106 protein-coding genes, 1 tRNA gene and 2 pseudogenes (1 of these 109 running past the window's edge) are annotated in these 112,475 nt (G+C 61.7%); 42 read left to right on the forward strand and 67 right to left on the reverse strand.

Going from position 1 to position 112,475, the window contains the following annotated elements; all coding sequences use genetic code 11:
• A pseudogene (locus ATY76_RS34075) lies at nucleotides 1–135 on the forward strand (IS30 family transposase); the annotation flags it as partial.
• A 277-nt stretch (nucleotides 136–412) separates the two neighbouring features.
• Here ATY76_RS34075 and ATY76_RS06685 read toward each other — a convergent pair.
• A complete protein-coding gene (locus ATY76_RS06685) occupies nucleotides 413–631 on the reverse strand; it encodes a hypothetical protein (protein ID WP_088674003.1) in 219 nt (72 codons plus the stop codon).
• Nucleotides 632–931: 300 nt separating this feature from the next.
• Between ATY76_RS06685 and ATY76_RS06690 the strand changes: the two genes are divergently transcribed.
• Both ATY76_RS06690 and ATY76_RS06695 read left to right on the forward strand, forming a co-directional pair.
• Nucleotides 932–4,177, forward strand: coding sequence for an adenylate/guanylate cyclase domain-containing protein (locus ATY76_RS06690; protein ID WP_088674004.1), 3,246 nt, complete (start codon nucleotides 932–934; stop codon nucleotides 4,175–4,177).
• Nucleotides 4,178–4,250: 73 nt separating this feature from the next.
• Complete coding sequence (locus tag ATY76_RS06695) at nucleotides 4,251–4,937, forward strand: peroxiredoxin-like family protein (protein ID WP_088674005.1); 687 nt, start codon at nucleotides 4,251–4,253, stop codon at nucleotides 4,935–4,937.
• A gap of 29 nt (nucleotides 4,938–4,966) precedes the next feature.
• Here the strand turns inward: ATY76_RS06695 and ATY76_RS06700 are convergent, their stop codons facing one another.
• Nucleotides 4,967–6,475: a winged helix-turn-helix domain-containing tetratricopeptide repeat protein gene (locus ATY76_RS06700; protein ID WP_088674006.1), complete on the reverse strand. Its 1,509-nt coding sequence runs from the start codon at nucleotides 6,473–6,475 to the stop codon at nucleotides 4,967–4,969.
• Between the two features lie 137 nt (nucleotides 6,476–6,612).
• Between ATY76_RS06700 and ATY76_RS06705 the strand changes: the two are divergent.
• From ATY76_RS06705 to ATY76_RS06720, 4 genes and pseudogenes are all read left to right on the forward strand, one after another.
• Nucleotides 6,613–7,779, forward strand: a pseudogene (locus ATY76_RS06705) (MFS transporter).
• Between the two features lie 106 nt (nucleotides 7,780–7,885).
• Complete coding sequence (locus tag ATY76_RS06710; RefSeq protein ID WP_088674007.1) at nucleotides 7,886–8,374, forward strand: MarR family transcriptional regulator; 489 nt, start codon at nucleotides 7,886–7,888, stop codon at nucleotides 8,372–8,374.
• A complete protein-coding gene (locus ATY76_RS06715) occupies nucleotides 8,374–9,054 on the forward strand; it encodes a GNAT family N-acetyltransferase (RefSeq protein ID WP_088674008.1) in 681 nt (226 codons plus the stop codon). The genes ATY76_RS06710 and ATY76_RS06715 overlap by 1 nt, the downstream gene beginning before the upstream one ends.
• Before the next feature lie 84 nt (nucleotides 9,055–9,138).
• A complete protein-coding gene (locus ATY76_RS06720) occupies nucleotides 9,139–10,107 on the forward strand; it encodes a substrate-binding domain-containing protein (RefSeq protein ID WP_088674187.1) in 969 nt (322 codons plus the stop codon).
• A gap of 69 nt (nucleotides 10,108–10,176) precedes the next feature.
• Here ATY76_RS06720 and ATY76_RS06725 read toward each other — a convergent pair whose 3' ends face one another.
• From ATY76_RS06725 to ATY76_RS06750, 6 genes are all read right to left on the reverse strand, one after another.
• A complete protein-coding gene (locus tag ATY76_RS06725; RefSeq protein WP_088674009.1) occupies nucleotides 10,177–11,442 on the reverse strand; it encodes an ABC transporter substrate-binding protein in 1,266 nt (421 codons plus the stop codon).
• A 25-nt stretch (nucleotides 11,443–11,467) separates the two neighbouring features.
• Entirely contained in the window at nucleotides 11,468–12,301 is an 834-nt protein-coding gene (locus ATY76_RS06730; protein ID WP_088674010.1) for a carbohydrate ABC transporter permease, read from the reverse strand.
• The gene (locus ATY76_RS06735) at nucleotides 12,298–13,221 is read right to left on the reverse strand and encodes a sugar ABC transporter permease (RefSeq protein WP_088674011.1); all 924 of its coding nucleotides are present in this window, start codon (nucleotides 13,219–13,221) and stop codon (nucleotides 12,298–12,300) included. Before ATY76_RS06735 ends, ATY76_RS06730 begins: the two co-directional genes overlap by 4 nt.
• A complete protein-coding gene (locus ATY76_RS06740) occupies nucleotides 13,214–14,395 on the reverse strand; it encodes an ABC transporter ATP-binding protein (protein WP_088674012.1) in 1,182 nt (393 codons plus the stop codon). Before ATY76_RS06740 ends, ATY76_RS06735 begins: the two co-directional genes overlap by 8 nt.
• On the reverse strand, nucleotides 14,392–15,222 hold the full coding sequence (locus tag ATY76_RS06745) for a metallophosphoesterase (protein ID WP_088674013.1): 831 nt from the start codon (nucleotides 15,220–15,222) through the stop codon (nucleotides 14,392–14,394). Before ATY76_RS06745 ends, ATY76_RS06740 begins: the two co-directional genes overlap by 4 nt.
• A 154-nt stretch (nucleotides 15,223–15,376) precedes the next feature.
• A complete protein-coding gene (locus tag ATY76_RS06750; RefSeq protein WP_088674014.1) occupies nucleotides 15,377–15,772 on the reverse strand; it encodes a hypothetical protein in 396 nt (131 codons plus the stop codon).
• Between the two features lie 196 nt (nucleotides 15,773–15,968).
• On the opposite strand from ATY76_RS06750, the gene ATY76_RS06755 reads away from it, so the two are divergent.
• The 6 genes from ATY76_RS06755 (at nucleotide 15,969) to ATY76_RS06780 (ending at nucleotide 20,109) form a co-directional block, all read left to right on the forward strand.
• Nucleotides 15,969–16,157 carry a hypothetical protein gene (locus ATY76_RS06755; RefSeq protein ID WP_088674015.1) on the forward strand — a complete coding sequence of 63 codons (189 nt, stop codon included), beginning with the start codon at nucleotides 15,969–15,971 and terminating at the stop codon, nucleotides 16,155–16,157.
• Nucleotides 16,158–16,279: 122 nt separating this feature from the next.
• Entirely contained in the window at nucleotides 16,280–16,582 is a 303-nt protein-coding gene (locus tag ATY76_RS06760) for a hypothetical protein (RefSeq protein WP_088674016.1), read from the forward strand.
• Nucleotides 16,583–16,623: 41 nt separating this feature from the next.
• A complete protein-coding gene (locus ATY76_RS06765; RefSeq protein WP_088674017.1) occupies nucleotides 16,624–17,130 on the forward strand; it encodes a helix-turn-helix domain-containing protein in 507 nt (168 codons plus the stop codon).
• 11 nt (nucleotides 17,131–17,141) lie between these two features.
• A complete protein-coding gene (fabF, locus tag ATY76_RS06770; protein WP_088674018.1) occupies nucleotides 17,142–18,407 on the forward strand; it encodes a beta-ketoacyl-ACP synthase II in 1,266 nt (421 codons plus the stop codon).
• An 81-nt stretch (nucleotides 18,408–18,488) separates the two neighbouring features.
• Nucleotides 18,489–18,917 carry a DUF4864 domain-containing protein gene (locus ATY76_RS06775; protein ID WP_088674019.1) on the forward strand — a complete coding sequence of 143 codons (429 nt, stop codon included), beginning with the start codon at nucleotides 18,489–18,491 and terminating at the stop codon, nucleotides 18,915–18,917.
• A gap of 106 nt (nucleotides 18,918–19,023) precedes the next feature.
• On the forward strand, nucleotides 19,024–20,109 hold the full coding sequence (locus ATY76_RS06780) for an acyltransferase (protein ID WP_088674188.1): 1,086 nt from the start codon (nucleotides 19,024–19,026) through the stop codon (nucleotides 20,107–20,109).
• Here ATY76_RS06780 and tgt read toward each other — a convergent pair.
• From tgt to coaD, 5 genes are all read right to left on the reverse strand, one after another.
• Nucleotides 20,106–21,239 (reverse strand): tRNA guanosine(34) transglycosylase Tgt, encoded by a 1,134-nt coding sequence (tgt, locus tag ATY76_RS06785; RefSeq protein ID WP_088674020.1) that lies wholly within the window; start codon nucleotides 21,237–21,239, stop codon nucleotides 20,106–20,108. The two genes, ATY76_RS06780 and tgt, sit on opposite strands and share 4 nt — an antisense overlap.
• Nucleotides 21,236–22,339 (reverse strand): tRNA preQ1(34) S-adenosylmethionine ribosyltransferase-isomerase QueA, encoded by a 1,104-nt coding sequence (gene queA / locus ATY76_RS06790; protein ID WP_088674021.1) that lies wholly within the window; start codon nucleotides 22,337–22,339, stop codon nucleotides 21,236–21,238. Before queA ends, tgt begins: the two co-directional genes overlap by 4 nt.
• A gap of 72 nt (nucleotides 22,340–22,411) precedes the next feature.
• Nucleotides 22,412–22,921 carry a peptidylprolyl isomerase gene (locus ATY76_RS06795; RefSeq protein WP_010029525.1) on the reverse strand — a complete coding sequence of 170 codons (510 nt, stop codon included), beginning with the start codon at nucleotides 22,919–22,921 and terminating at the stop codon, nucleotides 22,412–22,414.
• Nucleotides 22,922–22,949: 28 nt separating this feature from the next.
• The gene (locus ATY76_RS06800) at nucleotides 22,950–23,522 is read right to left on the reverse strand and encodes a peptidylprolyl isomerase (protein WP_088674022.1); all 573 of its coding nucleotides are present in this window, start codon (nucleotides 23,520–23,522) and stop codon (nucleotides 22,950–22,952) included.
• Nucleotides 23,523–23,564: 42 nt separating this feature from the next.
• Nucleotides 23,565–24,059: a pantetheine-phosphate adenylyltransferase gene (gene coaD, locus ATY76_RS06805; RefSeq protein WP_088674023.1), complete on the reverse strand. Its 495-nt coding sequence runs from the start codon at nucleotides 24,057–24,059 to the stop codon at nucleotides 23,565–23,567.
• Between the two features lie 92 nt (nucleotides 24,060–24,151).
• Here coaD and ATY76_RS06810 point away from each other — a divergent pair, with 92 nt between their 5' ends.
• Nucleotides 24,152–24,442 (forward strand): hypothetical protein, encoded by a 291-nt coding sequence (locus tag ATY76_RS06810; RefSeq protein WP_088674189.1) that lies wholly within the window; start codon nucleotides 24,152–24,154, stop codon nucleotides 24,440–24,442.
• A gap of 131 nt (nucleotides 24,443–24,573) precedes the next feature.
• Nucleotides 24,574–24,729 (forward strand): hypothetical protein, encoded by a 156-nt coding sequence (locus ATY76_RS33630; RefSeq protein WP_164736368.1) that lies wholly within the window; start codon nucleotides 24,574–24,576, stop codon nucleotides 24,727–24,729.
• A gap of 307 nt (nucleotides 24,730–25,036) precedes the next feature.
• On the opposite strand, the gene ATY76_RS06815 is transcribed toward ATY76_RS33630, so the two are convergent.
• On the reverse strand, nucleotides 25,037–27,046 hold the full coding sequence (locus ATY76_RS06815) for an ABC transporter ATP-binding protein/permease (RefSeq protein ID WP_088674024.1): 2,010 nt from the start codon (nucleotides 27,044–27,046) through the stop codon (nucleotides 25,037–25,039).
• A 147-nt stretch (nucleotides 27,047–27,193) separates the two neighbouring features.
• On the reverse strand, nucleotides 27,194–29,998 hold the full coding sequence (gene gyrA, locus ATY76_RS06820; protein WP_088674025.1) for a DNA gyrase subunit A: 2,805 nt from the start codon (nucleotides 29,996–29,998) through the stop codon (nucleotides 27,194–27,196).
• 237 nt (nucleotides 29,999–30,235) lie between these two features.
• On the opposite strand from gyrA, the gene ATY76_RS06825 reads away from it, so the two are divergent.
• A complete protein-coding gene (locus ATY76_RS06825) occupies nucleotides 30,236–30,883 on the forward strand; it encodes a MarC family protein (RefSeq protein WP_088674026.1) in 648 nt (215 codons plus the stop codon).
• A 119-nt stretch (nucleotides 30,884–31,002) separates the two neighbouring features.
• On the opposite strand, the gene ATY76_RS06830 is transcribed toward ATY76_RS06825, so the two are convergent.
• Nucleotides 31,003–31,521, reverse strand: a complete 519-nt coding sequence (locus tag ATY76_RS06830) for a single-stranded DNA-binding protein (RefSeq protein WP_088674027.1) — start codon at nucleotides 31,519–31,521, stop codon at nucleotides 31,003–31,005.
• A 284-nt stretch (nucleotides 31,522–31,805) separates the two neighbouring features.
• Here ATY76_RS06830 and uvrA point away from each other — a divergent pair, with 284 nt between their 5' ends.
• The 3 genes from uvrA to ATY76_RS06845 are packed head-to-tail and all read left to right on the forward strand — an operon-like array spanning nucleotide 31,806 to nucleotide 36,016.
• Nucleotides 31,806–34,727, forward strand: a complete 2,922-nt coding sequence (uvrA, locus tag ATY76_RS06835; RefSeq protein ID WP_088674028.1) for an excinuclease ABC subunit UvrA — start codon at nucleotides 31,806–31,808, stop codon at nucleotides 34,725–34,727.
• On the forward strand, nucleotides 34,724–35,185 hold the full coding sequence (locus tag ATY76_RS06840) for a GNAT family N-acetyltransferase (protein WP_088674029.1): 462 nt from the start codon (nucleotides 34,724–34,726) through the stop codon (nucleotides 35,183–35,185). The genes uvrA and ATY76_RS06840 overlap by 4 nt, the downstream gene beginning before the upstream one ends.
• 24 nt (nucleotides 35,186–35,209) lie before the next feature.
• The gene (locus ATY76_RS06845) at nucleotides 35,210–36,016 is read left to right on the forward strand and encodes a DUF72 domain-containing protein (protein ID WP_088674030.1); all 807 of its coding nucleotides are present in this window, start codon (nucleotides 35,210–35,212) and stop codon (nucleotides 36,014–36,016) included.
• A 139-nt stretch (nucleotides 36,017–36,155) separates the two neighbouring features.
• Here ATY76_RS06845 and ATY76_RS06850 read toward each other — a convergent pair whose 3' ends face one another.
• Nucleotides 36,156–37,178, reverse strand: a complete 1,023-nt coding sequence (locus ATY76_RS06850; protein WP_088674031.1) for a DUF808 domain-containing protein — start codon at nucleotides 37,176–37,178, stop codon at nucleotides 36,156–36,158.
• 155 nt (nucleotides 37,179–37,333) lie between these two features.
• Nucleotides 37,334–38,803 carry an NAD(P)H-hydrate dehydratase gene (locus ATY76_RS06855; protein WP_088674032.1) on the reverse strand — a complete coding sequence of 490 codons (1,470 nt, stop codon included), beginning with the start codon at nucleotides 38,801–38,803 and terminating at the stop codon, nucleotides 37,334–37,336.
• A gap of 345 nt (nucleotides 38,804–39,148) precedes the next feature.
• On the opposite strand from ATY76_RS06855, the gene ATY76_RS06860 reads away from it, so the two are divergent.
• From ATY76_RS06860 to hspQ, 3 genes are all read left to right on the forward strand, one after another.
• The gene (locus tag ATY76_RS06860; RefSeq protein WP_003539626.1) at nucleotides 39,149–39,487 is read left to right on the forward strand and encodes a P-II family nitrogen regulator; all 339 of its coding nucleotides are present in this window, start codon (nucleotides 39,149–39,151) and stop codon (nucleotides 39,485–39,487) included.
• A gap of 81 nt (nucleotides 39,488–39,568) precedes the next feature.
• Nucleotides 39,569–40,978 (forward strand): type I glutamate--ammonia ligase, encoded by a 1,410-nt coding sequence (gene glnA / locus ATY76_RS06865; protein ID WP_088674033.1) that lies wholly within the window; start codon nucleotides 39,569–39,571, stop codon nucleotides 40,976–40,978.
• 160 nt (nucleotides 40,979–41,138) lie between these two features.
• Entirely contained in the window at nucleotides 41,139–41,468 is a 330-nt protein-coding gene (hspQ, locus tag ATY76_RS06870) for a heat shock protein HspQ (protein ID WP_088674034.1), read from the forward strand.
• 296 nt (nucleotides 41,469–41,764) lie between these two features.
• Here the strand turns inward: hspQ and ATY76_RS06875 are convergent, their stop codons facing one another.
• Nucleotides 41,765–42,430: an invasion associated locus B family protein gene (locus ATY76_RS06875; RefSeq protein ID WP_088674190.1), complete on the reverse strand. Its 666-nt coding sequence runs from the start codon at nucleotides 42,428–42,430 to the stop codon at nucleotides 41,765–41,767.
• Nucleotides 42,431–42,713: 283 nt separating this feature from the next.
• Between ATY76_RS06875 and ATY76_RS06880 the strand changes: the two genes are divergently transcribed.
• Both ATY76_RS06880 and ATY76_RS06885 read left to right on the forward strand, forming a co-directional pair.
• Nucleotides 42,714–44,516, forward strand: a complete 1,803-nt coding sequence (locus tag ATY76_RS06880; protein WP_088674035.1) for an extracellular solute-binding protein — start codon at nucleotides 42,714–42,716, stop codon at nucleotides 44,514–44,516.
• A 63-nt stretch (nucleotides 44,517–44,579) separates the two neighbouring features.
• On the forward strand, nucleotides 44,580–45,251 hold the full coding sequence (locus ATY76_RS06885; RefSeq protein WP_088674036.1) for a DsbA family oxidoreductase: 672 nt from the start codon (nucleotides 44,580–44,582) through the stop codon (nucleotides 45,249–45,251).
• 42 nt (nucleotides 45,252–45,293) lie between these two features.
• Here the strand turns inward: ATY76_RS06885 and ATY76_RS06890 are convergent, their stop codons facing one another.
• From ATY76_RS06890 to ATY76_RS06900, 3 genes are all read right to left on the reverse strand, one after another.
• Nucleotides 45,294–45,761 (reverse strand): OsmC family protein, encoded by a 468-nt coding sequence (locus ATY76_RS06890; protein ID WP_088674037.1) that lies wholly within the window; start codon nucleotides 45,759–45,761, stop codon nucleotides 45,294–45,296.
• A 99-nt stretch (nucleotides 45,762–45,860) separates the two neighbouring features.
• Nucleotides 45,861–49,367, reverse strand: coding sequence for a transcription-repair coupling factor (mfd, locus tag ATY76_RS06895; protein ID WP_088674038.1), 3,507 nt, complete (start codon nucleotides 49,365–49,367; stop codon nucleotides 45,861–45,863).
• Nucleotides 49,364–49,669, reverse strand: coding sequence for a succinate dehydrogenase assembly factor 2 (locus ATY76_RS06900; protein ID WP_088674039.1), 306 nt, complete (start codon nucleotides 49,667–49,669; stop codon nucleotides 49,364–49,366). The genes mfd and ATY76_RS06900 overlap by 4 nt, the downstream gene beginning before the upstream one ends.
• 92 nt (nucleotides 49,670–49,761) lie before the next feature.
• Here ATY76_RS06900 and recG point away from each other — a divergent pair, with 92 nt between their 5' ends.
• The gene (gene recG, locus ATY76_RS06905) at nucleotides 49,762–51,867 is read left to right on the forward strand and encodes an ATP-dependent DNA helicase RecG (RefSeq protein ID WP_088674040.1); all 2,106 of its coding nucleotides are present in this window, start codon (nucleotides 49,762–49,764) and stop codon (nucleotides 51,865–51,867) included.
• On the opposite strand, the gene ATY76_RS06910 is transcribed toward recG, so the two are convergent.
• From ATY76_RS06910 to pcsA, 14 genes are all read right to left on the reverse strand, one after another.
• Nucleotides 51,864–52,571, reverse strand: coding sequence for a DUF502 domain-containing protein (locus ATY76_RS06910; protein ID WP_088674041.1), 708 nt, complete (start codon nucleotides 52,569–52,571; stop codon nucleotides 51,864–51,866). The genes recG and ATY76_RS06910 overlap by 4 nt on opposite strands.
• A 134-nt stretch (nucleotides 52,572–52,705) precedes the next feature.
• Nucleotides 52,706–54,532, reverse strand: coding sequence for a glutamine--fructose-6-phosphate transaminase (isomerizing) (gene glmS / locus ATY76_RS06915; protein ID WP_088674042.1), 1,827 nt, complete (start codon nucleotides 54,530–54,532; stop codon nucleotides 52,706–52,708).
• A gap of 110 nt (nucleotides 54,533–54,642) precedes the next feature.
• Nucleotides 54,643–56,004 carry a bifunctional UDP-N-acetylglucosamine diphosphorylase/glucosamine-1-phosphate N-acetyltransferase GlmU gene (gene glmU, locus ATY76_RS06920; RefSeq protein ID WP_088674043.1) on the reverse strand — a complete coding sequence of 454 codons (1,362 nt, stop codon included), beginning with the start codon at nucleotides 56,002–56,004 and terminating at the stop codon, nucleotides 54,643–54,645.
• A gap of 153 nt (nucleotides 56,005–56,157) precedes the next feature.
• Complete coding sequence (locus ATY76_RS06925) at nucleotides 56,158–56,943, reverse strand: FadR/GntR family transcriptional regulator (RefSeq protein WP_088674044.1); 786 nt, start codon at nucleotides 56,941–56,943, stop codon at nucleotides 56,158–56,160.
• 14 nt (nucleotides 56,944–56,957) lie between these two features.
• Entirely contained in the window at nucleotides 56,958–57,926 is a 969-nt protein-coding gene (gene yjfF, locus ATY76_RS06930; RefSeq protein WP_088674045.1) for a galactofuranose ABC transporter, permease protein YjfF, read from the reverse strand.
• A complete protein-coding gene (locus ATY76_RS06935; RefSeq protein ID WP_088674046.1) occupies nucleotides 57,923–58,936 on the reverse strand; it encodes an ABC transporter permease in 1,014 nt (337 codons plus the stop codon). Before ATY76_RS06935 ends, yjfF begins: the two co-directional genes overlap by 4 nt.
• Nucleotides 58,933–60,456, reverse strand: a complete 1,524-nt coding sequence (ytfR, locus tag ATY76_RS06940) for a galactofuranose ABC transporter, ATP-binding protein YtfR (RefSeq protein WP_088674047.1) — start codon at nucleotides 60,454–60,456, stop codon at nucleotides 58,933–58,935. Before ytfR ends, ATY76_RS06935 begins: the two co-directional genes overlap by 4 nt.
• Nucleotides 60,457–60,576: 120 nt before the next feature.
• A complete protein-coding gene (ytfQ, locus tag ATY76_RS06945) occupies nucleotides 60,577–61,539 on the reverse strand; it encodes a galactofuranose ABC transporter, galactofuranose-binding protein YtfQ (RefSeq protein WP_088674048.1) in 963 nt (320 codons plus the stop codon).
• A gap of 143 nt (nucleotides 61,540–61,682) precedes the next feature.
• On the reverse strand, nucleotides 61,683–62,759 hold the full coding sequence (locus ATY76_RS06950) for a BMP family ABC transporter substrate-binding protein (RefSeq protein ID WP_088674049.1): 1,077 nt from the start codon (nucleotides 62,757–62,759) through the stop codon (nucleotides 61,683–61,685).
• Between the two features lie 53 nt (nucleotides 62,760–62,812).
• On the reverse strand, nucleotides 62,813–63,733 hold the full coding sequence (locus ATY76_RS06955; RefSeq protein ID WP_088674050.1) for an ABC transporter permease: 921 nt from the start codon (nucleotides 63,731–63,733) through the stop codon (nucleotides 62,813–62,815).
• Nucleotides 63,730–64,815, reverse strand: a complete 1,086-nt coding sequence (locus ATY76_RS06960; RefSeq protein WP_088674051.1) for an ABC transporter permease — start codon at nucleotides 64,813–64,815, stop codon at nucleotides 63,730–63,732. The genes ATY76_RS06955 and ATY76_RS06960 overlap by 4 nt, the downstream gene beginning before the upstream one ends.
• The gene (locus ATY76_RS06965; RefSeq protein ID WP_088674052.1) at nucleotides 64,805–66,373 is read right to left on the reverse strand and encodes an ABC transporter ATP-binding protein; all 1,569 of its coding nucleotides are present in this window, start codon (nucleotides 66,371–66,373) and stop codon (nucleotides 64,805–64,807) included. The genes ATY76_RS06960 and ATY76_RS06965 overlap by 11 nt, the downstream gene beginning before the upstream one ends.
• A 40-nt stretch (nucleotides 66,374–66,413) precedes the next feature.
• A complete protein-coding gene (locus ATY76_RS06970) occupies nucleotides 66,414–67,394 on the reverse strand; it encodes a quinone oxidoreductase (RefSeq protein WP_088674053.1) in 981 nt (326 codons plus the stop codon).
• Nucleotides 67,395–67,406: 12 nt separating this feature from the next.
• Nucleotides 67,407–68,135 carry a phosphatidylcholine synthase gene (pcsA, locus tag ATY76_RS06975; protein WP_088674054.1) on the reverse strand — a complete coding sequence of 243 codons (729 nt, stop codon included), beginning with the start codon at nucleotides 68,133–68,135 and terminating at the stop codon, nucleotides 67,407–67,409.
• A 343-nt stretch (nucleotides 68,136–68,478) separates the two neighbouring features.
• On the opposite strand from pcsA, the gene ATY76_RS06980 reads away from it, so the two are divergent.
• Nucleotides 68,479–69,291 carry a ferredoxin--NADP reductase gene (locus tag ATY76_RS06980; RefSeq protein WP_010060954.1) on the forward strand — a complete coding sequence of 271 codons (813 nt, stop codon included), beginning with the start codon at nucleotides 68,479–68,481 and terminating at the stop codon, nucleotides 69,289–69,291.
• Between the two features lie 50 nt (nucleotides 69,292–69,341).
• On the opposite strand, the gene ATY76_RS06985 is transcribed toward ATY76_RS06980, so the two are convergent.
• From ATY76_RS06985 to ATY76_RS07015, 7 genes are all read right to left on the reverse strand, one after another.
• The gene (locus tag ATY76_RS06985; RefSeq protein ID WP_088674055.1) at nucleotides 69,342–69,956 is read right to left on the reverse strand and encodes a GntR family transcriptional regulator; all 615 of its coding nucleotides are present in this window, start codon (nucleotides 69,954–69,956) and stop codon (nucleotides 69,342–69,344) included.
• Between the two features lie 105 nt (nucleotides 69,957–70,061).
• Nucleotides 70,062–70,427, reverse strand: coding sequence for a VOC family protein (locus ATY76_RS06990; RefSeq protein ID WP_088674056.1), 366 nt, complete (start codon nucleotides 70,425–70,427; stop codon nucleotides 70,062–70,064).
• Between the two features lie 69 nt (nucleotides 70,428–70,496).
• Nucleotides 70,497–71,699, reverse strand: coding sequence for an ABC transporter permease (locus ATY76_RS06995; RefSeq protein ID WP_088674057.1), 1,203 nt, complete (start codon nucleotides 71,697–71,699; stop codon nucleotides 70,497–70,499).
• Entirely contained in the window at nucleotides 71,689–72,405 is a 717-nt protein-coding gene (locus ATY76_RS07000; protein WP_088674058.1) for an ABC transporter ATP-binding protein, read from the reverse strand. Before ATY76_RS07000 ends, ATY76_RS06995 begins: the two co-directional genes overlap by 11 nt.
• 12 nt (nucleotides 72,406–72,417) lie before the next feature.
• Complete coding sequence (locus ATY76_RS07005; RefSeq protein WP_088674059.1) at nucleotides 72,418–73,707, reverse strand: efflux RND transporter periplasmic adaptor subunit; 1,290 nt, start codon at nucleotides 73,705–73,707, stop codon at nucleotides 72,418–72,420.
• Between the two features lie 184 nt (nucleotides 73,708–73,891).
• The gene (locus ATY76_RS07010) at nucleotides 73,892–74,266 is read right to left on the reverse strand and encodes a GFA family protein (RefSeq protein WP_088674060.1); all 375 of its coding nucleotides are present in this window, start codon (nucleotides 74,264–74,266) and stop codon (nucleotides 73,892–73,894) included.
• An 8-nt stretch (nucleotides 74,267–74,274) separates the two neighbouring features.
• Nucleotides 74,275–74,484 carry a hypothetical protein gene (locus ATY76_RS07015; protein ID WP_088674061.1) on the reverse strand — a complete coding sequence of 70 codons (210 nt, stop codon included), beginning with the start codon at nucleotides 74,482–74,484 and terminating at the stop codon, nucleotides 74,275–74,277.
• 381 nt (nucleotides 74,485–74,865) lie between these two features.
• Between ATY76_RS07015 and ATY76_RS07020 the strand changes: the two genes are divergently transcribed.
• Entirely contained in the window at nucleotides 74,866–75,048 is a 183-nt protein-coding gene (locus tag ATY76_RS07020; RefSeq protein ID WP_004673791.1) for a hypothetical protein, read from the forward strand.
• Between the two features lie 53 nt (nucleotides 75,049–75,101).
• On the opposite strand, the gene ugpC (ATY76_RS07025) is transcribed toward ATY76_RS07020, so the two are convergent.
• From ugpC (ATY76_RS07025) to ATY76_RS07045, 5 genes are all read right to left on the reverse strand, one after another.
• Nucleotides 75,102–76,181, reverse strand: a complete 1,080-nt coding sequence (ugpC, locus tag ATY76_RS07025; protein WP_088674062.1) for a sn-glycerol-3-phosphate ABC transporter ATP-binding protein UgpC — start codon at nucleotides 76,179–76,181, stop codon at nucleotides 75,102–75,104.
• 18 nt (nucleotides 76,182–76,199) lie between these two features.
• Complete coding sequence (locus ATY76_RS07030) at nucleotides 76,200–77,249, reverse strand: carbohydrate ABC transporter permease (protein WP_088674063.1); 1,050 nt, start codon at nucleotides 77,247–77,249, stop codon at nucleotides 76,200–76,202.
• The gene (locus ATY76_RS07035; protein ID WP_088674064.1) at nucleotides 77,246–78,283 is read right to left on the reverse strand and encodes a sugar ABC transporter permease; all 1,038 of its coding nucleotides are present in this window, start codon (nucleotides 78,281–78,283) and stop codon (nucleotides 77,246–77,248) included. Before ATY76_RS07035 ends, ATY76_RS07030 begins: the two co-directional genes overlap by 4 nt.
• A gap of 11 nt (nucleotides 78,284–78,294) precedes the next feature.
• Nucleotides 78,295–79,554, reverse strand: coding sequence for an ABC transporter substrate-binding protein (locus tag ATY76_RS07040; protein WP_088674065.1), 1,260 nt, complete (start codon nucleotides 79,552–79,554; stop codon nucleotides 78,295–78,297).
• A 65-nt stretch (nucleotides 79,555–79,619) separates the two neighbouring features.
• A complete protein-coding gene (locus ATY76_RS07045) occupies nucleotides 79,620–82,142 on the reverse strand; it encodes a hypothetical protein (RefSeq protein ID WP_088674066.1) in 2,523 nt (840 codons plus the stop codon).
• Nucleotides 82,143–82,319: 177 nt separating this feature from the next.
• Between ATY76_RS07045 and ATY76_RS07050 the strand changes: the two genes are divergently transcribed.
• Nucleotides 82,320–83,375 (forward strand): LacI family DNA-binding transcriptional regulator, encoded by a 1,056-nt coding sequence (locus ATY76_RS07050; RefSeq protein ID WP_088674067.1) that lies wholly within the window; start codon nucleotides 82,320–82,322, stop codon nucleotides 83,373–83,375.
• On the forward strand, nucleotides 83,372–83,899 hold the full coding sequence (locus ATY76_RS07055; RefSeq protein ID WP_088674068.1) for an NADPH-dependent FMN reductase: 528 nt from the start codon (nucleotides 83,372–83,374) through the stop codon (nucleotides 83,897–83,899). Before ATY76_RS07050 ends, ATY76_RS07055 begins: the two co-directional genes overlap by 4 nt.
• A 27-nt stretch (nucleotides 83,900–83,926) precedes the next feature.
• On the opposite strand, the gene ATY76_RS07060 is transcribed toward ATY76_RS07055, so the two are convergent.
• The 5 genes from ATY76_RS07060 to ATY76_RS07080 are packed head-to-tail and all read right to left on the reverse strand — an operon-like array spanning nucleotide 83,927 to nucleotide 89,057.
• Nucleotides 83,927–84,670, reverse strand: coding sequence for an ABC transporter ATP-binding protein (locus ATY76_RS07060; RefSeq protein ID WP_088674069.1), 744 nt, complete (start codon nucleotides 84,668–84,670; stop codon nucleotides 83,927–83,929).
• Nucleotides 84,667–85,512, reverse strand: a complete 846-nt coding sequence (locus ATY76_RS07065) for an ABC transporter ATP-binding protein (RefSeq protein ID WP_088674070.1) — start codon at nucleotides 85,510–85,512, stop codon at nucleotides 84,667–84,669. Before ATY76_RS07065 ends, ATY76_RS07060 begins: the two co-directional genes overlap by 4 nt.
• Before the next feature lies 1 nt (nucleotide 85,513).
• Nucleotides 85,514–86,416 (reverse strand): ABC transporter permease, encoded by a 903-nt coding sequence (locus ATY76_RS07070; protein ID WP_088674071.1) that lies wholly within the window; start codon nucleotides 86,414–86,416, stop codon nucleotides 85,514–85,516.
• On the reverse strand, nucleotides 86,413–87,441 hold the full coding sequence (locus ATY76_RS07075; RefSeq protein ID WP_064825239.1) for an ABC transporter permease: 1,029 nt from the start codon (nucleotides 87,439–87,441) through the stop codon (nucleotides 86,413–86,415). Before ATY76_RS07075 ends, ATY76_RS07070 begins: the two co-directional genes overlap by 4 nt.
• Nucleotides 87,442–87,461: 20 nt before the next feature.
• Entirely contained in the window at nucleotides 87,462–89,057 is a 1,596-nt protein-coding gene (locus ATY76_RS07080) for an ABC transporter substrate-binding protein (protein ID WP_088674072.1), read from the reverse strand.
• A 132-nt stretch (nucleotides 89,058–89,189) separates the two neighbouring features.
• Here ATY76_RS07080 and ATY76_RS07085 point away from each other — a divergent pair, with 132 nt between their 5' ends.
• From ATY76_RS07085 to kdgD, 3 genes are all read left to right on the forward strand, one after another.
• Nucleotides 89,190–89,900, forward strand: a complete 711-nt coding sequence (locus ATY76_RS07085; protein WP_088674073.1) for a FadR/GntR family transcriptional regulator — start codon at nucleotides 89,190–89,192, stop codon at nucleotides 89,898–89,900.
• 64 nt (nucleotides 89,901–89,964) lie between these two features.
• Nucleotides 89,965–90,939: a mannonate dehydratase gene (locus ATY76_RS07090; protein ID WP_088674074.1), complete on the forward strand. Its 975-nt coding sequence runs from the start codon at nucleotides 89,965–89,967 to the stop codon at nucleotides 90,937–90,939.
• A 36-nt stretch (nucleotides 90,940–90,975) separates the two neighbouring features.
• Nucleotides 90,976–91,902, forward strand: coding sequence for a 5-dehydro-4-deoxyglucarate dehydratase (gene kdgD / locus ATY76_RS07095; RefSeq protein ID WP_088674075.1), 927 nt, complete (start codon nucleotides 90,976–90,978; stop codon nucleotides 91,900–91,902).
• A 79-nt stretch (nucleotides 91,903–91,981) separates the two neighbouring features.
• Here the strand turns inward: kdgD and ugpC (ATY76_RS07100) are convergent, their stop codons facing one another.
• The 4 genes from ugpC (ATY76_RS07100) to ATY76_RS07115 form a co-directional block, all read right to left on the reverse strand.
• On the reverse strand, nucleotides 91,982–93,055 hold the full coding sequence (gene ugpC, locus ATY76_RS07100) for a sn-glycerol-3-phosphate ABC transporter ATP-binding protein UgpC (protein ID WP_088674076.1): 1,074 nt from the start codon (nucleotides 93,053–93,055) through the stop codon (nucleotides 91,982–91,984).
• A gap of 23 nt (nucleotides 93,056–93,078) precedes the next feature.
• Nucleotides 93,079–93,927 carry a carbohydrate ABC transporter permease gene (locus ATY76_RS07105; protein WP_088674077.1) on the reverse strand — a complete coding sequence of 283 codons (849 nt, stop codon included), beginning with the start codon at nucleotides 93,925–93,927 and terminating at the stop codon, nucleotides 93,079–93,081.
• Nucleotides 93,920–94,858, reverse strand: coding sequence for a sugar ABC transporter permease (locus ATY76_RS07110; RefSeq protein WP_088674078.1), 939 nt, complete (start codon nucleotides 94,856–94,858; stop codon nucleotides 93,920–93,922). The genes ATY76_RS07105 and ATY76_RS07110 overlap by 8 nt, the downstream gene beginning before the upstream one ends.
• A gap of 79 nt (nucleotides 94,859–94,937) precedes the next feature.
• Nucleotides 94,938–96,242 (reverse strand): extracellular solute-binding protein, encoded by a 1,305-nt coding sequence (locus ATY76_RS07115; RefSeq protein ID WP_088674079.1) that lies wholly within the window; start codon nucleotides 96,240–96,242, stop codon nucleotides 94,938–94,940.
• A gap of 198 nt (nucleotides 96,243–96,440) precedes the next feature.
• On the opposite strand from ATY76_RS07115, the gene ATY76_RS07120 reads away from it, so the two are divergent.
• The 3 genes from ATY76_RS07120 to ATY76_RS07130 are packed head-to-tail and all read left to right on the forward strand — an operon-like array spanning nucleotide 96,441 to nucleotide 99,433.
• Nucleotides 96,441–97,640 (forward strand): ROK family transcriptional regulator, encoded by a 1,200-nt coding sequence (locus tag ATY76_RS07120; RefSeq protein WP_088674080.1) that lies wholly within the window; start codon nucleotides 96,441–96,443, stop codon nucleotides 97,638–97,640.
• A 33-nt stretch (nucleotides 97,641–97,673) separates the two neighbouring features.
• Nucleotides 97,674–98,774 (forward strand): Gfo/Idh/MocA family oxidoreductase, encoded by a 1,101-nt coding sequence (locus ATY76_RS07125; RefSeq protein ID WP_088674081.1) that lies wholly within the window; start codon nucleotides 97,674–97,676, stop codon nucleotides 98,772–98,774.
• A gap of 17 nt (nucleotides 98,775–98,791) precedes the next feature.
• Nucleotides 98,792–99,433, forward strand: a complete 642-nt coding sequence (locus ATY76_RS07130) for a ThuA domain-containing protein (RefSeq protein WP_088674082.1) — start codon at nucleotides 98,792–98,794, stop codon at nucleotides 99,431–99,433.
• Between the two features lie 203 nt (nucleotides 99,434–99,636).
• Here the strand turns inward: ATY76_RS07130 and ATY76_RS07135 are convergent, their stop codons facing one another.
• Both ATY76_RS07135 and ATY76_RS07140 read right to left on the reverse strand, forming a co-directional pair.
• A complete protein-coding gene (locus ATY76_RS07135; RefSeq protein WP_088674083.1) occupies nucleotides 99,637–100,116 on the reverse strand; it encodes a DUF2938 domain-containing protein in 480 nt (159 codons plus the stop codon).
• A gap of 97 nt (nucleotides 100,117–100,213) precedes the next feature.
• Nucleotides 100,214–100,735 carry a MarR family winged helix-turn-helix transcriptional regulator gene (locus tag ATY76_RS07140; RefSeq protein WP_088674084.1) on the reverse strand — a complete coding sequence of 174 codons (522 nt, stop codon included), beginning with the start codon at nucleotides 100,733–100,735 and terminating at the stop codon, nucleotides 100,214–100,216.
• Nucleotides 100,736–100,779: 44 nt separating this feature from the next.
• Here ATY76_RS07140 and ATY76_RS07145 point away from each other — a divergent pair, with 44 nt between their 5' ends.
• Together ATY76_RS07145 and ATY76_RS07150 are read left to right on the forward strand one after the other, a co-directional pair.
• A complete protein-coding gene (locus ATY76_RS07145; protein ID WP_088674085.1) occupies nucleotides 100,780–102,291 on the forward strand; it encodes an FAD-dependent oxidoreductase in 1,512 nt (503 codons plus the stop codon).
• Nucleotides 102,288–103,496, forward strand: coding sequence for an MFS transporter (locus ATY76_RS07150; protein WP_245309748.1), 1,209 nt, complete (start codon nucleotides 102,288–102,290; stop codon nucleotides 103,494–103,496). Before ATY76_RS07145 ends, ATY76_RS07150 begins: the two co-directional genes overlap by 4 nt.
• A gap of 284 nt (nucleotides 103,497–103,780) precedes the next feature.
• On the opposite strand, the gene ATY76_RS07155 is transcribed toward ATY76_RS07150, so the two are convergent.
• Nucleotides 103,781–103,951 carry a hypothetical protein gene (locus tag ATY76_RS07155; protein WP_190233618.1) on the reverse strand — a complete coding sequence of 57 codons (171 nt, stop codon included), beginning with the start codon at nucleotides 103,949–103,951 and terminating at the stop codon, nucleotides 103,781–103,783.
• A 127-nt stretch (nucleotides 103,952–104,078) separates the two neighbouring features.
• A complete protein-coding gene (locus ATY76_RS07160; protein WP_088674087.1) occupies nucleotides 104,079–104,336 on the reverse strand; it encodes a DUF982 domain-containing protein in 258 nt (85 codons plus the stop codon).
• 493 nt (nucleotides 104,337–104,829) lie between these two features.
• Between ATY76_RS07160 and ATY76_RS07165 the strand changes: the two genes are divergently transcribed.
• Nucleotides 104,830–105,681: a nickel-binding protein gene (locus tag ATY76_RS07165; RefSeq protein ID WP_088674088.1), complete on the forward strand. Its 852-nt coding sequence runs from the start codon at nucleotides 104,830–104,832 to the stop codon at nucleotides 105,679–105,681.
• A gap of 116 nt (nucleotides 105,682–105,797) precedes the next feature.
• Here ATY76_RS07165 and ATY76_RS07170 read toward each other — a convergent pair whose 3' ends face one another.
• Nucleotides 105,798–106,082 carry a DUF982 domain-containing protein gene (locus ATY76_RS07170; RefSeq protein WP_088674089.1) on the reverse strand — a complete coding sequence of 95 codons (285 nt, stop codon included), beginning with the start codon at nucleotides 106,080–106,082 and terminating at the stop codon, nucleotides 105,798–105,800.
• A gap of 296 nt (nucleotides 106,083–106,378) precedes the next feature.
• Between ATY76_RS07170 and ATY76_RS34080 the strand changes: the two genes are divergently transcribed.
• Nucleotides 106,379–106,561, forward strand: a complete 183-nt coding sequence (locus ATY76_RS34080) for a hypothetical protein (protein WP_088674090.1) — start codon at nucleotides 106,379–106,381, stop codon at nucleotides 106,559–106,561.
• 29 nt (nucleotides 106,562–106,590) lie between these two features.
• Here the strand turns inward: ATY76_RS34080 and ATY76_RS07180 are convergent, their stop codons facing one another.
• Nucleotides 106,591–107,997, reverse strand: a complete 1,407-nt coding sequence (locus ATY76_RS07180) for an adenylate/guanylate cyclase domain-containing protein (protein WP_088674091.1) — start codon at nucleotides 107,995–107,997, stop codon at nucleotides 106,591–106,593.
• 151 nt (nucleotides 107,998–108,148) lie between these two features.
• Nucleotides 108,149–108,319, reverse strand: a complete 171-nt coding sequence (locus tag ATY76_RS33640) for a hypothetical protein (protein ID WP_176538866.1) — start codon at nucleotides 108,317–108,319, stop codon at nucleotides 108,149–108,151.
• A gap of 158 nt (nucleotides 108,320–108,477) precedes the next feature.
• Here ATY76_RS33640 and ATY76_RS07185 point away from each other — a divergent pair, with 158 nt between their 5' ends.
• Nucleotides 108,478–108,705, forward strand: coding sequence for a hypothetical protein (locus ATY76_RS07185; RefSeq protein WP_088674092.1), 228 nt, complete (start codon nucleotides 108,478–108,480; stop codon nucleotides 108,703–108,705).
• Between the two features lie 134 nt (nucleotides 108,706–108,839).
• On the opposite strand, the gene ATY76_RS07190 is transcribed toward ATY76_RS07185, so the two are convergent.
• Nucleotides 108,840–108,915 (reverse strand) — tRNA-Lys (locus ATY76_RS07190).
• A gap of 254 nt (nucleotides 108,916–109,169) precedes the next feature.
• Here ATY76_RS07190 and ATY76_RS07195 point away from each other — a divergent pair.
• Both ATY76_RS07195 and ATY76_RS07200 read left to right on the forward strand, forming a co-directional pair.
• The gene (locus ATY76_RS07195) at nucleotides 109,170–109,919 is read left to right on the forward strand and encodes a cytochrome c biogenesis CcdA family protein (RefSeq protein WP_088674093.1); all 750 of its coding nucleotides are present in this window, start codon (nucleotides 109,170–109,172) and stop codon (nucleotides 109,917–109,919) included.
• 45 nt (nucleotides 109,920–109,964) lie between these two features.
• Nucleotides 109,965–110,927, forward strand: a complete 963-nt coding sequence (locus tag ATY76_RS07200) for an AEC family transporter (RefSeq protein ID WP_088674094.1) — start codon at nucleotides 109,965–109,967, stop codon at nucleotides 110,925–110,927.
• Here ATY76_RS07200 and ATY76_RS07205 read toward each other — a convergent pair.
• Together ATY76_RS07205 and ATY76_RS07210 are read right to left on the reverse strand one after the other, a co-directional pair.
• Entirely contained in the window at nucleotides 110,895–112,106 is a 1,212-nt protein-coding gene (locus tag ATY76_RS07205) for a UbiH/UbiF family hydroxylase (protein ID WP_088674095.1), read from the reverse strand. The two genes, ATY76_RS07200 and ATY76_RS07205, sit on opposite strands and share 33 nt — an antisense overlap.
• A gap of 38 nt (nucleotides 112,107–112,144) precedes the next feature.
• On the reverse strand, nucleotides 112,145–112,475 hold the 3' portion of the coding sequence (locus tag ATY76_RS07210) for a DUF934 domain-containing protein (RefSeq protein WP_088674096.1). 182 nt of this gene lie beyond the right edge of the window; 331 of the gene's 513 nt are visible here — the last part of the coding sequence; its start codon lies off the right edge, out of view; it ends in the stop codon at nucleotides 112,145–112,147.

The following is a 112,475-nucleotide window of genomic DNA, read 5'->3' on the forward strand; positions in this document are numbered from 1 at the left end:
GAGACGGACCTGACGGCCGTCTCGCAGCAGGACCTGATCCAGCTCGCTCGTCAGCTCAACGATCAGCCTCGCAAGTGCCTCGGCTATCGAACGCCGGCCGAAGTCTTCCTCACACATTTGCAAGACGAGGCCTGATCCCTTACCCTTAAAAACGGCATGATGCGCTTGGGTTGGAGCATGCAAGGATACTGAAAGATCTTGGCTGCCATCTGCTGCAAGGTTACGCCCTGGCGCGGCCAATGACCTCGGAACAATTGATCGAATTTTGCGGGATGAAGGAAAGAGACTTCCAGAGGCAGGCCGATCGCTGAACCACCCTGCTCCGATACACCCTCACTTGCTGATTTTCGATAGCGGAGGCGAAGGGCAGCGCCCTCACCTCACCGCCTCGTCTCCCCAACCCATGGCGCGGTCAGCCTGTTCGCCCGAGTGTCGACAGCGCATCGTGTAGCCTGAGGGTCGCCAAGGCTTTCGTCGCCTCTTCGGGAGGCCACCCAGCCTCCACGGCAGCGGCAAGAAGCGCCGACTCCGTCTGCATTTCCAGCTTTTCGTACAGCGGCTCGAGAGCCTCGCGGGCTGTAACGACGTGTTCATCAGGTGGCGTCACCTGCGTCGCTGCGAACGTAGGCATGAAATCCTCCTCTTCTTAACACCGAAGAGCGACAACGCGGAAAGCATGGACTTGTTCCGCATGCGATTGCTTTTTCTCACAATTGCAGCTGCAGGTAGTTTCCTCGCGCGCGAAGCGGCCGTAACAAGCAAGAGAAGTTGCCTGGATGGAGTGGTAAAGGAGGTATCCAAGCCCCGGCTTCGATCCGCCGCTCGTTTAATGCTTGCGGGCGCGAAGCAGCAGGTTCATGCTGGTCGCCGTTGAGGCCCATTGGTTGCGGCTGAAATAGAGCAACGCATCGGGTTTCGTGAGACGCGTCCGATGGAATGCGCCGGCTGCGGTTTCGATATTCAGAGCGATTTTGCCTTCTGTCCGCGGTGCGGCGCAAGGCAACCGCTCTCCTGTGCCGCCTGCAGCTACCCCTGCCAGCCCGATTTCGCTTTCTGCCCAAGATGCGGCGCTTCGATATCAGGCAAAGTTCAACCTGTATCGAAGCCGAACATTGTCACGATACAGTCCAGTTCGGACGGCGATGCCGACCGGCGGCCGGTGACCGTTCTTTTTGCCGATCTCTGCGGCTTCACGACGCTGAGCGAGCAGATCGATCCCGAGGTCATGCGGGTGCTGCAGAACGAATTGTTCGAAGAGATGACGCAGGCGGTCGAGGCTTATGGCGGCTTCGTCGACAAGTTCGTCGGCGATGCGCTGCTGGCGCTGTTCGGTGCGCCGGTTGCCCATGAGGACGATCCAGTCCGGGCGCTGAGTGCCGCCCTCGATATGATCCGTCGGGCGACCGAAGTCGGCGATCGCTGGCATACGCGTGCCGGCGTGCCGCTGCGTCTGCATATCGGCGTCAACAGCGGCCCTGTCGTGACCGGCGGCTTCGGTGCGGTCAGCACAAAATCCTACTCGGTGACCGGCGACACGGTGAATACCGCACAGCGGCTGCAATCCATGGCCGGCGAAAACGATATCCTCGTCGGGCCGCTGACCTATCGCCTCACCCGCCATGCCTTTGCCTTCGACAGTCTCGGCGCGCAGACGCTGCGCGGCAAAAGCGGAAACGTTCTCGTCCATCGGCTGACAGGGTTGCTGGAAGCGCCGCATAGAGCCCGCGGGCTCGAAAGTTTCGGCCTTCAAGCGCCGATGATCGGACGGGACGCGGAGCTCACGCGGCTGCTCGCGTGCCTCGATCTCGCCTGCGGCGGCGCGGCGCAGCTTGTCCGCCTGATCGGCGAAGCGGGCATCGGTAAATCGCGGCTGGCGAACGAATTCGTGACGATCGCCGGCGATACCGGCCGCTTTGCGGGCCTCGCCATCCGCAAAGCCACCTGCTCCCCCCTCGGCGAACAATCCTATGGTACGCTCGCGGCCGTCGTGCGCAGCGCCTACGGCATCGGCGAGCGGGACGATCCCGACAGGACGCGGCAATTGCTGGCGACCGGCTTTCGTGCGCTCGATCTCACCCAGGAGGACGTCGAGGGACTTTTGCCCCTCTTCCTGCACGTCCTCGGCCTCGGCGATCCCGATGGCACGCTGCGGTACATCGAGCCGGAGCAGTTGCGGCGGCAGATCTTCTATGCTGTTCGCACCGTCTTCGAGCGGCGGCTAGCGCAAGGCCCTTTGCTGCTCGTCATCGAGGATCTGCATTGGGCAGACGCCGCCTCGCTGGAAGTGCTTCGCTTCATGATGGACCGGCTGGAACGCAGCCGGCTGATGCTGCTGGCGATCTACCGGCCGACATCGCAAACCGACCCGCTGAATTCCGATCGCGTCAGCGTCACCGTACAACGTCTCGGCCCGCTCGCAGCGGCCGACGGGCAGAAGCTGCTTACCGCATTTTTCGGCGAAAGCCATAGCAAGCTGCCCGTGGCCATGCGCAGGCGCATCCTTGAGCGCGCCGGCGGCAATCCGCTTTTCATCGAAGAATTCCTTCGAGGACTGATCGACATGGGCACGCTGCGCAATGACGGCCAGCGCTGGCATGTTGCCGCCGAGGACACGGATGTCGATATTCCGGTCAATCTGCACGCCCTGCTGCTGGCCCGCGTCGATCGTCTGCCGCAGGAGATAAGACGGTTGGCTCAGGAGGCGGCGGTCGTCGGCCCCAAGTTCGATACCGCCCTGCTCCGCACCGTCGCAACCGATCCGGCCGCCATCGACGCCGCACTGGATTATCTCTGCGATGCCAACATCGTCGAGGAACTCCGCGGTCCCAGTGCCGGTCAGTCACGGGGCTATCGCTTCAGCCAGACGCTGATGCACGACGTCATCTACCACAATCTCCTGCAGCAGCGGCGCATGGAGCTTCATCGGCGGGTCGGCCAGGTTCTGGAGCGTCAATATGGTGAGGCGCCCGACCGGCCCGAGCATCTGGCGCAGCTCGGCCACCACTTCAGCCTGACCACCGAAAAGGCCAAGGGGGCGGCCTATCTGATGGCGGCCGGCGATCTGGCGCGCAAGGCCTACGCCAATGACGATGCAATGCGCCTCTACCGTCAGGCGCTTGCAGCCTTCGCGGACGAGGCGAAGACGCCCCCGGAGCAATTGGCGCTGCTCGAGCGTCTTGCCGATCTCTGCGGCCCCGCCGGCCTGCGCGAGGCCGCGCTGAACCACTATCAGCGCGCGCTGACGATCCACCGCAGCAAGGACGATCCGATCGCCGCGGCAAGGATATTGCGCAAGATCGGCCGCTTGCACCTCGATGCAGGCCGCCGCGATCAGGCGGAGACGCATTGCGCCGAGGCCGAAGCGATGATCGCAACGATCGATGCGCCGGTCGAGCGTGCACATGTCCTGCAGGAGCGCGGCCATCTGGCCTTCCGCATGGGGGATCAGGCCGCAGCCGCCGAATGGGCGACGCAGGCGCTGCAATGCTTACAAACGTTGCCGATCGACGCAACGACCGAGGCCGGGCGGGAGACCGCGCGGGCAATGGCGGAGGCGCTGAACACCAAGGGCGCTGCCTTTGCGCGGCTTGGACGCCGCCGGGAGGCGGTGCAGGAGGTGGAGCGCAGCCTTTCCGTCGCCGAAAAGGCCGATTTGCAAAGTGCTGCCTGCCGCGCCTACTCCAATCTCGGCGTGCTCTACACGATCGTCGACCCGGCCACCGCCATCAGGATCTGCCGGCGCGGACTGGAGGTTGCCACCCGTATTGGCGATCTCGGCTTCCAGGCGCGCCTTCTCGCCAATCTGGCGGTTTCCTGCTGCACCTTCACCGACCGCTGCGCCGCCGAGGGCGTGCCGGCAGCGGAGAAGGCCGCCGAGATCGACCGGGCGCTCGATCAGCGCGACCATCTCTCCGTACCGCTGATCGTCCTCGGGCAGATTCATCAATGCCACGGGCAGCCGAAGCTAGCTCGTAAGTATTACGAGGAAGCCCTTGAGGTTGCGAAGGAAATTGACGAGCCGCAACTGCTCTTTCCGTGTTATGATGGCTTGGCGACGCTGAGCCTCGAACATGACGATATGGACGAGGCGGAACGGTATTTCACGCTGGCACAGGATGTGTGCATGCGCCACAACCTCGATCCCGGCACACTCGTCGTCTTGCCGTTTCTCGATTGAGCACCCGCGCCGCGAGGTTCGCTCGACATCGATTAGATCAAGCGATTCAGACAGATAAAGGGAGGAACGAACAATGCAGGAGAACCACGCCGATAGACCACTACAGCCTGGAGATCGCGCGCCGAACGTGGTGCTGGATGCGATCACCCGCCAGGGCAAGATCGCCATCGACGATTTCCGCGGCCAGAAGCCGGTCTTCGTCGGCCTGTTCCGCGGATTGCATTGCCCCTTCTGCCGCCGGCAGATCGCCGCCATGGCCGAACTTACCGATGCGTTGCAGGAGAAAGGCATCGACAGCCTGACCGTCGTCAATACGCCTATCGAACGCGCCCGCCTCTATTTCCGCTACCACCCACTTCCCAATCTGCTGGCGGCCTCAGACCCGGAACGGGTATCGCACAGGGCCTTCGGCCTGCCGATGCTTCAGATGACCGAGACCGAGAATGACTGGCCGCGTAAAGTCAGCAGGAGCACGATGATGTCGACGCGCATCGACATGCCCGGCGAGCTTCCAGCACCCATGGACCTGATGGCGGCGGTGGAATACCTCGATAGGGCGGACGGCTATGAATTCACCGAGGATGACAAGCAGATGATCGCCACCGGCGAAGGACAGCTCGTTGGTGAATTCCTGCTTGACCGCGATGGAGTCGTGCGGTGGTCCTTCACCGAAGTCGACGACGGAGGCCGCCACATGTTCGGCGCCCCCGCCCCTCGGGAGGTGATGTCGGCAGCGTCGAACATGGCGGTCTGGCACTGACGACCGTTTGCTGGGCCGCTCTCGGAATTCTATTCCGGAAGACCGGCTTTGCGATAGCCATCGACAAAATGGTCGAGCGTGCGGGCGTCGCGGAATGGCTCCGTCTCAGCCCAATGACGCGTCGAAAATTGCGGATTGGCGACAAGGAACAACTCGGCCTCGGCGCGCGCTTCATCGAGCCGGCCGAGTTGGGCGAGGCTTGCCGCCAGGAAGCGGCGTGAGCTCGTGTGATAGGTCTCTTCGCTGCGAAGCGTTTCGACCGCGGCTTCGTATTGCCCGGCGGCATATTGCGCCTGGCCGAGGGTCAGATAGTACCAGCGTGCCGGAAACGGGTTCAGCCGGAAAGCCTTGCGAATATGCTCAAGCGCCTCCTCGACCCGTCCGGCCAAGACCGTGATGTCGGATAGTGCCGCGAAGGTATCGGCCTCGTTCGGATCAAGGTCGAGCGCCCGGGCGAATTCCGCATCCGCCTCGGCGAAGCTGCGCTCATAGGCAAGCAAGTAGGCCAGAACCCAGCGGCAGCCGGCGTCGTTGGGGTCCATCGCCACCGCCTTGCGTGCCAATTCCAGCGCAAGGCGTCGGATTGCATCCGTCGGTCCGCCGCTATGGACCCATCCCAGCCAGTGGTTCATGGCAAGCCAGCGATAGGCCTCGGCATAATCGGGGTCCAGGGAAATCGCCCGCGTCAGCATCAGATGCGCTTCCTGCGCGGCCTGCGGGGCATCATCCATCAGCTTGCGCGCCCGAACGCAGAGATCGTAGGCTTCGAGGCTTTTCGGCCGTTTGCGCGGCGGCGGTGCGCGCAGCCGGCCGAGCAAGGCCTCGACGATCTTGGCCGTCACCTCGTCTTGAACGGCGAAGATATCGTCCAGGCTGCGATCGAAGCGTTCGGCCCACAGATGATCGCCGCTCACCGCGTCGACCAGCTGGGCGTTGATGCGGACGCGCCCTGCGGCGCGTCTTGCACTGCCTTCCAGCAGGTAGCGCACGCCAAGCTCCCCGGCGATCCCGCGCACATCCATCGCCTTTCCCTTGTAGGCAAAGGCCGAATTGCGGGCGATGACGAAAAGACCCGGCACTCTGGAGAGATCGGTGATCAGGTCCTCCGTCAGCCCGTCCGCGAAAGATCCCTGCTCCGGATCATTGCTGATATTCAGGAAGGGCAGCACGGCGATCGACGGCTTGTCCGGCAGCGGCAGAGTTTTTCGCTTTGCGCCGGCGTGTTGATGTGTGGCGCCCGTAAAGCGGTAGCCGATGCGCGGAACCGTGGTGATCCAGTCGCCGCCGCCGACGGCAGGACCAAGCAGTTTGCGCAGCTGCGCAATCTGGACGGTGAGATTGCCTTCCTCGACCGCCATGCCCGGCCAAGCCGCATCCATCAGCTCCGCTTTGCCGAGAATTTCACCAGGCCGTTCGACAAGCGCCGCGAGCAACTTTATGCCGCGATGGCCGACGGCAACGGGCTCATCGTGCCGAAGAAGCGTCCCCGCATCCGGATCAAGCACGAACGGACCAAAGGCAAAATGCGATCCCTGCATAAAGGGGATCTATAGTCCGTTTGGAAGTTTTTGAGAACTTTTTGGGAGCGCTTAATTACGCCAGCCCCTGTCTCCGGCAAAATCCATACTCCTGCAGGTCGAAGGCTCTGCCCTCCTAGCATCCCGAGGATATCAGCATGACTGCCGCAAGCATGACATCACCGAGAGAGGAACGGATCGCATGGGCTGCCATGGCCGGGATCATCGCCACCGTGACGGTGTTCGCCGTTGCCCAGGGGCTGACCTATCCGTTGCTCAGTTTCATCCTGGAGCGGCAGGGAACGGCATCAAGCCTGATCGGCGTATCGGCAGCGATGACGCCGCTGGGTTTCATCCTGTCCGCACCGTTCATTCCGATGCTTTCGCGGCGCCTGGGCGGCGCGCGGCTGGCGATCGCCTGTTCAATGCTCGCCGCCCTCGCCCTGGTCGCGATTGCCTGCACAAGGGACGCCCTGATCTGGATACCGCTGCGCCTCCTGCTCGGTTTCTTTGCCAATCCACTTTATGTGGTCAGCGAAACCTGGCTGATCTCCATCACACCGGCGCCACGTCGGGGCCGCATCATGGGCCTCTATTCATCGATCGTTTCCGCGGGCTTCGCGCTCGGTCCGCTGTCGCTCCGCCTTGTCGGCACCGAGGGTTGGCCGCCCTTTCTGATCGGCATTGCCGCATTCCTTCTCTGCGGCCTGGTCGTGCTCGCGGTCTCCCGGCGCCTGCCGGATATGCCTTGGGAAGGCGAAGCAGCATCCGTCGGCGGCTTCTTCAGGCAGGCGCCGCTCCTGCTGTTTGCGGTCTTCACTGCCGCCGCCTTCGAGCAGATCCTGCTTTCGCTGTTTGCGGTCTATGGTGCGGCTCTCGGCAGCGCCGAGGGACGCATTGCTTCGCTCATCACCTGTTTCATCGCCGGCAATGCCATGCTGCAGATCCTCCTCGGGCGCATTGCCGAACAATAGGGCTCGACGCGGACCATGCTGGTCTGCGTCCTGGTTTGCCTGAACTGCTGCCTTCTACTGCCGCTCACTTTCGACACATGGCTCGTCTGGCCGCTGATTTTTATTTGGGGCGGCGTTTCTTTCGGGATCTACACACTGTCGTTGATCCAGCTCGGCGAACGCTTCACCGGTCAGATGCTCATCGCCGGCAACGCGGCTTTCGCTTTTGCATGGGGCATCGGCGGCATCGTCGGCTCACCCGCGGCGGGACTGGCGATGCAGGCAATCGGGCATCAAGGCCTGCCCTCCTTCCTCGGCCTGCTCAGCTTTGTGTTGGCGGTTTTGCTGGTGCTTCGGAGACGGCGGCCCTGATCAGGGCATTTGCCGCACCCCACCCTGCTCCTGGCTCCGGCCCTGCAAAGAATTGCCCCTCCATATATAAGCTGTTATATAACAAGCAATCGAATGGAGGATCTGCATGGTCGAGGATGTAGTCCGGGCGCTCGGATTTCTGTGCATGGGCAGCCGGCTGCGGCGGATCGGCGAAAAGCTGCAGGCCGATACGCAGCAGATCATCGACGCAGCCGGTCTCGGCATCCAGGCGGGCCAGTTTCCGTTTCTCGCCGCGATCGACCGCGCCGGGCCGCTGACGATCGGCGAACTTGCGCAGGCGGTGGGCATCACCCAGCCCGGCGCAACCCGTACCACAGGCCAGCTTCTCGAACTCGGCTTCATCGATATGCAACCGGCACCGGATGATCAGCGCCGCAGGCTGGTCTCGCTGACCGAGAAGGGACAGGAACTGGTCGATTATGCCAAGAGATCGGTCTGGCCGCGTGTCACGGCCGCCGTTGCGGATCTCTGCAACAATCTCGATGGCCCGATCCTTGAACAGCTCGCAGCCATCGAGGACCGGCTTGTAGAGGCGCCGCTCAAGCTTCGCGGCGCGGCCAAGGAGGAAGTATGATGGGGCATATTCTCGACCGGCCAATCTGGAGTGCACTGGAAACCGGACATGCCGATCTTGCCGAAGGCAACGGTCACGCGCGGCGGTATCCACCTTCAATCGTCCCCTTCGCCGCCTCCGCCGACGACGCGCCGGAGAGCCTCGAAGCCTTGGAGAACCTACCCTCTCCTGATGAAAGCATGTTTCTCGTCGAGGCCGGGCCGATCGCAATACCGCCGGGCCTTGTGGTCACCACGGAGGCATCGGTCGTCCAGATGGTTGCTGCGCGGCTCCATGAGCGGATTTCGGATTCCCGCATTCAGCCGCTGACGGAGGCCGATGCCGCCGACATGCTGGCCTTGGCGACATTGACCAAACCCGGTCCGTTCACCTTAAGAGCCCAGAGCCTTGGCAGCTTCTGGGGGATCAGAAGCGAAGGCCGTCTCGTGGCGATGGCGGGGCAGCGGATGCGACAGACAGGTTTCATCGAGCTCAGCGGGCTCTGCACCCATCCCGATTTCCAGGGACGCGGCCTCGGCACCTTGCTCTTCCGCTTCGTCGCCGGCGAGATCGCATCAAGCGGCGATACTGCCTACCTGCACGCCTACGCGGCAAACAGATCGGCGATTTCGCTTTACGAAACCCACGACTTCACCGTCCGCTCGCTGATGAATATGCGCGTGGTCAAGCGCCGCCCTTAACCGCGTATCATACGAGCTGTCAGATCACTGTCATCGAAAACACCTAAGGGATTGCGCCTTGCTGCTATCAAGGAGACGTTTTCGATGGCGACATTGGAGCAGGTCGCTTTCAGAGCAGGCTGTTCGCTGGCGACCGCAAGCCGCGTTCTCAACCGCAACGGACCCGCCAGCGATCTGATGGTGCGCAAGGTGCGCCGAGCCGCCGCCGAACTCGGCTATCACGCCGCCGGCCGGCTCGGACGGCGGCCAGTGGTCGGCGTGCTGATCCCGAGCATCACCAACCCGGTCTTTGCCTCGTCGCTGTCAAGCATCCAGAACCGCATGCTGGTGGCCGGCCACGGCGTGCTGATCGCCCAGTCGAACTACGATCCGGCGCGCGAAGCCGATGCCGTTGCGGCACTCCTCAACGACCGGCCAACCGGACTGATCCTCACGGTCTGCGATCCATCGACCAGCAAGGCACTGCTGGCCCGGCTGCCGCCGACCGTGCTCCTCCACAACCTGCCGACAGCGCAGTTTCCGGCGGCCGTCACCGCCGACAATCGCGGCGCAGGGCGTGAGATCACAACTTTCCTGATCGGCATGGGCCATCGCCGTATCCTCTTTCTTTCCGGCAATTTCGCCGCTTCCGACCGTGCGTGCCTTCGCTACAAGGGTTATCTCGAGGCCATGGCGGAAAGCGGGCTGCAACCGCTCGATGCCGTGCAGATCCCGTTCGTCGGCGGTTATGACCAACTCGATCTCAGTGCTGTGATGACCTCGCTTTCGCCGACGGCGATTATCGCCTCCAACGATTTGCTGGCGCTCGGCGTCATCGGCGCATTGAAACGCGAGGGGCTTTCAGTGCCCGGGGATGTTTCGGTCGCCGGCTTCGACGGCATCGCCATCGGCCGGCTGATCGATCCGCCGCTGACGACGATCGAAATGCCGGATGCCAGCATGGGTGCGACGGCCGCTTCGCTGCTCCTCGACATGGCGGAGAATGCCGCCCCTGCCCGCCATCTCGATGTCGCCTATACGCTGCGCCGCGGCGGCACGGTGCGCGCCATCTGAAAAGCCTTGAAAAGAAAAGACCGCCACGCGCTCGGCATGGCGGTCATGCCCTCGTCCGGACGAGGATTATCAGCTGCGCGGCAGCATGCCTTCGACATCGGCGGCCGCGTCGTCGAGCGCCTCCTTCGGTTCCGCCGACTGATCGACGATACGCGAGAGATTGTCGACGATGGTCTGGGTAACCTTGACGCCGTTGGAGCCGGGGAAGGCATACCAGGGGATCATGACCGGCATCTGGCTGAGGCCAGCCTGGAACAGCGGGTTCTGCTTGTAGAAATCGCCGAGATATTCGGGCGACTTGGAGGCAAGCTCGTTGTTCGGCACATAGCCGGTGCCGGGCACGACGACGGAAGCGCCGTAAGGGCCGGCCGCGAACTTGGCGAACTTCCAGGCGGCGTCCTGCTTGGCGGCATCATGCGTCAGGATGACGACGGCGTTGCCGCCGGTGGGAAGACGGCCGTTCACCGGATCGATCAGCGGGATCTTGGCGGTGCGCAGATCGAACTTGTTGCCGACATTCTTGATCGTGTTGCGCAGCGCACCCGTCGTCTGGAAGTCGAAACCGACCTTGCCGGCTGCGAAGGCCTGTTCGCCGGCGGGCTTGGTGAAGACCGGCATGCCGCCTTCGGTGACGAGGCGATGCAGGACCTCGACGGCCTTCTGACCTTCCGGACCGTTGAAGGCAACCTTGCTTTCGTCGTCGCTCAGCATTTTGCCGCCGGCGCCGAAGAGCAACGCGGAAAACATCCAGTCGTCGCCCTGCCAGCGGAAATCGATGCCGTCGACGCCATTGCCGAGTGCCTGGATCTTGCCGCCGAGCGCGATGACCTCATCCCAGGTCTTCGGCGGATTGTCGGGATCGCCGCCGGCCGCCTTCACGAGATCGGCGTTGTAATACATGATCGGATTGGACGTCGCGAAAGCGAGGCCGACCTGCTTGCCCTTGACCTGGGCGAGCTTGAGGATCGTGTCGGAGAAGCCCTGCTCGGCCATGTTGCCGTCTTTCTTGACGAGCGGGCCGAGGTCGACGGCGACATCGCGTTCGTCGAGCATGCGCAGGCGGTTCAGGCCGATGAAGGTGATGTCGGGCGTTTCGCTGGTGCCGGCCTGGCGAAGGATCGTCTGGATGCCTTCCTCATAGGTCGCCGAGGGGCTGGCGAACTGGATCTTGATGTCGGGATTTTCCGCCATGAACTTCTTCGAGATCGTGTCCATCACGTCTTTGAAGAAACCCGGCATCGGGTAATGAACCGTCAGCGTCGTCTCGGCATGCGCGGGAAGCGCGATTGCCATCGAGACGGCCGCTGCGGCGAGAAGCTGGGTGATATGTTTCATCGCTCGTTCTCCTGGTTGAAGCCGGTCAGCCTTTGAGACCGGTCATGGTGATGCCCTCGACGAAACGCTTCTGCGCAAGCAGGAAGGCGGCAACGAGGGGAAGGGTAATGATGAGGGTCGCGGCCATCAGCGCGCCGTAATCATCGCCGGCCTCGGCGGCGCGGAAATACATCAGCCCGAGCGGCGGCGTGGCATAGTCCTGCTTGCTGATGACGATCAGCGGCCAGTAGAGATCGTTCCAATGGGCGACGACCGAGAAGATGGCGAAGGCGGTGACGGCAGGCCAGGCATTCGGCACGATGACCCGGGCGACGATGCTGAGCTCCGACATGCCGTCGAGACGGGCGGCATGGATGAGATCGTCCGGCATGGCGCGGAAGAACTGCAGGAACATGAAGATCGCGAAGACCGAAATGGTAAAGGGCGCCACGAGGGCGACGTAGCCGTTGAGCAGCGAGGCGCGGTCGAAAGCGACGTAGAGCGGCAGCGCGGTCGCATGGATCGGCACGAGAAGGCCGAGCATGACAAGCACCATCATGGCGCGGGCGGCGGCGAAGCGCAGTTTCGCCATGGCATAGGCGCAAGGGATCGCCACCAGAACCTGAAAGAAGAAGATCAGCCCGCAAACGACGACGCCGTTCCACAGAAGCCGCGCCATCGGCACCCGGCTCAGGGCCTTGGCGACATTTTCCGCATAGGTGAAATGGGCGGGGATCAGCGACAGCGAGGAGGTGAAGATATCGCTCTGTGCCTTGCCCGCCGCCGAAATCATGAAGACGTAGGGCGAAAGGAAGATGATTGCGCCCAGCGAAAGCAGCGTCACGCGGATGATCCTGCCAAGGGAAAAAGCGCTCGTCATGTGTAATGCACTCGGCGATCGAGAATGCGGTATTGCAGGGACATCAGCACCACGAGGATCAACAGGAAGACCACGGTCATCGCCGAGGCGTAGCCGACGCGCAGGTAGACGAAGCCCTCCTGGTAGATCGTGAACAGCAGCACTTCCGACGCCTTGTTCGGGCCGCCCTCCGTCAGCGTCTTGACCGTCTCGAAGACCTTCACCGCATTGGTGATGCTGATGGTGATGACGAAGAGCGTCGTCGGTCCGAGCATTGGCCAGGTCACCAGCAGGAAGCGGTCGAGAGAGGATCTGGCGCCGTCGACTTCGGCTGCGGCGTAAAGCTCGCGCGGGATCGCCGTCAGCCCGGCCAGGAACAGCACCATGTTGAATCCGGCCGATTGCCAGATGCCGATGATCGACAGGCTGTAGAGCACCGTGCCGGAGCTGCCCAGCCAGTTCGGCCCAGGCAGGCCCGCCAATGCCAGAAGCGCATTGATCGGCCCGATAGTGGGGTGGAACATATATTGCCAGACGGTCGCCATGGCGACGATCAGCGAGGCGACCGGCAGGAAGTAGGCGGTGCGGAAGAAGCTGCGCGCCGCCGTCTCGCTCTCGATCAGCATGGCGACGCCGAGGCCCAGAAGGATCGAGACCGGTGCAACGATCGCGGTATACATCGTCGTATTCCACAGCGACTTGCGGAACGTGCGGTCGGTGATCAGATGGGCATAATTCTCGAAACCGACGAAGCGGAACTTGCCGTAGCCGAGTTCGAAATCGGTAAAACCGAGGAAGATGACAGCCGCGACCGGCAAAAGCACGAAGAGGAAGAGCAGGACGAGTGCCGGCAGCACCAGCATCCAGGCGATGCGGGCTTCGCTGCGCCGATGCGCGATGGCGGGATTGGCCGACAGGCCGACGGAAACGACACTAGCCATGCGCCCTCTCCCGCCTGATATCGCCTGCGGCGAGACCGCTGCCGCCTTCCGCGCGAGCGGCAAGCCGATTGCCATCCTCGGCGAAAGCCATTGTCCGGCCTGCCGAAAGCCGCAGCCCAATGGGATCGCCGGCTGCGAGGCCGGCGGCTTCGGGCGGCTGAACCTTGGCGACCACGGTCTCGCCGATCGCGTCGAGGCGGCAATAGAGGATGACCTCCGAGCCCAGGAACTCGACACGCTCGATCCGGGCTGCAAGGCCGCCTTGGCCGGTTCTCTCGATGGATACGAACTCCGGGCGAATGGCGAGCATGACCGGCATCTTGGCTGTGGTCGGATTTTCAAGGGTCAGGCGCAGGTCGCCAAAGGCAACCATCCCGCCCTGCGCTTCGACGGGCAGCAGGTTGATGCGCGGTTGACCGATGAAGCGGGCGACCTCGATATGGGCGGGATCGTCGTAGATGACTTCAGGGCTGGCGATCTGCAGCAGCCGCCCGCCCATCATCACGGCGACGCGATCGGCCATCGACAGCGCTTCGGCCTGGTCATGGGTGACATAGAGCGTCGGCACGCCGGCGCGGCGATGCAATTCGACGATTTCTCCGCGGGCATGGACACGCAGATTCGCGTCGAGGTTGGACAGCGGTTCGTCCATCAGGAAGATGCTCGGCCGGCGGACCATGGCGCGGGCGAGCGCCACGCGCTGACGCTGGCCGCCCGACATCTGGCCGGGCTTGCGGTCGAGAAGGTGATCGATTTTCAGCGATTTCGCCATTTCCTTGACGTCGCGAGTGATCGCCGCACGAATGGCCCGCTGGCCTGGCAGCAGCGATCCGATGAAAGGCAGCCGCTGCATGGTCGACAGCCGGCGCATCGCCAGCGGCACGGCGATATTCTGCGAAGCCGTCAGATGCGGATAGAGCGCGTAGGATTGAAAAACCATGGCGATGTTGCGGTCGGAGGCCGCCACGCCGGACATGTCTTTCCCGCCGATCAGGATCTCGCCGCTATCGGCATGGTCGAGGCCGGCAAGGACGCGCAGCAGCGTGCTCTTGCCGCAGCCGGAAGGCCCGACCAGAGCGATGAACTCGCCCGCCCCGACATCGAGACTGACGCCATTGAGGATCTGGTTGCCGCCGAATGCCTTGGTGATGCCGCGAAGCGAGAGCGCGCTCATTCGACCGGCTCCCGCTGCTTGACCGCCTGGGGATAGACCTCATGCACGACATCGTCGAGCACATGCGCGGTCATGCCGGGAACAGCGACGATCGTGCTTTCGACCGACGTACCGAACTCATGGACGACAGCACCGATCAGCCGGTCGCCCGGCATTTCCCTCTCCATCTTGTCGATGACGAAGGCAGCGGACGGACCCCATGTCAGCTCCGTATTGCCGAAGCGCCCCTGCCAGGCCCAGTGAAGGTGGCCGCTGCCGAAAAGCGCGACGTCATGGGCCGCGATCAGATCATAGAGCCGCCGGCGCTGGGCGGGACGAACGCTCCAATATCCGGTATCGCCTTCATCCGGAGCGTCGACGAACAGGGGTTTGTGCGCAAAAAGCGCCACGCGCCGCCCTGCTCTTTGTGAGAGCGCCTTGTCCAGCCACGCGAACTGGGCCGCTTCTTCGTCATCCTCGTGGCCCATGAGCAGCGAGTTCAACCCGATGAAGCGCCAGCCGGCCGCATCCTCCAGCCAGCGGTCGTCTCCGGCAAGGCTGCGCCAGCGCGCGAGCCGCTCGGCATTGACAGGTTGACCGGAGTCTTGGAAGTGGCCGACATCGTGATTGCCGGGGACGATCAGCATCGGGATCGACACCTGACGCATCAGGTCCATCGAGAAAGTAATATCTTCGTCCTTGTTGGCGCCGTCGACGGTGAGATCACCGGTATGAACGATCAGGTCCGCGCCGGTCGTCTCGATCCAGGTCAGGAGCGGCGCCCAGTTGCCGTTGAAATGCGGCTTGTTCGGGCTGAAATGGGTGTCGGTGATCTGGATGATTTTCATGGGGCACGCCTCCGAGACCTTGGAAGCGCTGCATGCACGCCTCCTTCTCGGGCCCTCTCTAGAAGGCTCCCATGTCAATCAGGTACTGACAGTTTTCAGCTGTTTTTCAGTTTCGACATCAAACTGTCATACGGGTTAACCTGCCATCCGTTCGTCAGCGCCGTGGGGCATTGGCGGGGATGGATGAAACCGTTGCCGAAACAGGGTCGCTCGCTGGAAATGTATCCTCCAGCCCCTCCTCGAGTTCGTCTTCCAGCGTTTCCTTATCTCCGCTCGAACGTGCGCTGGGCTGGCCGATCAGACCCTGGCTGCCCTCGTCGAAGTTGCCGTTGCTCAAGGCATCATAGCGGTTGACGCTGCCGTCGGCGCCTGGACCCGTAAAGGCCGTCAGCTGAACCATCATGACCTTGGCGTGATCCACCGCTGTTTTCTCATCGAGTTCGCCATTGGAGTTGTCGATCCTGACGGAAATCGATTCTCCTCCCTCGCCCAGAAATTCGACGGCAAAGAAGGCGCCGGCCTGTGTTACTCGGGTGTCGATCAATTGCATGGAAACCTCCTGTGCTCACCGACATCAACGGTGAGGACGGTTCGGAGTTCCACCGGAGCCTCTTGCCGCCGTGGCGGCGATCGCGCCGAAATGCCTCTTCGATGGCGCTTATGGTTAATTTATTAATAATTCAGGATTTATAAATGGAACCCAGCAGCCTGTCCGACTGTTGATGATGCGCCGCGGAGGAAGTCCGATGTTCCTGAAAATCCTTGCCTCGAAGATCGACGCCGATAGCCATGACACCGGCACCTATGCCGATGGAATTTTTGCCGAAAACCGGATCGATCTTTCCATCCGCCGCGAGGGCCGTCGCCGGTCGCCGCATGAACGCGACTACGGCGCCGACAGGAAACTGGAAAACCTGCCGCTCGGCTTCGCGTGAGGCAGATGACAAGCCGATCGCGGGCTGCCTGACCAAGCCCGTCTTGCGCGCTCTCTTGCCGGCATGAAGTTCCAGGCCACATTCTCCCGTCGACACTGCCTCGTGCCGCTTAGGAGAAACCCTTGCCCTGGATCGCCTATATCGCCCATTTCATTGCCGCCGCGTTTTTGACCAACGGCGTTCCGCATTTCGTCAACGGCGTCTGCGGCCGGTCTTTCCGGTTTCCCTTCGCGCCGCCGGCAAAGACCGCGTCGCCAACGGCAAATGTCATCTGGGGTTGGGCGAACTTCTTCATCGCCTTCCTGCTCTTTGCCAATATCGGACCACTTTATATCGGAACGCCAGGCGACACCGTCTTCGTTGCGGCCGGCATGCTCGTCACCGGAATCCTGCTCGCCCGGATCTTTGAGGCCGGTGCGCGATAGTTACTTGCATGATGATAGTCACTGCTATAGTGACTATCATCATGCAACGGACGAGCTTCAGTCACTTCAAATGCCCGGCGGCGCGTGCGCTCGAGAGCGTCGGCGACTGGTGGAGCATTCTGATTCTGCGTGACGCTTTCCAGGGCCTGTCGCGCTTCGACGAATTTCAGAAGAGCCTCGGCGTGGCGCCGAATATCCTGACGCGCCGGTTGAAACATTTGACCGATGAAGGGCTGTTCGAACGGCGCCTCTACCATCAGCGCCCTGCCCGCTATGAATATGTGCTGACTGCAAAGGGCCGCGATTTCTTCCCCGTGCTCATGGCGCTGTTTTCCTGGGGAAGCCGGCACATTCCGGAGGAGGATCTCGCCTTTCTGCTTGGCGACGCCGCTTCCGGGAAGACACGCGAAACCGTGCTGATCGATGCCAGAACCGGCGAAGAAGTGACACCCGAAAATACCAGCCTGCTGGTTGGTCCCGCCGCCGACGACGAAGTGCGTGAGCGGATCGCCCGCATGCGCGCCTGGTATCTCGGCATCGACGCATAGAGGAGAATCAAATGGATCGCATTGTTGTCACCGGCATGGGACTTGTCTCGCCACTCGGCACCGGCGTCGGGCCCGCCTGGAAGCGCCTTATTGAAGGCGCCTCGGGTCTGAGGCTGCTGGCGGAGGATGTCGTCGGCGAGCTTTCGGCCAAGGTCGGCGGTGTCGTTCCCGGTATTGCCGAAGATGCGCAGGCCGGTTTCGATCCGGACCGATACATCACGCCCAAGGACCAGAAAAAGATGGACCGCTTCATCCAGTTCGCCATGGCGGCAACGGAGGAAGCGGTAAAGCAGGCCGGCTGGATGCCCACCGACCAAAGCGCGCGCGAGCGCACGGCGACGATCATCGCCTCCGGCGTCGGCGGCTTTCCCGCCATTGCCGAGGCGGTGCGCATCGGCGAGACGCGCGGCGTGCGGCGGCTGTCGCCCTTCACCGTACCCTCCTTCCTCGTCAACCTTGCCGCCGGCCAGGTCAGCATCCGCTACGGCTTCAAGGGGCCGCTCGGCGCACCGGTGACGGCTTGCGCGGCAAGCGTCCAGGCGATCGGCGATGCGGCGCGGCTGATCCGCTCCGGTGAAGCCGACGTGGCGATCTGCGGCGGGGCCGAGGCCTGCATCGACAAGGTGAGCCTCGGCGGCTTTGCCGCTGCACGCGCCCTTTCCACCGGCTTCAACGAGACCCCGGAGCTTGCGTCGCGGCCCTTCGACACGGCGCGCGACGGTTTCGTGATGGGCGAAGGCGCCGGCATCCTGGTCATCGAAACGCTGGAGCATGCGCTTGCCCGCGGCGCGACACCGATCGCCGAACTCGTCGGCTACGGCACGGCGGCGGATGCCTATCACATGACATCAGGCCCCGAAGACGGCGACGGCGCCCGACGCGCCATGGAGGCAGCACTCAGGCAGGCAAAGGTCGCCGCTTCCGAGGTCAAGCACCTGAACGCGCATGCGACCTCGACACCGGTCGGTGACAGGGGTGAGATCGCGGCAATCGGCACGGTTTTCGGCCGCAACGGCGGCATTGCCGTCAGCGCGACGAAGTCGGCGACCGGCCATCTGCTCGGGGCTGCCGGCGGGCTGGAGGCGATCTTCACCATTCTGGCGCTGCGCGATCAGATCGCGCCGCCGACCCGCAATCTGGAAGAGGCCGATCCCGACGCCGACGGCATCGATATCGTCGGCAAGACAGCGCGGCCACTCACCATGGACTATGCCATCACCAACGGTTTCGGCTTCGGCGGAGTAAACGCCAGCGCCCTCTTCCGGCGCTGGTCGTAAAGTCCGCTTTTCTTGCGCGGAAATTGGCCTACACTTCTGCTCCATCAGGGATCATTCCCCGATGGAGCCGGAGATCAATCCATGCGCGCCTTTTTCGCAGTTTTCATTCTGTGTGCCGCGTCCATCCTCTCCTCTGTATCGGCCCACGCCGAAGATCCGATCGATACGACGCGGACGATGATCGAGGAGCAGATCAAGGCCTTCCTCAAGGACGATGCCGAAACCGCCTATTCCTTCGCCGCCCCAGGCATCAAGGCGATGTATCCGGACAAGAACCTGTTCTTCGCCATGGTGAAGAAGAGCTACGAGCCGGTCTATCATCCCGGCAACTACGCCTTCGGCCGTAGCCGCTCCATCGACAACGGCGCACTGATCTATCACGAAGTGCTGATTTCAGGCCGCGACGGAAAAGACTGGACCGCGATCTACCAGATCACCCGCCAGCCGGACGGCAGCTATCGGATCAACGGCGTGCAGATCATACCGGATGCGGACAGTAAGGGTATTTGATCCCCGCTTCCCCCTTTGAGGAAAGCCGGACAACCACACAGATTCCTTGCACTAACAATTTTGAAATCCTCCCAGAGTAGAAAAGCGCTAGCGGAGGACTATTGTGGTGAACACCGGCAAGCAATTTTTCACAGCTCTTGAGGCGTTGCGCGGAGTTGCGGCCATTATGATCATCTTCCGGCATACGGAGGGCGCACTTGGCCCGATACAGCCGAATATCAGTTACCTTGCCGTCGACCTTTTCTTTCTTTTAAGCGGTGTCGTTCTTGCAAATTCGTATGAGAAGCGACTGACAATGGGGAATATCTCGCCTGCAGGATTTCTGTTGCAACGTATCATACGACTTTATCCTCTTTATCTTCTTTCGCTTCCGATTGGCCTTGTGAGCTATGCAGTTCAGATCGGGTTGGACTATCCCACCTTGGCGGGACTTCTCCTGAAGGGGATCCTATTCATTCCAAGCTCGAGTTTCGGGAGTCTTTTTCCTTTCAATGGACCTAGCTGGTCGCTCTTCTTCGAGCTCTGGGTCGGCGTACTGTTCTCCGTTCTTCTGATACGACTGTCACTGAGAAGTTTGCTCACCATCTCGCTGGCGGCGGCTGGCGCGGCCATGTATGGAACATTGTCGGCAGGAAATCTCGACATCGGTTTCCAGCCAGCCTACTTCATCTTTGGCTTTTCAAGAGTTCTGTTCTCATTCTCGCTCGGGATCTGCCTTTACAGGCTATATGAGCTGCGGAAACCGAATACTGCTGATAACGGCAACATCATCGGCCTTCTTCTCTGTGGTTGCCTGATCCTCATCACAAACATACCAGCCACCACGTTCTTTGGTTTCCCGTATTTTGATTTTTTAATATGCCTCGTAGTCTTCCCGGCAATCGTCTGGATCGCGATGCGCACGACACAGACCGGCCTCGTCGAACTAATGTTTCGGTGGCTGGGGAGGCTTTCCTATCCGATTTATATCCTGCACGGGCCGATCTTCAGCCTGCTTCAGACCCTGCGACAAAAGGGCTACGATCTTCCTGCTTCTCCGGCAGCCGGCATGGTTGTCGTTATCGCGATTTTCGTTGTGGCCGCCATCGCCGCCGTTCGCTTCGATGAGCCGATACGCAAAAAGATCAAAATGATTCTTTCACAGAATCCGGCGTCTACGGCGCCCACGACCGGCAACGCAGGCGGCGCTTAGACCGGCTCGAGATCGCCCCTCGCCCATTCCTCCATCGTCTCCACCATGAAATCGGCGAAGCGGCCCTCGTCGATCGCCTTGCGGATGCCCTGCATCAGTTCCTGGTAATAGGCGAGATTGTGCCAGGAGAGCAGCATGCCGCCGAGCGCTTCGTTGGAGCGGACGAGATGGTGCAGATAGGCGCGTGAATAATCGCGCGAGGCCGGGCAGTTCGACTGCTCGTCGAGCGGGCGCATATCCTCCGCGTGGCGCGCATTGCGGATATTGACCTTGCCGCGGCGGGTAAAGGCCAGGCCATGGCGGCCGGAACGGGTCGGCATGACGCAATCGAACATGTCGATGCCGCGGGCGACCGATTTCAGGATATCGTCGGGCGTGCCGACGCCCATGAGGTAACGCGGCTTTTCCAGAGGCAGGACGGGAAGCGTTTCCTTGAGCATGCTCAGCATCACCTCCTGCGGTTCGCCGACCGCAAGACCGCCGACGGCGTAGCCCTTGAGATCGAGCTTGGTGAGCTCCTCGGCGGAGCGGACGCGCAGTGCCGGGATATCGCCGCCCTGGACGATGCCGAACATCGCCTTCCCAGGCTGCTCGCCGAAGGCGACCCGGCAGCGTTCGGCCCAGCGCAGCGACATTTCCATGGCGCGCTCGATCTCCTTCGGCTCGGCCGGCAGCGCCACGCATTCGTCGAGCTGCATCTGGATATCGGAGCCGAGCAGCCCCTGGATTTCGATGGAACGCTCCGGCGACATATGATGCAGGCTGCCGTCGACATGCGATTTGAAGGTGACGCCCTGCTCGTCGAGCTTGCGCAGGCCGGAGAGCGACATGACCTGGAAGCCGCCGGAATCCGTCAGGATCGGATGCTCCCAGCGGATGAGCTTGTGCAGACCGCCGAGGCGGGCGACGCGTTCGGCGGTCGGGCGCAGCATCAAGTGATAGGTATTGCCGAGGATGATGTCCGCGCCGGTCTGGCGCACCTGGTCGAGATACATGGCCTTGACCGTGCCGACGGTGCCGACCGGCATGAATGCCGGCGTGCGGATTACGCCGCGCGGCATGGAAACCTCGCCGAGACGCGCACCGCCATCGGTCTTTTTCAGGGTGAACTGGAAGTTCTCAGTCGTCATCGGTCTTTCCGGAAAAGAAGGCTCGCATCGCCGTAGGAATAGAAGCGGTAGCCTGTCGAAATGGCGTGTTCATAGGCCGCGTGCATGGTCTCGAAACCGGCGAAGGCCGAAACCAACATGAAGAGCGTCGAGCGAGGCAGGTGAAAATTGGTCATTAGGATATCGACCGCCTTGAAGCGGTAGCCGGGCGTAATGAAGATGCCGGTGGCGCCGGCCCAGGCTTTGATTTCGCCGCTCTCTCCCGCGGCACTCTCGATTAACCGCAGCGAAGTCGTACCAACGCAGATGATACGCCCGCCCCTCGCCTTTACGGCGTTCAGCCGTGCGGCGGCCTCGGCGCTGACATAGCCGCTTTCGAGATGCATCTTGTGATCGTCGGTATCGTCGGCCTTCACGGGCAGGAAGGTGCCGGCACCGACATGCAGCGTGACGAAATGGCGTTCGATGCCGGCCTTATCCAGCGCTGCAAATAGATCGGGCGTGAAATGCAGGCCGGCGGTGGGGGCGGCGACGGCGCCCTCCTCGCGGGCATAGATCGTCTGGTAGTCGGCGCGGTCGCGCTCGTCCTCGGGGCGCTTGGCGGCGATATAGGGCGGCAGCGGGATATGGCCGACGGCGGCGATCGCCTCGTCGAGCGCCGGACCTGTGAGATCGAAGGCGAGCGTCACTTCGCCCGCCTCGCCCTTTTCCTCGACGGTGGCATCGAGCGAACCGAGGAAGCAGCTTTCACCGGAATGGCCGAAGGCGATGCGGTCGCCCTCCTTGATGCGTTTGCCTGGCTTGGCAAAGGCCTTCCAGCGACTGGGGCCGATGCGCATGTGCAGCGTCGCCGACACCTGCTGGCCGCCGGCGCTGTCGCGATGGCGGATTCCTTCGAGCTGGGCGGGAATGACCTTGGTATCGTTGAACACGAGCGCGTCACCGGCGCGCAGAAACGACGGCAGATCGTAAACATGATGATCCGAGAGCGTGCTTTCCGCATCGGGCACGCTTTCAGCATGGGGATTGACGACGAGCAGGCGCGCGCTATCGCGCGGCTCGGCGGGCCGTAGCGCGATGCGTTCATCCGGCAGGTCGAAATCGAAAAGGTCTACGCGCATAAGGGCACTTCCGGGCAAAGCGAAACCCGCCCCGCGCTCTCGCGCAAGGGCGGGTTTCAGCAGAAATCACAATCAGACGTCGGCGGCAACCCGCATCGAGACGATCGAATCCGGATCGGAAACCGGCTCGCCGCGCTTGATCTTGTCGACGTTGTCCATGCCTTCGATGACCTGGCCCCAGACGGAATATTGCTTGTTCAGCCACGGGGCGTCGGTGAAGCAGATGAAGAACTGCGAGTTGGCCGAATTCGGGTTCTGCGAACGCGCCATCGAGCAGGTGCCGCGAACATGCGAGGTCGCGGAAAATTCAGCCTTCAAGTCCGGCTTGGAGGAGCCGCCCATGCCGGCCCGGCCGGGATTGAAGGTTTCCGAACCCTTCTTGCCATATTCGACATCGCCCGTCTGGGCCATGAAATCCTGGATGACGCGGTGGAAGACGACGCCATCATAGGCCTTCTCGCGGGCGAGTTCCTTGATGCGGGCGACATGCTCCGGGGCGACCTGCGGCAGAAGCTGAATGACAACCTTGCCCTTGGTGGTTTCCAGAATGATGGTGTTTTCGGGATCCTTGATCTCGGCCATTGTCTTCTCCTCTTGTTTCTCTCGTAACTTACTTCTTGCCCAGGGTGACCTTGACCATCCTGTCGGGATTCTTGACTTCGCCGTTCTGGCCTTCGCCGCGCTTGATCTTGTCGACGTTCTCCATGCCGGAGACGACCTTGCCGACGACGGTATACTGACCGTTGAGGAAGGAACCGTCGGCGAACATGATGAAGAACTGCGAATTGGCGGAATTCGGATCCTGCGAGCGGGCCATCCCGACCGTGCCGCGCACGAAGGGCGTCTTCGAAAATTCGGCGGGAATGTCGGGCAGGTCGGACGAGCCGGTGCCAGCGAGGCTCGCGTCGAAGCCCTTTTCCATGTTGCCGTATTTGACGTCGCCGGTCTGGGCCATGAAGCCGTCGATGACGCGGTGGAAGGCGACGTTGTCATATTCGCCCTTCTTAGCCAGCGCCTCGATCTGCGCGACATGCTTCGGCGCCACATCGGGCATCAACTGGATGACGACGGGGCCGTTCTTCAGCTGGATGGTCAGATAATGATCGGCCGACTGGGCCAGCGCATCCCCCGCGAAGGAGGCGAGATAGAGCACGCCGGCAAATGCGAGATAAAAGAGTTTCATGTGAGCTCCGTTGCGGCGTTATCCGCCTGGTCTTAACGCTTGCTAGTTTGGGCGCTTGGATGTGAGGGCTTGGAGGACGGCGGCCGGCACGAAGGCGCTGACATCGCCGCCCATGGCGGCGATCTGGCGGACCAATGTGGCGGTAATGGGCCGCGACGCCGTGCCGGCAGGCAAAAAGATGGTCTGGATATCGGGCGCCATCGTCCTGTTCATGCCAGCCATCTGCATTTCGTAATCGAGGTCGGTTCCATCGCGAAGACCGCGGATCAGAAGCGTTGCCCCATGGGCGCGGGCGGCATCGACGACCAGATTGTCGAAGGCGACGACTTCGATGTCACCGGCCTTGCCGGGCAGCGCCTGCGCCAGCGAAAGGCGGATCAGCTCGGCTCTCTCCTCGAAGGAGAAGAGCGGCGCCTTGCCGGGATGGATGCCGATCGCGACGATGACCTTCTCGGCGACATTAAGCGCCTGGACCAGCACATCCACATGTCCGTTGGTGATCGGGTCGAAGGACCCCGGATAAAAAGCTGTCGTCATCTGACCTAGCCGTTGGTTTGACGCCTTTTGTCATGGATGCCGCCTTGCCGCAAGTCATTTGGCCGCAAGTGATTTCGCCGGCTGAACGATGGATGAATGTGCCGTTCAAGCCCGTTTCAGACGCAACCTGCTTAACTCCAACAATCAAGTCGGCCGATGCCATTCCGGCATCAGGCGCTCCCGGAAAGACCAGGTTCATGCTGATCGTGCTCATTGCACTTGCCGTTGTTTTCTCTCTCGCCGCCGAGATGGCCTACAGCTATTTCGCCGAGCGCTACGAGATGAACTGGGTGCGGCCTGAACTTGCCGAACATGCTGCGATCGTGCGCGCCATGCAGGGCCGACTGCGCCAAAACCGCGCCTCGAATCTGAACGCCAGATGAACGAGACATTCAAAGTCGCTTCAGATCGAGCTTGGTAAATCCCCCCTCAACATCCGGCGGAACCAATTTTAGACGGATGCGTTCATTCAACCGATACATAGATGCGACAAGCGCGCCAGGAAGGACCGAAGATGCCCGGCAAGATTACGATGATTAACGTGCTCTGGATGGCAATGATCACGGGCATGCTCACCGCAACCGTCGCGCTCTATGATCAGAAGGTCGATACGTCCAAGGTTTATGGTCCCTATGCTTCGGCCCGTACGGCCGTAGTGGGCCAGTACTGAGGGGCGAGAACGCAACTCCCCAGGAAAGGAATGCCTATGTTCACGATCTTGACAGTGCTCACCGCCCTCATCAGCGTCATGTTCATAGTGTCCGTGGCTTCGACGATCTCCGCGCTCAGGCGCGAAGGAGAAGAAGTAAAGGCGCTGAACGAGAAACATAGCGCATTCTGACCATCCTCTTCCCCACCTCGAGCGGCACCCTTCCGCCGCCGAGGCCATTCAAAGCCGGATGCACCCAGCATCCGGCTTTTTTCTGAATTGCGCCAGCAAGCTTGTCTATTCCCTCCCTGTCGCGGCAAGGCGGATTTCAGTTTTTATTCTGCGGCAACGTGGCTTTCCCAGAGGTCAGGCTGCCTTTCGCCTGCGGCCGCCGGTCCTCCAGAAGGCGCAAAAGCACGTTGCGTTTTCTCTGGCGCGGCACGAGATCGATATCGCTGACCAGCTTTGCGCCGCCTTCGCGCCGCTCCAAGGTGATCTTGCGGCTATGAAAGGCCTCGAGTTCGACGCGGTGCGCCACGCTGATGATGGTGACCTTCGGCAATTCCCGGATCACCATTTCCATCATCTTGTCCTGGCTCTTCTCGTCGAGCGCGGACGTCGCTTCATCGAGCACGATAATATCGGGGTTGTGCAGGAGCAGACGCGCAAAGGCGAGCCGCTGCTTTTCGCCGCCCGACAAGGTCTGGTCCCATGGCCCTTCTTCCTCGATCTTCTCGTTCAGGTAATCGAGCCCCACCTTGCTGAGGGCCGCCTTGATCTCATCAAGCGACCAACCGTCGGCCGCGCGGGGATAGGCGACGGCGCGGCGAAGCGTGCCGGAGGGAATGTAGGGCCGCTGCGGCAGCATGAACAACCGTCTGTCCGTGCGGAAACCGACGCTGCCATGCCCCCACGGCCAAAGACCTGAAATGGCGCGCACAAGCGTGCTCTTGCCCGAACCGGATTCACCGGCGACAAGCACCCGTTCGCCCGGCTCGATCTCGACCCGGGTTTCCTTGACCACGGCGGTGCCGTCGTCCAGCGACACAGAGAGATCATTGAGGCTCAGCATCGCATCGCTTTTCGTCTCACCGTGTTTGATCCGCCCCAGAGCATCGCTCTGTTCAGCACGTTCCAGCCCATCGAGCGACATCATCAGCGAAGCGACGCGCCGCGCGCAGGCGTTCCAATCGGCAAGGCGGGGATAGTTGTCGACCAGCCATCCGAAGGCAGACTGAACGATGGCGAAGGCGGAGGCAGCCTGCATGACCTCCCCCAGCGACATGCTGCCCTCGAGAAATTTCGGAGCGCACAACAGGACCGGTACGACGGGCGCTATCAGCATCGACCCATGCGACACGAACGTCGTGCGCATATATTGGTGTGCAAGCAGAGCCCATTGCCGCAGCACATTGCCGAAAGTCTTGTCGAGATCGTTGCGCTCTTCCTCTTCGCCGCCGAGAAGAGCGATGCTCTCGCCGTTCTCACGCACATGGGTCAACGTGTAGCGGAACTCGGCTTCCAACTGGTTCTTGACCTCGGACACCTGGACGAAATGCCGGCCGATGATCGCGATGGTGGTCGACGTAATGACGGCGTAAAGCACGGCGGTGACGACGAGAAAGCCTGGAATGGTAACGGTCACCCCGCCGATCGGGAGAGTCAGCGCTCCGCCGATCGTCCACAGCACCACGATGAAGGTCGAGGCCGACAGGAATGCGGAGGTGACGCCGGCGAGAAAATCGACCGGGGCCTCGGTGGCGATCCTGAGATCCTCCGAGATACGCGCCTCGGGGTTCTTATGATCGCCGCCGATGAGGTTCAACTGATAATAGCGGCCATTTGCGAGCCAGCGCGCGATGAGAGCCGTCGCGAGCCAGGACCGCCAGCGGCGCTGGATCATCATGCGAAGGTAGACTTGCGAGGTGACGAGGGTGACGCTTCCAAGCACAAGCGGCGGGAAAACGGCACTCAGATAATAGACGGTGCCGGCATCGTGCCGCTCGATGGCATCGAAAATCCCGCGGTTCCAGCGATTGATGCCATATTGGAAACCGACATTCATGACGATCAGGAGCAGCAGTCCAATGCAGCACGGCCAGGCAAAGCCATCGCCGCGGCGACTCCAGTAGCCGCGTGCACTGATCCAGAAGCGCTTCAGCAAATATTTCTTCCGCGCCTTCTCGGCGTCCTCGGGCGTCAGCTTTGGATCATCTTCGATGACATCTGGCGGCGGCGCGACTTCGACAGTCGATGCCTTTTCATGGTGCGGCGGCTTTTCGGCACCGTGCGGCCTGGTGCCGTCGACCGATTTCGGGTCCAATCTAGCGTCGGTCATAAGCGCAATAACGGCTTAAAAATCAGAAGGTTTCATGCTCGTACCGAAGATGGCATTGGAAGGCTGCCCAAGAAGCAAAAATGCCATGCTGGCAGGGTCCCAGGCCATCAAAAGAAAAGGGCGGCTCGAAGCCGCCCTTTTCCTTCATCATTCCTCGGCAGGTCCTGCCGGATCGCCATCGGCAGCCGGCGCGTCGTCGGCAGCGCCGCCTTCGGCGGCCTCGACCGCCTCCTCGGCCTCGTCCTCTTCCGGCTCGCTGATGCGCTCGACGGAGACGACCTTTTCGTCCTTCGCGGTTGAGAAGATGGTGACGCCCTTGGTGGCGCGGCTGGCGATGCGGATGCCGCCGACCGGTACGCGGATCAACTGGCCGCCGTCCGAAACCAGCATGATCTGGTCGCCGTCATCGACCGGGAAGGCAGCGACGAGTTCGCCGATCTCACCCGTCTTCGACGTATCGGTGGCGCGGATGCCCTTGCCGCCGCGGCCGGAGATGCGGAAGTCGTAGGAAGACGAACGCTTGCCGAAGCCCTTTTCGGAGACGGTGAGCACGAACTGCTCGCGCGTCTTCAGCTCTTCATAGCGTTCGTCGGAGAGCTGTCCCTCTTCGGTGACTTCCTCGCCGACCAGTGCGATATCCTCTTCATCGACGCCCGTCGCGCGACGCTCGGCGGCGGAGCGCTTCAGATAGGCGGCGCGCTCCCACGGCTCGGCATCGACATGGCCAACGATCGTCATCGAGATGATGCGATCGCCCTCGCCGAGATTGATGCCGCGCACGCCGATCGAGTTACGGCCAGCGAAGACGCGAACGTCGTCGACGGAGAAGCGGATGCACTGGCCGAGCGCGGTCGTCAGCAGAACGTCGTCATGTTCCGTACAGGTCTCGACGGAGAGGATTTCGTCGCCCTCTTCTTCGAGCTTCATGGCGATCTTGCCGTTGCGGTTCACCTGAACGAAGTCCGACAGCTTGTTGCGGCGAACCGTGCCGCGCGTCGTCGAGAACATGACGTCGAGATTGTCCCAGCTTTCCTCGTCCTCGGGCAAGGGCAGGATGGTGGTGATGCGTTCGCCGGGGGCGAGCGGCAGCATATTGATCAGCGCCTTGCCGCGCGAGGTCGGCGTGCCGATCGGCAGGCGCCAGACCTTTTCCTTGTAGACGATGCCGCGCGAGGAGAAGAACAGAACCGGCGTATGCGTGTTCACTACGAATAGCCGGCTAACGAAATCCTCGTCGCGGGTGGTCATCCCGGAGCGGCCCTTGCCGCCGCGGCGCTGAGCGCGATAGGTGGTCAGCGGCACGCGCTTGATATAGCCGAGATGCGAGACGGTGACGACCATGTCTTCGCGGGCGATGAGGTCCTCGTCATCCATTTCAAGACCGCCATCGACGATCTCGGTGCGGCGCGGTGTGCCGAACTCGTCGCGCACGGCGGTGAGTTCATCCTTGACGATGGTCTGGATGCGGACGCGCGAGGAAAGAATATCGAGATAATCCCGGATTTCCTCGCCTATCTTATTGAGTTCATCGCCGATTTCGTCGCGGCCGAGAGCGGTCAGGCGGGCGAGACGCAGCTCGAGGATGGCGCGAGCCTGCTCCTCCGACAGGTTGTACGTCATGTCCTCATTGATGCGATGGCGCGGATCGTCGATCAGACGGATCAGGCTTTCGACATCTTCCGCTGGCCAACGGCGGGTCATCAACTCTTCGCGGGCCGACTGCGGATCCGGCGCCTGGCGGATGACGCGGATGACTTCGTCGATGTTGGCGACGGCAATTGCGAGGCCGACCAACACATGGGCGCGCTCGCGGGCCTTGCGCAGGAGGAATTTCGTTCTCCGGCTAACGACTTCCTCGCGGAAAGAGACGAAGGCGCGCAGCATGTCGAGCAGCGTCAGCTGTTCCGGCTTGCCACCGTTCAGCGCCACCATGTTGCAGCCGAAAGAAGTCTGCAGCGGCGTGTAGCGATAGAGCTGATTGAGGATAACCTCGGCATTGGCGTCGCGCTTCAGCTCGATGACGACGCGATAGCCCTGGCGGTCGGATTCGTCGCGCAGGTCGGAGATGCCCTCGATGCGTTTTTCGCGCACGAGTTCGGCCATCTTCTCGATCATCGTCGCCTTGTTCACCTGATAGGGAATTTCGGTGATGATGATCTGTTCGCGGTCGCCGCGCATCGGCTCGATGGCTGCGACGCCGCGCATGATGACCGAGCCGCGGCCGGTCTCGTAAGCCGAGCGGATGCCGGCGCGGCCGAGGATCTTGGCCCCTGTTGGGAAATCCGGGCCGGGAATGATCTGCATCAGTTCCGGCAGCTCGATTGCCGGATCGTCGATCAGCGCAATGCAGCCGTTGATGACTTCCGACAGGTTATGCGGCGGGATGTTGGTCGCCATGCCGACGGCGATACCGCCGGCGCCGTTGACGAGCAGGTTCGGGAACTTGGCGGGAACCACGACCGGCTCGGAGAGCGTGCCGTCATAGTTGTCGCGGAAATCGACCGTTTCCTTGTCGAGATCGTCGAGCAGCGAATGGGCGGCCTTCTCCAGCCGGCATTCCGTGTAACGTTCGGCCGCCGGCGGATCGCCGTCGACGGAGCCGAAATTGCCCTGACCGTCGATCAGCGGCAGCCGCAGTGACCAGGGCTGCGCCATGCGGGCGAGCGCGTCGTAGATCGCGGCGTTGCCGTGCGGATGGTATTTACCCATCACGTCACCGGTGACGCGGGCGCATTTGACGTATTTCTTGTTCCAGTCGATGCCGAGCTCGGACATGCCATAGAGGATGCGCCGGTGCACGGGCTTCAGGCCGTCGCGCACGTCGGGCAGCGCGCGGCTGACGATGACGCTCATGGCGTAATCGAGATACGACCGCTGCATTTCCTCCATGATGGAGATGGGCTCGATGCCTGGCGGGAGCTTCCCGCCGCCGGGGGGTGTTTGCTCAGTCAAAACAGATCACGATCTCTTCTAGAATCACTTGAAGATTTATAGCGGAAAGCCTGTCCCCGCGCCAATTTCACGAAGCGTTTTGAACAGGCTTTTGCGGCCTAAAAAGGGTAAAACATGCGGTTTTGACGGCTTGACCGGGCAAATCCTTCAGGGACCGCCGCGGGCTATTTGCCAAATCGGAATCCCCGCTACACAATCGCGAAAACCCAGGCATTCATATGAGGTTCGGGAGAGACGATGGCAAGCGCCGACCAACTGATCAACGCCTTTACGACGCTCATCGTCACCATCGATCCGCCGGGGCTGGCGCCCATCTTCCTAGGTCTGACGATCGGCATGAGCCGAGCCCAGCGCACGCAGGTGGCGCTGCGCGGCTCGACCATCGCCTTCATCATCCTCGCCGTCTTCGCTCTGTTCGGCTCGAGCGTGCTCGGCGTGCTCGGCATTTCGATCGGTGCCTTCCGCATCGCGGGCGGGCTGCTGCTCTTCTGGATCGCCTTCGAAATGGTCTTCGAGAGGCGCCAGGAGCGCAAGGAGAAGGCCTCCGAGGCGGCTGTGACCAAGGATCATATCGAGAATGTCGCCGTCTTCCCGCTTGCCCTGCCGTTGATCGCAGGCCCGGGCGCGATCTCGGCGACGATCCTGCTTGCGGGCACGCTGCCGACAACCGTCGAAAAAGCCCAGCTCATCGCGGTCATCGCCGCCAATCTGCTGCTGACTTTCCTCATGCTGCTCATCGCCGAAAGGCTCGACCGTTTCCTCGGCGTCACCGGCCGGGCAATCCTGACGCGGCTTCTCGGTGTCATCCTGGCCGCGCTGGCGGTGCAATTCGTCGTCGACGGTGCGAAATCGGCCTTCAATCTCATCAGCGCGACGCCGCGCTGAACGGCGGCAGATTCTTCAGCCTTTGAAGACCAAGGCATCCTGATCGAAATCAACAAAAAGAGCATGACGCCGTTCAAGGCATCATGCTCTCAAGTCTTTCACTCGGGAAAGGCCGCCGATCAAAACGGAATGTCGTCGTCGAGATCGCGCGAGAAGTTGCCGCCGCCACCGCCGCGGCTGGACGATGGAGACGAAGACGGCGCGCCGTAATCATCGCCGTAGTCATTGTTGCTGCTGCCGCCGCCACGGCCGCCGCCGAAGCCGGAGCTCGCGCCGCCGCCATCGCCACGGCCGTCGAGCATGGTCAGCGTCGAGCTGAAGCCCTGCAGCACCACTTCCGTCGAATAGCGATCCTGGCCCTGCTGGTCCTGCCACTTACGGGTCTGCAGCTGGCCTTCGATATAGAGCTTGGCGCCCTTCTTCACATATTGCTCGACGACCTTGCACAGGCCCTCGTTGAAGACGACGACAGTATGCCATTCGGTCTTTTCGCGGCGTTCGCCGGAATTGCGGTCGCGCCAGGTCTCCGAGGTTGCGATACGAAGATTGGCGATCGGCCGGCCGTCCTGCGTGCGGCGGATTTCGGGGTCTGCACCCACGTTTCCAACCAGAATTACCTTGTTTACGCTACCAGCCATCTTATCACCCTGCCTGCCGCCCTGCCCGGCGGCGTTTCAATCGATCGGCGCACCTTAAACCATCACGGACCGCCGATGCGCATGAGCGGTATTTAATCCACATATTTTATCCATCAGAAAACCGCATGCATTCATCAGGAATTTTGTTCTTTATTTGTTCTAGTTTATCCGTATGATCCTGTCAACAGAATCGAAAACCTTGAGCCTTCCAGGATATTCAGCCTCGACTCGCCGGTCGTCATCACTAAATAAGGGCTGTTATCCAGAAAACCAAAGCAGAGACGATGAGCGAACTGAAGACGATCTCCATCCGCGGCGCGCGCGAGCACAATCTGAAGAGCATCGATCTCGATCTGCCGCGCAACAAGCTGATCGTCATGACCGGGCTTTCGGGCTCGGGCAAATCCTCGCTGGCCTTCGATACGATCTACGCCGAGGGACAGCGGCGCTACGTCGAGAGCCTGTCGGCCTATGCCCGGCAGTTCCTCGAAATGATGCAGAAGCCCGATGTCGACCAGATCGACGGGCTGTCGCCTGCCATTTCGATCGAGCAGAAGACCACCTCGCGCAATCCGCGCTCGACGGTCGGCACCGTCACCGAGATCTACGACTATATGCGCCTGCTCTTTGCCCGCGTCGGCGTTCCCTATTCGCCGGCGACCGGCCTGCCGATCGAGAGCCAGACCGTCAGTCAGATGGTCGACCGCATCCTCGATTTCGGCGAAGGCACCCGTCTTTATATTCTCGCGCCGCTCGTGCGCGGGCGCAAGGGTGAATACAAGAAGGAACTGGCGGAGCTGATGAAGAAGGGCTTCCAGCGCGTCAAGGTGGACGGCCAGTTCTACGAGATCGCCGAGGCGCCTGCTCTCGACAAGAAATACAAGCATGACATCGACGTGGTGGTCGACCGCATCGTCGTGCGCTCCGATGTCTCGGCTCGTCTAGCGGATAGCCTTGAAACCTCGCTGAAGCTCGCCGATGGGCTTGCCATCGCCGAATTCGCCGACAAGCCGCTGCCGCCGGAAGAGACATCGGCCGGCGGCTCGGCCAACAAGTCGCTGAACGAGACGCATGAGCGCGTGCTGTTTTCGGAAAAATTCGCCTGCCCGGTCTCGGGCTTCACCATTCCTGAGATCGAACCCCGGCTGTTCTCCTTCAACAACCCCTTCGGCGCCTGCCCGACCTGCGACGGCCTCGGCGCCCAGCAGAAGATCGACCCCGATCTGATCGTGCCCGAACCCGAGCGGACGCTGCGCGACGGCGCGATCGCCCCCTGGGCAAAGTCGACGTCGCCCTATTACAACCAGACGCTGGAAGCCCTCGGCAAGCATTATGGCTTCAAGCTCGGCACGCGCTGGAACGATCTTTCCGCCGAGGCCAAGGACGTGATCCTCAACGGCACCGACGACAAGATCGAGTTCCACTACGCCGACGGCGCCCGCTCCTATACCACCCACAAGAATTTCGAAGGCATCATCACCAATCTCGAGCGCCGCTGGAAGGAGACGGATTCCGCCTGGGCGCGCGAGGATATCGAGCGTTTCATGTCGGCCGCCCCCTGCCCGGCCTGCGCCGGCTTCCGCCTGAAGCCGGAGGCCTTGGCCGTGAAGATCAACACGCTGCATATCGGCGAAGTGACCGCCATGTCGATCCGCGTTGCGCGCGACTGGTTCGAGGCGCTGCCGGCAAGCTTCAATGCCAAGCAGAACGAGATCGCCGTCCGCATCCTCAAGGAAATTCGTGACCGGCTGCGCTTCCTCAACGATGTCGGCCTGGAATATCTCAGCCTGTCGCGCAACTCCGGCACCCTGTCGGGCGGCGAGAGCCAGCGCATCCGGCTCGCCTCGCAGATCGGTTCGGGGCTAACCGGCGTTCTCTATGTGCTCGACGAGCCGTCGATCGGCCTGCATCAGCGCGACAATGCCCGGCTGCTCGACACGCTGAAGCACCTGCGCGATATCGGCAATACGGTCATCGTCGTCGAACATGACGAGGATGCGATCCTGACGGCCGACGACGTGGTCGATATCGGCCCGGCCGCCGGCATTCATGGCGGCCAGGTCATCGCCCATGGCACGCCGCAGGATATCATGGCCAATCCGAAGTCGCTGACCGGCAAATATCTCTCCGGCGAGCTCGGCGTGCCGGTTCCAGACGAGCGCCGCAAGCCGAAGAAGGGCCGCGAGATCAAGGTGGTCGGCGCGCGCGGCAACAATCTGAAGAACGTCACCGCATCGATCCCGCTCGGCGTCTTCACGGCGGTGACGGGTGTTTCGGGCGGCGGCAAGTCCACCTTCCTGATCGAGACGCTCTATAAGTCGGCGGCGCGCCGCGTCATGGGCGCGCGCGAAATTCCGGCCGACCACGACCGGATCGATGGTTTCGAGCATATCGACAAGGTGATCGACATCGACCAGTCGCCGATCGGACGCACGCCCCGTTCGAACCCGGCGACCTATACCGGCGCCTTCACGCCGATCCGCGATTGGTTCGCCGGCCTGCCGGAAGCCAAGGCGCGCGGCTATCAGCCGGGGCGTTTCTCCTTCAATGTCAAGGGCGGACGCTGCGAGGCCTGCCAGGGCGACGGCGTCATCAAGATCGAGATGCACTTCCTGCCCGATGTCTACGTCACCTGCGACGTCTGCCATGGCAAGCGCTATAACAGAGAGACGCTCGACGTCACCTTCAAGCAGAAATCGATCGCCGACGTGCTCGACATGACGGTCGAAGAAGGCGTCGATTTCTTCGCGGCGGTGCCTGCCGTGCGCGACAAGCTGCAGTCGCTGAAGGATGTCGGCCTCGGCTATATCAAGGTCGGCCAGCAGGCCAATACGCTTTCCGGCGGCGAGGCGCAGCGCGTCAAGCTCGCCAAGGAACTGTCGAAGCGCTCGACCGGGCGCACGCTCTATATTCTCGACGAACCGACCACCGGCCTGCATTTCCACGATGTCGCCAAGCTGCTTGAAATGCTGCACGAACTGGTCAACCAGGGCAATTCGGTGGTGGTGATCGAGCACAATCTCGAAGTCATCAAGACCGCCGACTGGGTGCTCGATTTCGGCCCCGAGGGCGGCGATGGCGGCGGCGAAATCGTCGCCACCGGCACGCCGGAGGCGATCGTCAAGGAGAAGCGCTCCTTTACCGGACAGTTCCTCAAGGAATTGCTGGAACGGCGGCCGGCGAAAAGGGCGGCTGCGGCGGAATGACGATGAGGCTGGCGTCGCGCGACGATCTTCAAACGATCACGACGCTGACGGCAGCCGCCTATCTGCCCTATACCGAACTTTTCGGCGTTCCACCTGTGCCGGTGACGGAGGATTACACGCCGCGCATCGAACGCGGCGAGGTATGGCTGCGCGAGACCGGCGATGAAACGGCCGGCCTCGTGGTCGTCGAGCAGCATCCCGACCACCTCATGCTGTTCAGCATCGCGGTCTCGCCCGCCTTTCAGGGCGCCGGGTACGGGCTTGCGATGCTGCGATGGCTGGAAGACAAGGCGCGGGAATGGGCCGTGCCGGAGATCCGGCTCTATACGGTTGCGCGGATGGAGCGGAACAGCGCGCTCTATCGCGCCTTCGGATTTCAGGAAAGGGGTCGCCGGCCAAATCCTTATCGGCCAGGATGGACGCTCGTCGACATGGCGAAAGAGATTGTTGCGGCCTGAGCGGCTGCCAAAAGGGAGGACGACATGACGAAATCCGGCACTATCCGCACCGGCATCGGCGGCTGGACCTTCGAGCCCTGGCGCGGGCATTTCTTTCCCGATGACCTCAAACAGAAGGACGAGCTACATTATGCCAGCCGCCAGTTGAAGGTCATCGAGGTCAACGGCACCTATTACAGCACGCAGAAACCGGCAGTCTTCGCCAAATGGGCAGCCGATGTTCCCGACGGGTTCATTTTTTCCCTGAAGGCGACGCGGTTCGTCACCAATCGACGGGTGCTCGCCGAAGCCGGTGAATCGATGGAGCGCTTCCTGTCGTCCGGGATCAGCGAACTCGGCGACCATCTCGGGCCGCTGCTCTGGCAGTTCGCGCCGACGAAGAAGTTCGATTCCGAGGATTTCGAAGCCTTCCTGAAGCTGCTGCCGGAAAAGCAGGACGGGCTGAAATTGCAGCACGTGGTCGAGGTGCGCCACGATTCCTTCAAGGTGCCGGAGTTCATCGCGCTGCTGGCGAAATACGGCGTGGCGCCGGTTTGCGCCGAACATTTCGAATATCCGATGATCGCCGATGTGACGGCCGATTTCGTCTATGCGAGGCTGCAGAAAGGATCGGACGACATTCCGACCTGCTACCCCGACAAGGACCTGAAGGCCTGGGCAAAGCGGCTCGAGACCTGGGCCGAAGGCAAGGTCCCGGACGATCTGCCGTTGATCGATAAGGATCGCAAGGTGAAGGCCGAACCGCGTGACGTCTTCGCCTTCATGATCCATGAGGGCAAGGTCAATGCGCCGCATGGGGCGATCGCCCTGCAGCAGGCATTGGCGAAATAGGCCGAGTTCATCGCTGGGCAATGACCGCATGGGCAATCATCGCCGCATGCGGATCACTGTTCGTCCGTTTCAAGCGCGGGCTGGGTATGACGTCTGGAAAGCCGCGGCATTTGAGACCGCTGAAGCATTTTGAGTTGCTTCACTTCTTCTCGTCCGCCAGCGCTTCTTTCTGCCGGCGGCGAGGCAGAAGCGATTTGAGGTATCGCCACGCCGGCGAGACGACATAGGCTGCGAGCGGGATTGCGACCAGACCGGCGACGATGCCGATAATGCCCGCTCCGGCGGCCTCGACGACCCAGCGCAGCACGGATGGCAGAACCGGAACGGCATGGGCAATCGCCTCTCCGGCGTCATGGATCAGACGCGCAAGGCCGCCGAACCCATAAGCTTCGAGGCCATGAACGATGATGCCGCCGCCGACCCAGATCATGGCGGCGGTTCCGACGATGCCGAGGAGTTTCAGGAAATAGGGCATGCCGGTAACAAGGCCCTTTCCGATCGAACGCAGGAGGGCGCCCATCGCAGATGCGGTGCGCACACGAGCCAGCATCAGGCCGAGATCGTCTGCCTTGACGATCAGCGCCACGCCGCCATAGACCGCGGCGGTTATGCCCAATCCGACGACGGCAAGGATGATGGCCTGCGTGACCATGCTGCCTGACGGCACCGCACTGAGCGTGATCGCCATGATTTCTGCCGAGAGGATGAAATCCGTCTTGATCGCACCGGCGACCTTCTCGTCTTCTATCGATTTGGCATCGAGGCTTGTCGCCTCGAGCGCCGACTCGTGGGCGTGAGCCGCATGCGGCATGACCAGCGCGTAGACCTTTTCCACGCCCTCGTAGCAGAGATAAAGCCCGCCGATCATGAGCAGCGGCGTGATCGCTTGCGGCGCGACAAGGCTGAGGACGAGGGCTGCCGGGAGCAGGATCAGAAGCTTGTTCTTCAACGAACCGATGGCGATCTTGCCGATGATCGGCAATTCGCGCGCTGCCGAAAAGCCGGTGACGTAGCGGGGTGTGACCGCCGCATCATCGATGACGACACCCGCCGCTTTCGCGCCTGCCTTGGCGGCCTGGCCGGCAATATCGTCGAGGGACGCCGCAGCCACCTTGGCCAATGCCGCGATATCGTCAAGAAGGGCGATCAGGCCAACACTCATTCGAGCCTCCGTCGGAAGACAGACTTACACAGAAAATCGGAAATCCATTACGCGAGACCTACTGCATAATTCCTTAAATCGAAATCGATCTCAGGAATTATGCGGGAATTTAAACTGTTGCAGCGTCGTTTGTGTCTCTGGAAAGAAGCGAGGCGCTAAAGCGGCAACACCTCGGCTGCGAGCTCCTCCGCCGTCAGCCCCTTGCCGGCGCGACGGCCGGCCTCTCCATGCAGCCAGACGCCGGCGGCGGCGGCCTCGAAAGCCGGCAGGCCCTGTGCGAGCAATCCGCCGATGATCCCGGCAAGCACGTCGCCGGAACCGGCGGTCGCAAGCCAGACCGGGGCATTGGTATTGATGAGCGCACGCCCGTCCGGCGAGGCGATGACGGTGTCCGCCCCTTTATAAACGATGGCGGCATTGGCGCGGCGGGCGGCGGCCACGGCCTTGTCCACCTTGCCGAGCGTCTCGTCGGCGCCGATATCGGGAAAGAGCCGCGCGAACTCGCCTTCATGCGGCGTCAGCACCAGACGCGGCTCGCCGCGAAAAAGATCGTAAAGCGGCTCCGGGTCGTCCTTGAAAGAAGAGATGCCGTCGGCATCGAGCACCAGCCGGCGCTCGGCAAGGACCTTGACGAAACCGCGCGCCCTGGCGCCGACGCCAAAACCCGGGCCGAGAATGAAAGTCTGTATCCGCCGGTCGGAGAGCCAGTCTTCGAGTTCGGCTTCGTCATCCACCGCATGCAGCATGACTGCAGTCAGATGTGCCGCATTCGCTGCCATCGCCGTCCGGGGGGCTGCAATCGTCACCAGACCGGCGCCGGCCTTCAGGCCCGAGATGGCCGACATGCGTGCGGCGCCTGTTTTATCGGCCTCGCCGGAAAAGACGACCAGATGGCCGCGCTTGTATTTGTGGGTTTCCAATTGCTCCGCCGGCAGCACGCCCTTCCAGGCACCGGGCGTGTTCTCGGCGATCAGACCGCTCGCCTCCGCCCTGATGATCCGGGCGGGGATGCCGATGTCGAAGACCTGCAGGTCACCGCAAAGCTCCCTGCCCGGCATCAGCAGATGGCCGGGCTTGCGGGTCATGAAGGTCACGGTGTTGTGCGCCCGGAAGGCGGCGCCCAGAACCTTGCCGGTGCGGCCATCAAGGCCGGAAGGCAGATCGATGGCAAGCACGGGAATACCGGCCTCGGTGACGCGGCGGATCAAGGCGCGCACATCCTCCGGCAGCTCGCGGCCAAGGCCCGCACCGAACAGGCCGTCGATGACGACATCGCCGGTCGCGGGCTGGTAGAGGCGGAGTTCCCGTCCCTCCAATGCGCAGCCGGAGCGCGCCCGGGCGGCATCGCCCTTCAGCCTGGAGGGATCGCCGAGATGGAAAAGCGCCACCGCCGCTCCGCTCTCCTGGAGATGCCTTGCCGCGACATAGGCATCGCCGCCATTGTTGCCGGGGCCGCAGAGCACGACGAAACGCAGAGAGCCGGGATGATGCCGCAACGCGGCTGCGGCGACGGCAGCACCCGCCCGCTCCATCAGGCCGAAAGAATCAATGCCCCATGCGGCGGCAGCCGCGTCGACGGCCGCCATTTCAGCGGGGGTGAGAAGAAGTTCTGGCAGCTCGCTCATTGGCCTATTCAATTCAAAAAACGCCTAAAAAACAACCGACTGAAGCGAAAAACAACAGCACTTAATTTATGCATTTGCTTATATTTTAATCTAGCCGCTCGGTATTTTCGCGATTGCGAATGCATGGGATTTTTGTGGTTTTCGATATGATTTTGATGAACTGATGCGGTTTTTCCCATATATCCGTCACTAAAACGCCTTAGAATTCCCCGCAAACGCGCCGGTTTCGTCAAAAACGGCGTCTTTTTTCGAAAAGATGGATTTCAAACTGGCATGATATCTGCATCATATCGGCGAGCGGGAAAGAGTCCTGCCATAACGGGAGAAGCGGAGAGACATTTTCTCATGAAAAAGATCGAAGCGATCATAAAGCCCTTCAAGCTGGACGAAGTGAAGGAAGCCCTTCAGGAAGTCGGGTTGCAGGGTATCACAGTCACGGAAGCCAAGGGCTTCGGTCGTCAGAAGGGCCACACGGAACTCTATCGCGGAGCCGAATACGTCGTCGACTTCCTGCCGAAGGTCAAAGTCGAAGTCGTGCTGGCCGACGAAAACGCGGAAGCCGTCATCGACGCGATCCGCAAGGCGGCGCAGACCGGCCGCATTGGCGACGGAAAGATCTTCGTCTCCAACGTCGAAGAGGTTATCCGCATCCGCACCGGCGAGACCGGCATCGATGCCATCTGAGCCACTTTGCCAATCACGCAAAGTTCGATACCGTCAACGAGCACCCACCTATTTTTATTGTAAATCGGAGGAACGTATTTAATGGCGACCGCAAGCGAAATTCTGAAGCAGATCAAGGAGAACGACGTAAAGTTCGTCGATCTGCGTTTCACCGACCCGAAGGGCAAGCTGCAGCATGTGACGATGGACGTTGCCTGCGTCGATGAAGACATGTTCGCTGACGGCGTCATGTTCGACGGCTCTTCGATCGGCGGCTGGAAGGCCATCAACGAGTCCGACATGGTGCTGATGCCCGACACCGAAACGGTGCATATGGACCCGTTCTTCGCTCAGTCGACCATGGTTATCGTCTGCGACATCCTCGATCCGGTCTCCGGCGAAGCCTATAACCGCGATCCGCGCGGCACCGCCAAGAAGGCAGAAGCCTATCTGAAGGCATCCGGCATCGGCGACACCATTTTCGTCGGCCCGGAAGCCGAGTTCTTCGTTTTCGACGACGTCAAGTACAAGGCCGACCCCTACAATACCGGCTTCAAGCTCGATTCGACCGAACTGCCGTCGAACGACGACACCGATTATGAGACCGGCAACCTCGGCCATCGCCCGCGCGTCAAGGGCGGCTATTTCCCGGTCCCGCCTGTCGACAGCGCCCAGGACATGCGCTCGGAAATGCTGACGGTGCTCGCCGAAATGGGCGTCGTCGTCGAAAAGCATCACCATGAAGTCGCCGCCGCCCAACACGAGCTCGGCATCAAATTCGACACGCTGGTGCGCAACGCCGACAAGATGCAGATCTACAAATATGTCGTGCATCAGGTGGCGAACGCCTACGGCAAGACGGCAACCTTCATGCCGAAGCCGATCTTCGGCGACAACGGCTCGGGCATGCATGTGCACCAGTCGATCTGGAAGGGCGGCAAGCCGACCTTCGCCGGCGACGAATATGCAGGTCTCTCCGAAAGCTGCCTCTACTATATCGGCGGCATCATCAAGCATGCCAAGGCGATCAATGCCTTCACCAACCCATCGACGAACTCCTACAAGCGTCTCGTGCCGGGTTACGAAGCGCCGGTCCTGTTGGCCTACTCGGCCCGCAACCGCTCGGCATCCTGCCGCATCCCATTCGGCTCCAACCCGAAGGCCAAGCGCGTCGAAGTCCGCTTTCCGGATCCGACCGCCAACCCCTATCTCGCCTTCGCCGCTATGCTGATGGCCGGCCTCGACGGCATCAAGAACAAGATCCATCCCGGCAAGGCCATGGACAAGGATCTCTACGATCTGCCGCCGAAGGAACTGAAGAAGATCCCGACCGTCTGCGGCTCGTTGCGCGAAGCGCTCGAAAGCCTCGACAAGGACCGCAAGTTCCTGACGGCCGGCGGCGTTTTCGACGACGACCAGATCGATGCCTTCATCGAGCTGAAGATGGCCGAAGTGATGCGTTTCGAAATGACGCCGCACCCGGTCGAATACGACATGTACTATTCGGCCTGATCGGCCCGAACACGGAAAGCCCCGGTTCGCCGGGGCTTTCACCTCCCAGGTCACGAACGGCAGATGGCGAGGAGATGACGTTCATGTGACGAACGGTGCTCAAAAATCTTGATTTATGGAGCGCCAATCACCAACTTGGGTGATGAAAGGAAGTCGTACCATGAAAGAAAGAATAGCAAAGTTCAGTATTGGCGAAGTGGTCCGGCATAAGGTTTTTCCGTTTCGCGGCGTCATCTTCGACGTTGATCCGGAGTTCGCGAATACGGAAGAATGGTGGAACTCCATTCCCGCCGAGGTGCGTCCGAGCAAGGACCAGCCCTTCTATCACCTGCTCGCCGAAAACGACGAGAGCGAATATGTCGCTTACGTCTCCGAGCAGAACCTGGTGAATGACGAAAGCGGCACGCCGCTGCGCAACCCGCAGATCTACCAGATTTTCGATCAGGCCCCGTCAGGGGAGTTCAAACCCAAGATGAGCTTCGCCCATTAAGTCAGGCGTTCTGATCAATGAAACACGGCCTCGCCTCTCCCAGCGAGGCCTTTTTCTTTTGGCAGCTATCTGGCTGCTGCTTTTCGCTGGGAAGCCCCTCATCCGGATGCCGCCACCTTCTCCCCGTTCTCACGGGGCGAAGGAACCAAGCCGCAACCGCTCCCCGTCAGGACGGGGGAGAGGGTTAAAACCGCGGCGCGAATCGTACAACCGTGGCGCACGGCGGAGGAAGGGCGGCGGTCTAGCAACAAAAAACCCGGCCTAAAGCCGGGTTTTTATTCAATATGAAAGCAGGATTACTGCGCCTTGGCGGCCTTCTGGGCTTCTTCCAGCTTCTTGCGGGCTTCGTCGGCCTTCTTCTGCATGCCTTCCTGGAGACTGCGCTGGCTTGCGGCGAGCTTGGATTCGGAAACCGGTTCGCCGTCATAAGCGCCGGTGAAGCCTTCGAGCGAGATCTTGATCGGGTTCGGGGCGCGGCGGAAGTTGATCGAGGTGAAGATCACGTCGCTGCCCTTCTTGAGGCTGGCGATCATCGCGTCGGTCAGCGGAATTTCGGCGGTGCACTTGTCCGGCAGGCAGACGGCGTAGTCGAGCTTCTGGCCCTTGCCGCCATCGATCTGCATGATGATGCCGGGGGGAATCAGACGTGCTGTGGGAACCGATACCTGCAGGAGCTTGCGGTTGATCTTGCCGGAGACCGAGATCAGGCCGACGGCCGTCACGAGCTGGCCGCCATTGGCGAGGATCAGGTTCTGGACGACACAGATGTCGTTGTCTTCCTGCTTGCTGCAGGTCTTGTACCAGCCGAGCTTCGGCGCGCCAGCGGCCTGCGCCGGGGCATCGGCGGGAGCCTGTGCCGCCGCATCCTGTGCGAAGGAGGAGACCGGTGCCGAAGCGGCGCCGAACATCACTGCCAGAACGGACAGTGCTGCCCGCATTTTCTTTTCAGACTTGAACATCATAACGAATTCCGTCTCCTGATATCCGTTCGAGGCAGCGACCTGCCGCCCCAACCATCGGGTCGTTCGGCACTCCACCTCATGGAAAAATGAGGCAAATGCATGACCCCGAAACTTCGGGTTCACCTGTTACATCGCAGCGTTCAAGATATCCAGCATTTCTTTGGCAATTTCGGGAGCAATTTCGTCGCCGCGCCAAAGAAATGGCGCCCGCGTGTTGGAATCGCTCGACCAGATGATAGTCTCGCGGTGAATCATGCCCGTTTCACGGATCAAGGATTGCCGAATGCTCCGGATCGTCGTCCCTCTCGTCCTCTCGCTGCTGTGCGGCACTGTCGTCGCCGAGCCGCTGCACGGTATCGCGATGCATGGCGAGCCGGCCCTGCCGGCTGATTACAAGCACTTCCCTTACGTCAATCCGGACGTGAAGAAAGGCGGCAAGATCACCTATGGCGTCGTCGGCACCTTCGACAGCCTCAACCCGTTCATCCTGAAGAGCATGCGCACGACCGCGCGTGGCATGTGGGACCCGGAATACGGCAATCTCGTCTACGAATCGCTGATGCAGCGCTCGCGCGACGAGCCCTTCACGCTTTATGGCCTGCTGGCCGAGACGGTCGAATGGGACGACAACAGGAGCTTCATCAAGTTCAACCTCAATCCGAAGGCGAAATGGTCCGATGGCCAGCCGGTGACGCCTGAGGACGTGATGTTCACCTTCGAGCTGATGCGCGACAAGGGCCGTGTGCCCTTCTCCAACCGCCTCAAAGTGGTCGACAAGATGGAGAAGGTCGGCGAGCACAGCGTGCGCTTCACCTTCAACGACAAGGCCGATCGCGAGACGCCGTTGATTTTCGGCCTTTTCCCGGTGCTGCCGAAACATGCGATCGATTCTGAAACCTTCGACCGCACCTCGCTGACGCCGCCGGTCGGTTCCGGCCCGTATAAGGTGAAGACGGTCAAGCCGGGCGAGAGCATCACCTATGAACGCGACCCGAATTACTGGGGCAAGGACATTCCCGCCAAGGTCGGCACCGACAATTACGACCAGATCACCGTCCAGTATTTCCTGCAGGACACGACGCTGTTCGAGGCCTTCAAGAAGGGCGATGTCGACATCTATCCCGACGGCAACCCCGGCCATTGGGCCAATGCCTATAGTTTCCCCGCGGTCACCTCGGGCGCTGCGATCAAGGACGTGTTCACGCCGAAACTGCCGAGCGGCATGCTCGGCTTCGTGTTCAACACGCGCCGGCCGATCTTTGCCGATGCGAAGGTGCGTGAAGGCTTGTCGCTGGTGTTCGATTTCGAATGGGCGAACAAGAATCTCTATTCCGGGGCCTACAAGCGCACGCAGAGCTTCTGGCAGAATTCGGAGCTTTCGAGCTTCGGCGTTCCGGCCAATGCGGCGGAGATCGCCCTGCTCGGGCCGATCAAGGACAAGATCGCGCCCGATATTCTCGACGGCACCTACAAGCTGCCGGTCACCGATGGTTCCGGCCGCGACCGCAATGTGCTGAAGCGAGCCGTCGCACTGCTGAAGCAGGGTGGTTATGCGATACAGGGCGGCAAGATGCTCGACGCCTCCGGCCGTCAGCTCGCCTTTGAAATCATGACGCAGAATGCCGACCAGGAGAAGCTCACCGTCGCCTACCAGCGTTCGCTGCAGGCGATCGGCATTGCGGCCTCGATCCGCACTGTTGATGATTCGCAGTATCAGAGCCGGACAAACAGCTTCGACTACGACATGATCATGAAGTCCTACACATCCTCGCTCTCCCCTGGAAATGAGCAGCTCGGCCGCTGGTCTTCGGCTGCGCGGACGCGCGAGGGCACGGACAGCTTTGCCGGCGCCAACGATCCCGACCTCGACACATTGATCGATCGCGTCTTGCGGGCACGCTCGGCAGAAGATTTTACCGCAGCGGTGCGCTCCTACGACCGGCTGCTGCTTTCCAGCCATTACGTGCTGCCGCTCTATCATATGGACCAGCAATGGGTGGCCCGCAGCAAGCGCATCGGCCATCCCGACACGGTGCCGCTTTATGGCTACCAGCTGCCGGTATGGTGGGATACAAGCGCCCAATAGAAGCGCCGAACGCCTCGGCCCGATGTCTCCTCCGGGAGACGCACAGAAATAAGGAATATCATGATGGAGCGCATCACCATCGACGTCGTCTCGGATGTCGTCTGCCCCTGGTGCTATCTCGGCAAGGCACGGCTTGAGCTCGCCATCGCCGAGGTTCAGGACGAGGTCGGCGTCGATATCAACTGGCGGCCCTACCGGCTCAATCCCGACTATCCCAAGGAAGGCGTCGATCAGAAGAAGGCGCTGGCGCAGAAGCTCGGCGGCGAGGAGCGCGTGGCGCAGGCCCACAAGATGCTCACCGATCTCGGCCGCGAGGTCGGCATCGCTTTCGATTTCGAGGCCATCAAGATCGGCCCGAACACGCTCGATGCCCATCGGCTCATCCACTGGGCGATGATTGAAGGCCGCGAAAAGCAGGACCGGGTCGTCGCCGCGCTGTTCAAGGCGAATTTCGAGGAAGGCCGCAATGTCGGCGACCATGCGGTGCTGCTCGATATTGCCGAAAACGCCGGCCTCGACCGCTCGGTCATCGCCTCGCTGCTCGCCTCCGATGCCGATCGCGATCTGATCGTGGCCGAGATTCAAGCGGCCCAGGAAATGGGCGTCAACGGCGTGCCCTTCTTTATCTTCGACCAGCAGTATGCGGTCAGCGGCGCACAGACGCCCGACGTGCTGGCAGGCGCACTGCGCGATATCGCCAAGGCGAAAGCCGAGGCGCGATCGGGGCTCAACTGAGGTTAGGCCTCGTCACGATTAGCCGCGCCCCTCCGACGCCGGTCACCCCAGCACAGGAATACAGCGCACCTCGGTCTTCACCGAATTGGCGATGAAGCATTCGTCGTGGGCGCGGTGGTGCAGGGTTTCGAGTTCGCTCAATGAGGGCCGCTTGTCGCCGGAGAAGACGACGTTTGGATGGAGCGTCACGACAGTCATGGCAAGGCGGCCCTCGGCATTCTTTTCCATGACGCCTTCGGCGGCATCGGTGTAGCTATCGACGCAAAAGCCCTGTTTGGCGGCGATCGATAGGAACCAGAGCATGTGGCAGCTGGAGAGCGAGGCGACGAAGGCCTCCTCCGGATCGATGGCGTCTTCGGCGGAATAGGGCAGCGGAACGACATGCGAGGACGAGGATGCCCTCACCTCGATGCCGCCGTCGAAGGTCCAGCGATGGACGCGGTTGTAGCGATTGTCGGTGAAGGTCTCGCCGTTTCGCTGCCAGGCGATCGTTGCGCCGTATGTCGCCATCCCGCTTTTCCTCCGATCTCTTTGTCCTTACGCATTCCCGGCAAAAGCGCTTCGCGCTTTGCCTGGCAAAACCGCTGCGCACTTTTGCTGGAACTGCTCCTATTTCGCCATCTCGGCCAGTTGCGTCATGATAACGGCAGCGCCCTGCAGGCGTTTTTTCGGGGTCGGCAGATCGCGGGTCAGGAACAGGCTGTGGTCGGGGCGGATCTTCGCCATCGTGCCCTGTTTGCCGATATAGCCGACGAGGTTTGCCGGGTTGGGGAATTCCTTGTTGCGGAACTGCACCACGACGCCCTTCGGGCCGGCATCGAGTTTTTCGACATTGGCGGTGCGGCAGAGCGACTTGATGTAGACGATCTTCAGGAGATGCTGGACTTCGATCGGCATCGGCCCGAAGCGGTCGATCATCTCGGCGCCGAAGCCGTCGATCTCCTTGAGTTCCGTGAGTTCGCCGAGACGGCGGTAAAGCGCCATGCGCAGATGCAGATCGGGAACGTAGTCTTCCGGAATCATCACAGTCGTGCCGACCGAGATTTGCGGCGACCAGCCGGTGTCGTGGATCTCATCGACGCCCTTGACCTCGGCGACCGCCTCTTCCAGCATCTGCTGGTAGAGCTCGAAGCCGACTTCCTTAATATGGCCGGACTGTTCCTCGCCGAGCAGATTGCCAGCGCCGCGGATATCGAGGTCGTGGCTTGCCAGCTGGAAGCCGGCGCCGAGCGTATCGAGCGACTGCAGCACCTTGAGCCGGCGTTCGGCCGTCGCCGTCAGCACCTTATTCACAGGTAGGGTGAAGAGCGCGAAGGCGCGCACCTTCGAACGTCCGACACGGCCGCGCAGCTGATAGAGCTGCGCAAGACCGAACATATCGGCGCGGTGGACGATCAGCGTGTTGGCTGTGGGCACGTCGAGGCCGGATTCGACGATGGTGGTCGATAGCAGCACGTCGTAGCGGCCCTCGTAGAAGGCGTTCATGATGTCTTCCAGCTCGCCGGCCGGCATCTGGCCGTGCGCCACGGCGACCTTCAGTTCCGGCACGTCGGACTGCAGGAAGGCGTGCACATCAGCGAGGTCGGCAAGCCTCGGGCAGACATAGAAACTCTGGCCGCCGCGATAGTGCTCGCGCATCAGCGTCTCGCGGATGACGAGGCTATCGAAGGGCGAGATGAAGGTGCGCACAGCCATGCGGTCGACCGGCGGCGTGGTGATCAGCGACAGTTCGCGCACGCCGGTCATGGCCAGCTGCAGCGTGCGCGGGATCGGCGTGGCCGACAGCGTCAGCACGTGCACATCGCTTTTCAGCTCCTTCAGCCGCTCCTTGTGCTTGACGCCGAAATGCTGCTCCTCGTCGATAACAAGCAGGCCGAGATTGGCGAATTTGATGCCGGCGCCAAGCAGCGCATGGGTGCCGACGACGATATCGGTCTTGCCTTCCGCCACCTCCTTCTTGGTCAGCGCCAGCTCCTTCGATCCGACAAGGCGCGAGGCCTGCTGGACACGCACCGGCAGACCGCGGAAACGCTCGGAAAAAGTCTTGAAATGCTGGCGGGCAAGCAAGGTCGTCGGCACGACGACGGCAACCTGGACGCCGTTCATTGCCGCGACGAAAGCGGCGCGGAGCGCCACCTCGGTCTTGCCGAAACCGACGTCGCCGCAGACGAGGCGGTCCATCGGCCGTCCGGCGCCGAGATCCGAGCGCACCGCATCGATGGCGTTGTCCTGGTCTTCGGTCTCGTCATAGGGGAAGCGGGCGGCAAATTCGTCGTAGAGGCCGTCCGGCGTCGTCAACATCGGCGCATGACGCGTCAGGCGCTCGGCGGCGATGCGGATCAGCGCATCCGCCATATCGAGGAGGCGCTTCTTGAGTTTCGCCTTGCGCATCTGCCAGGCGCCGCCGCCAAGCTTGTCGAGCTGAGCCTCGGTGCCCTCGCCGCCGTAGCGCGAGAGAAGATCAATGTTTTCGACCGGCAGGAAAAGCTTGGCTTCGTCTGCATATTGCAGTTCGAGACAGGCGTGCGGCGCGCCTGCCGCTTCGATGGTCCTGAGGCCGACGAACCGGCCAATGCCGTGTTCGGCGTGGACGACGATCGAGCCCTCGTCCAGGCCCGCGACCTCCGAGATGAAATCGGCTGCACGCTTGCGGCGCTTGGAGCGGCGCACCATGCGGTCGCCGAGGATATCCTGTTCACCGATGACGATGAGATCGCCGGCCTCGAAGCCGGATTCGAGATTGAGCACTGCAGCGGCCGCCTCGCCTCTGGCCAAGGAGCCGATATCCTTCAGCGCCTCGATCGGCTTGACCTTTTCGAGGCCATGTTCGTTCAGAACTTGCAGCAGGCGTTCCAGCGAGCCTTCGGTCCAAGCGGTAACGAGAACCTTGCCGCCGCCGGCACGGCGGTCGGCAATATGCTTGACGACCGCATCGAAGACATTGATGCGTTCCGCATCGCCGCCGCCTTCGGCATTGGAACGCGCCCAGCGCTGCCCCTGGCGGGCGTCGACATTGATCACCCGCCGTGCCTCGCCCTCGTGCTCGTTGAAGGGGCTGATGCGGATCGCGCCGAGCGCATCCAGGGTTTTTGTGAAAAGCTTGCTGTCGAGATAGAGCTGGCCCGGCGCAACCGGCTTGTAGGGTGTGCCCTGCGCCATCTGGCCGCCCTTGGCAGGCTGGCCGGAATTCAGCCGCGCTTCGAAATAATCGAGGACGAGCTTGGAGCGCTCCTCGGCCGCCTCACGCACCGTATGGTCGGTGACGACACGGAAGCCGCTGAGATAATCGAAGACGGTATCGAGTTTCTCGTAGAAGAACGGCAGCCAGTGCTCCATGCCCGGATAACGGCGGCCTTCGGAGACGGCGAGATAGAGCGCGTCGTCGCGGGTCGCTGCGCCGAAGGCCGAGAGATAGTTCTTGCGGAAGCGGCTGATCGTATCCGGCGTCAGCGTCACCTCGCTCATCGGGTTGAGATCGAGGGAGCGCACCTGCCCGGTCGTGCGCTGGCTCGCCGGATCGAAGCTGCGGATCGATTCCAGCGTATCGCCGAAGAAATCGAGGCGGACCGGCTCTTCCGAACCCGGGACGAAGACATCGAGAATGCCGCCGCGCACGGCATATTCGCCGACCTCACGAACGGTCGCGACGCGATCGAAGCCATTGCGCTCCAGCCTTCCGGCGAGATCGTCCATGCGCAGCTGGTTGCCGGGGCGAGCCGAAAAGCTCAGGCTCTCGATGACATCGTGCGGCGCCACCTTCTGCAGCATGGCATTGGCGGTGACGAGCACGATCGCCGCATGCGGCTTCTTCCGATGCGCGATAAGGCCACCCAAGGCGGCGAGCCGGCGGGCCGAATTGTCGGCGCTCGGAGAGACACGGTCATAGGGCAGACAGTCCCAGGCCGGCAAGGTGAGTACCGGAATGTCAGGGGCGACAAAGCCCAGCATCTGTTCGAGATCGGCCATGCGGTGGCCATCGGACATCACATAGGCGACCGGCTCTCCCGCCCGGGCGAGCTCGGCCAGCAGCAGCGGTTCGAGGCCGGCAGGCACATTGCCGATCGTCAGCGGCTCGGCAATCGCCGCAAGCTTCTTCGCATCGAAACCAGGGATCATTCCGGCATCCTGAGGGGCTTATCGAAATCGGGCGTGTAGGCGGCGAGGCGGGCAAACATCGGTGTCTGGAAACGCTCGGGAACCGGCCATGTTCCCATGATCCAGCGAAGAAGATCATTGTCCTCTTCCGCCATGATCGTCTCGAATTCGTCGAGCTCGACTTCCGAAAGCGTCGCAAGCTCCGCCTCGGCGAACTGGCCGAAGACCAGGTCCATCTCGCGGATGCCGCGATGCCAGCAGCGGAAAAGGATGCGGCGGCGGCGCGGGTCGAGACCGGCACTCGTGAGCGTGACACCTGTCATGGCATTACCTTCCTGTTGATGCGCCTCTATAGACCCTGGAAAGCGGCTTGTCAGCCTTGCCAAGGCCGCATTGTTCATCGCATTTTGGCCGCATGCGCCCCGCCATTCTCGATCCTCTGTTTTCTCCCGTTTCGGGGCTCCCGGGCGTCGGCCCGAAGATCGCCGAACTGCTCGTCAAGCTGCTCGGGCGCGAGACGCCGGAGGATGGCCGGACCATCGATCTCCTCTTCCACGCGCCCTTTTCACTGATTGACCGGCGCAACCAGCCGGGAATCGCCCGCGCGCCGCAGGGTGCGATCGTGACGATCACGGCACGCGTCGACCGGCACCAGCCAGCGCCGCGCGGCAAGAGCAATGTTCCCTACCGCGTCTTCCTACATGACGAGACCGGCGAACTGACGCTGGTCTTCTTCCGCGGACAGGCGGCCTGGCTGGAAAAGCAGCTGCCCATCGACGCGGAAGTGACCGTCAGCGGTAAGGTCGACTGGTTCAACGGCCGCGCCTCGATGGTGCATCCCGACTATATCGTCAAAGCAGAGGATGCGGAGAACCTGCCGCTGGTCGAGCCGATCTATCCGCTGACGGCGGGGCTCTCGCCGAAGACATTGCGCAAGATCATCGATGCCGCGCTACCGCGATTTCCCGAGTTGCCGGAATGGATCGATCCGGCGTTGGCGCAGAAGCAGGGGCTGCCGTCGATCTGCGACAGCTTTCACATGCTGCACGAGCCGCGCGACCCCTCCGATATCGATCCGCAGGCCCCTGCCCGGCGGCGGCTCGCCTATGACGAATTCCTCGCCGGCCAGCTGTCGCTGAGTCTGGTGCGCCAGAGGCTGCGCAAGGTGGCGGGCCAGCCGGTGCATGCGACGGGTGCCGTCAGCGGCAGGATCCTGAAGGCGCTGCCCTTCTCGCCCACACCAAGCCAGAACGAGGCGATCGCCGACATTCTGAAGGACATGGCGGGCACCGAGCGCATGCTGCGGCTGCTGCAGGGCGATGTCGGCTCCGGCAAGACGCTGGTGGGGTTGATGGCGATGGCGGCGGTGATCGAGAGCGGCGGCCAAGCGGTGCTGATGGCGCCGACCGAAATCCTGGCGCGCCAGCATCACGCGACAATCTCGAAGTTCGCCGCCTCCGCCGGGCTCGGCATCGAGGTGCTGACCGGGCGCACCAAGGGCCGTGAACGGGAGGAAATCCTGGAGCGCATCGCCTCGGGTGCCGCGCAGATCATCATCGGCACGCATGCGCTGTTCCAGGATACCGTTTCTTACGCCAACCTCATGCTTGCCGTCGTCGACGAGCAGCACCGCTTCGGCGTGCATCAACGGCTCAGGCTGACGGCCAAGGGGATCTCGCCGCACATGCTCGTCATGACGGCGACGCCGATCCCGCGCACGCTGGTGCTTGCCGCCTTCGGCGACATGGATGTCTCCAAGCTCACCGAGAAACCGGCCGGCCGCAAACCGATCCAGACGATCACCGTACCGATGGAGCGGACCGGCGAGATCGTCGGGCGGCTGCAGAGCGCGATCGCCGAGGGCAAGAAGGCGTACTGGATCTGCCCGCTCGTCGAGGAATCCGAAGAGCTCGACCTGATGTCGGCCGAGGAGCGGCATGCGACACTGGTCGCCGCCCTCGGTCCCGACATCGGCCTCATCCACGGCCGCATGAGCGGACCGGAGAAGGATGCAGCGATGATGGCCTTCAAGAACGGCGAGACGCGGCTTCTCGTCGCCACCACCGTCGTCGAAGTCGGCGTCGATGTGCCGGATGCGTCGATCATGGTGATCGAACATGCCGAACGCTTCGGCCTGGCGCAATTGCATCAGTTGCGCGGCCGCGTCGGGCGCGGCGAAGAGGCCTCGACCTGCATCCTGCTCTACAAGGGGCCACTCGGCGAAACCGGCCATGCCCGGCTTTCGATCATGCGGGAGACTGAGGACGGCTTTCGTATCGCCGAGGAAGACCTGAAACTGCGCGGCGAAGGCGAGCTGCTCGGCACCCGCCAGTCCGGCACGCCGGGTTTCCGCATCGCCAGCCTTGAGGCGCATGCCGACCTGCTGGAAATCGCCCGTAAGGACGCCGCCTATCTCATCGAACGCGATCCGGAGCTGACGAGCGAAAGAGGACAGGCGATCCGTACGCTGCTCTATCTCTTCCGCCGCGACGAGGCGATCCGGTTCCTGAGAGCGGGTTAGTCCGCTTTTGAAACCGCCACCGGTTTCGGCCGCGGCAGATGCTTCTGCTTCGGCTCGGATGGCGTGTGACCGGGGGCGACAAGGCCGCCCGAAATCAGGAACTTCGCTGCGTCTTCCGGGCTCATATCGAGCAGGACGATCTTTTCGCGCGGCACGAAGACGAGGAAGCCGGCGGTCGGCACCGGTGTCGGCGGCAGGAAGACGGCGACCATGTCCTGGCCCATGGCGTTGAACTTCGAGGCGATCTCGCCCTTGGCGTCGGTGGCAATGAAGACCAGCGCCCAGAGGCCGGGACCGGGATATTCGATGAGGCCGACCTTCTTGAAGGAGTTCGCCTGCTCCTTCAGCACGGTTTCGAAAATCTGCTTCACGCTTCGGTAGACGGTGCGCACCAGCGGCATGCGCTGGACGATCGATTCACCGAACCGGACGATGCTCTGGCCGATCAGGTTCTTGCCGAGGAAGCCGACGACGGTGATCAGCACGACGGCGATCAGCAGGCCGAAACCGGGAATGGCGAAATTGAGATAGCTTTCCGGATTCCAGCGCGCCGGAATATAGGGCCTGACCCAGCTGTCCGACCAGTGGATGAAGGTCCAGGTCAGCCAGATGGTAATGGCGATCGGCGCGCAGATGATCAGGCCTGCGAGAAAATTGTTCCTCAGCCGGGTCGCGACCGGCATTCTGGGGGTGTTGTCGGTCATCTCTCCTGATGAGCTCCATCTCGGTCCTGGACAGGCCGGAACGCCGGCCTTTCCCCCTTGTCCGCCTGGTAAAACTGCCAGAATTCGGGGCGTGGCACAATATGTTTCAGCGCGAAGATCGGGTCCTCGTGGGCTTATTCCACGGTCACGGATTTCGCCAGATTGCGAGGCTGATCGACATCGGTGCCCATGAAGACGGCGGTGTGATAGGCGAGCAGCTGGATCGGCAGCGAGAAGATCATCGGGGCGATGATTTCGTCGACCACAGGCAGGGTGATCGTCGCCATGGTCGGCAGTTTCGAGGCCGCCGCACCGGCCTCGTCGGTGATGAAGATGATGCGGCCGCCGCGGGCTGCGACCTCCTGCATGTTCGAGACCGTCTTTTCGAAGAAGCGGTCATAGGGGGCGATGACGATAACCGGCATGTTCTCGTCGATCAGCGCGATCGGTCCGTGCTTCAGTTCACCGGCGGCATAACCTTCGGCGTGGATATAGGAAATTTCCTTGAGCTTCAGAGCGCCTTCCATGGCGAGCGGGAAGCTGGTGCCGCGGCCGAGATAGAGCACGTCCTTGCACTTCGACAATTCGCGCGACAGGCTTTCCATCTGCGGCTGGACGAGGTTCAGCACCCGGCTCATGATGCGCGGCATCTCGGCGAGATGACGCACCAGCGCCCTCTCCTCCTCAGCGCTGACCGTGCCGCGTGCCTTGCCGGCGCCGATGGCGAGTGAGGCCAGCACAGCAAGCTGGCAGGTGAAGGCCTTGGTCGAGGCGACGCCGATTTCCGGACCCGCCATGATCGGAAAGACCGCGTCCGATTCGCGGGCGATCGTCGATTCGCGGACATTGACGACGGCGCCGATCTTCAGGCCGTTGTCGCGGCAATAACGCAGCGAGGCCAGCGTATCGGCGGTCTCGCCGGACTGCGAGATGAATAGCGCTGCCTGCGAGGGCGAAAGCGGCATTTCGCGGTAGCGGAATTCGGAGGCGACGTCGATCTCAACAGGCAGGCGGGCATAACGCTCGAACCAGTATTTGCCGACGAGACCGGCGAGATAGGCAGTGCCGCAGGCCGAGATCGCCAGGCCGGTCGCCGCCTTGAAATCGATCGCGGCGGCATTGGCGCCGATCGTATTTTCGGCGAAATTCACATAGTGGCTGAGCGCATGGGAGATGACCTCCGGCTGCTCGTAGATTTCCTTTTCCATGAAATGGCGGTGGTTGCCCTTGTCGACGACATAGGCGGTCGCCTGCGAGATCTGGCGGGCGCGCTTGACCGGTTTGCCGGCGAAATCCAGGACCGAGACGCTATCGCGGGTGATGACGGCGCAGTCGCCGTCGACGAGATAGGTGATCTCATTGGTGAAGGGCGAGAGCGCGATGGCGTCCGAGCCGAGGAACATCTCGCCGCGGCCATAGCCGACGGCAAGCGGCGGGCCGGAACGGGCGGCCATGATCGTGCCGGGATCGGCCTTGAGCATGACGGCCAGCGCATAGGCGCCGGTCACCCGGTTCAGCATCCTCAGCATAGCGGCGCGCGGCTCGAGGCCCTCGCGCAGGTACTTCGCCATCAGTTGGGCGACGACCTCGGTGTCGGTCTGGGTTTCGAAGACCGCGCCCTCCTCCGTCAGTTCGTCGCGAAGCTCGGAGAAATTCTCGATGATGCCGTTATGGACGACGGCCACGCCTTCGACGAAATGCGGATGGGCATTGGTTTCGTTGGGAACACCGTGGGTCGCCCAGCGTGTGTGGGCAATGCCGACTAGGCCTGGCAGCGGCTCGGCCTCGAGGCGCTTTTCCAGGTTGAACAGCTTGCCTTCGGCGCGGCGGCGATCCATCACGCCCTCATGGATGGTGGCGACACCGGCGGAATCATAACCACGATATTCGAGGCGCTTCAGCGCATCGACCAGGCGCCCGGCAACAGGCTGAGTTCCGACGATCCCCACAATTCCGCACATGCAATATCCCCATGAGCCTTCGACAACGAGGCCAGTCCTAACGATTCTTGCTTATTTCTCAATTACCTCGGCGGTCACTTTCAATTTCCGCCGGTTACGCAAAGCGTCCCTCAGGCTTTCGCCTTCTTCGCTGCCTTGATGGCAAGCGCGCGCTCGCGCAGCAGCGTCGCGCGGCCCGGCTTGATCTCCTGCCGGGCGCGGCCGAGCGCCAGCGCATCGGCCGGGACGTCGGCGGTGATGACGCTGCCGGAGGCGATATAGGCGCCGTCGCCGATCGTCACCGGGGCGACCAGCGACGAGTTGGAGCCGATGAAAGCGTTTTCGCCGATAACCGTCTGGCTCTTGTTGACGCCGTCATAATTGCAGGTGATCGTGCCGGCACCGATATTGCTGCCGGCGCCGACGACGGCATCGCCGATATAGGTCAGGTGGTTGACCTTGGCGCCCTCGCCGATCCGGCCGTTCTTGACCTCACAGAAATTGCCGACCTTGGAGCCATGGGCGAGGTCCGCGCCCGGCCGCAGCCGCGCGAAGGGACCGACGGTCGCGCCCTGGCTGACATGGGCGCCTTCGATATGCGAGAAGGCATGAATGACGGCGCCCCTGTCGATCACCGCGCCTGGACCGAAGACGACATTCGGCTCGATCAGCGCATCCTGGCCGATGACGGTGTCGTAGGAGAGAAAGACGGTTTCCGGCGCGATCATGGTGACGCCCGCCAGCATCATCTCGCGGCGGCGGCGCTCCTGCCAGAAGCGCTCGATGACGGCGAGCTCGGCGCGGTTGTTGCAGCCGGTCATCTCGATTTCAGGCGCATCGACGGCGGTGACGCGGCCGCCGAGCGAACGGGCGATCTCGACGAGGTCGGTCAGATAGAATTCGCCCTTGGCGTTGGCATTGCCGATACGCGAGAGAAGATCGAGCGCCTTGCGGCCGTTGATCGCCATCAAGCCGCTGTTGCACCAGGTCACGGTGCGCTCGGCATCGGTTGCGTCTTTCTCCTCGCGGATGGCGATGAGTTCGCCGTCCTTGACGAGCAGGCGGCCATAGCCGGTCGGCCGGTTGGTGTGGAAGCCGATGACAACGATGTCGCTGCCATCGGCAAGACCCTGGCGGGCGGCCTTCAGCGGTCCGTCGGTCTGGAGCGGCACGTCGCCATAGGTGACCAAGATATCGTCATAGCCCTTGGCGATTGCTTCGCGCGCCGCCAGCACCGCGTGGCCGGTGCCGAGGCGTTCCTTCTGCAGATAGGATTGGATGCCGACGCCGCCGATGCTCGCCGCCTTCGCGACGTCTTCGGCATCACGGCCGACGACGAGTGCGACGGACGAGATGCCGGCGGAGGCAACTGACTCGACCACATGGGCGATCATCGGCCGTCCGGCGACCGGATGCAGCACCTTCGATTTCGAAGATTTCATCCGCGTGCTGTCACCGGCGGCGAGAATGACGGCAAGACAAGTGCGTTCCATGATTTGCTCCGCGAATCCGCGCCATGAGGCGTCTTTCCTGCCTCATACTGCATAATTTCTTAAATCGGAATCGATTTGCGGATAAATTATGCGGCAGCGATAGCGTCCCTTGCGCGTCTCAAAGATGCGCGGCGACGTAAGTAGGCGAAGCCTTCACAAAGGTGAAATTGCAGCCGAGATCGGACCTGTAACAGCTTCGGAACCGCGAGCCGCGAAGGCCTCGCGCACATGATCGCGGCCGTCCACGATCACGTCTTCCATCGCACGCCGCGCGGCAGCACTGTCACCGGAAACGATCGCATCGACGATGCGCATATGCGTGTCGGCAATATTGGCGAAACCGTTTTCCGAGGGCGGCGTGCTCATGCGGAACATGCCGACGAGAGCCGCCTCGATGAGGCTGCCGAGGGTCCGCATGAAAGGGTTGTGCGAGGCTTCGGCGATCGCCAGATGAAAGCGCAGGTCGGCGAGCGCCATGCTGTCAGCGGTATGGCCGCTTGCCGCCATTTCGAGCGCCAAGCTGCGCAGCATTTCGATATCCTCGGCATTCGCCCGTTCGGCGACGAGGCCGGCCGCGAAGGGCTCAAAGGCAAGGCGGATATCATACAGCTGCAGCAGGAACTCTTCCGTCACGCCGTTGTCGAAGTGCCAGGCGATGATCTCGCTGTCGAACATGTTCCAGAGGTTCTTTTCGGTCACCCGGGTGCCGACACGCGCCTTGGCAACGACCATGCCCTTGGCGGCGAGCGTTTTCATCGTCTCGCGCAGCACCGTGCGCGACACCTTGAAGCGCTGCGCCAACTCCGTATCGCCCGGCAGGATCGAGCCGACGGGATAGGTGCCGGCGACAATCGCCTTGCCGAGCTCGTCGACCACCTGCGCATGGCTCGTCCGGGTTCGGCGCCCTGTCTTGCCTGTCTCGATCAATTTGTTGCGCAAGTGACCCGCCTCCCCTAGGCATACCTCTTGTTCAGACTGGAAAGGAACAGGATGGCTTTCTGCATCAGGATGAACGCAAAAAGCAGAAGGCCGATCAGAATCTTGGTCCACCAGCTCGACAACGTGCCGTCAAAGGTGATGTAGGTCTGAATGAGCCCCTGGATCAGGATACCGATCAAGGTTCCCGCCACAAATCCCGCTCCTCCCGTCAGCAGCGTCCCCCCAATGACGACCGCCGCGATAGCATCGAGTTCGACGCCAACTGCCGCAAGAGAGTATCCGGCAGAGGTGTACAGCGAAAAAACGATTCCGGATAGGCCCGCCAGAAAGCCCGACAGCGCATAGATCTGGATCGTCGTGCGTCCCACAGGCACGCCCATCAGCCGGGCCGTCTGCACGCCGCCGCCGAGCGCATAGACATTGGTTCCAAAGCGGGTGCGGTGGGCGATGAAGATGCCGGCCGCGAAAACCAGAAGCATGACGGCGCCGATCAGCGTCAGCCTGCCGCCGCCGGGCAGACGGTAATAGAGGCTCGTCAGCGTGGAATAATACTCGTGATCGATCGGAATGCTGTCGATGGAGAGCACGAAGGCAATGCCGCGCGCCAGGAACATGCCGGCAAGCGTGACGATGAAGGCCGGCATTTCGAGATAGTGGATGATTGCCCCCATGACGGCGCCGAAGGCGGTGGTGATCACGAGGACGAGCGCGAAGGCGAGCAGCGGATGGATCGCGGTCTTCTGCAGAATGACCGCGAGGAAGACGCCGGTGAAGGCGATGACCGAACCGATCGACAAATCGATGCCGCCGGAGATGATGACGAAGGTCATGCCGACCGCGGCAATCCCGAGGAAGGCGTTGTCGGTCAGGAGATTACCGATGACGCGCGTCGACAGCATGTTCGGATATTGCAGCGTGCAGCCGGCATAGGCGAGCACGAAGATGACGATTGTCGCAAGCAGCGGCAGGTATTTGGAGTTCATTTCGGCTGCTCCCTTCCGCCCTGCCGGCGGCTGGCGAAGATGGCGAGCGACTGCACCGCCGGAGACTGGATGAAGAGGATCACGATGATGATGACGGCCTTGATGATCAGGTTGAATTCCGGCGGGAAACCGGAGGAAAGGATGCCGGTATTCACCGCCTGAATGATCATCGCGCCGATCAGCGATCCAAGAATGCTGAACCGCCCGCCAAGCAGCGAATTGCCGCCGACCACCACCGCCAGTATGGCGTCGAGCTCCAGCCAGAGGCCGGCATTGTTGGCATCGGCGCCCTTGATGTCAGCCGCAACGATGATGCCCGCGATCGAGGCGCAAAGCCCGCTCAGCATGTAGACGGCCATCAGCAGCACCGGCGTCTGAATGCCCGAAAGCGTGCTGGCGCGGCGATTGATGCCGACCGCCTCGATCAACATGCCGAGCGCCGTGCGGCGAACGAGCAGGATGACGAGCAGGCCGACGAGCAGCCAGATGACGACAGGCATCGGCAAGAGAGCCATGGAGCCGCTGCCGAAGAAGATCAGGCCGTCATCGTTGAAGGTCAGGATGGCGCCTTCGGTGATGAGCTGGGCGATACCGCGGCCGGCGACCATCAGCACCAGGGTGGCGATGATCGGCTGGATATTGAGCACGGCCACCAGGAAACCGTTCCAGACGCCGCAGGCAAGCCCGATCGCGAGCGTTAGGACAACGGTGTAGGCAACTGAATTTCCTGATACAATCGACGATGCGGCAACCGCGCCGCAAATGGCGATGACTGCGCCTACGGAAAGATCGATCCCCTTGGTGGCGATCACCAGCGTCATGCCGATCGCCAACAGCGCCACCGGTGCACCGCGGTTCAGCACGTCAATCAGGCTGCCGTAAAGGCGCCCATTTTGAACCACAACATTAAAAAACTGGGGCGACGTTATGAAATTCAACAGAAGAATGATAACAAGCGCGATCAATTGCGGCGCCAGGCGATAGACCAGCGCGTTCCGGGAGGATTTCATGCGTCCTCCGTCTTATGTTCGGCGACGGCGATGGCATCGACGATACCGGCGGCGGTGATGCGCTCGCCGGTGAGTTCGGTGATATGCTGCCTGTCGCGAAGCACGATGATACGTGAGCTATAAGCGACAAGCTCTTCAAGTTCCGATGAAATTACGATCAATGACATGCCTTCGGCGCAGAGCTGTTCGATGAGCCGGATGATCTCGGCATGGGCGCCGACATCGATACCGCGGGTCGGCTCGTCGAGGATGAGAAATTTCGGATTGGTCGCCAGCCAGCGGGCGAGGATCGCCTTCTGCTGGTTGCCGCCGGAAAGCAGCCGGATCGGCTTTTCGCGGTCGGTGGTGCGGATATCGAGCGCCTTAATGTAGCGATCGGCCAGTGCATTCTGTTCGGCGCGCGAGAGCGGCCGCGTCCAGCCGCGGCGCGCCTGCAGTGCAAGCGCGATGTTTTCCCGGATCGACAGGTCGCCGACGATGCCATCGGTCTTGCGATCCTCGGGGCAAAAGCCGAAACCCTTTTCGATTGCTGCGCGCGGGCTGGAAAGCGTCGCCGGCTGGCCATCGATCGTGGCACTGCCGCTGTCGGCATGTTCGATGCCAAAGAGCAATTCGGCGGTTTCGGTGCGGCCGGAACCGAGCAGGCCGGCAATGCCGACCACCTCGCCTGCGCGCACATCAAGATCGAAGGGTTTGACCTTGCCGCGTTTGCCGTAGCCTGCGAAACGATATCTGATGTCGCCGGCCGCCAGGCTGTGTTTCCGAACCGTTTCTTCGGCCTGTGCCAGTTCACGGCCGAGCATCATGGCGATCAGGCTCTGGCGCGGCAGATCGGCGGCATCGCGGGTGCCGACCAGCTTGCCGTTGCGCAGCACGGTGATCCGGTCGCTGATCGCATAGACCTGCTCGAGAAAATGAGTGATGAAGACGATGCCCAGCCCGCGCTTCTTCAAATCCTCGATGATGCGGAAAAGCAGCGCCACTTCCTGATTGTCGAGGCTGGCCGTCGGCTCGTCGAGGATCAGCACCTTGCCGGAGAGATCGACGGCGCGGGCGATGGCCACAACCTGCTGGACTGCGACGGAGAAGCGGCTGAGTTCGGCGGTGACGTCGATATCGATGCCGTAGCCGGCAAGCAGTTCGCGCGCCTTGCGGTTCATCGCGCGCACGTCGGTCATGCCGAAACGCCTTGGCTGGCGTCCGAGAAAGAGATTTTCGGCAACGCTCAGATTGGAGAGGAGATTGACCTCCTGGTAGACGGTGCCGATGCCCAGCTTCTGGGCGGCGAGCGTATTGGCCGGATTGATTTCCTGGCCGTCCAGCATCAGGCTGCCTTCGTCACGATGGTAGGCGCCGGTGATGCATTTGATCAGCGTCGACTTGCCGGCGCCATTTTCGCCGAGAAGCGCGTGCACCTCTCCCTTGCGAAGGGTGAAATCGACCTTGTCCAGCGCCACCGCGCCGGGAAAGAATTTCGATATTCCGGAAGCCGCGAGAATATTCTCGAAATTGTGAACCATGAGGGCTGCTGTTTCCTGATATTGCGCCTTGCGCCTGTGCCAGGGCCGGACATGATGCCCGGCCCGACATCGGCAATTCCGCACCGGTCCATGATGGGCCGGTGCGGTTCCAGGTTCAACTCAGTAGCCCTGGCTCTTCTTCTCTTCGTAGACCTTCATCGGCTCGTCAGCAGGCGTGTAGAGCTTGGATTCGGTCTGGATCCACTTCGCCGGAGCCTTCTTGTCCTTGAGATAGGCTTCGAGCGCATCGAAAGCCGGACCTGCCATGTTCGGCGTCAGTTCGACCGTGGCATTGGCTTCGCCTTCCGACATAGCCTTGAAGATATCGGGCACGGCGTCGATGGAGACGACGAGGATGTCCTTGCCGGGCTTCAGGCCGGCTTCCTTGATCGCCTGGATGGCGCCGACGGCCATGTCGTCGTTATGAGCGTAGAGAGCGCAGATGTCCTTGCCGCCATTCTCGGCCTTCAGGAAGCTTTCCATGACTTCCTTGCCCTTGGTGCGAGTGAAGTCGCCGGTCTGACTGCGAACGATCTTGAGGTTGTCGTGGCCGGCGAGAGCCTCTTCGAAGCCCTTCTTGCGGGCGATGGCCGGCGAGGAACCGGTCGTGCCCTGCAGTTCGACGACGTTGCACTTCTTGTCGCCGACATTCTTCACCAGCCAGTCGCCGGCAACCTTGCCTTCGTGAACCAGATCGGAGGTGACCGCCGTCAGGTAGAGATCGTCGGGAGCCTTGATGGTGCGGTCGAGAAGAATGACCGGAATATTGGCTTCCTTGGCTTCCTTCAGAACGTCGTCCCAGCCGGTTTCGACAACGGGAGCGACGAGGATGGCATCGACGCCCTGAGCGATGAAGGAGCGCAGAGCCTTGATCTGATTTTCCTGCTTCTGCTGCGCATCGGCAAACTTCAGATCGATGCCGCGCTTTTCAGCCTGCTGCTTCGTCACGGTCGTTTCAGCCGCGCGCCAGCCCGATTCCGAGCCGATCTGCGAGAAGCCGACGGTGAGGCCGGCGGCCGAAGCCGAACCGAACATGCAGGCAGCCAGAATCGTGGCACTCAAAAGTGCAGTCTTCAATTTCATGATTTCCTCCCAATGCCGCATCTCGCGGCGCAGGGTCAAAAAATCATATAGTATTACTTTTGTAAATGAGAATCTTTGCATGCACCGCAGCAAAAAAAGGGCGCCCCAGAGGAGCGCCCTTCGCACCTGCGAATTAATGCAGCTTATTGCGCCGGCAGCTTGTCGTCGACGCCTTCGACGTAGAAGTTCATGCCGAGCAGCGTTCCGTCATCGGCCTTCTCGCCGGCCTTAAGCCAGGGCGTGCCGTCCTGCTTGTTGATCGGACCGGTGAAGGGGTGCAGCTCGCCCGACTTGATCTTGGCCTCGGTTTCCTCGGCCATCTTTTTCACGTCGTCAGGCATGTTGGTGTAGGGCGCCATCTTCAGGATGCCGTCCTTCAGGCCGTCCCAGCTCTGCTCGGACTTCCAGGTGCCGTCCAGAAGGGCGTGAACGCGCTTGGAGTAATAGGTGCCCCAGGTATCGACGATCGCCGTCAGCTGCGCCTTCGGGCCAGCTGCGATCATGTCGGACGCCTGGCCGAAGGCGTGGATGCCACGTTCTTCGGCCACCTGCATCGGCGCCGTCGTGTCGGTGTGCTGCGTCAGCACGTCGACGCCCTGATCGACCATCGCCTTGGCGGCATCGGCTTCCTTGCCGGGATCGAACCAGGTGTTGACCCAGATGACCTTCAGCTTGAAGCTCGGATCGACCGACTTGGCGCCCTGCTCGAAGGAGTTGATGCCCATGACCACTTCCGGAATCGGGAAGGAGGCAATGTAGGCAGCACCATGATTCTTCGAGGTCTTGGCGGCGATCTGGCCGAGGATGTAGCGGCCTTCGTAGAAGCGCGAATTATAGGTCGCCAGGTTGGGACCGGACTTATAGCCGGTACCGTGCTCGAACTTGACGTCGGGGAACTTGGCGGCGACCTTCACGGTCGCATCCATGAAGCCGAAGGACGTCGTGAAGATCAGCTTGCAGCCGGAGCGCGCGAGGCGTTCGATGGCGCGCTCGGCATCCGGGCCTTCCGGCACGTTTTCGAGGTAAGGCGTTTCGATCTTGTCGCCGAATTCGGCCTGAACCTGCTGACGGCCGAGATCGTGCGCCTGCGAATAACCGCCATCGGTGTGCGAACCGACATAGACGAAGCAGACCTTCGTCTTGTCCGCAGCCTCTGCGGCGGAGGAAAGGCCGATCACGGCGGCAGCCGAGGCGGCGAGTGCAAATGCGAATTTCTTCATGGTGACCCCTGTTGGTTTGAAGTTATTCCGGAAACCCGTCCTTATGTTCTTCTTTATCGCTCCGGCACGAAGGCTTTTCCAAGCGACGCGGGCGTGTTGATCAACGTCGTGCGCCGATTATGGGAAATGATGATGAGAACCACAATAGTCGCGGCATAGGGCAGCATCGAGAGGAACTGCGAGGGAATGCCGAGACCGAAGGCCTGCGCGTGCAGCTGCAGGATGGTGACCGCGCCGAAGAGATAGCCGCCGGCAAGAAGCCGCCACGGCCGCCAGGAGGCGAAGACCACCAGCGCCAGCGTGATCCAGCCGCGGCCGGCCGACATGTTTTCAGCCCATTGCGGAGTATAGACGAGCGAAAGCTGAGCACCGGCCAGACCGGCACAGGCGCCGCCGAACATGACCGCAAGATATCGCGTGCGGATGACGTGAATGCCGAGCGCATGCGCCGAGCCGTGACTGTCGCCGATGGCCCTCAGCTTCAGGCCAGTGCGGCTGCGGAACAGAAACCAGCTGACGCCGATAACGAGCGCGATCGACAGATAGAAGATCAGATCCTGCCTGAAAAGCACAGGGCCGACGAGCGGAATATCCGACAGAACGGGAATGACGATCTCTTCCAGCCGGACGCCTGGCACGCTGACATAGGCCTCGCCGAACATGCCGGATGCACCAAGGCCGAGAAGGGTGAGCGCCAGCCCCGTCGCTACCTGGTTTGTCACCAGCGTCAGCGTCAGGAAGGCGAACAGAAGCGAGAAAAGCGCACCAGCCGCGATGCCGCAGATGATCCCGGCATAGGGCGAGCCTGACATCTGCGCACCGGCAAAAGCGGCGACCGCACCCATGATCATCATGCCTTCGACGCCGAGGTTCAGAACGCCCGAGCGCTCCGTCACGAGTTCGCCGAGAGCAGCGATTACGAGTGGCGTCGAGGCGGTTATGACGGTCAGGAGAATGGCTTCGAAGATGCTCATGCCGCCCCACCCCTTACCCGCGACCAGACAATGCGGATTTTGTAATAGATCAGCGTATCGCAGGAGAGCACGAAGAAGAGCAGAAGGCCCTGGAAAACGCGGGTGACCTTGTCGGAGACGCCGAGCGAAAGCTGTGCGGCCTCGCCGCCGAGATAGGTCAGCGCCAGCACCAGGCCCGATGCGATGATCCCGAGCGGGTTGAGACGGCCGAGGAAGGCGACGATGATGGCGGTGAAACCGTAGCCGGGCGAGATCGCCGGCTGCAGGTGGCCGATCGAGCCGGAGACCTCGGCTATCCCGGCAAGCCCGGCAAGAGCGCCGGAGAAGAGGAAACTGAACCAGATCATCTTCTTCGAGGAGAAGCCGGCAAAGCGCCCTGCCCGCTCCGACTGGCCGAGCACGACGATCTCGAAGCCCTTCAGCGTATAACGCAGCATGAACCAGACGCCGATCGCCGCGACGATGGCGAAGATGAAGGCCCAATGAGCGCGGCCCGACTCCTCCCAGATCGCCGGCAGCACCGCTTCCGGCGCAAAATCGCGCGAGACCGGGAAGTTGAACCCTTTCGGATCGCGCCAGGCGCCCCGGATCAGCCAGTCGAGGAAAAGCTGGGCGATATAGACCAGCATCAGCGACGTCAGGATCTCGTTGGTGTTGAAATGCGCTTTCAAGAGCGCCGGGATGGCGGCGAAAAGCGCTCCACCGAGCGCACCGAGGACGAGCATCAACGGCAGGACGAGCGGCGAATGCCAGTCGTAAAAGACGATCGGCAGATAGGAGCCGGTAATGGCGCCGATGGTGAACTGGCCTTCGGCGCCGATATTCCAGTTGTTCGAGCGATAGCAGACGGCGAGGCCGACTGCGATCAGGATCAGCGGCGCTGCCTTGATCGCCAGCTCATGCAGCGACCAGACCTCAAGCAGCGGCTCGACGAAAAAGGCATCCAGCGCCTCGACCGGGTCCTTGCCGAGCATGGCGAACATGATCGCGCCGAAGGCAAGCGTCAGGACAAGGGCCAGTAGCGGCGAGACGAATCCGAAGAGCTTCGAGACGTCGGGCCGTTTTTCAAGTTCAATGCGCATGGGCTGCCTCCGCGGCAGAACTGCTCTCGTGCAGGCCGCCCATCAGCAAGCCGATCTTTTCGCGCGTCAGCTCGCCCGCCGGGAACGGCCTGGAAAGGCGGCCTTCGGAGATGACGGCGATATCGGTCGCCACTTCGAAGATCTCGTCGAGATCCTGACTGATGACGACTACGGCGGAACCGCTTCTTGCGAGATCGACCAGCGCCTGGCGGATACGGCTTGCCGCCCCGGCATCCACGCCCCAGGTCGGCTGGTTGACGACGAGCACGGCCGGCTGGCGGTCGAGTTCACGGCCGACGATGAATTTCTGCAAGTTGCCGCCGGACAAGGAGCCTGCTGCCGGATCATCGCCGCTCTTGCGGACATCCATGGCCTCGGAAATGCGCCTTGCGGCGGATTTTACCGCACCGGAGCGGATGATGCCGAGCAGGCCGAGAAACGCCTTGCGATCGGACTGGCTGCGGGCAAGAACGAGATTGTCGGACAGTTTCATGGCGGAGACGGCGGCATGGCCGTGACGCTCCTCCGGCACGAAGCCGGCGCCGAGAAGACGGCGGGCGGTAATGCCCTGATTGCCGACAGGTTTTTTGCGGATGACGATCGCCTCAGCCGAAGCGACCGGATATTCACCGGAGAGAGCATCGAAGAGCTCGCTCTGGCCGTTGCCCGCCACACCGGCAATGGCCAAAATCTCACCGGAGCGCACCGTCATCGACACATCACGGAGCGGCATGGCGAAGGGAGTGCGCGAAGCGACGGAAAGGTTGGCGACAGCCAGTTGCACCTCGCCTTTGTCGCTGCGCTCCGGATGCGTGACGGCAGCCACCTCGCTGCCGACCATCATGCGGGCGAGCGAGGCCGGTGTTTCCTGCTTCGGATCGCAGGCGCCGGTCACGCGGCCATGGCGCAGCACGGTGGCGCGGTCGCAGATACGCTGCACCTCTTCCAGCCGGTGACTGATGTAAAGAACCGAACGCCCCTCGGCCCGCAGCTTGAAGAGAGTCTCGAACAGCTTATCGGCTTCCTGCGGCGTCAGCACCGAGGTTGGCTCGTCGAGAATGATCAGCTTCGGGTTCTGCAGCAGCGCGCGGACGATCTCGATGCGCTGGCGCTCGCCGACCGAGAGATCGGCGACATGGGCATGCGGATCGAGCGGCAGGCCGTAGGCGACAGACAGCGCCCTCGCCTCCTCGGCGATCCTGTCGATCGGGATGGCATCATCGAGCGACAGCGCGATGTTTTCGGCAACCGTCAGCGCCTCGAACAGGGAGAAATGCTGGAAGACCATGCCGATGCCGAGCTTGCGGGCCTCACCCGGCGAGGTAATCGAAACCGGCGCGCCCTGCCAGAGGATTCCCCCGTGCGTCGGCTCAAGAACGCCGAACAGCATCTTCACCAGCGTGGATTTGCCTGCGCCGTTTTCGCCGAGAAGCGCATGAATTTCGCCCGGCGCGATATCGAGATCGATTTCATTGCAGGCGGCAAAGCCGCCGAAGAACTTGGTCAGCTTCTGGACCGATAACAACGCACCGGAATCCGGCACATTCAATGGCGACACGTTCCCCTCATTTCTTCTGCCGACCGGTCCGTTTCGGATCTCATGGAATCAGCAGCGTCGTTCCGGTTGTTTTTCTTGTTTCCAGATCCGCGTGAGCCCGCCCAACCTCACGCAGCGGATAGGTTTGATTGACATTGATACGCACTTTGTTGCTTTGCACAACATCAAATAGCGCGTTTGCACTGTCGATCAGTTCCTGGCGCGCGGCGATATAGGTGAAGAGGGTCGGGCGCGTTGCGAAAAGCGAACCTTTCTGCGCCAGCATGGCGAGGGTGAAATTCTCGATCGGGCCGGAGGACTGGCCGAAGGAGGCGAAGAGCCCGCGCGACTTCAGGCAGTCGAGAGACTGTGGAAAAGTATCGCGGCCGATCGAATCATAGACGACATCCACGCCCTTGCCGCCCGTAATCTCGCGAACGCGGCCGACGAAATCTTCGCTCTTGTAATTGATGACGTGATCGTAGCCATGGGCGAGCGCCAGCTCGATCTTGTCTTCAGAGCCTGCCGTGCCGATGACGGTGGCGCCGAGCGCCTTTGCCCACTGGCCGGCGATCAGACCAACGCCGCCAGCCGCGGCATGGAACAGGAGTACCGTCCCGGGGCCGACCTTGAAGGTGCGGTTGAGGAGATATTCGGCGGTCATGCCCTTCAGCATCATTGCCGCGGCCGTTTCGAGCTCGATGCCGTCAGGCACACGCACCAGATGCCGCGTCTCGACATTGCGCTCGGCGCTATAGGCGCCGTCGGCGCTGGCATAGGCGACACGGTCGCCAACCTTGAAATCTGTAACACCAGGGCCAACCGACGTCACGGTGCCGGCGCCCTCCTTGCCGGCGACGAAGGGCAGATGCGGCACCTTGTAGGTGCCGTTACGGAAATAGACGTCGATAAAGTTGAGGCCGACCGCCGCCTGCCTGATCTGCACCTCGCCCGCCGAGGGCTCGGGAAGATCGACCTCGGCATAGTCGAAAACCTCCGGGCCGCCTGTCCTGGAGAATGAAACCGCCTGCGTCTTCGTCATCTTGGCTTATCCCTATGCTTCGCGTCCGAGGGCGGGGAAGAATTGCAGCACCGCGCCGATAACGTAAAGATAGAGCCCGGTCACGATGAAGAGAATGAGCGCCCATTCCGGCGTTTCGAAATGCATCAGCAGCGAATAGACGCCGAGCGCCGACCACAGCAGGAAGATGCCGAGATTGAGCGGGCGCAGCCTTTTGACGCGAACCGGATGCAGGAAATTGATCGGCAGGAAGGTCAGCACCACCGAAATGGTCACGACGACAAGTGCCGTCGTCGCGCTGGCATCGATGACGAACAGGGTGAAGACGATCATATTCCAGACGACGGGAAAACCGGAGAAGAAATACTCGTCCGTCTTCATGCCCATATCGGCATAATAAATGGCGCTGGAGACGACGATCATGCCGGCGGCGGCGAAGGACCATGGCTCGCCGATCATGCCGCTCTGATAGAGCGCAAACGCCGGCAGGAGCACATAGGTGACGTAATCGATGATATTATCGAGCGTGTCACCCGACCAGTTCGGCAGCACTTCCTTGACGCGCACCTTGCGGGCGATCGGCCCGTCTATGCCGTCGACGAGAAGGGCAAGGCCCAGCCACCAGAACATGTCGATGAAGCGGTGCTCGGCGGCGGCAACGACGCCGAGAAAGGCAAGGAAAGAGCCGGACGCCGTCAGGATATGGACGGAAAAGGCGCGCATCTCCGCGTAAGGAACACGCTTGTAGTTGAAAATCTTCATATTCCCCCGACCGCCTATCGCGCTCGCCCCGGCAAGCATGTTTTTTCGCCATCATCACCGGACCCTGTTTCTGAAGTGGGTTCGACGCCGTAGGTCTTTGTTGTCGCACCGCTTTTGCCGAAAATCTGCATCCGGCAGCGGCGCGCCGCTCTAATATGCATCCTTTGCGGGGCTTCGCCAGCGGGAAATACGACATTCCCCGCTCACCTTGAATCCTGACAATAACACGCATATTTCCCTTCATGAGCGCTGCGTGGAATGGAATGCCTTTAATTCCGGCCCGATATGTAATATCTGCCTCGCATCCGATAAGTTTATCGACGAAACGGGATCCTCTACCGCAATGAACGCGCCTGCAAAGACCGAAGACTTCGCCTCGTCCATCCCCGCCGGCGTCTACGCCGAGACGGTGCTTGCCGTGACGCATTATACCGACCGGCTCTTCCGCTTCACGATGACCCGGCCGCAGGGCTTCCGTTTCCGTTCCGGCGAATTCGCGATGATCGGCCTGATGGTCGAGGGCAAGCCGGTCTTCCGCGCCTATTCGATCGCCAGCCCCGCCTGGGCCGAAGAGCTCGAATTCTTCTCCATCAAGGTGCCGGACGGTCCCCTCACCTCGCATCTGCAGGCAATCAAGCCAGGCGACCAGGTGCTGATGCGCAAGAAGCCGACGGGCACGCTGGTGCTCGACGCGCTGACGCCCGGACGCCGTCTCTACATGTTCTCGACGGGAACGGGCGTTGCGCCTTTCGCCAGCCTGATCCGCGACCCCGAGACCTATGAAAAGTTCGAGGAAGTCATCCTCACCCATACCACGCGCGACGTTGCCGAACTGAAATACGGCTTTGACCTCGTGCATGAGATCCAGAACGATGAGCTGCTGAAGGAAGTCGTCGGCGACAAGCTGCGCCATTACGCGACCGTCACGCGCGAGGATTTCGAATATCGCGGCCGTATCACCGACCTCATCTCCTCCGGCAAGCTGTTTACCGATCTCGGCGTGCCGCCGCTCGATCCGGCAATCGACCGCGGCATGATCTGCGGTTCTTCGGCCATGCTGAAGGATACCAAGGAACTGCTCGAAAAGGCCGGCCTCAATGAAGGCGCCAACAGCAAGCCCGCCGAATTCGTCATCGAGCGCGCTTTCGTCGGCTGACGCTCTTTCGACAATCAGACCTTACAACGGCTCCGGAAACGGGGCCGTTTCTATATGTGGGCGAGATAGTCGATCAAAACCGTCATGGCAGCCCGCGCCTCGTCCGGCTTGCCCTCATGAATGGCGCGGATGACGGCGACATGCAGCGCGATGGAGCGATCCATGCGCTCCGGACTTGCGGTGGAGTACCAAAGACGGCGCGAATGCGTTTGCACCGGGCCGAGCGCTGCCGTGATGAAACCATTCGGACAGGCATCCTCGAGGATTTCGTCGAAGGCCTTGTCGGCGGCGAAGAAACCGGCAAGATCACCCGTGACGGCGCATTCCTCCATTGCGCGGGCGCAATCGACGAGACGCGCGCGCTGTCCATCACTCGCATGCTCCGCGACGAGGCTTGCCGCGATCGGCTCCAACTCACACCGCACCTGCATGACATTGCCATGATCCTCAGGCCCGATCACGGCGACCTGCAGCCCAACGCGCGGCTTCACGAGGATCAGCCCCTGCCAGGCAAGCTTCTGGATCGCTTCACGCACCGGCGTGCGCCCATGGCCCGCCATATCGATCAGCTGCTTTTCCGTGACGAACGCCCCAGGCTTCAGCGCCAACGTGACGATCAGATGCTCCAGCGCGAGATAGGCGAGATGGCTCTGTGACGTCTGCATGCCGAAATCCGAACCTGATATACAATAATCTGAAATGCCCGAAAACCCGAGGCAAGTCACGCTGATATATCATAACAGAGACAGATAGATAACAGACTTTGAGGATCAAACGCCGTCTTTGCGAAAAGCCCGGCTAGAAACCGAGATCGAATTTTGACACGGGTCCTTTGTATTGGCGAATACATAGCCATCAGCTTTATGGAGAGGGCCAAACTGCAGGCCGTTCTCCGCGCTTTGCGTGCAAAAGGCCTCGACATCCGCCACATCGAATACGAGCTTGATGATGGATTGGCCGCTCCGCTGTCCCTTGGCTGCCTGATGAAGCATTATATTGACGCCGCCCTCCTGGGCGACGAGTTCGACGATCCTGTCGCCAGGCAGACTGGTCGCCGTGAAACCGAAATGCTTCTCATAAAACCGTGCCGTTTCCTCGACGTTCTTGGCGTAGATCACCAACCTGTTGAGCGGCATGATGTTACCCCTTACGTTCGGTTCACAAGAGTAGAAGGGCTTGGCACGTTTCCCACCACGAACCATTTCTTATTCATGCCGCAACGCCTCGATCGGGTTCAACTGCGCAGCCCTCCTCGCGGGGAAATAGCCGAAGATCATGCCGATTGCGGCGGAGAAGAGGAAGGCGACGGCGATCATCATTGGGCTGAAGACGAAGGGGACTTTCAGGAGCGTCACGGCGCCGAAGCCGAGGCTCAAGCCCAATATGATGCCGGTGATGCCGCCGAAGAGCGAGAGCGCCACTGCTTCGACCAGGAACTGGGTGAGCACCTGGTTTTCGAGCGCGCCGATCGCCAGGCGGATGCCGATCTCGCGGGTTCGCTCGGTGACGGAGACAAGCATGATGTTCATGATGCCGATGCCGCCGACGAGGAGGCTGATTGCGGCGACGGCGCCGAGCAGGCCGGTCAAGAGCGTCGTCGTGCCGGTCATCGCCTCGGCGATCTGCGTCATGTCATTGACGTTGAAATCGTCCTGCCGGCCGGGAACGATCTTGCGGCGTTCGCGCAGGAGATTTTCGACATCGGACTGCACCTTGGCGGTCGATACGCCGTCGCGAGCGGAAATGACGATGCTCGGCACATTGGAACTGCCGCTGATGCGCCGCTGGAATACCTTGACCGGCATGATCACGACGTCGTCCTGGTCGTTGCCCATGCCGGACTGGCCGCGCTTGGCGAGCACGCCGATGACGGGGCATGAGACCTTGCCGACGCGGATCTGCTGGCCGGTCGGATCGGCTGCGCCGAAGAGCTGTTCGCGGACCGTGCCGCCGATGATGCAACGCGACTGGCCGCGTTCCTCGGCCGGCGTGAAATTGCGCCCGAGCGTCAGATCCCAGTCCTGGGCGACGAGATAGTCGTTGGTCGTACCGTAAACGGTGGTGGAGTGGTTTTGCCCCCCGAAGATGACGGTCGCCGTCGACTGGTTGGCTGGCGCCACCGCCCGCAGGCCGGAAACCTGATCGCGGATCGCCGCCACGTCCTTCAGCGAGAAGCGCCGCGCCTCGGAACTTGCGCGGCCGGGACCGAACTGGCCGGGACGGACGAACAGCATGTTGGTGCCGAGCCGCGAGAGCTCGGTCGAAACCTGCGCGGTTGTGCCGTTACCGATCGTCACCAGCGCGATGACGGCGGCGACGCCGATGACGACGCCGAGCACGGTCAGGAACGAGCGCAGCATGTTGCGGCTGATGGCGCGCAGCGCGAGCTTCAGCGTCTCAAAGAACATGATCCGCCCTCCTCCGGTGCTCGGCTTCCGTCTCCAGTTTGCCATCGACGAAACGAAGCAGGCGCTGCGCATAGGCGGCGATATCGGGCTCGTGCGTGACCATGACGATGGTAATGCCCTGCTCGCGGTTCAGCCTCGTCATCAGATCCATGATCTCGACGCTGGTCTTCGTGTCGAGATTGCCTGTGGGTTCGTCGGCGAGCAGCAGCGCCGGCTCGGTGACGATGGCGCGGGCGATGGCGACGCGCTGCTGCTGGCCGCCGGATAGTTCCTGTGTCTTGTGGTGCTCGCGGCCGGAAAGGCCGACCAGCGCCAAGGCCTCGCGCGCCCGCTCACGCCGTTCGCGCACCGCCATGCCGCGATAGATCAGCGGCAGCTCGACATTCTCGACGGCCGAGGTACGCGACAGGAGATTGAAGCCCTGGAAGACGAAGCCGAGCATGTGGCGACGCAACAACGTCAACTGGCTGCGGTCGAAACCGCTGGTCGGGATGCCCTGGAAGATGTAATCGCCGCCGCTCGGCACATCGAGGCAGCCGAGAATGTTCATCGCCGTCGACTTGCCGGAGCCAGACGGCCCCATGATCGCGACGAACTCACGGGCGTCGATCGCAAGGTCGACACGATCGAGCGCGCGGATCGCCGCCTCGCCCTCGCCGTAGATTTTCGAGACCTGCCTGAATTCGATGAGCGGCGGGCTTGCCATCCGTCTCTCCGCCTAGTTCGTCCGCACCGTGGTGTCGGTCACCACGGCGTCGTTTTCCTTGATTTCGCCGGAGACGACCTGGGTGAACTGGCCATCGGACGAACCGACCTGGATGACGACGGGCGCGGGGCGGCCATTGCGCAACACCCAAACGCGGCGCTCTGTGCCGGTCAGCGCCGGACCGGCATTGCGGCGCTGGCGCGGCGGACCGAAAAGGCCGAAAATGCCGCGGCCACGCGTCTCAGTCTGCGGCGGGGCATAACGCAGCGCGCTGTTCGGCACCATCAGCGTATTCTTGACGGCCTCGACGGTGATGTCGGCCGTCGCCGTCATGCCGGGACGCAGCAGCAGGTCGGCATTGTCGACTGAAAGTACGGCCTTGTAGGTCACGACATTGTTGACCACTTCGGAGGCAAAGCGGATCTGCTCGATCTCGGCGGGGAAGTTCCGGTCGGGATAGGCGTCCACGGTGAACTTCGCCTTCTGGCCGACGGCGATCTGGCCGACATCGGCCTCGTCGACATCGACCTGCAACTCCATTTTCTTCAGGTCGCCGGCGATGGTGAAGAGGACCGGGGCCGACAGCGAGGCTGCGACCGTGGCGCCGGGATTGACGGAGCGGGTGAGGATCACGCCGTCGATCGGCGAGACGATCTTCGCTTTGGCGAGATTGACCTCGGCAAGCTGCAGGTCTGCCTCCGAGGCCAGCACCTCGGCCTCGTTGATCTGTTTTGCGGCGACGGCGGAATCATATTTGTAGGTGGCGTCGTCGAGGCTCTGCTGGGTGGAGACGTTGCTCCTGACCAGGCTCTTCAGCCGTTCCAGCGAGGTGCTTGCCGATTCCAGATCCGCATTGGCCTTGGCGACATTCGCCTTGGCCGAATTCAGCTTGGCGCGCGAACTCTTCACATCCGCCTCGAGCTTGTTGGTATCGAGCTGAGCCAGTACGTCGCCGGATTTGATGGCGCTGTTGTAATCGACGTTGACGTCGCGAACCGTGCCGGAAAGCTCGCTCGATATATCCACCTGCTCGGTCGGCTGCACTGAGCCGGTGGCGGTGACGAGCACCGTCAGGTCGCCGCGTTTTGCCGGCTGTGTGGCGTAGCTCACTTCGCTGCGCCCGCGACCCATATAGATGTAGGCGGCGACTGCGGCAGCGGCGACGACGACGAGAAGAACGAGCAGGCGTCCGCGCCAGCGGCGTCGCTTGCCCTGCTTTCCCGAAGCGGCAAGAACCGCTGCGAGGTCAGGCGTTGCGCCGGCCTTTGCCCCGGTTTCGTTGCCGCTTACGATTTTGTTCATGTCGTCCTCGATCCGTCAGTGGCCGCTTCGGCCTCCGCAGCGAAATAATCACACTTCAGATGAACCGGCGATTAGCACTGTCGCCGGAGTGCCACGGAATTGCGGATGGGTGAAATGAAATATTGGTAAGAAAAGTCAAGTTTCGGTGCGGCGGAACATGTCGCCCAAAACCGTACAGCGTTCGTCAGTCCGCATCCTCGTTAAATTGGTCCGCGCCGGGCAAAGCATGCAGCCATGGTTCGCGCCGTTTGGTCCAGACCTCGTAGCCGGGGGCAAGGTCGGTCGGTGGACTATCGAGAGACCCGAGGCGGATTTCAACTGCGGCGTCCTGGAGACAAAAGAGCCTGCCGCCGCAGACGGAGCAGAAGCTGCGGCCGGAGAACGTGGCGATTTCGCCGCTATGGGAGAAAGCCTGACGCGGCCAGACGGCGAAGTAAACGAAGGCGGAGCCGCTCGTTTTGCGGCAATCGGCACAATGGCAGAGGCCGACGCGAAGCGGCTCGCCTTCCACCCTGTAGGCGACCGCCCCGCAAAGGCAGCTTCCGGTTCGGATCTTCATCGGAGCCGTCAGCCGTCCAGGCTGGTCGGCAGGCCGGGCGGACGCCGCTTCGCCGCCATCAACAGGTCGAGCTCGGTGGCCGATGGGCCGAATTTTTCGTAGAGCCGCTTCGCCTCCTTGTCGTCGAGCCGGTATTTTCTCGCGAACTCGCCAATGCTGTAGGGGCGGCCACGCAAAACTCTTCGCGCCGGGGTCGCCGTGTTCGGTGCGTCGGTCATGCTTTCCTCCTTTCGTAGGTGCTTTGTAAGCTAGAGCAGCCTATCCAATTGAAAAGAGCCCGCAGGTCCTACTGGGCGTTGCGACGCGAAGGGATCAGCTTGATTTTCCTGGAACCTTCAGCCGAAAGCTGCATTCCCAAGTCGAGGTTGCGGACCGCGCCAAGCGGACGCGGCGGTGCTGGAGAACACCGGGATTTTTCCGCTTTCTTCCGGTGGCCAACGAAATGGCAGACGAGCTCCCTACCCGCCCGGTTCGCTTCCTCATCCGAATGTTTCGACAAGAGATCACGAAATATTAAAATGGGGAACGCATGTGCCGAAGTGAGGTTCTTTCCTTCGAGGTCGACGTGGCCTCAGTTGAAAAAACCAAGGAGAAACCAGATGGCCAACCAAGGTGGAACCCACGAACAGCACGTCAAAGCCGGGCAGCAGAGTCACAAGAACGACTCCAACACCCGCAGCGCCTCATCAGGCGGCCGTGACGCGCAGTCCAGCGGAACCCGCGGCGGCAGCCATGAACAGCATGTAAAGGCTGGTCAACAAAGCCACAAAAACAGCCACTAACGCTGTCTGATATGAAAATTCGGCCCGCGCTTCGGCGCGGGCTTTCTTTTGCCTCAGGACACGCGCCGTCCATCCTCGCCGAAGAGATGCAGCACCGCCGGATCAAGACGCAGCGGCAGGCTGTCGCCCGATTTCACCTGCTGCTGGCCGGCAAAGACCGCGATCAATTTCTTTCCGGCCGCGTCGGAGTGAACGACCGTCTCGGATCCCAATTCCTCGACCAGGGTAATATGGGTGTCCAGCCGGGTCGCATCGCCCGTCTCGGCAACGGTGATGTGCTGCGGGCGGATGCCGATGCTCACTCTCTCTCCTATCGGACGCGCCTCGGCGGCGGCGACGGAAAGACGATGGCCGCCAACGGTTTCGACCTGCGCAAGCCCGCCCTCGTGACCGGTGATCGATCCCTCCAGGAAATTCATGTGCGGGGCACCGATGAAGCCGGCGACAAAGCGGTTGGCCGGCTTGTTATAGAGTTCCAGCGGCGTCCCGACCTGCTCGATCCTGCCGCCTCTCAGCACCACGATACGGTTTGCGAGCGTCATCGCCTCGACCTGGTCATGGGTGACGTAGATCATCGTCGCCTTCAGCCGCGCATGAAGGGCAGCGAGTTCGGCGCGCATGCTGACCCTGAGCTCGGCGTCGAGATTGGAGAGGGGCTCGTCGAGCAGGAAGGCATCGGGACGGCGAACGATGGCGCGGCCGATGGCTACGCGCTGACGCTGGCCGCCGGAGAGCTGGCCCGGGCGGCGCTGCAGGAAAGGCTCGATCTCCAGCATGCGGGCGGCGTCAGTGATGCGCGCTTCGATCTCGGCCTTCGCCACCTTGGTATTCTCAAGACCGAAGGCAAGATTTTCCCGTACGCTCATATGCGGATAGAGCGCATAGGACTGGAAAACCATAGCGAGGCCGCGGTCGGCAGCGCCGATCGCCGTGACATCCTTGCCATCGATGAGAATGTTGCCGCCGGTGGGTTTGTCCAGGCCGGCAATCAGGCGCAGCAGCGTCGATTTCCCGCAGCCGGACGGGCCGACGAATGCCACGAACTCGCCGTCGTTGACGGCAAGCGAGACATCCCGGATGACCTCGACGGAGCCGAAATTCTTGACGATGTTCCTGAGCTCGAGCCCGCTCATGCACTCTCCTGTTTCATATTATTTCAGTCCGGAGCCGGCGATGCCCGTGGTGATGAAGCGCTGCAGGAAGACGAAGATCAGCACCACGGGGATCATCGAGACGACGGTCATGGCAAGGATATAGTGCCATTGCACATTGAGTTCGCCGGCATAGACGTTGAGGCCGACCTGCAGTGTGTAGAGCTCTTTGCGCGAGAGCACGATCAGCGGCCAAAGGAAGTCGTTCCAGCGCCAGACGACCGAGAAGATCGCCAGCACCGCCAGTGCCGGCGCCGACAGCGGCAGGATGATGCGCCAGTAGATCTGCCATTCGCTGGCCTTGTCCATGCGCGCCGCGTCGATCAGTTCGTCGGGAATGGTCAGCATATATTGCCGGAGCAGGAAGACGCCCGTCGGGGTGGCGACCGTCGGCAGGATGACGCCCCAGAGGCTGTCGAAGAGGTTCAGCGTGCCGATGACCGAATAGAGCGGCACGACGATGACAGAGAGCGGCACCATCAGCGTCGCCAGGATCATCAGCATCACGGCAGTGCGGCCGGGGAATTGGTATTTCGAGAGCGCAAAGGCCGCCATGGAATTGACGAGCAGCGTTATGGCCGTCGCGACGACCGTCACGAAGACGGAGTTGCGCAGGAACAGGAAGAAATCGAAGCGTTGGAACGGTTCGGTGTAGTTGCCGGCGGCGAATTCGACCTTGCGCACCGGCGTGCGGTCCTTGATGTTGACCTTGACGATTTCGCCGGGCTGTTTCGGATCGACCATCTGGCCGATAATGCCGATGCGGCGGACTTCGGCGAGCACGCGACTGCTGCCATCGGGCATGGTCACGTTATAAAGCGGCAAGGGTTTGTCATGGCCCGGCACAACGGCCTGCTCGGTGACATAGGGCAGCAAGGACGGCGGGAATTCGGCAAGCGCGGCCGGCGTCTTGAAGGAGGAGAAAACCAGCCAGACGGCCGGTCCGAACATCAGGAAAACCCCCGAGATCAGCCAGATCCAGGTGACCACGTCAGTCCAGTGCCAGCCGCGGCCACGGCGGCGCAGCAGGAATGCTCCGACCGCGCTCATTGGCGTGTTCCCTTCTTCTCATTTCGGCTGCTGGCCCCAAGCTGGATGAGCGTCAGAATGACCAGCACGATGCCCATCAGGATCGAGGCCGCCGATGCAAGCCCGGGATTGCGCAAGGAACTCGCAAAACCGGTCTCGTAAATATATTGGGTGATGTACATGGTGCTGGTGCCCGGCCCGCCGCCTGTGAGAACGAAGACCTCGTCGAAGATCTGCACGGCGCGGATCAGCGCCAGCACAAGGACGACGATGAGGTTCGGCATTAGCAGCGGCAGGGTGATGCGCCGGAAGATGCGGGTCGGGCTCGCCTTGTCCATCGCCGCCGCCTCGTAGAGATCTTTCGGGATCGCCTGCAGGCCGGCAAGCAGGATCAGCGCGTAAAAGCCCATATGCGCCCAGACCGATACGAAGACGGCGAAGAAGAAGGCCCAGAAACGATCGCTGAGCCAGGAGAAGGGCTCGAAGCCAAAGGGGCTCAGCGCATAGTTCAACAAGCCTTCCCGCTGCAGGATCCATTTCCAGATCAGGCCGACGACGACGGGCGACAGCAGCACCGGAAAGAAGAAAACCGCGCGCCAGAAGCCGCGATTGGAAAGCTCGCGGTTGAGGATCAGGGCCGTGGCCAGCGCCGTGATCAGCATCGCGGTCACCTGGAAGAGGACGAAGACGGCGGTGTTGCGCACCGCCGCCCAGAAAGTGTCGGCCGCGCAGGTCGACGGATCGAGATAAGAGCCGCAGTCGAAGAGAATGCGGTACTGGTCGGCGCCGACATAGGTCCTGTTCGGAAGGAAGATGGCGCTGCCGCTCGTCGTCGAATAAATGAAGTTGATGACCAGCGGCAGGAGCACGAAGACAGTGAAGATCAGCATGTTGGGCGCGAGGAAGACGCCCGCCATGCCGTTCAGTCCCGTCAGCTTCTGCCAGGCGCGCATGGGAATATCGACCATTCCCATGACAAGGCGGACAGGCGCGCGAAGCGCCTGCCGCAGACCGGCTTTCGCCGGCGGTTCGGTGGAAACCGTCTTCAACGCCATCCGTTCTTCCGTCAGTTGCCTGCGACCTTGGCCTTGATGTCCTCGTCGATGCGGGCATAGGCATCGTCGAGCTTCATCTCGCCGGCGATCACTTGGCTGATGCGGGCGACGATGGCGCTGTAATAGGCGTCCGACCACTTCCAGCCCGGCAGCTTCATGGCAGGTGCCGCCGTCTGAGGGGCTGCTTCGACGAAGGCTTTCAGCGCAGCCTGCACATGTTGAATGTCGGTTTTGAACTCCAGCTGGCCGGAGGCCACGCCCTTATGCGCCGGAATGAACAGGCTGCGCTCAGTGAATTCCTTCTGCACGTCGGCGCTTGCCAGGTAATCCATCACCTTGGCGACGTCCTTCGGATTCTGGGTGTATTTGATTGCGACCAGGCCCGCCCCGCCCTGCATGCCGCTGCAGGCGACCGTGCCGCAAGGGCTTCCCGCCATGACCCAATCGAAATTGTCGCCGATCTTCTGGGCGAAGGCCGAAACCTGCCAGCTGCCGGAGTAATAATAGGCAAGACCGCCATTGATGAAATCCTCGGCCGCGGCGCGATAGGTGGTGCCGGCGGCGCTGACCCATACATCCTTGTTGATCGTGCCATCCTCGTTCCACTTGACGAAGCGGCTGAGGAAATCCTTCGAGCCCTGGTCGATCGGCGCCGGCTTGCCATCGGCTGCGATGTAATTGGCGCCGTAAGAAATGTTCGGGCCGGAGACGCGGTGGCCGGAGCGGTCAATCGCCATGGCGAAGACTTTCTGGCTGTCTGCGACCTTCTTGGCAGCCGCTGCCCAGTCGTCCCAGGTGGCCTTCGGGCCGGGAATTTCGACGCCGGCCTGTTCGAAGAGCGTCTTGTTGACGAAGCCGCCTGTCAGCGTCAGCTGCGTCATGAAGCCGGTAATGGCATTCGAGCCGTCGGGACGCATCCAGTCGGCCTGGGCGCCGAAATTGTCGTCCCAATATTTCGCATCGGCAAGCAGCGGGCGAAGATCGAGCCAGTGCTGCGCCTGCGCCTTCAGATTGGTGACGCGGGCAATGTCCGGCCCCTTGCCCGCTTCGAGCTGCACCGGCAGCTGCTCTTTCACGACATCGTAGGAAACCTCGTCGAGGATGACGTTGACATCGGGATTGGCCTTGGAGAAGCGCGACAGCAGGTCTTTGATCACCTCGCCTTCGCCGCCGTCGGAATACCACATGATGCGTACGTCGCCGGCGTGGGCGGCAACGGAGCTCAAGAGAACCGCAGCCAAAGCCGCGCCGATCGATTTCATTCTGGTCATTTTCTCCTCCTCCTGACCGATGAATTGCTATGGCCGGCCGGTCCTCCTCCTGCCGGACATGCCGCCTACGAGGCCGCGCGCCGAGGCTGCCTGCCTGGTATCTGAAGATGTACCGCGTCTCCTCGCACCGACCAGTCCGATGGACGAAGAATACGGCCCTCGGCACGGACGGTTCCCTCCTGCTCGAAGATGACCTGACCATAATCCGGATCGACGATGATCAATGCGCCTTCGTCGTCGCGGCGGGCTGCGAGCCCGGCAAAACGCGCCCGCATGCCATCGAGGCCGTCTTCACGGCCGAGATCGGAGAGACGAACGATCCAGCGACCCTTGCGGCCGGAGAGCCGCAGCTCGACATCCGTCGTCGGGCCGTGCTTCACCGGATCGAGCGGCCCGTTGCCGATCAGCATCGCCAGCCCATCGCCGGAGCGGGCGAGCGCCACATTACCGTCGACCACCGTGTCGTCGAAGGCTTCGAGCGGGAACCACGCATGGGTGAAATCCGGCTGCCCCTCATGAATATCGAAATCGAGGATCGCCAGATCACGATATTGATGCACGCGCGGCAGCGTTCCGCAGCCGCCCCAGAAGCTCGGCCGGCCGTAACCGAACTGGATGGTTTCGCCGGGATGGTTGATCCAGATCTGCGCTTCCGGCCGGTTGCCCAAGCGCAGATGCAGCACCGTCTCCTGATAGCCCCAGGCGCCAGGGCGATAATGCGCGATGGTGCCGAGCGCGGTGTCGCGCGTCTTGTAATGATAGAGGGCAGCAAACCGGTTTTCGCCCTGGGAGAAGGTCCATTCCTGCGCGTCGCCGGTATCATGCGCGGCGATCGCAGCAAGGCTTTCGGGAAATTGCAGGCCGTGGTCTCTGATGCAGACGGCAAGCTGCGGCAGCGCGTGCACGCGCCGGCCATACCAGCCGCGGCCCCAGAGCAGACGGGCAATGGCGGAGAGTTCGACCGAACGGCCGGGGCGCAGCGTATGTTCGTACGAGCGGCCCTGGCTGCCGGTCAGCATGCCGTGATGGGCCGAGCGGGTGACGATCTCCATCAGGCGAATGATGCTGGCATTCGCCCGGCCGCGGATCGTCTCATCCGGCGCGCAGGCGGCAAGCGCCGTCAGACCTTTGAGGTCGATCGGGAAATAGGGAACGGAATTCCACTCGGCCATTTCCCAGCGCTCGAAATGATCCAGCCAGGCACGAACGCGCTCTTCGCCGACCTTCATCTGCTCGGCGCCGGTGCGGCCGGAACGGACGAAAATAGCATCGGGGAAAAGCCTGCCGCCGAGATAGGCGGCGGTGTGGAAGAGCAGCGCGTGGTTTTCTGAAAAATACCACTGAACGTCGTTGCCCGGCTCGTCCATCCAATAGCGGTAATTAAGGACAGCTTGCTTAACCCTGCCGCGCAGTTCCGCTGACAGAAGATCACTCCAGCGCGTATAGGCAAACAGCAGCGGCACCAGAACGAAATCTGCGCAGTCGTGGCAGTCTTCGATGACGGGCAGCATGGCCGAGATCATCGCCTCGGTCTCCTCGCCGCCCTGCCCCAGCGCAAGACGGGCGAAAGCGCAGACCGTGTCGGGCTCGGAATGGGCGGCGACCTCGGCAAGCGCCTCGGCGACGCGGTCCGCCAGGGCGGCAGGTGCAGGCCCCTGGCGTTCGGGATGACAGATCTCGACGCCGAGCGTGCGGCCGAGCGACAGCGCGCCAGTCTTGAACGTGATGCGGAAATGGCGGAAATCGGCCGGCATGCGTGCCGAGGTTCCGAGTTCCAACTTGGTCGTGCCCTTCTCCAGCGCGAAGTCATAGTCGAAGCGCTCGGTCGACATGAAGTCGCCTTCGATCTCGACATGACAGCTCAGCGCTACCGGCAGCGGCGCGGGAAAGAGGATCGTCACATCCTCGCCGAGATAGGCTGCGCGGTCGAAGCGCATGCCTTCGAGGATCGCCTCCAGCCCACCCGCAGCATCGGCGGCGATCGGCACGGGGACCGATGTCTCGACCTCCGGTCCATCGAGATAGTCCAACTGGAAATAGAAGCGGGCATCGCGTTCGGCGAGGTCGTCAAAATAGATGCGGATCTCGTTGAGGCCAGCGACAAGCTCCACCTCGAAGATCTGCTGGGCTTCCAGATTGCGCTCGTAAGGCGCCATGAAGCCCTGTTCGGCGCTGTTGATGAAGAGGATGGCGCCGCCGCAGGTCGACAGGCGAAGCTTGGTCGGCCCGGCAGTCGGGGTATCGAGGAAGGTGCGCGCCCAGCAGCCGATGCGCGTCGGGCGAAACCAGAAGCCGGAAAGATCGACACGCGGCGAGGCAAAGGGAAGCCACCATCGGACGGCTTCGAATTCGGTGGTCGGTTTCGGTCTCAGGCCGGCGAAGGACGCTTTGAATTCGGTGCGGCAGGGATATTCATGTGGGATGAAATTCTTCGTCTTGGTGACGAAGAAGAAGGGATCCATCCTGCCTTCCATCGGGCGATCGGCGACGTCGTAGCGTGCCTGCGAGAGATGGCCGAGCTGCCAGTAGACGATCGGGCTCTGCTTCGGGGTCTTACGACGGATATGGGATTGCTGAGTGGCGGCCATGTTTCAGTCCGCTTGAACCTGAAGACAGCAGGCGAAACACCGGCGCATGGACTGCCCGTAAAGCCGCATCTCCAGCCTCCCTTTGTTGCGGTCTCCTCGCGGGCAATTGTGCATAGGCATTTCATTTGCGCAATCTGAAAGATTTTTGCATAAATGAGGTGGGAGCGAGGAGGTGTCATGGCGGCGGAGCAGAAAAAAGGCAGGCGCACACGTCTCGATGATATCGCCGCCCGATGCGGCGTATCGATCAGCACGGTGTCCCGGGCGCTCGCCGGGGAAAAGGGCGTGAGGCCCGAAATCCGCAAGCTGGTGCTGGAAACGGCGAGCGCGGTGAGCTACGCCCTGCCGGCGAGCGTCGCCGGCAAGAAGATCATGCTTGTGGCCTCGGGCGCCGCAATGATCGATTACGTCCGCAACCAATTCACGCTCCACGTTCTCGAAGGTTTGAATGCGCGGGCCGCCGCCCTCGGCATTGAGGTGGCGATGCGCCCTATTGCCGACAAAGCCGACGAGGCGCGTGTCATTGCAGAGATGCGCAACGATGCGAGCTTCGGCGGCATGCTGATCCTCACCGTCGACGAGGAGGACATGCTTGCGGCGGCCGCCGATCTTGGAAAGCCCGTCGTGCTCGTCAACAGCGACGATCCCTATATGCGGCTTTCCAGTGTCACGCCCTGCAATCGCTCGGCCGCCTTCATTGCCGCGGAGCGGCTGATCAAGGCCGGTCACGAACGCATCCTGTTCATGCTGAGGCCGGGGCGACGGACGATCGAGCGTCGCCTGGAGGGCTGGCGCGATGCGCTGCAGAACCATGGGCTGGCAGCCGGTTGCGAAATGGTTCTCGAGGTCGACGACTGGCTGCCGGATCTCGGCGCCGAGGCTGTCACCCGTCTCGTCCGCGACAAGGGCCTCTTCTTCACCGCCATCCTCACGGCAGGCGACAGCCTTGCTAACGGCGCCGTGCGCGGATTGCAGGCATTGGGATATGCCGTGCCGCAGGACATTTCCGTCATGGGTATCGACGACCTGCCGCAATCGGCCTTTCTCAATCCGCCGCTTTCGACAGTGCATATTCCGATGCGCGAACTCGGCGCCACCGCGCTCGATCTCTTGCGCGACATGATGCTCGGCCTTGCGATGCCGCGGCGGCGCGTCGAGCTTTCCTGCCATCTCGTCGAAAGGGGCAGTGTCGCAGCCGTCAGCCGCCCGCAGGAGATCATGCCGCGATCATGAAATTTCTGGCCATTTCGGGAAGCGCCCGCCGCGCCTCCACCAATACCGCCATGCTTTATGCGCTGCAGTCGGCTGCCGGCTCGACGTATGCGGTTTCGATCTATGACCGCGTGGGAGAACTTCCGGTCTTTTCGCCCGATCTGGAAGAGAATCCCCCGCGTGAAGTCGCGGCTCTCGCGAGAGCGATTGCCGATGCCGATGGGCTGATCCTGGCAAGCCCCGAATATATCAGATCAATTCCGGGCGGACTGAAGAACGCCATCGACTGGCTGGTGTCCCGCAATGAGGTGATCGGCAAACCGATCGTACTTGCGCATGCGTCACATCGCGGCGACGACATGCTCCAGCAACTTCGCGTAGTGCTCGCCACGCTCAGCGATCGCTTCAACGAGCAACTCTTCCTCCGGCTCCATCTGATGAAGCTTTCCCCTGATGAGGTCGCTGCTTATCTTTCCGAGCCTCGGCATCAGGAGGAGATGCGCCGTTTCCTCGACGCTTTCGCAAACTATTGCGCGGCTGCCTGACCTTTGCATTGTGCGGCTGCGGCGCCCTTAAGCTTCCATGAAGCTCGCCTCGAACAACTCGCGCGCATAGGCATGGTGCGTGGTGCCGGCCTGCAGATCCGCCTTGGTGAGTTCGTCGACGAAACCGCCGTCCTTCATGATCAACACCCGGTCGCACATATGGGCAATGACCGCGAGATCGTGGCTGACGAGCAGATAGGTCAGTCCCTTTTCTTCGCGCTGATCGGCAAGCAGGTTCAGGATTTCGGCCTGGATCGAGACATCGAGCGCCGATGTCGGCTCGTCCAGCAGCAGGATCGGCGGCGACAGGATCAGGGCTCGGGCAATCGCCACGCGCTGCCGCTGGCCGCCGGAAAGCTCGTGGGGAAAGCGGTTTGCAAAATTCGCGGGCAAGCCCACCTGGATCAATGCTCTTTCGACCTTGGACCAGATATCGGAATGGCCCATTGCGCGCAGCGGCTCGGCGAGCGCGGTGCCGATGCGATGGCGGGGATGCAGCGATCCATAGGGATCCTGAAACACCATCTGGGCAAGCGTCAGTTCCCGCCGGGAGCGCTTTTTCCCGATCGGCTTTCCGCCGAGCTCGATCTGGCCTGTCCAGCCGGCCTCCATGCCGGCAAGGCAGCGCAGCACCGTCGACTTGCCGCAGCCGGATTCGCCGACGATGCCGAGCGTCTCGCCGGGGTTGACCTGAAAATTGATGCCCCTGACGACATGGTTCCTGTTCTTGCCATGGGAAAAGACGACATCGAGGTCACGGACATTGATCATTGCGCCGCCTCCAGATCGAGTTTCGCCCTGTCGAGAACCGCAAGGCGGCGAACAGGGTTCTTGGGGTCGGGCAGCGCCGATATCAGGCCGCGCGTATAGGGATGGCGAGCATCTTCCAAACTGGTCAGGGTTTCGACGATCCGGCCGGCATACATGACGATGATGCGCTCGCAGAAGGCCGCGACCATGCGAATGTCGTGGCTGATCAGAAGCAGACCCGAATTGTTTTCACGCACCAGTTCGTCGAGCAGCAGCAGCACGTCCTTTCGCACGCTGACATCGAGAGCCGAGGTCGGCTCGTCGGCGATGACGAGCTTCGGCCGCGCCAGCAGCATCATCGCGATCATCACGCGCTGGCCCATGCCGCCGGATATCTGGTGGGGGTAAAGCGCCATGACCCGGTTCGGATCACTGATGCGCACGCGCTCCAGCATGGCGCGGACCGCATCCTGCGCCGGTTTGCCGCGCAGGCCGAGGTGCAGCCGCGCGGCTTCGGCAATCTGTTTGCCGATGGAGAGAACCGGATTGAGCGAATAGCGCGGATCCTGCATGATCAGCGCGATATCCTTGCCGCGCAGCGCGCCCATCTGACGCTCGCTCTTCGAGAGAAGCGAACTGCCGGCAAGATCCAGGCGCTCGGCAGAGACCACGGCGGCCGGCGGCAGAAGACGCATGATGGCGCGGCCGGTCGTCGACTTGCCGGAGCCGGATTCGCCGACGATGCCGACACGTTCGCGCCCGACGTCGAAACTGACGTTGGAGACAGCAGGCACCGCGCCCCGCCCAAAACGGACGCTCAATTCCTTGACCGAAAGAACGGGCTGGAGATCACGATCTTGCATTTCACGACCTTGCATGGCGGGGATCCAGAATGTCGCGCAGAGCATCTCCGGCGATGTTGAAGGCGAGGCTCGTCAACAGGATGGCGATACCCGGCATGACGGCGACCCACCAGTAGTCGAGCATGAACTTGCGGCCGTTCGAGATCATCGCACCCCATTCCGGCGCGGGCGGCTGGGCGCCGAGGCCAAGGAAGCCGAGCGAGGCTGCCGTCAGGATAATGCCCGCCATGTTGAGCGTCAGGCGAACGATGACCGACGGAATGCACATGGGCGCGATATAGAGAAGCAGAATGCGTAGCGGTGACGCGCCGTAAAGGCGGGCGGCGACCACATAATCCGCGTTTCTCACGACGAGCGCCTCTGCCCGGGCAAGCCTTGCGATCGGCGGCCATGCGGTGAGCGAGATGGCGATGATCGCCGTGCCCAAGCCTGCGCCGAGGGCGGCGGCAAAAGCGAGCGCCAGGATCAGCGAGGGAAAGGAAAGAACGATATCGGTGGCACGCATCAAAAAGGCATCGGTATTGCCGCCGAAGAAACCGGCGACGACGCCGATCAGCAATCCGATCGGCCCGACGATCAGGGAGACTGAGAGCACGGTCTGGATGGTGATGCGCGTCCCGAAGATCAGACGGCTCAAAATATCGCGGCCAAATTCATCGGTGCCGGCCAGATGCGCAAGGCTCGGAGGCTGTAGAGCGTCGCCAAGCGCCTGAATGGTCGGATCGTATGGCGCCAGAAGCGGCGCGAAGATCGCGACCACGCAGAGGATGCCGAGGACGACGAAGCCCGCAAGGCCGAGCGGCTCGTCGGCCAGTTTCCGGCCGGCGCGCCCAAACGAGGCTGCAACGCGGCTCGGCACGCTTGGAGGACGGATCGTGATCTCGCTGTGAACGGCATCGCTCATCGGGCCGCCTCCCTCATGCGCGGATCGAGCACGGCATAGGCGACGTCGGCCAGGAAGTTCAGGAACATGAAGATGAATCCCACGATGATGGTGGCTGCGACGATGGCGTTCATATCGCCGATCATCAGCGCGTTGGTCATGTACTGGCCGATACCAGGCCAGGAGAAGACGATCTCGGTCACGACGGCGCCTTCGAGCAGCCCGCCATAGGAAATGGCAAGGATGGTGATCAACTGCACCGCGATATTCGGAAGGACATGGCGCAAAATCGTTCCGGTCGGGCTGACGCCCTTGGCGCGGGCAGCAATGACATAATCCTGGCTCAGCTGCTCCAGCGTGAAGCTGCGGGTCATGCGGGTGATATAGGCCATCGCGGCGTAAGCCAGAATGATGGCCGGCAGGATGATGTGGCCGAGCGCATTCCAGAAGATCTCGGTTTCGCCCTGCAGCAGGCTGTCGATCAGCAGCAGTCCTGTCTGGGGGGTGACGAGGCCTTCATAGAAGACATCGACCCTGCCCGGTCCGCCGACCCAGTTGAGCCCGGCATAAAAAATGACGAGTCCGACGATACCGAACCAGAAGACCGGTATCGAATGGCCAACGAGGGCGACAACCCGGGCGATCTTGTCGATCACGCTGTCGCGAAACAGCGCCGCGACCAGGCCGAGCGGCACACCGACGAAGGTCGAAATGATCACCGCCAGCGTCGCAAGTTCGAATGTCGCGGGAAAGGCCTGCGCGAGGTCCGAAGAGACGGGGTTGCCGGTGAGCACAGCCGTGCCGAAATCACCATGGGCGAGCCCGTTCAGATAGAGGAAGAACTGCTGATAGATCGGCAGGTCGAGCCCCAGGCGCGTCCGCATCGCCGCATAGGCGGCGGGATCGGCGAGTTCGCCGACGATCGCGCCGACGGGATCCGTGGGCAGGACGCGGCCGATCACGAAGGTCACACATAAGAGAATGAACAGGCTGACCAGCAAATGCGCCAGGCGTCGGCCAAATTCGGCTACAGAGAGTTCCTTCATGATCGGCTGCCTCGGGAGTATTACTGGGTTTCAGACTTCGTGACGTTCTCGAGACGCGTCAGCTGGGTCGGATGCCCGACATATCCCTCAACCTTGCTCGACAGGACGATCGGCTCGAAACGCTCGAACATCGGAAGCACTGCCGGCTTCTGTTCCACGAACATCTTCTGCATCTCGACGTAGAGCTCGCCGCGCTTCTTCGGGTCAGGCTCCATCGATGCCTTCGCCGTCAGGGCCGTGAGTTCGGGGATATCCCAGGCGGAGCGCCAGACGAAGTTGCCGGCATTGTTGGCTTCCTTCGAATTGTCGGGATTGGACGAGAACTGCTCCATCGAGCCGAGCACGTTCGGCATATAGGCGCTGGTCTGCGGGATCAGCAGATCGAAATCCCGGGCGCGATGGGCCGCAATGATTTCCGAGCCGTTGCCCTGCTGGATGTCGATCTTGATGCCGACCTGGGCGAGCGATGCCTGGATGGCCGTGGCAAGGTCGATACGCGGCGTTTGCGCGATCGTCTTCAGCGACAGCGTAAAACCATCCTTGAACCCTGCCTCGCTCAACAGCTGCTTGGACTTTTCGACGTCGAGATGCCAATCGGGGTTCGGGACGGCATATTCGAAATTCTCCGGAACGGGAACGTTTCTCGCCCGCCCGTACGGCCCCATGATCGTCTTCTCGATGCCCTTATAGTCGATGCCATAGGCAATGGCCTCGCGAACCTTCGGGTTGGAGAGGTACTGGTTGCCGGCATTCATCGACAGAACGTAGAAGCCGCCTGTGGGAATGCGCTGAATGGTGAAGCCCTGCTTGTCCTTAAATGTCGCGAGATCGGCTGCGGTCAGCGCACTGGCGATGTCGATATCGCCGCGTTCGAGCATCAGCCGCTCGACCTGGCTTTCCGGAACGTGGCGGACGATGACCCGCTTCATCTTCGGAGCGCCGGCCACATAGTCCTTATTGGCGTCGAGAATCACCAGTTCGTTTGGAGACCAACGATTGAGGGTGAATGGACCTGAGCCGGCCGAATGCGTGCGCATCCAGGCATTTCCCCAGTCGTTGTCGGTGACATGCTTCTGCACCTCGACACTGTCGACGACGCTGGTGGTCGATGCCGCGAGCCGGTAGAGCAGCATCTCTGCCGTCACCTGGCCGGAAAAATCGATGCGTACGGTTTTGTCGTCGACTGCCGTGACGAGCTTGTCCACATTGTCCTTGTCGTAGCCGATGCGCTTGAGGTTGGCGGCGGCAGCCTGGTCGAGCTTCAGCAGCCGTCCCAGAGAGTAGACGACGTCCTTCGATGTCACAGGGTTGCCGGAGGCGAAATTGGCCTGGCGCAGCGTGAAGGTGATGCCCTTGTCGTCAACCTTCCAGCTTTCGGCCAGCTGCGGCACGATCTTGCCGTCGGCCGTGCTGTTGACCAGCCGGTCGTAAAGGTTCGACATGATCTCGACCGCCTTGCCTTCGGTGGCCTGATGCGGATCGAGCGACAGGACCTGGGCCAGCGATGTGCCGATCACCAATTGGTCTTTCGGCGTGGCCGCCTGCAACTGCGGTGCAGCGATCGTCAGAGCGCCGATAACGGCGCCGACGAACAAGCCTTTAGAAAAATGCTTCATTGTAGCTCCTCCCTGGACTACTATAACAGACATATTATGTCGTCCGTATGTCGTATTATGATTTATCCAAGTCCGATACGATTTGCAAGACCCGAACGGGCGACTTGATGGAAGCGGATTGGGGAACGGAAAATGACGACATTCAGCCGGGGCCGGCAAAGACTGGCGCAGCAGGTCATCGATCAGCTGCGGGCGCAAATCGAAACGGGAAAGCTGCGCGTCGGCGACCAGCTGCCGACCGAGCCGCAACTCGAATCGACATTCGGCGTCAGCCGCACCGTGGTGCGCGAGGCCATTGCCGATCTCAGGGCGGCAGGCTTCGTCAAGCCGATCCAGGGCAAAGGCGTTTTTGTCGCCGATCCCAAGGCGCATTCGGTGTTGTCCTTGACGCCGGTGGAAATCAAAAGCATTCCGGAAACCCTGGAATTGCTGGAGTTCCGCATGGCGGCCGAGGGTGAGGCCGCAGCCATCGCAGCCTATCGCCGCACGGCCGAGCAGGAGGCGGCGATTCGCGAAGCCAACCGCAGAATGGCGCAGCTCATCGAGACAGGACAGCAGACGGTGGAGGCGGATTATGCCTTCCACATGGCGATCGCCGCCGCCACGAACAACCGATTCTACGTCGACGTTCTGCGGCATTTCGGCCCGCGCGCCATCCCCCGCGGCCAGTTTCCGACACTCCCCGACGCCAATGACCGCGACTACCTCCAGAAGGTTTACGCCGAACATGTCGAAATCCTCTCGGCCATCGCCGACCAGGATCCGGAGCGCGCGCGCCAGGCGATGCGCGCACACATGATGGCGAGCCAGCGCCGCTATCGGATGCTGGCCGAGCAGCAATAGGGCTCGACTCTCTTAAAAATTCATATTATGTCATATGACATTGTTGAATTTGAGAGGGTCTCTGATGTATCTGGGAACACAGGTGGCAGCGCGCGACGATGACGATTATCGGATCTTCGCGCAACTGGGTGTCAAGCATATCAGTGCGGACCCGCCGGGAAAGCCGAGCAGCTGGACGCTTGCCGATATCGAGCGTCATCGCGACAAGGTGGAAAGCTTCGGCCTGATCCTCGATATGATCCAGCTGCCCCTGCCCTCGCAGCCGATCGAGAAGGCTTCCTATCCCGATATTCTACTCGCCGGCCCAGAGCGCGACCGGCAGATCGATGCCGTCTGCACAATGATCGAGAATGTCGCGAAGGCCGGCATTCCGGCAGTGAAATATAATCTCAACCTGATCGGCATTCCCCGCACGCCTGACGAACCGGGACGCGGCGGCTCGCTGAACGCCAGCTTCCGCTGGGAGAAGACCGATCAACAGGCAGCGCCCGGCCTTGCCGGCATTCTTTCCGAAGATGAAAATTGGGAACGGATCGACTATTTCCTCGAGCGCGTCGTGCCGGTCGCCGAAAGCAACCGCGTCAGGCTCGCCTGCCATCCGCACGATCCCTATACGCCGCCCGGCTATCGCGGCGTCACGCGCGTCCTCGGCACGGTGGAAGGCCTGAAGAAATTCGTGCTGATGCGCGAAAATCCCTATCACGGCCTCAATTTCTGCCAGGGATCGGTCGGCGAGATGCTCGACAATCCCGGCAAGGAGATCGACGACGTCATTCGCTGGTTCGGTCAGCGTGACAAGATCTTCAACGTCCACTTTCGCAACATTCGCGGCGGCAAGCTTTCCTTCATGGAGACCTTCCCCGACGAGGGCGACATGGACATGGTCCGCTCCGCCAGGATTTATAAGGAAGTCGGCTTCAAATACATGCTGATGCCCGATCACGTGCCGACCGTCAGCGGCCAGGACCCTTCCGCCACCGCATTCGCCTTTTGCTACGGCTACATCGCGGCACTTCTGCAAGTGCTCGAGAGCGCCTGACGCCGCCGATTTTCAACACCTAAGGAATAGGACTTGATGATGAACCCGATTGAATTGAAGAAGGCCGTCGGCAGTGGTCTGCTCTCGTTTCCGGTCACCCATTTCGACGACCAACTGAAATTCGACGAAGCGAAATACCGCCGCCATGTCGAATGGCTTGCCGGTTACAACGCCGCCGCGCTGTTTGCCGCCGGCGGCACCGGGGAGTTCTTTTCCCTCAACCCGTCCGAGATCCCTAAGGTTGTGCGCGCCGCCAAGGCCTCGGCCGGCAATACGCCGATCATCTCGGGAACCGGCTATGGCACATCGCTTGCCATCGAGATCGCACAGGCGGCCGAAAAGGCCGGCGCCGACGGATTGCTGCTGCTGCCGCCCTATCTGATGTTTGCCGAACAGGCCGGCCTGATCGCCCATGTCAAGGCGGTCTGCCAATCGGTCGGCATCGGCGTCATCGTCTATAACCGCGACAACGCCATCCTGACGGCAGACAGCATCGCGCGGCTCGCCGAGGAATGCCCGAATCTGATCGGCTTCAAGGACGGTGTTGGCGATGTCGACAAGGTCATCGAGATCACCACGCGGCTCGGCGACCTCCTCGTCTATGTCGGCGGCATGCCGACCCATGAGGTCTATGCGCAAGCCTATTTCGCCGCCGGCGTGACCACCTATTCCTCCGCCGTCTTCAACTTCGTTCCCGCCCTCGCCCAGCGTTTTTACGGGGCGCTCCGCACCGGCGACCAGGCAACCGTCGACCAGATCCTGAAGGGCTTCTTCTTCCCCTTCGTCGCACTGCGCAATCGCAAGAAGGGCTATGCCGTCTCGATCATCAAGGCGGGCCTGCGCGTGCTCGGCCAGAACCCCGGTCCGGTGCGGCCGCCATTAACGGATCTCGCGCAGGAGGAACTGGCACTGCTGGAGAAGATCGTGCAGGCCAACGGCGTCTCACGGATCGCCGCAGAATAAAAGTTGACGATTCAAGCCATGAAGAAACCGCCGGCCTCACCTCCGGCGGTTTTCCATTGCCTGGTCGGCTAAAGCGCGCTTACAGCGCCACCCCGCTGCCGCGGTCGAAGACATGGACCTGATCGCTGGCGATGCTTGCCTCGAAGACGGCGCCATAACGGGCGGGATATTCGCCGTCGACGATCGCCGTTACCTGCTGGCCGGCGAGATCGAAGATCACGTGGGTCTGCGCGCCCGTGGGCTCCACCAGCATGGTGCGGCCGGCGAGCGGCGTGCCGCCAGCTATGCCGGGAATAAGATGTTCTGGGCGCAGGCCGATAGTAATGGCTTGACCGGGTCTGACCCGACGGTCGGGCGCGATACGGATTGCTGTGCCGTCTTCGAGGCGGGCGGCGGGCTCGCCGTTTTGACCCTCCACCGTGCCGTCGAGCATGTTCATCGCCGGCGAGCCGATGAAAGCGGCGACGAAAAGATTGGCTGGCTTCTTGTAAAGTTCGAGCGGCGTGCCCGCTTGCTCCACCCTGCCCTGGTTGAGCACGACAATGCGGTCGGCGAGCGTCATCGCTTCGATCTGGTCGTGGGTGACATAGATCGAGGTCGTCTTCACCTTCTGGTGCAGCGTCTTGATCTCCGAGCGCATCTGCACGCGCAGTTTCGCATCGAGGTTGGAGAGCGGCTCGTCGAACAGGAAAACGGCCGGGTTGCGGACGACGGCGCGGCCCATGGCGACGCGCTGGCGCTGGCCGCCGGACAGCTGGGCCGGCTTGCGGTCGAGCAGCGCGGCAAGATCCAGCATACGGGCGGCCTCGGCAACGCGGGCCTCGATCTGGGGTTTGGCGACGCCGGCGAGCTTCAGGTTGAAGCCCATGTTTTCGGCGACCGTCATATGCGGATAGAGTGCATAAGACTGGAAGACCATGGCGATGTTGCGCTCGCGTGGCGTCATGGCGTTGACGACATTGCCGCCGATCGCGATCTCGCCGTCGGTGATCTCTTCGAGACCGGCGATCATCCGCAGCAGCGTCGATTTTCCACAGCCGGACGGGCCAACGAGGGCGACGAATTCGCCATCCTCGATATGAAGCGAAATGCCGTGGATGACGTCGACCGCGCCATAGGCCTTGGTTACATCGTGCAGTGAAACGGATGCCATGATTGCAGCTCCAAGAGTTCGGCTCAGGACTTGACGGCGCCGGCTGTCAGGCCGGCGATGATGTGCCGCTGGGCGACGAAGAAGACGATGATCGTCGGCAGGATGGTGAGGGTGATGAAGGCCAGCACCAATTGCCATTCGGTGCCATATTCGCCGCGATAGACCATGATGCCGAGCGGCCAGGGATATTTCGATTCCGAGTTCAGCATGATCAGCGGCAGGATGTAGCTGTTCCAGCTGCCGACGAAAGAGATGATGCTGACGGTGGCGACGATCGGCCGGGAGAGGGGCAGCGAGATATGCCAGAAGAACCGGAGATAACCGCAGCCATCGACGAAGGCCGCCTGAAACAATTCTTCCGGAAGGTTGCGGAAATAGTTCCGGAACAAAAGAATGCTCATGCCAAGGCCGAAGGCCACCTGCGGCAGCACCACGCCCCAATAGGTATTCAGCAAGCCGAGATCGCGGATACGGATGAAGAGCGGCAGGATCGCGGTCGCTGCCGGAAACATCAGGCCGAGCAGGAAATAGTTGAGCAGGAAGGACGATCCGAAGAAGCGCACATGGGCAAAGGCGAAGGCCGCCATCGACGAGACGATCAGCGTCAGCAGCACGGTGAGCGCTGCAATGATCAGCGAATTGCCGATCTGCAGCCAGTAGCGCTCGCCGAAGAGAATGTCGGTATAATTCGCCCACTGCCACTCCGTCGGCAGGCCGAAGGGGTTGGTGCGCAGGTCGCCCAGCGTTTTGAAGCCGCCAAGCGCCGTCGTCAGCAGCGGGATCAGCACGATCGCCGCAATCAGGGTCAGCGACACGTAGAGATAGATGCGGGTCGAGGCGCGTATGCGGATGGAAGAGCTCATATCAGTCATGGCGCATGAAGATCCTTTTGTAACCGAAGGCGAGCGTCACGCAGATGATGAAGAGCACGACGCCGACGGCGCTGCCGAGACCCACCTGCATGCGCATGACGCCGTAGGTATAGAGGAAGGTAACCATCGTCTGCGTCGAGTTGGACGGGCCGCCGCCGGTCAGCGGCATGATCATGTCGAAGAGCTGCAGCGAGCCGACGACGGCAAAGAAGATCGACAGGCGTAAGGTCGAGCCGAGCAGCGGCAGCGTGACATAGCGGAATTTCTGCCAGCCGGTGGCGCCGTCGATTTCGGCGGCCTCCAGCACGCTCTTGTCGACCGATTGCAGGCCGGCGATGAACAGCATCATGTGAAAGCCGAAATATTTCCAGACGATGACGCCGAGCACGGCGTAGATCGCCACATCCTTATCGGCGAGCACATAAGGATTGGCGAAGCCGAAGAAGTTGGAAACGGCGGCAAACAGGCCGTAATCGCCGTCATAGACGAAGCGCCAGATCAGGCCTGCTGCAACGTCGGCCAGCACATAGGGCAGGAAGAAGATCAGCCGGTAGCCGACGACGCCCGGAATGCGGTGGGCGAGCATGGTCGCAAGCCAGATGGCGAGCGGCACCTGGATGCAGATCGAGATGACGATGATCAGGCCATTATTGACCAGCGCCTGGGTGAAGGCGGCATTGCGGAACAGCACCTGGAAATTGCGCAGCGCGATGAACTCGGTCGGCGTGCCGTAGCCGTTCCACTTGTAGAGGCTGTACCAGGCCGCCTCGCCCATCGGCATGATGACGAAGAGCGTGAACAGCAGCAGCGCCGGCGGCAGAAAGAGCAAGAGCACCGTCAGCCGGTCGTGGGCGACCGAGCTCCTGCTGTTTGCGGCTCTTCGTGCCGGCCTTGCGGCTGATGTCATCGAGGGGACTGAAATATTGACCATGGATCCTGCTTTCGTTCGTCGGCAGCAATGCCGGCGCTCCATTGGATCGGGAGCGCCGGGAAGGCTCTGCGGGCGCTGGTTATTGTTCCAGTTCGAAAGCGTCCTGGATCATCTGGGCGCCGTCCTTGGAGTTCATCTGTCCGGAGACGATCTCCACCGAGACGTCGTTGACGACACGGCCGACGGCCGCACCGAGATCCTGGTCGAAGAAGTTCTGATGCCAGGTCGAACCGGCAAGCTGTTTGGCCGATTCGGCCAGCAGCGGATTGACGACGCCATCGTCGGCCCCGACGGCAACGGGAAGCAACATGCCTGATTTGGCCATCGCCCGCTCGTTGTCGGCATTCGTCAGGAAAGCGAGGAAATCGAGCGCCTCCTTGGAGGCCTTCTTGGTGACGGCCCAGCCGTTGAGGCCGCCGAGCGTATCGGTCGGCTTGCCGGCGCCGCCCTCGACCGTCGGGAAGACGAAACGGCCGATATTGTCTGAGGAAAGGCCCTTGCCGTCGCCGGCATTCTTGCGCTGGTTGGCCTCGGTCGCTTCAAAGCCGAGGATCATCGCAGCCTTGCCGTCACCGAAGACGCCGAGCGTCTGCGGCCAGGTGGCGCCGAGATAACCGGGCTGGAAAGGCTCGAGCTTGCCGAGTTCGGCGAGATCATCGCCGGCCTTGATGATGGCGGGATCGAGGAAACCTTCGCCCTCGCCGTTCTTGGCGGCTTCGAAGACCTTCTGGCCGCCTTCGCGCATGACGAGATAGCTCCAGTAGAAATGGATCGGCCATTTCTCACCGCCGCCGCCAGCAATCGGCACGATGCCGGCCGCCTTGATCTTCTTCACCGCAGCGAGGAAATCAGTCCAGGTCTTGATGTCTTCGGCGTTGACGCCAGCCTTCGCGAACAGGGCCTTGTTGTAGAAAAAGCTGACCAGACCGACCTTGTAGGGAATTGCCCAGGTCTTGCCGTCGAAGGTCAGGCCGTCGACCGAAGCGGGAGTATAGGCCTTGCGCAATTTGCCGCCATCGGCGTCAAGCGCTGCCGTCACATCCTGCAGCGCGCCGGTCTCGGACTGCTGCTTCAACACGCCGCCGCCCCAGCTAAAAAAGAAATCCGGCACGTCGTCGGATTGCAGCAGCGTGGGAAGCTTGGCCTTGAAGGCCTCGTTTTCAAGGAACTGCATCTGGATGTCGACGTCGGGATGCTGGGCTTCGTATTTCTTGACGATGTCTTCCCAGGCCGCAACGTTTTTCGGGTCGAGCTCGAGATGCAGCCATTTGACCACCGTCGTCGCGGAGGCGGCACCCGCTCCCGCCAGCAACATGCCGGCTGCCGCGGCCATGGATACGATGCGCCTGCCGCCGAAATCGGCGTTCTTCAGCATAAAATTCATGATTTTCCTCCCAGGGGACCTATCCTCACAATTTTTCCCCTATGCGGATTAATTCATCGGAGCTTTTGCCGGATGTCAACCCAATTGCCGCTATTTTTACCAAATGCGCTTGACAGGCCCGTGGGATTGCCTGCTATTTATTTCGTAACCCGTTAAAAATATTGGCTTCCGCCCAACGAACGATGCCGGCTAGTTTTCATGAAGACCGCAGATCCAGAATTGATGCGCGCGATCAATCGCTTGAACGTGCTCGATACCATCCGGCGCCATGGCCCGATCTCGCGCATCGAGATCAGCGAACGCACCGAGCTTTCCACCACTACCGTTTCCGCCATTACCGCCTCGCTCCTCGACGACGGGCTGATCCTGCCGCGTCACGAAGGCGATATCCGCAATGAGGCGGTGCGCGGCAGGCCGCGCGTGGCGCTGGAGCTCAATCCCGATGCCGCCCGCGTCGTGGGCGGCAAGATCGCCGCCAACAGAATGGTTTTCGTGGTCACCAATTTCCGCGGCGACGTGCTGTCGAAGCTTGCCCTGCCGATCCGCATCGACCGGCAGCCGATCGGCGTCATCGCCGATCTCGTCGAAGACGGCGTACGGCGGTGCGTCGTGGACGCCGGTCTTTCGCTGGAGGACGTCGAAAGCATCTGCCTCGGCTTCCCCGGCGTCATCGAGCACCGCACCGGTTACATAAGAAGCAGCCCGATTTTTCGTGATACCAACGTCGATTTCGCCGCGGAGATGTCGGCGCGGCTTGCAACGCCGACCATCGTCGAGAGCGACGCTCACGCCATCACGCTCGGCCATCACTGGTTCGGAAAGGCGCGCGATCTGGAAGATATGGTTTTGATTTCGCTGGAACAGACGCTCGGTCTCGGCGTCCTGCACGGCAACAGCCTGTTCCGCGGCGCCGGCGGCCTCAGCCACAATCTCGGCGATCTCGTGCTCGGCATGGGACCGCAGGGCGTGGTGCGGCTGTTCAGCCAGGCCGGCGAGAGCGCGATCCTCGGCGAACAGCAGGCCGACGGCCGTTTTGCCGAAGCGATCCGTCTCGGCCGCGGCATGACCCATGCCCAGGCGCTGATCAAGGCCGATGACGACCGGCTGATCGGCGCTGCGATCCGCGCCGGCGAAGCCGTCGGCTTGACCATTGCCAATATCGTCACGCTGTTTGCGCCGCCGCGGGTTATCCTGGTCGGCTCCAGCCTGGCGCTCGGCGAGCCATTCCTGAACAGCCTGCGCGATGCCTATGCGCTCGCCATTCCGCCCTCGCTGAAGGGGGTGAGCGAACTCGTCTTCGACGATTCGAGTGATGATTTCTGGGCGCAGGGTGCGGCCGCGGTGGCGCTCTACGAACTCTACGAATCGCCCTGGAGCACTACCGGGCCGGCGCTCTGACTGGCGCCACAATCAATATAGATGGAGGAATTCATGGAGAGAGTCGGTATCGGCATCATCGGATGCGGCAATATTTCGGGCGCCTATCTCAAGGCGATGGCATCCTTTCCCATTCTCGACATCCGCGGCGTCGCCGATCTCAACCGGGACCTGGCAGAGGCCAAGGCGCGCGAATTCAACGTTCCCGCCAGGACAGTCGACGAGCTGTTCGCCGACCCCAAGGTCGAGATCATCGTCAACCTGACGATCCCGAAGGCTCATGTCGCTGTTGCCCTGCAGGCGCTCGAGGCTGGCAAGCACACCTATTCGGAAAAGCCGCTCGGGATTAATTTCGCGGAAGGGAAAAAATTGGCGGAGGCAGCGCGCGCCCGCAATCTGCGCATCGGCGCTGCCCCCGACACTTTCCTCGGCGGCGGCCATCAGACGGCCCGCACGCTGATAGACCAGGGTGTCATCGGCCAGCCGGTCGGCGGCTCGGCGACCTTCATGTGCCCGGGCCATGAGCGCTGGCATCCGAACCCGGCCTTCTATTACGAGGTCGGCGGCGGCCCGATGCTCGACATGGGTCCCTATTACATCACCGATCTCGTCAATCTTCTCGGGCCGGTCGCTCAAGTCGCCGGCTTTGCGACGACGCCGCGGGCCGAACGGTTGATCACGAGCGAGCCGCGCAATGGCGAGCGCATCCCCGTGCATGTGCCGACCCATGTCGCCGGCATGATGTCTTTTGCGGGCGGCGCCGTCGTCCAGATCGCCATGAGCTTCGACGTCGCCGGCCACAAGCATGTGCCGCTCGAGGTCTACGGCACCGAGGGCACGCTTATCGTGCCCGATCCCAACAAATTCGAAGGCCCGGTCGAATATCTCAGGAAGGGCGGCCAATTCGAGGATCAGCCCCTCACATCACCTTATGCCGATGGCAATTATCGCTCGCTCGGCGTCGCTGACATGGCCCATGCGATCCGCTCCGACCGGCCGCATCGCGCCAATGGCGACCTGGCGCTGCATGTGCTGGAGGTCATGGAAGCGTTCCACACCGCGTCGGCGACCGGCCGGACAGTCGCGATATCAACGGCGGTGGAGCGCCCTGCCCCCTTGTCGGATTCCATCGTCGACGGACGGCTGGCGAAATAATTACAGGAGGAATGACTATGCGTGAAGCACTGATCGTCTGGGGCGGCTGGAGCGGCCACGAGCCGCAGGAATGCGCCGAAATCATCAAGTCCATGCTCGAGGAGGACGGCTTCAAGGTCTATCTCGAACACGGTACCGAGGCGCTTGCCGATCCTTCCGTCCATGATCTCAGCCTCGTCGTACCGATCATGACGATGTCGAAGATCGAGAAGGAAGAGGTCAAGAACCTCGCCGCCGCCATCGAAAGCGGCGTCGGCATTGCCGGTTATCACGGCGGCGCGGGCGATGCCTTCCGCGACTCCGTCGACTACCAGTTCATCATCGGCGGCCAGTGGGTGGCCCATCCCGGCAACATCATCGACTACACCGTCAATATCACCCGGCCGGACGATCCGCTGATGCAGGGGATTGCCGATTTTCCCTATACGTCAGAGCAATATTACATGCATGTCGATCCCTCGAACGAGGTTCTGGCGACGACGAAGTTCACCGGCGAGCACGCCTACTGGATCGACGGCGTCGTCATGCCCGTCGTCTGGAAACGGAAATACGGCAAGGGCCGGGTCTTCTATTCCTCGCTCGGTCATCAGGCCAAGGAGTTCGACGTTCCCGAGATGAAGACGATCTTCCGCCGCGGAGCGAATTGGGCCGCGCGGTAAGATAGGGCGGTTCGCGGGGGACCAAAAGACCCCTCCCCAACCCCTCCCCACAAGGGGGAGGGACTAAGATGCAGCACCGCTTTACATAAACTCTGTCGTATCAATCCGTCGAACGGTAGCAGCCAACACGACCTCTGCTTTTGGTCGCCGCCGGACACCACAGCTTAGTCCCTCCCCCTTGTGGGGAGGGGTTTTTGGCAATCTCAGCGCAAAATCAACGCCGTCCCATAAAGCCCCAGCGCAAATACCGTATGCGCAAGCAGGTTGAAGCAACGGACCTTCATCGGTTTCGAATGTTTCGAAGCGGCCCAGCCGAGGCCGAGGCCAGGCTGCAGGAGGAACCACCCTGCCCCGACTGTGACGATGCCGAAGATCCAGGCGGGAAGGAATGTCGGCGCGGCGAACCATCCCTGCCCCATGATGATCGCAAAGATCAAGCCGTAGAGAATGCCGACGGCGTAGTGGCTGAACCAGCCGAGCGGCAGTTCGTGTTGATAGGGTTCGGCGTCAGCAATACTCTCATGAAAGACCTTGCCGCGGCCGAGATGCCAGAACCAGCGTCCGACCGGCGCCCAATTGGCCGGCGGCTGGCCGAAGACCTTGGCGAGCACGATCGCCCAGAGATCCATGAGAATGGTTGCACCGGCGCCGATCGCCAGGCCGCGCCACAGAATATCGAACATCGGGAATCACCGGAAAGCGTTGACGTGAAGGGGTGCCAGAAGACCATTGCGAACGTCTTCGCGCAATGGGTTCGACGCAGACAGACTCGCCCTTTCTTCAGTCGCGCTCGTCATGGGTCTCACTCGGATCGTCCGCGCTACCGGCAATATCGCCGCTGATATCATTGGCAAACTTCCGCATCAGCCGCACCAGCTCATTGAAATCATGCTCTTCCCAGTTCTCGAAGATGGCGCGTCCGATCTTCTCGCGGGCGGTGTCGATGCGATCGGTCATTGCCTTGCCTTTTGAGCTGATGACCGCCTCGCGTACGCGACGGTCGGCAGCACTGCCACGGCGCTCCACCAGTTCCAGACTTTCGAGCTTGGCGACCTGGCGGCTGACGGTGGTGTAGTCGCGCCCGGCGCGGTCGGCGAGTTCGACCACCCCGATCGGCCCGAGACGCTCCACCGCGACCAGCAGCGGAAACAGCGCGCGATCGAGCGAAATCCCGGCCTCGTGGACCATCTGCTCGTCCCGCTGAGGGCGGTTCATGACGCTGACGATCTCGATCAAAGCTCCATGCAACTCACGCAGCTTTTCGGACATATGTGTATTTTGCACATTATTTTTTGACGCCATATCGATTCTCCTATTATGTGCATAATACACATATGGAGATGAAGATGACAGAACATTCTACAGTCGACGTGCTGATATCGGGCGCCGGCGCAGCCGGGCTGACGATGGCAATCGAGCTTGCGCGGCGCGGGATATCGTTCCGCCTGATTGAAAAGCTGGACGACCCGTTTCGCGGTTCGCGCGGCAAGGGCATCCAGCCCCGAACCCAGGAGGTCTTCGAGGATCTCGGCATCCTCGACCGCATCGTCGCACTCGGCGGTCTCTATCCCCGGCAGCGGGAATACAGTGACGACGGAAGCTTCACAGAGTCCGACGCCGTGCTGCGCGAGGAGCCGACGCCGGCCGAGCCCTATCATCTTCCGCTGATGGTACCGCAATTCCTCACTGAAGCCGCGATGCGGGAACGCCTCATCGAGCTGGGGCACCGTCCAGAATTTGGATGCGAACTCATCGGCTTCGAACAGGACGAGGCAGGCGTGACGGCACGGCTCAAGAGCCAATCCGGCGAGGAAGCCATCCGCGTGCGCTGGCTGGTTGGAGCCGATGGCGGCCGCAGCTTCGTACGCCACGCTCTCGGTATCGGCTTTCCCGGCAAGACGCTCGGCGTGCGTGCGATCGTTGCCGACGTCGTGCTGACGGGACTGGATCGCGATGCCTGGCACCGCTTCGGCGAAGGCGACATGCAGCGACAAATCGCGCTTTGCCCACTGGCGGGAACGGAGCTGTTTCAGATCCAGGGCCCGATCCCGCTCGAAGGCGAGATCGATCTCTCGGCAGCGGGCTTGACGGCGCTGGTGAGCGAGCGCACCGGCCGCGACGATATTCACGTCCACTCGGTTTCCTGGACATCGGCCTTCAACATGAACGCCCGGCTGGCGGATCGCTACCGGCTCGGCCGCGTGTTTCTGGTCGGCGATGCCGCGCATACGCATCCGCCGACCGGCGGACAAGGTCTCAATACCAGCGTCCAGGACGCCTATAATCTCGGATGGAAGCTGGCGGCAGTCGCTGCCGGCGCCCCCGATGCGCTGCTCGACAGCTATGAGGAAGAGCGCCGTCCGATTGCTGCGGCGATGCTCGGCCTCGCGACCAAACTGCTCGACGCTCTGAAGCACGGCGATATCAGGCGCGGCCGCGAGGTTCATCAACTCGATATCGGCTACCCCGACTCCTCCTTTGCACTGGAAAAACCGGAACGGCATGGCGGCCTGCTGGCCGGCGACCGTGCGCCGGATGCGCCACTGACGGGTGCGGCCGGCCAGCCGATGCGACTGTTCGACCTGTTCAAGGGCACGCACTGGACGCTGCTGGGCTATGAGGTGGAGCAAGCAACGATACCACCGCGTCCAGGACTGCACATCCATAGGGTCGGCCGCCGCGGCGATGTCATCGACGAAAGTGGGCATTTCCGCGACGCCTACGCCCTGGCCTCGGGCGACTGGGTGCTTGTGCGACCGGACGGTTATGTCGGCGCCATCGTTTCGTCCCGCGACACTTGGGCGCTCGAGGCTTATCTGGACAAGGTCGGCCTCGGTCCGGCTGTGGCACGGTCATGATGTACGAGGAAGGATGTTCGACCGGCGCTGCCGCAAATGCGGCTTCGCAACGGCTTGACTGGCGGCTGATGCTGCCGGTCTTCATCATCGTCAGCCTCGATGCCGCCAGCAGCGGCGCCATCCTGCCGATCCTGCCATTCTACCTCAGACATCTCGGAGCGTCGCCGCTCGTTCTCGGGCTCGTCCTCGGCACAGAAGCGCTCAGCCAGTTCGTTGCCGCGCCGTGGCTCGGCCAACTTTCCGATCGTTTCGGGCGCAAGAAGATCCTGCTCGCAAGCCAGGCCGGAGCGCTTGTCAGCCTTTTCCTGCTGGCACTCGCCAACAGCGTGATCTTCGTGCTGCTGGCGCGGATCCTGCTCGGCCTTACCGCAGCGAATTTCTCGGCGGCGGCAGCCTATGCCGCAGACAATAGCGGCCCCACCACGCGGCGCCAGGCCATCGGCATGCTGAGCGCGGCCCTCGGTCTTGGCGGGATGATCGGCCCCGGTCTTTCGGGATATCTTGCCGACATTTCGCTGACGGCACCGATCTGGTTCGCGCTGGGCCTGTCGGCCACCAGCATCGTCGTAACCAGTTTCTGGCTGAAGGATGCTCCCGTGCCCACACAGCCGGAGAGCCATTCAAGTGACAACGGTAAGGAAGAGAGGATCGACCGGAAAGCGCTTTCATTTCGAAACCTCCTCGCCTCGCCTGTCATTCGCGTCCTCGTCGTTGTTCTCCTGTGCCACTATTTCTCATATGGAATGTTCAGCTCGCAGCTCGCCGTATTCCTTGGGAACACCTTTATCTGGAATGAGCATGCCTTCGGGCCGAAGGAGCTGGGTTATATCCTCACCGCCGACGGCGCGATCAACATCCTCGCCCAGCTTTTCCTCCTAAAATGGCTCAGCGGCTATTTCTCCGAACGAAGCCTGATCCTCCTCGTCTTCGCCATTCTCTCAGTAGGTTACGTCACAGCAGTTTTCGCCGACAATATTCCAACCCTTGCCTTCGCAGTGGCATGCGTCAGCACCGGCGTGGCACCGGCGTGGCACTGGCGCGGCCGACATTGGTTGCAGCGCTTTCCGTGCACGTGCCGCAGCAACGGCAGGGCATCGTCATGGGAACAACACAATCGCTTGTCGCCGTCACCGATATCGTCACACCGGTCCTTGCCGGCTTCATTGTCGGGCAGAGCTTGTACGGCGCCTGGATCGGCGCAGTAGTGGCGATCGCGGTGACGGGGGCGGCCATCGCACGCAGCCGGCTCCCAAAGGTCGATCCGGAAACCGCAGGCGGCTGACGGCCCAACGGATCCAGCTCCCGATCCCGACAGAGGCCCGCCGCCGCACGGTTCTTTAGAGGGCGTCGCTGGCGCAGATGTTTGCAGTCATTGAGCAGCGAGCGTATCGCCGCCTTGGCGTTGTCGTCATGCCAAGCAAGCACGGCTTCGACTTCCCAGGTTTGATCGGACCGCGCTTGATCGCGTTCCGAGGTCTTGCCGGCTGCATCAGTTCAACGCCAGCGGCAACTGAACCGGGCGAGGCAATGGCGGCAACGGGCGGCTGAGTTCGACCTTTTTCTGCCATTCGGCACGCCGCAATTGATCCCGCTCGCGGGTCGCACGGGATGCTTCGACAAGGGCTAGGGCGTTGGCGATCACCTGTTCGGTATGCGTCATGATCATCTCCAATGTTCCTGTTTTGTTCTAAGTTAGAACTTCGGCCGAAGAAGTCAAGCACTGGATGATCTTGTGTGTCAGAGAGGGCGGATCGAGCCGCCAGCTGGGATCGAAGCGCGGCCGGCGTTCAGTCGGCAGCTTCTATGACGGCGATACCCGCCTCGTGGGCCGCTCTTACGAATGCCGCGCGAACCTCTTCCGGCCTGAGGTCGCCAATGATCGCGTCAAGGCACGCCTTTACCGCTTCGAAATATTCCTCGCCGTCGTCCACCGGCCAATCGTGGAGGAGCGTGCGCGCGGCGTCCCATACAGAGTTAATGACGGCATAATGACCTAGCCCCATTGAGGCCAAGCCGAGCGGTCGAAAATTTGCCGTCTGTCTCACTTTCCTACAGCTTTTCCTAGTTTCGGTGAGCTCACGTATATCGTGCAATTTGCGTGCCGAATGAGCGCCGAGTCAATGCGGGTCGGGGCGAAGGTTCGGAAGATTATCTTCCTCAGCGCTGGCGATGACGGCCATGTCTCCGGATCCCCTGTAGGCCTTCGGCGCACCTGATAGAGCGTCGAGCTTTGGAAACGCCCTGAATGCAGCCGAGGTTCCAGCATCGGCGAAGGCTTTCTGATTAAAATCCAGGCACTCCCTCAGAACTTGCAGCAATCTCCGGCACAATCATGTATCTGCCTTTCATATCCCTATTTGACAATGTAATTCATCGGCAGAATCAAGAAATCATTCGGATCTTTCGATACCGTTTGCTTTGGCGGAAGCATCGTCAAGATTTCAATGCTGTTCCTCGACTGTGCCCGATGTAGACGGAACAGCCCTCAGACCGTACAATGCGGCACGTCCACATGGTTCAGATCGGGAGGAGCGCGCGATGCCCATCTTCATGGACCGGCACTATCTCGAAGGCACCTCCCCCGCCGAGGTTGCCCAGGCACATCGCATGGATATCGACATTCAGGATCGATATGGCGTCAAGTTCCTCACCTACTGGTTCGATGAGCGACGCGGGACGGCCTTCTGCCTGGTGGATTCACCCGATATAGAAACCGTCCAATGCGTGCATCGCGAGGCGCACGGTTTTGTCGCCAATGAGATTGTCGAGGTGGCTCTGTCAGCGGTCGAAGCCTTTCTCGGCCGCATCAACGACCCTGATCCGGCGCCTGGCCAGACGTCGCCGCAAATGGATCCAGGCCACCGGGCGATTCTCTTTACCGATATCGTCGGCTCGACCGAGATGACGGCGCGCCTCGGCGACCGCATGGGGACAGAGCTGGTCCGAGCCCATGACGCGATCGTGCGCCGATGCCTCGGCAAAAATTCAGGCCGCGAAGTCAAGCACACCGGCGACGGCATCATGGCAGCCTTCGCGGCGACAACGGCGGCCGTCGAATGCGCCATGGCGATCCAGCAGGAATTCCAACATTACAACAGCGGCAACAACGCCCAGCCGATCCATATCCGCATCGGCCTCGATTGCGGCGAGCCGGTCGAGGACAGCAATGACCTCTTCGGATCGACCGTGCAGTTAGCGGCCCGCCTCTGCGCGGCAGCCGCCAGCGACCAGATCCTGGTGTCGGAAAACATATTCCGGGAATATGGCACCACCGATCTTTTCGCTCACGCGACGCGGCGGCGGCTCAAGGGATTCTCCAAGCCCATGCTGGCCTTCCGATGCGACTGGGCTCATGCCGGCCCTAGCGAAAGGTCGACATCCTCTGAATAGCCCTTTGCCTCCAGCAGTTGGCAATACACATCCTGGCGAACGAAGAGGCGGCTATCCAAGCCGCGGACGAGAGTATAGGACCGCGCCGCGAATGACAGCGGCGCGGTATCAGAGAATCAAGCGTTGCCGATATTTCGGTCGCCGATCGCCCGCTCGAATTTGGGGCCACCCTCAAGCACGCCCGACATCTTCAGAAACCGCCGGAAATTCTCGCGCGCAGCGCTGAGCGGGAAACGCCCGCTCGCCGTATCCCTGCATGCTTTCAAGAGAGTGTCATATGCCAGGCCTCGCTTTTCCTCCGGCCATTCATCCAGGACATCGAAGATTTCATCGAGGCATGTGATCTGATCGATGAGATGGTTTCGATGAAGAAAAACCGGATCAAACCGAGCTTCAGACATAGTATCCTCCCATTTATATTACTTTTTTATGCTTTAATTCTAATAAAAAACAATGACGCGTTCAAGACAAAATAGGAATAAAACGACTTCAACCGCCATGACACTACTTCCACAACGGCAGAATAGCCCGATCAGATTATGCTGAAATCAATTTGACCACCGGCCGGGAATCAATTGGGCAAACACAGGCAAGCCGCACCGATCAGATGCGCGTGATCAAACCAGCCAGTCCTCGCATATGCTTGTAATGGCATGATAGGTTGCATCGAGAACTAACCTGCCAAGGAGAAGCTCGGATGAACAGATTTCTTGCATTTGTCGCTGCCGGCGCGCTGATGGGCATGTCCACGGTGGCTTCCTCCTGCACGTCGTCTGGAAGGCCGGAGAGCCAAGATTACCAATATCAGCGGGACACGTCGGTAAACCCGGCATGTGCGGGTGGATTCAGACCTGGCAATGCCCGGTCGTGCAGCTATTGAAAGATGTGACCTCGACAAGCAAGCGAAGCTTACGACAGCGCGAAAATCTTGACTTCCCTGCCGATGCCCTGGAGTTCCGCCATCCGGGAAGCCGATGCGATGCCGCTGTCACGCAGGATCTCCGAGACGTGCGCATCTTCGACAATCGCCTCGGTCGTCATGATCACATTGGGATCGGCAAGCCCCTGAACGCGGGAGGCGATGTTGACGGTCTGACCAAAATAATCCTGCCGATCGTTCAGGTTGACGGCGAGGCATGGCCCCTCGTGGATACCGATCTTCAGGAGAAGATCGTCGCTGCCGTGTTCGGCGTTTAGCCGAAGCATCGCCTCGCGCATCCTGAGTGCAGCCGCCACCGCACGGTCCGGGCTCGGAAAGGTCGCCATGACGGCATCGCCGATCGTCTTGACGACCGCACCGGCCTCTGTGGCGACGATCTCATGAAGAACGCGGAAATGCGCACGCACCAGATCGAAAGCGGCAAGATCTCCCACCCGCTCATAAAGCGCGGTCGAGCCCCTCAGGTCGGTGAAGAGGAAGGTCAGGCTGGTGATCTTCAGGCGCTGGTCGACATCGAGCGTGTCGGTCCGGTAAATGTCGCGGAAGCTCTGGTTGGTCAGCAGGCGCTTGGCGGTCAGGAAAGGCCGCCTGCGGCCCAATAGGTCATGCAGGTCATCTCCTGCAATGCACACGTTCGGCACCACCCTGCGATCGGTGTGGTTCTCAAGGATAAGCCGCAACGAGCCGGGACGCAGCGTCACGGTCTCGTTCAGCGCATGCCCCCGGCTAATGACCATCGAGAGGGTTTGACGTTCGTCGGTGGGTTCCCCCTGCACATCGATGAACTGCGCCGAGTGCGTGACCGCATCGAAGATGATGACGAACTGCGCCGGCAATTGCAGCGAGAGGAAAGCCTTCTCGCCCGGAGCCAACTCGATCATCTCCAACAGGATGCGCGCGAACTTTGCTTCCAGGTTCTCCGGCAAGTCGACACCGGAGCTGAAGAAGATCTGGCGGTAGTACTCCAGCGGAGGCAATCGATCGGGATCGTGGGCGGCAATCCTGCGCACGCGGGGACTGACCGTGAAGGTTACCTCGACCATCTCGTCGAGGGTCGGCTCGTATCCGGCCGCGCAGAGCGCGCAGTGGTACGTGTCCTGGGAGACACCCTTGAGGGTTGCGCCGCTGTCGAGGACGCCACCGCATCCCGGGCAAAGGACATTCCAGGTCATCTCGAAGGTGCCGATGCGGGCTGCATGCAGAAACGCCGCGATCGTCTTTTCCTCATCGAGATGATGCTTCTCGGCGAAGGCGAGCGCGTTGATGCGATTGAGATCACGATCCGAGCCACGCCTGACGACGTTTTCGATACACTCGACCGTCTGCGGGTCGGCCGCCTGTCGCAGGGTGGCAAAAAGCACGTCCACTTCACTCATTAGACAAGTCTCTGTGCGGGCAACACGGCGAACGACGCCAGGACCGAAATCATAACACGGGAACTTGCTAATAGAAATCTATGGGCTTGATGCCGCCGGCAGACCGATCGCCATAGCCACCCCGTCAGCGTGGCAGGACTTTGCTAGGCCCCTACTGCGGCGCGATGGCTTTTTCCGGAATCGTTTCAGCCGCTGACGGCTGAGTGGGATCGGCGGGGTGACCATAGATCGTGTAAGCCGCCCCTGCCAAAATGCCCAGGACGAGAAGAGCCAATACGTACAGCATCATTCCGCGGATTGCGGTTTTGGGTGTTTCATCCATGAGGAATCTCCAAGATTGCTCAATGGTCAAATCGAGCCCGCGCGGATTTGGTTCCAAATGGAAATCGGAGAAAGCAAACGCCTGCCGATGGCGCTATAAGGGAACAATCAGGCGCGGATCTGGTTTAACGCTCACCCCTATCCCTAGCGGAGGCGACGATGTGGGCAATCCTGATTGGTGCCGCTCTCATCATTGGCGGACTTCTTTTTCTGTTTCAATTAGCTCTCGGCCGAAGGCCGAGTAATCCGCATCGGATGCCGCAAGGCGGCGCCACGCTGGAACCACGGCGCCAAGGCCTGAGGTTTCTCGGCCTATCCAAAAACTGGCCGGCCCTGGCAATAATCGCGATTGGTGCACTTCTCTTGGCTTTTGGCGCGTATTCCTGACCCAGCGCGGCTGCCGACCATCCTTTTCCGGTCGAGATAGCAGTAGACGCGGGCTTTCACCCACCGCATCCAGGGATCTTCGCTGCTCTATCCAGCTCAGCGCTTTTCTTAAAATAAGAAGACATTGGAACTTATGGTGAGAGCGTCGGGGTTCGAACCCGAGACCTACTGATTAAAAGTCAGTTGCTCTACCGGCTGAGCTACGCTCTCCCGCTCCGCGGGTGTGAAGCACCCCGGCTGGAAGTGGGCGGAACATAGGCAGGCGACCCATTGCGGTCAACCGAAAAATTTGGCTTTTTTCGGCGATCGGCACATTTCTTGCGCGCGCAAGCCATATCGCTTGCGCTGGCAAGCCATATCGCTTGCGCTGGCAAACCAGATTCCTGGCGCACGCAAAAAGGTGATTGGCAATCAGGGGGCTGCAAAGCTAGGAACAGGACGCAGATTGCAGCAGGAGAGAATGCGTGTCGATTGCCGATATTTCCCTGTGGAGCGCGTTGATTGCAGGGGCGCTTTCCTTTCTTTCGCCCTGCGTGCTTCCCCTCGTCCCGCCGTACCTGTGCTACATGGCCGGCATATCAGTCGAGCAGTTCCGCGGCGGCGGCGCGGTTGCGGTTGCGCCTGACGTCAAGCGTGGGGTTCTTTTTTCCGCCCTGCTCTTCACACTCGGCTTCGCCACGGTTTTCGTGGCGCTCGGCGCCGGCGCTTCCAGTATCGGCATGGCGCTCCGCCAGCATCTCGACCTGCTCTCCAAGATCGGCGGGCTGATCATTATCGTCATGGGGCTGAATTTCCTCGGCCTATTCCGAATCGGCGTACTGGCGCGCGAAGCGCGCTTCCAGGGCGGCGGCAAACCGGCGACGCTGACAGGCGCCTATATCATGGGCCTTGCCTTCGCCTTCGGCTGGACACCCTGCATCGGCCCGGTGCTCGGCGCCATCCTCGGCGTTGCCGCCTCGCGCGAAACGGTCGGCTCCGGCGCCGGACTGCTCGCCATCTATTCGCTGGGTCTCGCCATTCCCTTCTGGATCGCCGCCGGCTTTTCCGGCGCCTTCATGCGTTTTCTGTCGCGCTTCCGCCGCCATCTCGGCACTGTCGAGAAGATCATGGGCGTCTTTCTCATCCTCACCGGCCTCGCCTTCCTGTTCGGCTGGGTGAGCGATGTGGCGATCTGGTTCCAGCAGACCTTTCCGATCCTGATGCAAATCGGCTAAACAGCTCTTACCCCGCCAATCATCCCCGCGCATTGGAAGATCTCTTTGGCCGATATCGTCAGCCTGCTCCTGCCGTTCTTCGGCCTGATTCTGATCGGCTACATCGCCGCCAAGGCGACGAAGCAGCCGGCCGAGGCACTCGGCTGGCTGAACACCTTCATCATCTACGCCGCCTTGCCTGCTCTCTTCTTCAAACTCGTCTCGCGCACGCCAATCGAAGAGCTGACGCGGGTCGATTTCATCGTCACCGATATCGCTGCGACCTATACGGTCTTTATCCTGCTCTTCGTCGTCGGCCGCGTGTTGCGCGGCAATTCGCTCGCCGATTGCACCATCCAGTCCTTTGCCGGCTCCTATGGCAATATCGGCTATATGGGACCGGGCCTGGCGCTCCTGGCACTTGGCGACGGGGCGTCCGTGCCGGTGGCGCTGATCGTCTGCTTCGAAAACGCGCTGCATTTCATCGTGGCGCCGGCGCTGATGGCGGTCGCCGGCGGCGACAAGCGTTCTTCCGGCCGACTCGCCGCCGATATTGCGCGGAAGGTGGCGCTACATCCCTTCATCCTGTCGACGGCGGCGGGCTTTGCCGTGGCTGCTCTGCATCTCGACCAGCCGCCGGCGTTTCTGCGCCTCGTCGACTACCTCGCCCAGGCAGCTGCTCCCTGCGCCCTTTTCGCCATGGGCGTGACGCTGGCGCTCAGGCCGCTGAAGCGCACCCCGGCGGAGATCGGCTATATCGTGCCGGCGAAGCTGATCCTGCATCCGATCGCGGTTTTCCTGGCGCTGACGGCGATCGGCGGTTTCGAGCCGGTCTGGATCCAGGCCGCCGTGCTGCTCGCCTCGCTGCCGACGGCGACCAACGTCTTCGTCATCGGCCAGCAATACGGCGTGTGGCAGGAGCGCGCCTCGGCGACGATCCTGATCACGACGGTGTTTTCGGTGGTGAGCGTTTCCCTCTGGCTGATCGCGATCCGCTCAGGCCTTCTTCCGTTTGAGCTTTTCCCTTAGGGAATCGGGAATATCGCGAAAGCCGCGGCCCGGCTCGATCCCCTCGCGCATGACGATATTGCGCAGCGGCGGAATGGCCGAGAGGATATGCAGCCCGGCGGCGCGCAGCATCTGCACGGGCAGGAAATCCGAAAGCAGCGAGCGGTTGAGAAGATCGACGCTTGCCGTGCGCGTCATGATATCGGCGCGGCGCCGGCGGTCGAAGCTGTCGCCGGCATCGGCCGGCACCGGCAATTCGGCCCTGTCGCAGAGGATATCGGTCAGCACCATGATATCGCGCAGGCTGAGGTTCAGCCCCTGCGCCCCGATCGGCGGGAAGACGTGGGCCGCTTCGCCGATCAGCGCAATGCGCCCCTTGCCGAAGCGATGCGCCATCATGCCGGAGAGCGGCCAGACCTGGACGCCGTCCTCGACGCTCACCATGCCGAGCATGGACTGCATACGCGCCTCGACGAGAAGCCCAAGTTCGGCAAGGGGCAGTTCCATGCCGGCCGCCGCTTCGGCAGGGTCCTGCACCCAGACGAGGCTGGAACGGTTTCCCGGCAGCGGCACCTGGGTGAACGGGCCGTGCTTGGTATGGAATTCCGTCGAGATGTTCTGGTGCGGCAGGGAATGCGCGAAGTTGAGCACCATGGCCGATTGCGGATAGGACCAGTTGCGCACGCCGATGTCAGCCGTCTCGCGCAGCTTCGAACCGCGGCCGTCGGCGCCGACGGCGAAATCGGCTGACAGCGTGTCGCCGCCGGCAAGGGTGATCGAGACGGCATCCGGGGCAATGTCAATCGATTCGGCCATATCGGTGAAGCGGGTGATATTGCCCTCGCCGGACGCGGCCTCCTCAAGCACGTTGATCAACGTCTTGTTGGGGAAATTATAGCCGAAGGCATCGAGACCGACTTCGGCCGCACGGAACGTGGTCGTCGGCGCCCGCAGCAGCCGGTCAGTGCCGTCGATGATTCGCATGCTGGTGAGCGGTGCTGCCGCAGGGCGCAGCTTCTCCCAGAGCGCCAGGCGGTCGAGGAAGCGGATAGACTGATCCATCAGCGCCGTTGTGCGCCGGTCCTCTTTCGCGGCAACGGGCGCGACAAGCGCCACGCTACGGCCGCCGCGGGCAAGTGAGATCGCAGCAATCATACCGGCGAGACCGCCACCGATCACCGCCACTTCGAATGTCTTCATGCTACCGTTCCGTCATCGTAAAACGGCGGATCGGTCGCTTATGCGGCCGGCTTCGCCTGACGGCGCCAACTATAGCCCTTGCCGGCTTCGGCGTCACGCACCGCCGGCTGATAATGATGGGGAATGGCGGGAAGACGATTTTCGGCCAGCCGCTTCAGCGCCGTGGCGTTGCTGACGGCAAAGCTGTCGATGCCGACGCGCAGCATCAGCGGCACCTGGTCGATCAGCACGTCGCCGATGGCGCGCAGCTCGTTGGTGTAACCCAAGCGCTGGCGCAGCAGCGAGGCATGGCTGAAGGCGCGGCCATCATTGAAGGCCGGAAAGGCGACAGCGACGATTGCGAGGCGATCGAGATAGGGTTCCAGCCGG

Source organism: Rhizobium sp. R339 (genome assembly GCF_002211395.1).
In the GTDB taxonomy this organism is placed as follows: Bacteria; Pseudomonadota; Alphaproteobacteria; order Rhizobiales; family Rhizobiaceae; genus Rhizobium.

Bases quoted from the DNA above. Each gene is read 5' to 3' on its own strand.
- ATY76_RS06685 (WP_088674003.1), bottom strand. From the start codon at position 631: ATGCCTACGTTCGCAGCGACGCAGGTGACGCCACCTGATGAACACGTC.
- ATY76_RS06690 (WP_088674004.1), top strand. From the start codon at position 932: ATGGAATGCGCCGGCTGCGGTTTCGATATTCAGAGCGATTTTGCCTTC.
- ATY76_RS06695 (WP_088674005.1), top strand. From the start codon at position 4,251: ATGCAGGAGAACCACGCCGATAGACCACTACAGCCTGGAGATCGCGCG.
- ATY76_RS06700 (WP_088674006.1), bottom strand. From the start codon at position 6,475: ATGCAGGGATCGCATTTTGCCTTTGGTCCGTTCGTGCTTGATCCGGAT.
- ATY76_RS06710 (WP_088674007.1), top strand. From the start codon at position 7,886: ATGGTCGAGGATGTAGTCCGGGCGCTCGGATTTCTGTGCATGGGCAGC.
- ATY76_RS06715 (WP_088674008.1), top strand. From the start codon at position 8,374: ATGGGGCATATTCTCGACCGGCCAATCTGGAGTGCACTGGAAACCGGA.
- ATY76_RS06720 (WP_088674187.1), top strand. From the start codon at position 9,139: ATGGCGACATTGGAGCAGGTCGCTTTCAGAGCAGGCTGTTCGCTGGCG.
- ATY76_RS06725 (WP_088674009.1), bottom strand. From the start codon at position 11,442: ATGAAACATATCACCCAGCTTCTCGCCGCAGCGGCCGTCTCGATGGCA.
- ATY76_RS06730 (WP_088674010.1), bottom strand. From the start codon at position 12,301: ATGACGAGCGCTTTTTCCCTTGGCAGGATCATCCGCGTGACGCTGCTT.
- ATY76_RS06735 (WP_088674011.1), bottom strand. From the start codon at position 13,221: ATGGCTAGTGTCGTTTCCGTCGGCCTGTCGGCCAATCCCGCCATCGCG.
- ATY76_RS06740 (WP_088674012.1), bottom strand. From the start codon at position 14,395: ATGAGCGCGCTCTCGCTTCGCGGCATCACCAAGGCATTCGGCGGCAAC.
- ATY76_RS06745 (WP_088674013.1), bottom strand. From the start codon at position 15,222: ATGAAAATCATCCAGATCACCGACACCCATTTCAGCCCGAACAAGCCG.
- ATY76_RS06750 (WP_088674014.1), bottom strand. From the start codon at position 15,772: ATGCAATTGATCGACACCCGAGTAACACAGGCCGGCGCCTTCTTTGCC.
- ATY76_RS06755 (WP_088674015.1), top strand. From the start codon at position 15,969: ATGTTCCTGAAAATCCTTGCCTCGAAGATCGACGCCGATAGCCATGAC.
- ATY76_RS06765 (WP_088674017.1), top strand. From the start codon at position 16,624: ATGCAACGGACGAGCTTCAGTCACTTCAAATGCCCGGCGGCGCGTGCG.
- fabF (WP_088674018.1), top strand. From the start codon at position 17,142: ATGGATCGCATTGTTGTCACCGGCATGGGACTTGTCTCGCCACTCGGC.
- ATY76_RS06775 (WP_088674019.1), top strand. From the start codon at position 18,489: ATGCGCGCCTTTTTCGCAGTTTTCATTCTGTGTGCCGCGTCCATCCTC.
- tgt (WP_088674020.1), bottom strand. From the start codon at position 21,239: ATGACGACTGAGAACTTCCAGTTCACCCTGAAAAAGACCGATGGCGGT.
- queA (WP_088674021.1), bottom strand. From the start codon at position 22,339: ATGCGCGTAGACCTTTTCGATTTCGACCTGCCGGATGAACGCATCGCG.
- ATY76_RS06795 (WP_010029525.1), bottom strand. From the start codon at position 22,921: ATGGCCGAGATCAAGGATCCCGAAAACACCATCATTCTGGAAACCACC.
- ATY76_RS06800 (WP_088674022.1), bottom strand. From the start codon at position 23,522: ATGAAACTCTTTTATCTCGCATTTGCCGGCGTGCTCTATCTCGCCTCC.
- coaD (WP_088674023.1), bottom strand. From the start codon at position 24,059: ATGACGACAGCTTTTTATCCGGGGTCCTTCGACCCGATCACCAACGGA.
- ATY76_RS06810 (WP_088674189.1), top strand. From the start codon at position 24,152: ATGAATGTGCCGTTCAAGCCCGTTTCAGACGCAACCTGCTTAACTCCA.
- ATY76_RS33630 (WP_164736368.1), top strand. From the start codon at position 24,574: ATGCCCGGCAAGATTACGATGATTAACGTGCTCTGGATGGCAATGATC.
- ATY76_RS06815 (WP_088674024.1), bottom strand. From the start codon at position 27,046: ATGACCGACGCTAGATTGGACCCGAAATCGGTCGACGGCACCAGGCCG.
- ATY76_RS06825 (WP_088674026.1), top strand. From the start codon at position 30,236: ATGGCAAGCGCCGACCAACTGATCAACGCCTTTACGACGCTCATCGTC.
- ATY76_RS06830 (WP_088674027.1), bottom strand. From the start codon at position 31,521: ATGGCTGGTAGCGTAAACAAGGTAATTCTGGTTGGAAACGTGGGTGCA.
- uvrA (WP_088674028.1), top strand. From the start codon at position 31,806: ATGAGCGAACTGAAGACGATCTCCATCCGCGGCGCGCGCGAGCACAAT.
- ATY76_RS06840 (WP_088674029.1), top strand. From the start codon at position 34,724: ATGACGATGAGGCTGGCGTCGCGCGACGATCTTCAAACGATCACGACG.
- ATY76_RS06845 (WP_088674030.1), top strand. From the start codon at position 35,210: ATGACGAAATCCGGCACTATCCGCACCGGCATCGGCGGCTGGACCTTC.
- ATY76_RS06850 (WP_088674031.1), bottom strand. From the start codon at position 37,178: ATGAGTGTTGGCCTGATCGCCCTTCTTGACGATATCGCGGCATTGGCC.
- ATY76_RS06855 (WP_088674032.1), bottom strand. From the start codon at position 38,803: ATGAGCGAGCTGCCAGAACTTCTTCTCACCCCCGCTGAAATGGCGGCC.
- ATY76_RS06860 (WP_003539626.1), top strand. From the start codon at position 39,149: ATGAAAAAGATCGAAGCGATCATAAAGCCCTTCAAGCTGGACGAAGTG.
- glnA (WP_088674033.1), top strand. From the start codon at position 39,569: ATGGCGACCGCAAGCGAAATTCTGAAGCAGATCAAGGAGAACGACGTA.
- hspQ (WP_088674034.1), top strand. From the start codon at position 41,139: ATGAAAGAAAGAATAGCAAAGTTCAGTATTGGCGAAGTGGTCCGGCAT.
- ATY76_RS06875 (WP_088674190.1), bottom strand. From the start codon at position 42,430: ATGATGTTCAAGTCTGAAAAGAAAATGCGGGCAGCACTGTCCGTTCTG.
- ATY76_RS06880 (WP_088674035.1), top strand. From the start codon at position 42,714: ATGCTCCGGATCGTCGTCCCTCTCGTCCTCTCGCTGCTGTGCGGCACT.
- ATY76_RS06885 (WP_088674036.1), top strand. From the start codon at position 44,580: ATGGAGCGCATCACCATCGACGTCGTCTCGGATGTCGTCTGCCCCTGG.
- ATY76_RS06890 (WP_088674037.1), bottom strand. From the start codon at position 45,761: ATGGCGACATACGGCGCAACGATCGCCTGGCAGCGAAACGGCGAGACC.
- mfd (WP_088674038.1), bottom strand. From the start codon at position 49,367: ATGATCCCTGGTTTCGATGCGAAGAAGCTTGCGGCGATTGCCGAGCCG.
- ATY76_RS06900 (WP_088674039.1), bottom strand. From the start codon at position 49,669: ATGACAGGTGTCACGCTCACGAGTGCCGGTCTCGACCCGCGCCGCCGC.
- recG (WP_088674040.1), top strand. From the start codon at position 49,762: ATGCGCCCCGCCATTCTCGATCCTCTGTTTTCTCCCGTTTCGGGGCTC.
- ATY76_RS06910 (WP_088674041.1), bottom strand. From the start codon at position 52,571: ATGACCGACAACACCCCCAGAATGCCGGTCGCGACCCGGCTGAGGAAC.
- glmS (WP_088674042.1), bottom strand. From the start codon at position 54,532: ATGTGCGGAATTGTGGGGATCGTCGGAACTCAGCCTGTTGCCGGGCGC.
- glmU (WP_088674043.1), bottom strand. From the start codon at position 56,004: ATGGAACGCACTTGTCTTGCCGTCATTCTCGCCGCCGGTGACAGCACG.
- yjfF (WP_088674045.1), bottom strand. From the start codon at position 57,926: ATGAACTCCAAATACCTGCCGCTGCTTGCGACAATCGTCATCTTCGTG.
- ATY76_RS06935 (WP_088674046.1), bottom strand. From the start codon at position 58,936: ATGAAATCCTCCCGGAACGCGCTGGTCTATCGCCTGGCGCCGCAATTG.
- ytfR (WP_088674047.1), bottom strand. From the start codon at position 60,456: ATGGTTCACAATTTCGAGAATATTCTCGCGGCTTCCGGAATATCGAAA.
- ytfQ (WP_088674048.1), bottom strand. From the start codon at position 61,539: ATGAAATTGAAGACTGCACTTTTGAGTGCCACGATTCTGGCTGCCTGC.
- ATY76_RS06950 (WP_088674049.1), bottom strand. From the start codon at position 62,759: ATGAAGAAATTCGCATTTGCACTCGCCGCCTCGGCTGCCGCCGTGATC.
- ATY76_RS06955 (WP_088674050.1), bottom strand. From the start codon at position 63,733: ATGAGCATCTTCGAAGCCATTCTCCTGACCGTCATAACCGCCTCGACG.
- ATY76_RS06960 (WP_088674051.1), bottom strand. From the start codon at position 64,815: ATGCGCATTGAACTTGAAAAACGGCCCGACGTCTCGAAGCTCTTCGGA.
- ATY76_RS06970 (WP_088674053.1), bottom strand. From the start codon at position 67,394: ATGACGAAGACGCAGGCGGTTTCATTCTCCAGGACAGGCGGCCCGGAG.
- pcsA (WP_088674054.1), bottom strand. From the start codon at position 68,135: ATGAAGATTTTCAACTACAAGCGTGTTCCTTACGCGGAGATGCGCGCC.
- ATY76_RS06980 (WP_010060954.1), top strand. From the start codon at position 68,479: ATGAACGCGCCTGCAAAGACCGAAGACTTCGCCTCGTCCATCCCCGCC.
- ATY76_RS06985 (WP_088674055.1), bottom strand. From the start codon at position 69,956: ATGCAGACGTCACAGAGCCATCTCGCCTATCTCGCGCTGGAGCATCTG.
- ATY76_RS06990 (WP_088674056.1), bottom strand. From the start codon at position 70,427: ATGCCGCTCAACAGGTTGGTGATCTACGCCAAGAACGTCGAGGAAACG.
- ATY76_RS06995 (WP_088674057.1), bottom strand. From the start codon at position 71,699: ATGTTCTTTGAGACGCTGAAGCTCGCGCTGCGCGCCATCAGCCGCAAC.
- ATY76_RS07000 (WP_088674058.1), bottom strand. From the start codon at position 72,405: ATGGCAAGCCCGCCGCTCATCGAATTCAGGCAGGTCTCGAAAATCTAC.
- ATY76_RS07005 (WP_088674059.1), bottom strand. From the start codon at position 73,707: ATGAACAAAATCGTAAGCGGCAACGAAACCGGGGCAAAGGCCGGCGCA.
- ATY76_RS07010 (WP_088674060.1), bottom strand. From the start codon at position 74,266: ATGAAGATCCGAACCGGAAGCTGCCTTTGCGGGGCGGTCGCCTACAGG.
- ATY76_RS07015 (WP_088674061.1), bottom strand. From the start codon at position 74,484: ATGACCGACGCACCGAACACGGCGACCCCGGCGCGAAGAGTTTTGCGT.
- ATY76_RS07020 (WP_004673791.1), top strand. From the start codon at position 74,866: ATGGCCAACCAAGGTGGAACCCACGAACAGCACGTCAAAGCCGGGCAG.
- ugpC (WP_088674062.1), bottom strand. From the start codon at position 76,181: ATGAGCGGGCTCGAGCTCAGGAACATCGTCAAGAATTTCGGCTCCGTC.
- ATY76_RS07030 (WP_088674063.1), bottom strand. From the start codon at position 77,249: ATGAGCGCGGTCGGAGCATTCCTGCTGCGCCGCCGTGGCCGCGGCTGG.
- ATY76_RS07035 (WP_088674064.1), bottom strand. From the start codon at position 78,283: ATGGCGTTGAAGACGGTTTCCACCGAACCGCCGGCGAAAGCCGGTCTG.
- ATY76_RS07040 (WP_088674065.1), bottom strand. From the start codon at position 79,554: ATGACCAGAATGAAATCGATCGGCGCGGCTTTGGCTGCGGTTCTCTTG.
- ATY76_RS07045 (WP_088674066.1), bottom strand. From the start codon at position 82,142: ATGGCCGCCACTCAGCAATCCCATATCCGTCGTAAGACCCCGAAGCAG.
- ATY76_RS07050 (WP_088674067.1), top strand. From the start codon at position 82,320: ATGGCGGCGGAGCAGAAAAAAGGCAGGCGCACACGTCTCGATGATATC.
- ATY76_RS07055 (WP_088674068.1), top strand. From the start codon at position 83,372: ATGAAATTTCTGGCCATTTCGGGAAGCGCCCGCCGCGCCTCCACCAAT.
- ATY76_RS07060 (WP_088674069.1), bottom strand. From the start codon at position 84,670: ATGATCAATGTCCGTGACCTCGATGTCGTCTTTTCCCATGGCAAGAAC.
- ATY76_RS07065 (WP_088674070.1), bottom strand. From the start codon at position 85,512: ATGCAAGATCGTGATCTCCAGCCCGTTCTTTCGGTCAAGGAATTGAGC.
- ATY76_RS07070 (WP_088674071.1), bottom strand. From the start codon at position 86,416: ATGAGCGATGCCGTTCACAGCGAGATCACGATCCGTCCTCCAAGCGTG.
- ATY76_RS07075 (WP_064825239.1), bottom strand. From the start codon at position 87,441: ATGAAGGAACTCTCTGTAGCCGAATTTGGCCGACGCCTGGCGCATTTG.
- ATY76_RS07080 (WP_088674072.1), bottom strand. From the start codon at position 89,057: ATGAAGCATTTTTCTAAAGGCTTGTTCGTCGGCGCCGTTATCGGCGCT.
- ATY76_RS07085 (WP_088674073.1), top strand. From the start codon at position 89,190: ATGACGACATTCAGCCGGGGCCGGCAAAGACTGGCGCAGCAGGTCATC.
- ATY76_RS07090 (WP_088674074.1), top strand. From the start codon at position 89,965: ATGTATCTGGGAACACAGGTGGCAGCGCGCGACGATGACGATTATCGG.
- kdgD (WP_088674075.1), top strand. From the start codon at position 90,976: ATGATGAACCCGATTGAATTGAAGAAGGCCGTCGGCAGTGGTCTGCTC.
- ugpC (WP_088674076.1), bottom strand. From the start codon at position 93,055: ATGGCATCCGTTTCACTGCACGATGTAACCAAGGCCTATGGCGCGGTC.
- ATY76_RS07105 (WP_088674077.1), bottom strand. From the start codon at position 93,927: ATGACTGATATGAGCTCTTCCATCCGCATACGCGCCTCGACCCGCATC.
- ATY76_RS07110 (WP_088674078.1), bottom strand. From the start codon at position 94,858: ATGGTCAATATTTCAGTCCCCTCGATGACATCAGCCGCAAGGCCGGCA.
- ATY76_RS07115 (WP_088674079.1), bottom strand. From the start codon at position 96,242: ATGAATTTTATGCTGAAGAACGCCGATTTCGGCGGCAGGCGCATCGTA.
- ATY76_RS07120 (WP_088674080.1), top strand. From the start codon at position 96,441: ATGAAGACCGCAGATCCAGAATTGATGCGCGCGATCAATCGCTTGAAC.
- ATY76_RS07125 (WP_088674081.1), top strand. From the start codon at position 97,674: ATGGAGAGAGTCGGTATCGGCATCATCGGATGCGGCAATATTTCGGGC.
- ATY76_RS07130 (WP_088674082.1), top strand. From the start codon at position 98,792: ATGCGTGAAGCACTGATCGTCTGGGGCGGCTGGAGCGGCCACGAGCCG.
- ATY76_RS07135 (WP_088674083.1), bottom strand. From the start codon at position 100,116: ATGTTCGATATTCTGTGGCGCGGCCTGGCGATCGGCGCCGGTGCAACC.
- ATY76_RS07140 (WP_088674084.1), bottom strand. From the start codon at position 100,735: ATGGCGTCAAAAAATAATGTGCAAAATACACATATGTCCGAAAAGCTG.
- ATY76_RS07145 (WP_088674085.1), top strand. From the start codon at position 100,780: ATGACAGAACATTCTACAGTCGACGTGCTGATATCGGGCGCCGGCGCA.
- ATY76_RS07150 (WP_245309748.1), top strand. From the start codon at position 102,288: ATGATGTACGAGGAAGGATGTTCGACCGGCGCTGCCGCAAATGCGGCT.
- ATY76_RS07155 (WP_190233618.1), bottom strand. From the start codon at position 103,951: ATGACGCATACCGAACAGGTGATCGCCAACGCCCTAGCCCTTGTCGAA.
- ATY76_RS07165 (WP_088674088.1), top strand. From the start codon at position 104,830: ATGCCCATCTTCATGGACCGGCACTATCTCGAAGGCACCTCCCCCGCC.
- ATY76_RS07170 (WP_088674089.1), bottom strand. From the start codon at position 106,082: ATGTCTGAAGCTCGGTTTGATCCGGTTTTTCTTCATCGAAACCATCTC.
- ATY76_RS34080 (WP_088674090.1), top strand. From the start codon at position 106,379: ATGAACAGATTTCTTGCATTTGTCGCTGCCGGCGCGCTGATGGGCATG.
- ATY76_RS07180 (WP_088674091.1), bottom strand. From the start codon at position 107,997: ATGAGTGAAGTGGACGTGCTTTTTGCCACCCTGCGACAGGCGGCCGAC.
- ATY76_RS33640 (WP_176538866.1), bottom strand. From the start codon at position 108,319: ATGGATGAAACACCCAAAACCGCAATCCGCGGAATGATGCTGTACGTA.
- ATY76_RS07185 (WP_088674092.1), top strand. From the start codon at position 108,478: ATGTGGGCAATCCTGATTGGTGCCGCTCTCATCATTGGCGGACTTCTT.
- ATY76_RS07205 (WP_088674095.1), bottom strand. From the start codon at position 112,106: ATGAAGACATTCGAAGTGGCGGTGATCGGTGGCGGTCTCGCCGGTATG.